This window comes from Desertivirga brevis (assembly GCF_017355835.1).
In genome coordinates this window covers 57,672-173,014 of sequence record NZ_JAFEWF010000010.1, presented here as the reverse complement: position 1 = coordinate 173,014, position 115,343 = coordinate 57,672, and the positions used below count along the sequence as shown (strand labels likewise).

The window sequence follows — 115,343 nt, the reverse complement described above, 5'->3', positions numbered from 1 at the left end:
TCGGCCATGCTGATAATGTTGCCCCGGCTTTGCTGGGAGGTTTCATCCTTGTAAGAAGTTATGATCCTCTCGACGTTATCAAACTTCCTTATCCAGAAGAATTGCATACTGCGATAGTATTCCCGGAAGTAGATGTTCCCACCAGGGATGCAAGGCAAATGATCCGTAGTAAAGTGCTGTTAAAAGATGCAGTTACCCAATGGGGAAATGTTGCCGGTCTGGTAAGCGGACTTTTCATGAAGGATATGGACTTGATAGGGAGAAGTATGGTGGATGTGTTAGTCGAGCCTGTTCGCTCTATCCTGATACCTGATTTTCATAAGATGCGAGAAATTGCAATGGGATTAGGAGCTTTAAGTTTCGGAATCTCAGGTTCTGGTCCGTCAGTATTCTCGTTTACAAAAGACCAGGAAACTGCAGAAAGGATAACTGCGGCAATTCAAAAGCACCTTTCAACGTTAAGTATAGGCAGCCAGGGATATGTTTCCAAAGTGAATGCTAACGGTCCTATAATATTAGATTAATGCCTAGGATCAATCGTAAATCAAATAGCGGCTTCAATTCCAATCGTAATTCTGAAATCTAAAATCGTAAATCAATTTGGCGCTAGCAAGACAAATCGTAAATCGTAATTCTAAAATCGTAAATCAAATTGAAATTCTATAGTACCAATAATTCAGCTTTATCAGTAGACTTTAAAGAGGCTGTGTTCAATAGCATGCCTCAGGATAAAGGTTTATATATGCCCTACGAAATCCCGACGTTGGACGAGGATTTCATTAACAATATTGAGAAATATTCACTTCAGGAAATTGCTTTCAAAGTGGCGAAAACCATTCTTAAGGATGCTTTGCCTGAAGCTGATCTTAAAGCTATTGTTGAAGAGGCAATTAACTTTCCTGCTCCAGCAAGAAAGCTTGATGAGAATACCTATGTACTTGAGCTCTTTCACGGACCGTCTTTAGCTTTTAAGGATTTTGGGGCCAGGTTCATGAGCAGGATCATGGCTTATTTTCTTGAAGAAGGAGAGAAGACACTAAATGTGCTTGTTGCTACGTCAGGTGACACCGGAGGTGCAGTTGCTTTAGGCTTTTTAGGGGTACCTAACACCCAGGTTACTATCCTATACCCAAAAGGAAAAGTAAGTCCTATCCAGGAGCTTCAATTAACTACGAATGGACAAAATATCCGGGCAGTTGAAATTGATGGGACTTTCGATGACTGCCAGACATTAGTAAAGCAGGCCTTTGTGGATGCTGAATTGAATGAGAAGTTCAGGCTGACTTCAGCTAACTCTATCAATATCTCCCGGTTAATTCCCCAAACCTTCTACTATTTCAATGCTTATGCTCAGTTAAAGAGAGAAGGGAAAACGGATGTAGTTTTTTCTGTGCCTAGCGGAAATTTTGGAAACATAGGAGCAGGTTTGCTGGCGTGGAAAATGGGATTGCCTGTTAAACAATATATTGCAGCAACGAACGTGAACGATACTGTGCCTGCTTTCTTTAAAACAGGTAAATATGAACCGAAACCTTCCATAGCTACTTTATCTAATGCAATGGACGTCGGTAATCCAAGTAACTGGGTTCGTATTATGACTTTGTTTAAGAACGAATTAGAGGAAGTTAAAAAGGAAGTATCGGCGGCTAGTTATACCGACGAGCAAACAAGAGCTGCAGTGATGGAAGTGTACGAAAAATACGATTATATCGTATGTCCGCATACAGCTATCGCCTGGTTAGCAGTTGAGGATTATAGAAGGGTAACAGGAGATCTGAAAAGTGCAGGAGTCTTCCTTTCTACAGCACACCCTTGTAAGTTCCCTGATATTTATGAGGGAGAAATGGCTGCTCAGGTCGAGATTCCCGAGCAGGTGAAAGTATTGGAAGGCAAGCCAAAGCAAGCTGTAGAGCTAGGTGTTGACTTTGAAGGATTTAAACAATATTTATTGAAAAATTAATAACGTGATCAATACAATAATCTTCGATCTAGGTGCAGTTCTAATAGACTGGCACCCTTTTCATCTATACAAACAGATATTCAGCGACGAAGCTGAAATGAACCAGTTCATCGAAACCATTTGTACTAATCATTGGAATGAGGAACAGGATGGAGGCAGAACTTTAGCCGAAGGCACAGAAATGCTGGTTAAGCAATTTCCTGAACACGAGGAGAACATTCGCGCCTACTATGGAAGATGGACTGAGATGCTGAACGGGCCGATTCAGGGAACAGTAGATATCTTCAAAAGATTAAAGGATAGTGGTAAGTATAAGATCTACGCTCTTACTAACTGGTCTCATGAAACCTTCCCAATTGCTCAGGAGAAGTTTGACTTTCTTAACTGGTTTGACGGGGTAGTGGTTTCCGGTACTGAGAAAATGAGAAAACCACAGCCGGAGTTCTATCAACTACTTTTGGATCGCTACAATGTTAAGCCGGAAGAGGCTGTATTCATCGACGATAATTTTAGAAATATAGAAGCTGGTAGGAAGCTTGGAATAGATAGCATCCATTTTACTAGTCCTACAGAATTGGAAGCAGAGCTGCAGAAAAGAGGCCTGCTTTAAGTAATTTTCAATTTTTCTTGCTGATAATGATGTTATTAGTGGAAAAATGAAAATTAGCTCTGGTAGAATTCCAAAACTTTTCTACCTTTGCAGCCATAACAACGAAGCCTCCTTAGCTCAGCTGGTAGAGCAACTGACTTGTAATCAGTAGGTCATTGGTTCGATTCCGATAGGAGGCTCAAAAAACAAAAAAGCCCTGTTTGATATCTCAGACAAGGCTTTTTTGTTTTTAGTGATATTTTCCGTTCCTTAGGGAAACTTAAATACCACTCTGAAATTACCATGGCATTAAACCGACCAAAACTACCTGGCTTATTAGCGAAGTTATCTTTCTTAACACTTCTACTCCTCTTGACTCTACGTCCCGATCAGGTGTTTGCAAGTAAAAAGCCTTTAAAGATCTTATTAATTACAGGTGGTTGCTGCCATAATTATCCGGCTCAAACGGAACAGCTAAAAAAGGCGGTTTCTAAGAATACAACTGCCGAATGGACCGTTATAAATGAGGGAGGAACCGGTACAACTGCAACAATTAGCCTTTACAGTAAAGAAGCTTGGGCAAAAGGTTATGATTTGGTAGTGCACAACGAGTGCTTTGCCGATACAAAAGATCCGGACTACATTAAGAAAATTACTTCTGCCCACGCTAAAGGAGTACCTGCCGTTGTTATTCACTGCGCTATGCATACTTATCGAACAGCAGAAATTGACGATTGGAGAGAGTTCTTGGGAGTTACCAGCAGACGGCATGATCACCAGAGCCAATATCCCGTGCAGAAGACTGGAGATCATTATATAACGAAAGACCTTCCAAAGCAGTGGACAGGGCCAAAAGATGAATTATATATTATTGAGAAGGTATGGCCTAATACGAAAATGTTAGCTACCTCCGTCAGTGAACGTGATGGTAAAACGCATCCAGTTATCTGGACGAATAAGTATGGGAAGGCGAGAGTTTTTGGAACAACTTTCGGTCACTCAGATGAAATGTTTTCTGATGAAGTTTTTTTGGGAGTACTGGCCCGGGGAATAATTTGGGCAGCGGGACGAGATTAATTATAGAACATAAAAAGACCGGCGCTTGAGCCGGTCTTTTTGTTATAAACCTATGGGGTATAAGCCAAATTAGGACTCAGCCATCTTTCAGCTTCTTCCAGTGTCATGTTCTTCCGTGTTGCGTAATCTTCTACCTGGTCTTTAGTTATTTTACCTAATCCAAAGTAGCGGGATTCGGGATGCGAGAAGTAAAAACCGCTAACAGAAGCCGCAGGATACATGGCAAAGCTCTCCGTCAAATGTATACCGGTCGTTTCTTCTGCTTTCAACAAATTAAATAGTGTACGCTTTTCGGTATGTTCAGGACAAGCCGGATATCCCGGTGCAGGCCTGATCCCTTGATACTTTTCTTTAATCAGTTCCTCATTATTCAAATCCTCGTCCTTCGCATAGCCCCAGTACTCTTTACGTACCAACTCATGCATCTTCTCAGCGAAAGCTTCAGCAAATCGGTCAGCGATAGCTTTAGTCATGATGCTGTTATAGTCGTCGTGGTTTTTCTCAAACTCTGCTACCAGTTCATCACATCCTATGCCGGCTGTAACGGCAAATCCGCCAAAGTAATCTTCTACACCGCTTTCTTTAGATGCAACGAAATCGGAAAGTGCATAGTAAGGCTCGCCCTCCATTTTTTCAGTTTGCTGACGAAGAGTATGAATAACAACAGGAGATTGATCTTCTGATTTCAGCTCTATATCGTCATCATTTATCGTATTCGCTTTCCAGAACCCTATAACCGCTTTTGCTTTTAACAGCTTCTCGTCCACAATTCGTCTCAATAGCCTTTGCGCGTCTTCGTACAGCTTTTTAGCCTCATCTCCCACTACTTTGTCCTCGAAAATGCGCGGATAGCTTCCGCGAAGCTCCCACGTATGAAAAAATGGAGTCCAGTCGATGTACGCTTCGAGCTCAGTCAGCGGGAAGTCTTCGAAGACTTTAGTTCCCAATAGAGATGGAGCAGAGGCTACCAGATCAGTGTTAATTTGGAACTTATTCTCCCGGGCTTCCTTGATCGTTTTATATCTTTTGTCTGACCGCTTATTTAAATGTGCTTCTCTCGCTTTCTCGTATTCTGCTTTAATGTTTGTTATATAGGTCTCTTTTGCTTCGCCATTCATTAGCGTGCTACAAACAGTAACGCTCCTTGAAGCGTCTAACACGTGTACCACAGAACCCGAATAGTTTGGATCAATCTTAACTGCAGCATGAATGCGGGAAGTAGTAGCACCACCGATCAGCAATGGAATGCTGAAGCCTTCACGTTCCATTTCCTTAGCGAAATGTACCATCTCATCCAAAGAAGGGGTGATCAAACCACTTAATCCGATGATGTCAACATTTTCCTCTTTAGCCCTTTTTATGATCTCCTGGGCAGGAACCATCACGCCCATATCAATAACTTCGAAGTTATTGCAGGCTAGTACAACCCCGACTATATTTTTTCCAATATCATGTACGTCGCCTTTCACAGTGGCTAATAAAACCTTTCCGGCTGAACTTGATCCCGTTGATGAAGGGTTCTTTAACTTTTCTTCCTCGATAAAAGGCAGTAGGTAAGCTACAGCCTTCTTCATTACCCGGGCTGATTTAACAACCTGTGGAAGGAACATCTTTCCTGCGCCGAATAGATCCCCCACTACATTCATTCCGTCCATCAGAGGGCCTTCAATTACCTGCAAAGGTCTGTCGTATTTCTGCCGTGCTTCTTCTACGTCAGCATCAAGGTATTCCACTATACCTTTAACCAAGGAGTGTGTCAGTCGTTCTTCAACGCTTCCTTTTCTCCATTCTTCGTCTCTGACTGCCTCTTTACCTTTAGCTTTAACTGTCTCTGCAAATTCAACCAATCTCTCTGTCGCGTCGGGGCGGCGGTTTAGAAGTACATCTTCTACTCTTTCAAGGAGCTCTTTAGGTATCTGTTCGTAAACCTCCAGCATGCCAGCGTTCACAATCCCCATATCCAGACCTGCATTGATTGCATGGTATAGGAAAGCAGAGTGCATAGCTTCACGCACCACGTTATTTCCCCTGAAAGAGAATGAGATGTTAGAAACCCCGCCACTTACCTTAGCATAGGGAAGATTCTCTTTTATCCAGCGGGTTGCATTAATAAAATCAACCGCATAATTATTGTGTTCCTCTAAACCTGTGGCAACAGTAAGGATGTTGGGGTCGAAGATGATATCCTGAGGAGGGAAACCAACTTTATCTACTAAAATATCATAAGAACGTTTACAGATCTCCACACGTCGCTCATAGTTATCCGCCTGACCATTCTCGTCGAAAGCCATTACAACTACTGCTGCACCGTAGGTCAAGATCTTCTTAGCGCTTTCAATAAATTTCTCTTCACCCTCCTTAAGTGAAATGGAGTTCACAATTCCTTTACCCTGCAGGCACTTTAATCCAGTTTCGATAACCGTCCACTTGGATGAATCGACCATTATCGGAAGTTTAGCGATGTCAGGTTCTGATGCAATCAGATTAAGGAACTTGGTCATTGCCGCTTCCGAGTCAAGCATCCCCTCATCCATGTTCACGTCGATAACCTGCGCACCTCCTTCAACCTGTTGACGGGCAACTGCCAGAGCTCCTTCGTAATCTCCTCCTAGAATTAGTTTAGAGAATTTTGGAGAACCTGTAATGTTTGTACGTTCTCCGATGTTTACGAAAATACTTTCAGGAGTGATTGTAACAGGTTCTAACCCGCTTAAACGTAAATAAGGGTCTACTTGTGGGATTTTCCTTGGAGCATGTTTTGCTGCTTTTTCAGCAATGCAGGCAATATGTTCAGGAGTAGTTCCGCAACAACCTCCTACAATGTTAACAAAGCCATTTTCAATAAAGTCTTCCACAAAGTGAGCCGTTTCATGAGGAAGTTCGTCATAAGCACCAAACTCGTTGGGTAAGCCGGCATTCGGATATGCTGAAACATAACAAGGGGCTTTCTTTGCTAATTCCTCAATATGCGGGCGCATTTCTTTTGCTCCCAAAGCACAATTGAATCCTATACTTAATATGCTAGCGTGCGTAAGTGAATTTAGAAAAGCTTCAGCAGTTTGTCCTGAAAGGGTACGGCCACTGGCATCAGTAATGGTGCCCGAGATCATTATTTCAATCTTTTTGCCAATTTCTTCTTCGTATCGTTTAACGGCAAAAATTCCCGCTTTTGTAATGAGGGTATCTGTAATGGTTTCAAAAAGAAGGACATCAGCACCTCCATCAACAAGACCGCGCACCTGCTCATAAAAAGCTTCTGCAAGCTCATCGAATGTTACAGCTCTGAAACCAGGATCATTCACATCAGGAGACATGGATGCCATTTTGGTAGTTGGACCAATTGCCCCAGCGACAAAACGTGGCTTATCTGGATTTTTAGCAGTGTACTCCATCGCTACCTCTTTTGCAATACGAGCACCTTCGTAACTCATTTCATATGACAGCTCTTCCATCTGGTAGTCTGCCATGGAAATACGTTGTGTGCTGAACGTATTGGTTTCGATAATGTCCGCTCCAGCTTCCAAATATTCCGCGTGGATAGCTTTGATTATATCTGGTCTCGTAATGTTTAGAAGGTCATTGTTGCCCTTCACATCACAAGGATGGTCTTTAAACCTTTCTCCACGAAAATCTGCTTCCGTTAGCTGATAACGCTGGATCATTGTACCCATCGCACCATCAATAATCAGAATTCGTTTCTCAAGCTCTTTTCTAATGTCCATTTTGTATTTAGATATGCAATGTGAAATTGAGGTATGAGAGTTAGCGAAAACTCATATCTATCCCTGTCAACTTGTATGTGGTTAAATCATAAGACTTATAAGAAGTCTCACATCTAATATCTCAAATCTCACATCTAACAATGCTTATTTTCGAAAAGTCGGTCTCCGGCTTTCTTTCTAACTTATCTTTTCCTAATCCTCAGGTGCGGACTCGGATAGAATTTAGCACCTTGTAAGTACAGGTTGCTAAGACTTCATAGGGTCTAGTCCCTCCGTCTTTCTGAATAAGCAATGCAAAAATGCAATAAAGTCGGGTGATTTGCAAATAAGAAAGGCATCACCGGTGGTAATGCCCTTCGAAATGAGTTTGCTATGATGATTTCCTTCCTGAGAATACTCCTAGCAGATATAAGGATAGATCAGTGCAACCTCTTTGTCAACTGCTCCTCAACATTTTTGAAAAACTGTAAAGGCTTCAGATTTCTCCATGTCATTTCGTCCAGATTTCCACCAAAGTTGATATAGTAGTCGATATTACTTTCCTTAAATTCATCCACTACATGTTCTCTGAAATTTACACCGGCAATCCAACCGTCCTCAACATCCTGGAACCATTCTTCATAGTAAGAATCATCTGAAGCATGGAAGTTTAATACGTTTTCACCTATCAAAATGAATTTATTAATGCCTTCCTGCATCATTAGTTCAAGGATCTCCCTTTTTAGGAGCATTATATCATTGTATAGCGTATCGTTCCATTCTCCAATGAGTTCGATGATGGCATAGTGTCTATCGTAGTCAACGAAGAGGATTTTAATATATAACGTCTGAGAACCAAAATGATCCCATTGAGGATGAATGTAGTAATTGTAGATCATTTTATCAAACTCGAACTCGCTGTACTCGGTCTGATAAAAGGGAGACTTCTCATCTTCCGCTGCCACATAATCGTCACGCCACCTGTAATATGGTTCTATGTCGTGCATATTGCCCTCCGTCTCCCTTTTGGGAGAAATAATATTTAGTGTTCTTTTTTAAAAGCTTCCACTGCTTTTCTAACATTTCCATGTTGTTCGAGCAGTTTTTGTGCCGTTTCTTCATTTGACCCCGTAGCTTCCATTACCATATTAACGGCGCGATGGATCAGCTTGTTGTTGCTAAGCTGCATGTCGAACATCTTGTTGCCTTTAACCCTGCCTAACTGTATCATAACAGTCGTACTGATCATATTTAATACCAGTTTTTGTGCAGTTCCAGACTTCATACGGGTGGAACCCGTAACGAACTCGGGACCTACAACTACTTCTATTGGAAATTTGGATTCGGCAGCCACAGCACTTCCTTCATTACATACAATGCAACCTGTAACAATTCCCATGTGATTAGCCATTTGTAAGCCACCGATAACATAGGGAGTTGTGCCCGATGCTGCGATTCCTACAAGAACGTCTTTATCAGAAATATTGTATACCTGCAAGTCTTTCCATGCCTGTTCCCTGTCGTCTTCTGCAAATTCAACTGCTTTCCGGATTGCTCCGTCGCCACCAGCGATAATACCAATAACCCAATCATGCGGAACTCCATAAGTAGGCGGACATTCAGATGCATCGACAATACCTAAACGACCGCTAGTGCCAGCACCTATGTAAAACAGTCTGCCACCCGCTCTCATCTTTTCAGATATAACTTCTACGAGTTTCTCAATTTGAGGTATAGCTTTTTCAACAGCTAATGGAACAGTTTTATCTTCATTGTTGATTCCGCGAAGCAAGGCTTCAACTGGCATTTGGTCGAGGTCGGTATATAGCGAGTCCTGCTCGGTAGTTCGATTCATAGCGCAAAGGTCAGAATTTTTGCTGAGGGTGAAAGAAAAAGAGTCGCTAGACAGGCAGCTTTATGATAGTACAATGGATATTCTGGATGTTTTCAGGGTTACAACATTAGTTCTGTGACATCTTCCATTGAGTAATCAGGATTGGCTCCTTTTCTTGATGCCACTAGTGCTCCAGCCGCACATGCTCGTTCCAGAACCGCGTCAATAGGCCTTCGTTCCAGGTAACCGGAAAGAAAAGTAGCGAGAAAGGCATCTCCCGCACCAACGGTATCAGCTACTTCAACTTTAAAGCCAGCGTGTTGGTAGAAATTCCCTTCATGATACACTGCGGCTCCGTCACCTCCGAGGGTAACACAAACCGTTTTTATTCCGGTAGCTTTGGCAACTTCTGATATATAGGCTTCTAGACTGTCTCCGCCAATACTTAATAAGGTCCCGATGTACCCTAATTCATCTTCATTTAATTTCAGGAGATCACATTTAGATATCAGTTCTTTGATTAGTTCCTGCTCCAAATAGGGAGGTCGAAGGTTTAGGTCGAGCACTTTTAACCTTGCCGCGGGGATGAGTTGAAATAGTGTAGTTCTTGACTGTTCTTCGCGAACTGCAAGACTTCCAAATAAAAATGCGTCTGCACTTTTTACGAATTCTTCTAGCTCTGATGTGTAATTGATCTCATCCCAGGCCACTGGTTTCACAATGGTATAAGTGGGATGCTGTTGTTCATCCAAATCTACTTCAACGACTCCGGTAGGTAAAGATGGATGTTCTTGGATGTAACTGGTGTTCAGGCCCTGGGTCTCCAGGTACGACCTGAGGTCTTCTCCGTTTTGATCTTCACCCAGGCTACTGATAACAACCGCATCAACAGCATTTCTAAACAGATGAAGGGCTGCATTCATTGGAGCACCTCCTGGTTTTCTGCCATCCTTAAAATTATCCCATAAAACCTCGCCGAAGCAAACTACTTTTTTCATCTACTATAATTTTAATGAGAGGGCGGAATTGCGACTGTTATATATTCTGCCAGCTCCTTGTAAATCTAAAAGCTTTTTTCTTTGTGATGGTTTTCAGATTTATAAAAAGCATTTAGAAGCGGATCTCACTAATGGATGATGACCTCAGAAAGGCAATCTTTTAGCCAGGTAGATATAAAAAGAAACCCGGCTGGAGGGGGCCGGGTTCAACTGAGAGCATTAATGGTTAATTTGGCATTAATACAGTATCTAATACGTGGATTACTCCATTTTTCTGAAAAACATCCTTGATGGTAACCATCGAGGTCATTCCTTTTTCGTCTTTAAGTACAAGGTTTTTGCCATTCATCATTGCCCAAAGTTTTCCGCCATTGGCTGTTTTGAATTCAGCAGTTCCGTTTCCTTTTTTGATCGCGGAAGCAATGTCAGATGCGCTGTGTCTTCCGGCAACAACATGGTAAGTAAGAATATTGGTGAGCGTAGTCTTATTCTCCGGTTTAACTAAAGATTCAACTGTTCCGGCAGGAAGTTTATCGAATGCAGCGTTAGTTGGGGCAAATACGGTAAATGGTCCTTCAGACTTCAAGGTTTCTACAAGGCCGGCTGCTTTAACCGCTGCAACCAAAGTAGTGTGATCTTTTGAGTTTACAGCATTGTCTACAATGTCTTTAGTAGGGTACATGGCAGCACCGCCTACCATTACTGTTTTCTGAGCAAAAGTTTCGGTACATAATACAGTAGCTACTACTGCAATAATTGTCAGGGCAATTCTTTTCATGATTGAGGGTTCTTTTTGTTATCATGAAGAATTACGAAATGTAAAAAGGAGTGGATTTCTTTTGATTAAATTTATTGCTCAGTTGAAATAAAGAGTTCAGATGCAATATGGTCAGCAAATAATTTCCCCTCTTTGGTCAACCTGACTTTATTATCTGATATCGTCACCAATTCTTTTTCCTGGAACTCCTGCAGAGATCCTGTAAGCATATTTTTAAAGTCTGAGCCGAATTCTTTTTCCACGAAAAGTAGGTCTGTTCCCCATATAGTTCTTAATGAAGTCATGATATATTCATTAAAACGGTCCTCTTTACTTAAGATCTCCCTATCTGCCGGTACAACGCCATCTAGTATAGATTTAATGTATTTGGAGTTATTAGCAATGTTCCACTGTCTTTCTGTACCGTTAAATGAGTGAGCAGAAGGTCCAAGACCCAGATAAGTTACACCCTTCCAGTAATTAGCATTGTGTTTTGAGTAGTACCCGGGTTTTGCAAAGTTTGATATTTCGTAATGCTCGAATCCTGAAGATTCCAAACTCTCTATCAGGATAACAAATTGTTCGGCGCTTTGCTGATCATTCATGGCTGCCTGTTTGCCGCTTTTTATGAAGTGTGCAAGTGCCGTTCTCTGTTCTACGGTCATCGAATAGGCAGATATATGGGGGACGGCCAGCTCAACCATCCTGTGGATATTATTTTTCCATTTATGATCTGTTAGAAGAGGGTAGCCATAAATAAGGTCTGCTGTTATGTTTTCGAAGCCAGCATCTTGTACTCGCTTTATTGAAGCTTCTGCTTGCTGCGAGTTATGTGCACGGTTCATCCAAATGAGATCTTCCTCATAAAATGACTGAACGCCAATACTAAAGCGATTTACCTGGGTTTGTCTTAATTCCTTTACTGCCTGGCTTTCCAAATCGTCAGGATTAGTTTCCAGTGTGATTTCTGCATCTGCTTTTACCTCATGTAAGGCTGTGATAGAATCAATAAGTCGTTGTATTTCACCTGCGCCTACAACAGACGGCGTTCCTCCCCCAAAATAGATGGTGTCAACCGGACTCCCTTCCAGGAAATTTTTCTGCAGTCTGATCTCATCATGCATTGCCTTTAACAGCACATCCTTGTCGCGAAAGGAGGTGGTAAAATGGAAATCACAATAGTGACAAGCTTTCTTGCAGAAGGGGATATGAAGATATATTCCGGCCATGTTCTTTAATCTTAAGTCGAACAAGAGCCTTTTATATTGCCTTAGCTCCTGTTAGTTATCTTCTTTCTGAGCCGGCTTGAGAGCCATCTGGAAAAGAACAATTGTCCCGCCCGGCAGAATAGAAGATCATCAAAGGTAGCTTGAAATAGCCTTTTTAAGATAAGAAGAATGTAACCTTATTTGTTAAGCAAAAGGTGCAAGAAGATTTCTAGCTGCAGGCGTCTACAAGTGGCAGGCTAAAATAGAACGAGCTTCCTTTGCCTTCTTCGCTTTCAAACCAAAGTTCCCCCTCATGGCTTTCTACAATCTCTTTGCTAATATGTAGTCCAAGTCCCACCCCTTGTATTCTTCGACCTTCTACGTCAGAAGCTCGCTGGAATTTATCAAATAGTTTTTCTTTGTCAATTTCTCTAACGCCAATTCCAAAGTCCTGAACTTTCACAACTACTTTCCGGTTCCTCTCCTCAATGTACATTTCTATAATAATATGAGTAGTTCCGGGACTATATTTAATCGCATTTGATATTAGATTGGTAAGTACCTGGTGAATGCGGATTGGATCAGCGCATACTTCTACGTCCAATCCTGTTTTAAATAATATGTCATGTGGAGACATTGCTTTAAATTCCTCTACTGCTTTTGCTATCAGGTCCCTGATATTAAATTGTTCCTTCTTCAGTTTTAACTCGAAGTTTTCCAGCTTAGAAACGTCCAGAAGTTGATTAACTAGCCGTAAAAGCTTATCGCCTTGCTCATTGATCTTCTTCACAGCGATTCTAACCTTTTCATCTGCTGAGCTTCCCAGTTCTTTTTGTAAAAGTTGAACATATGCTCTTAGTACTGCTAAGGGGTTTTTTATCTCGTGACTTGCCACTCCAATAAAGATCTCTTTCATTTCCTGTAATGCCTTTTTCTCGGTAACGTCCTCAAAGGCCTGCATAATCATTTGTTTGCCTTTGTCGTTTATGGTGAACTTCCGGGTATCTATTTTTATGATTTTCTGGCTTTCGGTCCCCTCATTTAGTGCTATTTCAAAATCTTTTTTAAAATCATGCTTGCCTAGTTCGTCCTCGAATAAATGTTGCAGGCGGGACTTGTTAACCTTTGTGTCTAGAACATCGTAGATATGCATTCCTCTATACTGTTCGTCCTGAAGTTGGAAAAATTGCTTGAATGGTTCACTATAGTTATTTACGGTTAGATCATTATTGAGTACGACTAAGGGCTCCAGTGACGTTGAAATTAATTTCTTGGCAAATGCATTCACTTCTCTGTTCTCTTCTTCGATAGCTTTTACCCAAGTGAGGTTACGCATTATCTTTGTATAACCCTGGTGTTGGTTGTTTTTGTCAAAAAGAGGGAATACCATCCCGCTACCCCAGAACTGTGTGCGATCCTTCTTTACATGATATCTCTCATTCAAAGCACTTCCTTCATTTAAAGCTGTTTCCATCTCTTGTTCCGGGATATGTGAAGCAATATCTTCGGGAGTGTATAGGATATTTCCCTGTCGGTTTAGAATTTCTTCTGTAGTGTAATCGAATAAATAAAACGCCCCTGTATTCCAACTGGTAATATATCCTTCCTTGTCTGTAGTGAACACAGCGTATTCATCCATACTTTGTAATACCTGATTGAAGAACTGTTCACGATCTTGCAAAAAGTCAGATGCAATGGAATTTGATTGTTGGGATACGTCCATGTTTTGTTAACAAGGACTTTAAAAGATGGTTTATTTCTGAATGAGTAAAGGAAAAGTTGGTTGGGTTAAGTTGGTTAGTAGATAAGTGGGGAAAATGATCAACATAGGGTATGAGATTCCACAGTAATTTTATGAGTTAATGCCGATTTACAATCTAAATCCCTAATTGTTTTGATGGCATGTAAATTGTCTATAAGTATTTGCCCTCCCAAAGGGCATGTTTTTCATAGGTAGATGTAGGGCCGGGATTTTTTCCGGCCCTTTTTTATAAAGTACACTTTACGCATTGGTATTCCGCGGCCTGTTTTTAGCATCTGGTGTCTTTTAGTTAATCCCGTTTCAGCATGATAGCTAATCTTCAAGCTCTTCGCAGTATATTCCTGATGTTTCAAGCAAACTTTCAATAAAAACCGGTGGTAATCCATTCGTTACAATCCGTAGGATCTTATCTCTATCTTTCAAATCAACGTTCCATTCTAAAATAGAAAGTACAGGACTTAGAAGTGCTTTTAGTTTAGAGATCTGTTCTTGTCTCCGCACATTTGTTTTAAAAACCAGGATCTTCATTTCTAGTGATATTTATTTAGATGATTAAGGGCAGCGATTGTTGCTTATTATTTTAAAATTTTTTCAAAAATGACGGCTAGTGGTGACAATCCTATGTCAGCAGAGTAAGAAAAAATACAATTTGTTGCCCAATTACTATATTTTCTCCTTTTGCCTACCTCAACGTTCTTAAGCAACTTTTTGTGAATTTTCTATTCTGACATTTTATCAACATTCAATCTCTTTATATTTGTTGACATTATCAACTATTGAAATGAGCAACAGAACTAGTCCATCAATTGGATATGTAATAGGCACTACCAGGCGACTGATCCTTAAAGTATTAGGTAATGCCTTTGTCAAACATGATATTCCCATTACCATAGAGCAATATATATTTCTTCATGGGTTAAGAAGTATGGAGGGGGATGTAACACAGCAAGATATGGCAAATCATACCTGTAAGGATAAGTCGGCTGTACTAAGAACAATAGACGTGCTCGAGAAGCAGGAGTTGGTAAAAAGAAGTCAGGTAGCCGGGGACAGGAGGAAAAATACCATCAGTGCTACAGAGCAGTGCGACCGGCTATTTGATAGGATTTTTGAGATAGAAGAAGGGGTTTTTAAAGCGCTTACAGAAGATATCAGTAATGAAGATTACGAGACTACTATAAGAGTTCTACGTCAGATACAGCAAAACGCAAACGCATTACAATCATCTAAATAATCACACAACCATCAATCATGAACAAAAAACACCGCTTAATTTTCTCAATGTTTATCTCCGTACCGCTTTTGCTGGCATCATGCGGAGGAGGAAACAGTAAAGGTGCTGCACCGGGCGGGGCAGGAGATCCCAATCAGGTCAAAGATTATAAAATAATTGAGTTAGCTCCGCAGGTGGCAGAATTACATACCGATTTTCCTGCAACTATCGAAGGGCAGCAAACAGTTGAGATCAGACCAAGAATTGATGGATACATTGAACAGATCTACGTAGATGAAGGGGCAATGGTTAAAAAAGGACAACGTCTGTTCAGAATAAATGGAGATCTGTTTGAACAACAGGTTAGAACTGCCCAGGCGAATGTACAGATCGCCCGCACTAACGTTAGCAATGCACAATTGAAGGTTACCCAGGTCAAGCCTTTGGTTGAAAGGGATATCATCAGCAACTTCGAACTTCAAAACGCACAGTTAAATTTGCAGTCGGCCCGGGCATCACTTTCAGCAGCACAGGCCCAGTTAAAAAATGCAAGGACTAACCTTTCCTATTCTTTAGTAACTAGTCCTGCAAACGGAGTCATTGGTCGTATCCCCTATAAAGTGGGTGCCCTGGTAAGTAGCAATATTCCCGAGCCATTGACTACGGTGGCAAATGTAACGCAGATGTATGCCTATTTTTCGATGAACGAAAAGCAGGTTTTACTTTTTACAAAGTCAACTGGAGGTTCTACTTTGCAGGCAAAACTTGCTAAGTTACCGGCAGTAGAGTTAATTCTTCCTGATGGTTCACCCTACCCGCAAAAGGGAAAAGTAGAAGCAGCGAGTGCCTTGATCAATACAGAAACAGGTTCGTCTAATTTCAGGGCTACTTTCCCAAATCCTCTTGGTTTGTTACGGAGCGGTAGTACTGGAACCCTTCGTATTCCGGTTACTATCCCAAATGCTATTCTTGTACCTCAAAAAGCAACTTACGAGATACAGGGGAAGAAATTTGTTTATGTGCTTAGGGCTGATTCTGTAACATCTTCACCTGTTGATATAAACCCTTCGGCTGCCGGCCTTTCCTACGTAGTACAAAGCGGATTAAAAGCAGGCGACAAGATCGTAATTGAAGGAATAGCCGGACTTCGTGAAGGTGCAAAGATTAAACCCGTTGTGGTGAATGCCGACAGTGTGTTTAATGCACTAAAACAAGAAGAAGTTCAGCGATAGTTTTTTTCTGTCTGAAAATAGTTCAGGGATTTTTGCTCCCTCCAAAAGATGTTTCAATTACATTAATTTATGTTTAGAAAATTTATAGAGAGACCGGTTCTATCAACCGTAATATCTATCATCATAGTAATCCTGGGGGTACTGGGCCTTGTTTCTTTGCCCATTTCCCAATATCCGGATATTGCACCCCCTACCGTTCAGGTTACCGCTTCGTACCAGGGAGCTAGTGCCGATGTCGTTTTAAATAGTGTGGTTATTCCGTTAGAGGAACAAATTAATGGTGTAGAGGACATGACCTACATGACGTCTTCAGCCGGGAATGACGGTACAGCTAACATTACCGTGAACTTTAAGCTGGGTACTAATCCCGATCTTGCTGCGGTAAACGTTCAAAACCGGGTAGCCCGGGCTACAAGTTTGCTTCCTCAGGAAGTTACAAGGGCCGGTGTGATCACGGCAAAAAGACAAAGCAGTAACCTAGTTATTTTTACGCTATATAGTGATAATCCTGCTTACGATCAGAAGTTCTTGCAGAACTATGCCAGCATTAACCTTATCCCCCAGATCAAACGTATTCCGGGAGTTGGGGATGCAACTGTTTTTGGTACTATGGAGTATTCCATGCGTATCTGGCTAAAGCCAGATATTATGGCAAGTTATGGCTTGGTACCATCAGATGTAAGTAGTGCCTTAGCAGAGCAAAATATTGAAGCAGCGCCCGGTCAATTTGGAGAGGAAGGGAAGCAGGCGTTTCAATACGTGCTGAAGTATAAGGGCCGTTTGAAAAACACGGAAGAGTTTGGAAATATTATTTTACGATCTGCAGGGAGTGGACAAGTTCTTCGCCTGAAAGATGTAGCCCGCATCGAACTTGGCGCGCAGGGATATTCAAGTACAACAAAAGTTGATGAGAAGCAGGGAATTGGTGTGGCAATCGCTCAAACAGCTGGTTCTAATGCAAAAGAGGTTATAGAGGGAACTCTTACCGTTCTGGAACAGTCCAGATCTTCCTTCCCGAAGGGAGTAAATTATGTAACCGTTGTCAATGTGAATGACTTCCTGGATGCCTCGATTGAAAAGGTAATTCACACTCTTATCGAAGCCTTTATCCTTGTGTTTATTGTTGTGTTTGTTTTCCTTCAAGATTTCCGTTCCACCTTAATTCCAGCGATTGCAGTCCCGGTAGCTATTATAGGTACTTTCTTTTTCCTGCAATTATTCGGATTTACCATCAATTTATTAACGCTATTCGCGCTCGTTCTTGCAATTGGTATTGTAGTGGACGATGCCATCGTGGTTGTGGAAGCTGTACACGCAAAACTCGATCATGGCTATACTTCGGCCCGGGTAGCAACAATAGAGGCCATGGACGAAATTTCTGGAGCGATCATTTCCATTACACTAGTAATGGCGGCAGTGTTCGTTCCCGTTTCCTTTATCTCTGGATCGGCAGGAGTATTCTATAAGCAGTTTGGGTTAACCCTTGCTATTTCAATTATTCTTTCTGCTGTAAATGCCTTGACCTTAAGTCCTGCCTTATGTGCAATCTTGTTAAAGCCCCACCAGGAAGGAGAGCATAAAACGGGCTTTTTACAGCGGTTTTATACTGCTTTCAATACAGCGTTTGATACAACTACTCGTAAATATCGTCATTCATTAAACTTCTTAACACGTCGTCCATGGGCAGCTATTGGCGGTATTGCTTTGTTTGCAGGTTTGTACTATATTTTAACAGCAACAACTCCTAAAGCATTCGTACCTAACGAGGATATGGGTGTAGTAATGTCAGATATCAGCCTTGCTCCGGGATCTTCGCGTGAAAGAACAGATGAAGTTACCCGGGAAATCGCTGCAATTGCGAGCAAAGTCCCTGAAGTGGAACACATACTTCGTATTACTGGTAGAAGTATAATAAGTGGTACTGGAAGTAACTACGGGATGGTAATTATGCGATTGAAGCCATGGGCGCAACGGACAGGCAAAGGTCAGGATGTGCAAGCCATCATAGGTCAGATGTTTGCAAGAACAGGAGGCATACGTGATGCTAAAGTTATTTTCTTTCCTCAGCCTACCATTCAGGGATTTGGTACTTCGGGCGGTTTTGAATTCCAGCTTCAGGATAAAAGCGGTGGCGATATTGCCAAGTTTTATAAGGTAAGTCAGGATTTCTTTGCAGCACTTAATGCACGACCTGAGATCCAGTATGCAGCCACTCCTTTTAACCCTAACTTCCCACAATATCAAATAGATGTGAATGTAGCCAGGGTTAAAGACGCTGGATTAACCGTGAATGATGTTTTAAATACTATGCAGGGATACTACGGAGGGGTTTACGCTTCCAACTTCAATCAGTTCGGAAAGCAGTACCGGGTAATGTACCAGGCAGAAGCCGAATTCAGAGCTAACCCGGAAGGTCTCAGTAGTATTTTTGTGCGTACAAAAACAGGGGCGATGGCGCCGGTAAGTGAGTTTATAACGCTTCAAAAAGTATATGGTCCGCAGGCTATCACTCGCTTCAACTTATTCACCTCAATGGCTGTAACCGGTACACCAAAACCCGGTTTCAGTTCTGGAGACGCTATTAAAGCAATTCAGGAAGTTGCCGCCGAAACCTTGCCTTCTGGTTATGGTTACGAATATTCAGGGATTACCCGTGAGGAATTGACAGCAGGCGGGCAAACCGTATTTATCTTCTTGCTGGTCTTAGTATTCGTGTTCTTTCTTCTGAGTGCGCAGTACGAAAGTTATATCCTGCCGTTTGCAGTTTTGCTTTCTCTTCCAATTGGTCTTGCCGGAGCATTTGTCTTCGCAAAGATATTTGGCGTAACGAACAATATTTACATGCAGATCACACTGATCATGCTGGTGGGATTATTAGCGAAGAATGCCATTCTGATCGTTGAGTTTGCTCTTGAAAGGAGACGTCAGGGAATGCCGATTGCACAGGCTGCTATGGAAGGAGCCCAGGCCCGTTTACGTCCAATCCTTATGACATCTTTCGCTTTCATCCTCGGTCTGGTTCCGTTAATGTTATCATCAGGCGCCGGTGCAGTGGGTAATAAATCAATTGGGACAGGAGCTGTAGGTGGAATGCTTATAGGAACAATATTCGGAGTATTTGTAATTCCGGTGCTGTTTATAATATTCCAAGGGCTGCAGGAGAAAATTTCCGGGGCTCCGGATACACCTTCAGAGGACAACAACCAGAAAGCTATTGTGGCAAATTAATTAGAGTTTGTACTGCCTAACTCGTGCAGTAGTTGGGGCAGCTGAACTATAGAAAGATATCATGATATTAAAACAAAGGATACAGGTGGCGCTGATAGCAACGATAATGTTGACAATCGCTTCCTGCGGAATTCAGAAATATAAAGGTCCAGAAGCTAGATTCGACGGACTTTATCGCGAAGTAACAAGTACTGATACAACAACCATTGCTAAGATGCCCTGGAGTCAGATTTTTGGAGATGCGTACCTTCAGAAATTAATAGAAGAGGGAATAGCTCAAAATTTAGATCTTAAAGTCGCAGCTACGAGGGTACAACAAGCTGAAGCTTACTATCTGCAAAGCCGGGCTGCCTTATTTCCTGCCCTTAATGGAACTGCTCAAGCTACCTTAAATAAGCTATCGGACGCCCAGGGAGGGCAGTTTATTAATAATAACCGGATTTACCAGGTTGGCTTAAGCTCAAACTGGGAAGCAGACATTTGGGGTAAATTAAGGAGTTCGAGAAGGGCAAGCTACGCTAGTCTGCTTCAAAGTGAAGCAGGTGCCAGAGCTGTTCAGACAGGCCTGGTAGCAAACATCGCCAATTATTATTATACTCTTCTGGCCCTCGACCAGCAATTGGCAATAACTGAGGAAACAGTTCAAAACTGGGTGAAAATAGTAGAAACGATGCGCCAGCTAAAAGATGCAGCCCGGGTAACTGGTGCTGCAGTAGTGCAAAGTGAAGCGAGCCGTTACGCTGCGGAAGTTACAATCCCCGACTTGAAACAGCGTATCAGAGAAAATGAAAATGCATTGAGCGTTCTCCTTGGAAGGTCTCCCGGCCCAATTCCCAGAAGTAATTTGAATGAGCAAACTTTGCAAGCTACTCTTCCAGTTGGGGTTCCGACTCAACTATTAAGCAACAGACCAGATGTGCAGCAAGCAGAGTTTAACTATCGTTACTATTTTGAGAACGTAAACGTTGCGAGGGCTTTCTTTTATCCAACATTAACGATCACAGCATCAGGTGGCTTGTCAAATGTGGAACTACAAAATTTCTTTAGTCCGGGCTCGGTCTTCGGCAGTCTGATTGGTGGCCTAACACAACCTATCTTTAACAGAAGAGCTAACAAAACGAGACTAGAGGTTGCCAGAGCTCAGGAGCAGGAAGCCTTGCTTGGTTTTCAACGCTCGTTGTTGACAGCAGGCCAGGAAGTTTCGGATGCCCTTGCACTTTATCAAAACGCGGCTGATAAAACAGTTAGTCGCCAAAAACAGATTGAGGCTCTGCAGAAATCAATTGAATACACGGAAGCGCTTCTTCGCTATGGTTCCGCAAACTATGTTGAGGTGATCAATGCCCAGCAGAGTTATTTGAGCGCGCAACTTAACCGGGTGAATGATCGTTTGCAACAATACCAGTCGGTTGTGAGATTATACCGAGCCCTGGGAGGCGGCTGGAGATAATGCTTTTATTTTAAACACATAGTCAGAAAGGTCCGGCGATTTTCCTCCGGATCTTTTTTATTATACGGCTTGGGGACTCTATTTAAAACGGAAACTTTGCGCGCAAAGCAACATTCGATGGGATGAATTCGCATGAAAGTTCTTTGCATCTTATCAAAAATATACGATCACAAAAAAAGAGTCCAATATGAACTCTTCGGGGTTGTTTTATAGGTAGATGTTTGATTTATGTGTTTATGCGGCTTGAAGCGGACGTTGTTGAGCTTCTTCTTTTTTACGTTTGAAGTTTCTCAGGTCTGATTTTAGAAGTGCTAGTAATTCTAAATCAATTAATCTTTCAGCAGTATTTTTTGTGGTAGTAGTTGATTCTTTCATGATGTTCTTAAGTTGATGTCAGGTATATTGCCAATAATGTGCCAACAAGCAAAAAGGCTCCGCAATGCGTGTTTTAGCCTTTCACTATAGGAATCTGTATAAAAAAAAGTACAAAAGAGCTGTATAGAAATGTGAAAACTGATGTATTAAGTACTTCAAAATGCTGGTTCTGGGTAAAAGAGCCTATTATTCCAGCTATTTTTGCCATTAAGATATAGAAATATGAATATTACCTATCAATACTATAACGAGATAGTTCTGGGATTTGGGGATTACGAGGTGGATTACAGGGAGGGAGTTATTATAATAGAGGTTCCTGAAAGTAATAAATCTTTTGAGGTGATTTGTTCGAAGGTGAATGAGCACTTGATCAGAATTTCACAAACTCTTGAACCGAGGGATCAGTCAATAACAGTACGTGTTGTTAGTGGAGAAGATACCTTTGAGATAAATCTCGATAAAGAAGCCTAAGCTTACAAAGTTAAGTTTCTGAACAGGAGTTTGCGCAATTGGATTAAAGAAGCTCAGATGGTATTCGTCACTTAACGGATGCAAAAAAGGCTTTCAAACGGGGAGAATGAAAGCCTTAAACTAACCAATTATAAACCTTTTGCTTCAGTTTACACAATTACCTTGCCAGTGTACTTGGTACACTATGATAGGGGTGTTCTATGTATAAATATTTATAGATATTCAGGCAGAATGCCTGGTTTTCAGTTCTTTTTAGTATAAAAAGCTGGTCACATTCGTAAATTTCTCGACAGTGCCAATTTCTGTCGTGGAAAAAATGCTCAGTCTGTAGCATACTCTCTACTGCTTTCGTATTGATCTTAAATTAAACGAGATGAGATCACGCAGGATATTAATTGCAAGCTTATTTGCATTTGTTTTTCTAGGTTGTAAGAAGAACTTCCCCGAACAAACCCCCGAGCAAAAAGCTTTACAGGAAGATACCTTTGCTGCTACAAATATTTTGACAGTGGAGGGAGTATTAAATGAGATAGAATTTATTGCTAAGCAAGTGCCTGCAATTAATCACAACGGTAGCTTTTTATCCTGTGCAACAATAACGAAGCAGGAAGTAGCGGGGGGGCAGCAAATAGATGTCACTTTTAATATTAATACAACTTGCAGCGATAATACTTCTCGCTCGGGAAAGATCTCACTTATGTATTACCCAAATGGTAGTATTTCTATAACGCCGTCTAATTACGTGGTGGGTAATACTGCAATCAGTGGCAACTATAATTTCGGAAAGGAAAGCATCAACCAGGTTGACTACCTGCTTCTGAATGTTCAAAACGGCAAGTTCACATCAACTAACGGGGCTTACATTAATTTTAGTGTAGAAAAAAGGTCGACCATAAAGGCGGGAGCAAATACAGCCGATCACCTTGACGATATAATAGAAATAGATCAGGCTGCTTATGATTTAGATGTCTTCGACGTGCCTGCAAACACGAAAATAAGCGCAGAGACTAAAACTCCTCATTCATTAAAATATTCCTGCACTGATAAGTTCAGGCCAAGATCCGGAACAATTCTCTTTCAACGTTTAGGAGCAAATAAGCGCCTTTTGGAGTTTGGTAGTGGGAATTGTAGTGATGTACCGAAGCTCTCAGAAATAGTTCAATAAATTAAATGGTGAAAGAAAGCCGGCCCGAAATAGCCGGCTTTCTTTTTGGCTGTCCTTTTATCTTTTAATGTTCGTTTTTCTAACTCTTTTATAACCTTCTTTATTTGCCACCCGTAATAATATTAAAAAAACAATCACCATGAATAAACAAACTACCTGGGGCATTTTTTCACCTGACGGACATTTTCAAGCAATCAGCGATCTAACAGTTGCAAGAATCGAGTATGCAAGCAAGTCATCGATGGAATTGAAAGAGCTATTGGAAGAAAAAGTGGAGATGGAGCATTATGAACAATGTGCGCTCATTCGTGATGAACTAGCTCGCAGATAGGCATTAAAAAGTTACAGTACTGAATCTTTATGGCATAGTAATAGTTTGCAACAAGGCATACTAAATTCTAAAACCTATGTCAAGCAGTCAAAATTACGCCCTTATTACCGGTGCCACCAGTGGGATCGGGCGCGAACTCGCAAAGCTTTTTGCTAAAGACCGCTACAATCTAGTTATCGTAGCAAGAGATCTTAATGAGCTGGATCGTACATCCAGCGAGCTGAGAAATCAATTTGGTATTGAGGTTGTCCCAATCATTAAAGATCTTTTTCTACGGGAAAGTCCGTTCGAAGTGTATGAAGAAGTACGAAGTAAAGGGATTAACATTACAGCACTTGTGAATAATGCAGGTCAGGGTCAGTACGGAGAGTTTGCGGAAACAGATATTAACCGTGAGCTGGACATCATACAGCTTAACATAAGCAGTTATGTGGTACTAAGCAAATTGTTCCTGAAAGATATGTTGAGCAGAGGAGAAGGAAAGATTCTTAATGTATCCTCGATAGGAGGGGAAATGCCTGGTCCTCTTCAGGCAGTTTATCACGCTACAAAAGCATTTGTTACCTCGTTTACAGAAGCTATTCGCAGTGAGGTAAAAGACAGGAACATTACTGTTACAGCATTGCTTCCAGGTGTCACTGATACTGATTTTTTCCGGAAGGCCGAGCAGGAAGAAGCCAAAATGGTCAAGGAGGGACACAAAGCAGACCCTGCAAAAGTTGCTAAGGATGGATATGAGGCACTTCTGGCAGGTGATGATAAAGTAGTGTCTGGATTTGCCAATAAAGTAATGGCAGGTGCAGCTCATTTGGTTCCCGAAGAGAAGGTGGCCGACTTAATGCACCGGCAGATGGAGCCAAGTCAAAAGAAAGAAGACTAAAAGAAAGAGGCTGTTCAAAAGCCTCTTTTTTATTTCGCTCTTATTTCATGAATCCTTCCAGTTGCTTTTATTTGCTTTATGATAAATGTTGCTTGTGCCGTCATTGCCGATGATCAGGGAAGGATACTTGCCGTTCAGAGGAGCGCACTGATGCCTCATGCTTTTAAATGGGAATTTCCCGGAGGTAAGGTGGAAGATGGAGAAACGTCTGAAGTGGCTCTATGTCGTGAGATTATGGAAGAACTGGGGGTTGAAATAAAGGTTGCGAAAGCATTAGCACCAACAACTCACGCTTACAGTTCAACCAAAATTATTCGCTTAATTCCTTTTATTTGTCGCATTACCAAAGGGAAAATCAAGCTCAGCGAGCATCAGGAGCACCAATGGCTGGAACCGGCCAGATTATCCGGGTTAGACTGGGTGGAAGCTGATCTCCCGATTGTTGCAAGCTTGTTGGGTTACCCTCAGTCCGATGGACATTGATCGTTTTTCACTATTCTCTCTAAAGCGGATATACTTCGAACGTTTTCAAGTTATACTCCACCAACTTCAAAGGTTTTTCCCCCTTCATTAGATAGTAGGCTCCTGTCTCTTGATTATGCACGTCGGCCAGGTTCTCTTTAGGGTAATTTTCAAGAAACTCTTCCTCTGCTTTTATCTCACCTAACTCAATTAGTTTCCCACAGATAGCGGCAAGAAGTTTTGCCTCAAATACCGCTTCGGTTGTTTCCTTTGATTGTTCAGAGCTCATATTATTTTCTGGTATCCCTAATAATGGCAAAGGTACTAAAGCTTCACTATGTAGATCAACTAATGCTTCGGAAGTTCAAAGAAGAATGATGTTCCTTCATTCACTCTACTGCTGAACCAGATACTGCCCTTATGCCAATCTACAATAGTTCTTACAACCCACATTCCCATTCCGGTAGAGGGCTCACCCTGAAGTCCCTTTCTTCTGGCTGGCGTAAATTGTTCAAAAAGAACGTCCTTAAACTCGTCTGGAATTCCTATCCCATTATCAGCATAAGTGAATAGAACTGTATTTCCTTTGTCTTCAACACTAATGGAAATCGAACCTCCTTCACGCGTAAATTTCAAGGCATTAGTCGTTAAGTTGTTAATTATTTGGATAAACTTTGCTTCATCTACCTCCATTAGGATGGTAGCTGCTGAAGAATTAAAATTGAAAGTCCGGTTTGTTAACTGTTCGCTCTGTTGATACTCTTCAAAATACTCTTTTAACTTTCTAACAATATCTATTCGGTCTTTGACCAGCTGGACTTCCGCAGTCTCAAAAAATTCCCGGTTGGTCAAATCCTTGATAAGGTTATGCGACTGTGAAATGATCTTTGCTATAGCTTCCACCTGGCGGTAAAGCGCACCGTCAATCCTGTTCCGAAGCGAGGAGGCAAGTGTATTTGCTATAGATAAGGGACCGGCAAGATCATGTGCAAGTATGTTAAGAACAGCGTTCTTTTTATTTGCGTACTTGTCCATCGTCGAGTAGTTTTCTTTTTCATCAGTAATAGCTGTTACCGTAGCGAGAATATGACTCCCCCCATCGTTTTCAACTAACCAGGGTTGTATTCTTAGCCATTCTCCGCCACGATCAGGAGAATTGAACCTGATGTCGACTTTTGGTTTCTTAATCCCCTGCAATAACTCCGTGTAAACATCCCTCAGGTAAGCTTTATCTTCCTTTGAAATATAAGAAGTCAGGTTAGATGCAGATGTTAAATCTCCGTTTAAATTAAAGAAGTTTTTGAACGCAGAATTCACGTACAAAAGGCTTTCTGTCGAAACATCAAGTACCAACGTAGCAAGGGGTGAATCCTCAATTAATTCAAAACTTAGTTTATTAATCATAACCTGAAGAGGTGCTAAGGGGTGGACCGTATTGTAACAGAGAGTAATTGAAAATGTTTCTTCGATCCCCGGACATAAATTGCCATTGAAGCTTTGTATGCTATTGCTTCCGCAAACCAGCCTTTTTTACTTCTGCATTATACCGAACTATAGCCTGATAATAATCTTGCTTGTTGAATGCCTTCATGGCTTTCCCTGATCCAGATATTACAACCTTAAGATTTTCAGGAGTAAAATCTTGTACGGCACCACTGTCAACCTGGAAGGCGGATAAGTAGCCTGTATGAAGCTCTAGTCTTTCAGACAGGAAAGAGTAAGCTGTAATTTTGCCTGAAACGGCTTTAAATAACCAGCAGCTGTCTGCAGCTAGTCCCTCTATAATTTCCTTTTTCTCAGGCTTCTTGAAGTCCTCATAAAGCCGGCTAATCTTAAGTGTCTGTTTTGGATAAATACGTTCTTCCCTTGCTGCACCGTAGTTAGATTTTTTATTCACTATCTTCAGGTAAGATACGCGTAATGCTGTATCCGTGTAAATTTTTGAAAGGATATCTCTGGTGGTTCCATCTTTAAATGTTACTCTGAAGTTGTACTTGTTATTCTCAAGCAGTTCTGAATTCCTGTACCAGTAACGATTATTTACAATTTGGCTAAGCAAACGAACTTGCATACCTGTATTATTATATCCAAGATGCGGCTGTGCTAGTGACAGTAGTGCAGTAAATATAAAGACTGTTGATAGAAGAAGGTTTCTCATGTAAGGGTTTGATTATCCTGAAAGCCTAATTTGTTCTTTAAAGGATAGAAAGAACCTTCAAGCCACTTTCATCCTCCGTTTGAGATTGCGCCCACGGAGTTTTTCTTGTTAAAGAACTCAGCAGCAAAGATAAAAGATAAACTTTGCGATAGTGTCTTGTGCTGAAGGATATGACATTACACAAGCATTGGATGTATAAAAAAAGCCCGGACCTGATGGTCACGGGCTCTCTTTACCTTATAGAACAAAAAACTAGGGCTTTGGAGTAGTTGTAGTTGATCCTCCAGTACCTGTAGTTCCGGTTCCAGTACCTGGCGAAGTTGTTGTTCCAGTACCTGTAGTTCCAGTTCCAGTACCTGGTGAAGTTGTTGTTCCAGTACCTGTAGTTCCGGTTCCTGTACCAGGTGAAGTTGTTGTACCTGTACCTGTTGTTCCAGTTCCAGTGCCAGGTGAAGTTGTTGTACCAGTACCTGTAGTTCCGGTTCCAGTACCAGGTGATGTTGTAGTTCCAGTACCTGTCGTTCCGGTTCCTGTACCTGGAGAAACAGTTGTACCAGTACCTGTAGATCCGGTTCCTGTACCTGTTCCCTGGGTAGTAGTACCTGTACCAGTACCTGATCTCGGTGTCGTAGTACCGTCAGTTGTAGTTTTTTTGCTTTTTTTGATCGTTCTGCTGTTGGTAGTTGTATCCGAAGTAGTACCGGTCTTACGACTGCCTGTTTGAGCATAACTATTTTCTGACACAAAAGCCGCCAGAACAAATGCTAATAATGCACACACTTTTTTCATGATGTTTTTCTTTAGATAGTTTCTTTTTCGCCTAGAGTCTGCCAATTGGCATGCCGGGTCTATGAACATGTGCCATTTTAAGTCTTAAAATATTACCAGGAGATCTACATGCAGATGCTGAAAAGTGGGCTAGTGTTTAGAATAATGGGTTTTCCCATTATAAAAGAGCGAAATTTAAATGAAATTAGAGTATTTAACCCCTTAGCGGCTGGTTTTATAACTGTAAGGCTTAAAGGTCATTCCGGATCCTAAAAATCAACAAAACGTGGAATAATGGGACTGTATTCCATAAATTACAACACCTTTTTAGGTCACTGCTCAGTTGCTCAATATATAAAGAGGTATTAGTTATGCTGCAGAGATCCATTGTACTTTCACCACGATTTAATTTCACCATGATTCAACTGCTCACTAATGAAGGTATTTTCAACACGCGTTATAACTGACCTTGGCGTCCGCTTGATGCAGGAAGCTGGCATAGGAGTAAATCAATGGGAAGAAACGAGAGAGCTAAGCCCTGAGGAGTTGATCAGTAAATGCCGGCAACATGACGCCCTTATTGTAGCCGGACCTATAAAGGTTGATGGGCAGTTGCTGGAAGCTTGCCAGCATTTAAAAGTTATTGCCGTTCACGGAGTTGGATATGACAATATTGACCTATCGGCAGCCAACCGCTTTGGTATCCCCATCGGAAACACCCCTTACGTAGTTGATGAAGCTACTGCAGAAACCGCCTTTATGCTTATGCTGATGGTCGCAAGAAAAGCCCTATACCAGCATAAAAGGATTTTGAAGGGAGATTGGTCTTTCTTTGAACCCACCGCCCATTTAGGCATAGAGCTTAAAGGTAAAACCCTCGGGATTTTCGGACTTGGGAATATAGGTTACCGAATGGCAGGTCTTTGTCGGGCTGCCTATGATATGAAGATCATCTATTGCAACCGGAGCCGGAACTTCAAGGCAGAACAAGAGTTAAGAGCAGAAAAAGTATCTTTTGATAAGCTTCTTAAGGAAAGTGATGTACTCTCTGTCCACTCCGTTTTAAGTAATGAAACAAGAGGTGTTTTTAACAGGGAGGCTTTTTCCGCCATGAAGCCATCTTCCATTTTCATTAACACGGCTAGAGGTGCAATTCATAATGAAGAGGATCTCACAGAAGTTCTTATAAAAAATCAGATATGGGGAGCGGGACTCGATGTTACCAATCCTGAACCAATGGACCCCGACAGTCCCTTGCTCAAGCTTGACAATGCCACTATCCTGCCTCACATAGGTACTTCAACTCAGGAAACCAGAGAAAAGATGGTGAGAAGAGTTGCTGAAAATATAATTGCCGGACTTAAAGGTGAAAGGCTTCCTTACGTGGTTAATAAGGAGGTGTATGATTAAAGATATTGACTGATAAATAAGCAAAAGGTCCGGCATCAATAGCCAGACCTTTTATGCTTTATTCTAGGAGTTATCATCGATTCCCGATCTTCCTGATCGCTTCCGGTCTTCCTCTCCCAGATCCATATCCATCTGGCTCTCGTCGCCGTCGTAACCGATCATAGTATCTTCTATTGCTATCTGATACCCATCGTCGTCATTTCTCGATTCGCTTAATGAATTAGTAGTACCTGCAAATCCTGTATCATTTTGTGTTTCAGGATCAGGAGTATTTGTTTGGGCTCCACCGATGGTATTATCGTGGCCGTTATTTTCTTCCGGGTTCTCTTGTTGATTTTTCATAGCGTTTATATGTAGGTATGGAAATTTCAACACTTCGGGCAAGCAAGGGTTTTCAGAGATTTACAAAAACGTAGAAACCGTAAAGGAAATAACTGTCAGCAACCTAAGCTCAGTCTTAGTTTTTCCAGAACCCTCTCTTCTCCCCATATACGTTCACCTTGCAGGTTTTGCATATGAGCAAGGATTTCAGAATGAATATCTTCGTTCATTTGACTCTCATAAACACGAACCGCAGTGCCTTTATCGATACTACAATTGCTGAGGGTGTTCAGCAATGGAACAATGTTCACCTTCAGCCTCTCGGCCACTTGTTGTACATGTGCTAATATCTGCGTTTCTGTTATCCTTGCCGAGTAGGGAAGGTCTTCGTAAAAAACAATATCCAATTCCCGATAAAGCTTTAATACTGCCTCAAGGCAAATCACGTGATCAATATGATCGCCTATGCTTAAGGGACAAAACAAAACCCCTTCCACTTCCTGTAGTAATCGCGACCTCAGATCCTCCGCGAGCTCCAATTCATCTTCTTCCAGAGCCTTAAAGCGGAATATGTAATCGTGACGTAGTGGAGCATCAAGCAAGTCGAGATTTACAATGTCAATCGCAGAATCGAACAAGGCATTATAGCTTTGATCTTCTTTAGCGCGCAACAAGCTTACTACCTCTGTTTCTTTAGATTCAACAGGAATAGCAGTCCAGCGGGTAACCGTAAAACAGTTGATCAGCTTAACGGGTACATTGCTGTTCAACAGTTTAGAAATGGTTAAAGTAAGCCCGTACGCCGCATCGTCAAAATGCGGCGACAGGATATTTATTTTTAAGCTCACACTTTATAGCTTGATAATTGGATAGGATTACTTACCGGTTTACTTTTCGAAATGATGTATGGAGGTACCACCAAATGATGTATCGGATGGTTTACGAAGCAATTAACGGCATCCGTTAAACTCTCCACCATTGTTTCGTTTTTTCCGTTAAAAGACGTATTTGCGATAATTCCTACTCCCGTTTTATCCTTAAAACGCCTGATTACATTGTAGATGAATTCATTATCATCTTTGCTTACTGTTTGGATCCTTGCGCTATGGTCAATATGTTCTATTGTTGGAAACTTATCTTTATACACATCCTGAACAAAGGCAGTGAACAGCATAAAAGGAGTGCGTCCTTCAAATTTGAAATACTCATTTACATCCTCCTCCAATACAAAGGGAGCAATAGGTCTGAACCATTCCCTTCCCTTAATAAAGGCATTTATCCAGAACTTATTAACAGCATAACGGGTGTCGGCAATAATGCTCCGGTTACCGAGGGCACGAGGTCCAAATTCACTCTGACTTTGAAATACACACAGGATGCGGCCCCAGTTGATATGATTAGCACATTCTTCTATCAGATCTTCAGGTTTTTCGATCTTCAGGTCCGGGTAATTTTTAATCACTTCAGTTACCTGTTCAATGTCTACTTCAGGGCCCAGATAATCGAAACGCCACTCGAATTCATTCTGAAGTTTAAAACATTCTACTGCGCCATAGATCGCACAACCTACGGAAGTTCCTCCATCATGCGGTGCTGGTGGAATAAAGACATTTAATCCCATTTCCAATAGTTTGCTATTTGCTACGCAATTTAAAGCACAGCCCCCAGCATAGGCTATGTTTTTTGTTCCTGTTACATCTGATAACCATTGGGCAGCCTTCATCAAAGCATTCTCAAACACTTCTTGTCCTTTCGCTGCGAAATCTGCCTTTTCACCGAAAGTTTTCACCTCATTGTTGTAGAAATAATCAGTGGTTTTAAATGCCTCGATCCATTCATCCGGAATCAAAACTTCTCCCTCTCTTACAATAAGTTCAGGCAGATCTATTTTCTTAGGATCACCATAGGCTGCAAGTCCCATTACCTTTCCTTCACTTCCCTCACCAGAGAAAAGGCAGTTGGTTAATTTATAATAGAAATTACCCAGTCCGTGTGGCTGTTCGGGATTACGATCGTGCAGCTGTTTCTTGATACATTTTATCTCGCCATTAGAACAGTAGTAATAAGAGGCAACCTCAAAGAGGTTCCTCTGTCCCTTTCCCGGATAATCATATTTAATATGTTCAACCGGACTGCCAACAGAGTCGATGATCATCGTAGCGCAAGTTTCAAAACCTGAAGGATGATAAGCACTGTAAAGGTGAGCTAAATGGTGAGAGATCTCTATGATCTCAGCCCCTTCCTTCAGGTTCAAAACCGTTCTTAATTCTTCGTGGTATTGTTCCTTTTTCTGGTACTCGTCGTCGGCCGACCAGCATTCCACAATTAGATCATAAGGACGGTCGACTACCGGGATCTGCTCTTTGTACATCTTAATATCACCCAATCTTCCCCAGTGATGCTTGCGTTTCGTTAGCCTTTCTTTGTGGATAGACATCACATGTTTACCTCCGTCAAAAACTGAGATTGTACCATCCTGAGTGCGATTTATACCTAAAATAGCGGGTGAATCCATAGATGAAGAAATGTTTTTTTAAGGTGAAAAATTAGTTTATAAGGGCTACGGAAGTTGTAGTATCTCCCGGAATTCCTCTTCCAATAACTGAGAAATAGTGGTTTAGTTTTGAGGCTTAGGCAAAAAGGAGGAAGGCGGACAGTCCTTCAATAGGCTGTCCGTCTTTACAATGTAAATAGGCTAACTCGCTGTCTTTAGCGGTAATCCTGCAAGTATTTCATAGGAGCGAACCCGTTTATGATGATCATAAATATGCGCCCCCACCATTAGTTCATCAACTCCCGTCTTATCAATAAAAGCTTGGATCTTTTCGGTAAGTGTTTCAGGGCCGCCAATAAAGGTATAGTTCAGCATTTGCTGAACTGCGTATTTCTCAGATACGGTCCAATACTCTTCCATATCCTCTACGGGGACCTGCATAGGTAAGGCAGTTCCCCGGATAACATTAAGGAAAGCCCGGTAAAGGGAAGTAGCCAGGAAATGTGCTTCCTCATCTGTTGGCGCAGCGATCACGTTAATTCCAGCCATAGCGTAAGGCTTGCTTAATACTTCCGATGGACGGAAATTGTCACGGTAAAGCCGGAGCGAATCATAAAGCATTTGAGGAGCGAAATGACTGGCAAAAGCGAAGGGAAGTCCCCAATACGCTGATAATTGCGCGCTGTAAGTACTTGAGCCAAGCAACCACACAGGAACCTCCAGCCCTTCAGCCTGGATTGCTCGTACTTTACTCTGACTGTTTTCTGCTGAAAAGTAATTTCTGAGCTCCATAACGTTAGAAGGAAAATCTTCTACGCTTCCTGTCAGGTTTCTTCTCAGAGCCATTGCTGTTGTTTGATCTGTTCCCGGAGCACGACCAAGGCCCATGTCAATTCTTCCTGGATAGAGTCTGGCAAGGGTTCCAAATTGTTCAGCGATCACTAAGGGAGCATGATTTGGCAGCATTATACCTCCCGAGCCCACTCTTATTTTCTCAGTTCCTCCGGCTACGTATGCCATTACCACAGAGGTAGCAGAGCTGGCAATTCCGGCCATATTATGGTGTTCAGCCAGCCAGTAACGGTTGTAGCCCATTAATTCTGCATGTTGGGCCAGGTCCAAACTGTTCTTGAAAGACTGCTCCACAGGATGATCTTGCAGTACAGGAACAAGATCCAGAATCGATAAGGGTATATATTTTGAGTTTCTCTCGTTCATATCGTTTTCACAAATAACGGCCATATCTTTAAAAAGGCCTTTTAAGGGATGTAAAAGCTTTGTAAAGTTCGATAAGGGGTGGTTGATTGTCATCTTTTTATCAGCGGAAACTTTTTCTGTAACTCTTGGAAAAAGTCTTCGTAAAGCATCCTACATTACCAGGAAAGACGATGAATAGTGAGATGGGGTATATCCTTTATGAAGGATTTTTATTTCAAATAGTAGGACGGAATACAAGTGATGTAACGATCATTCTTGATGGAAAGAAGATCCATATTCCTACCAGGCAAGCAAGATTTTGCAGCCTGACAGAATTTTTGAACAACGAGATTTAGGGTGATTAGATAGGGGACAATTGTGGGATGATTGAAAAGGGAGCTAGCCTCCCTTTTTTTGCGAAAGGTTATTTGCTTTTTAATGCCACAAAGAACCTTTAAAAACTTTCATCCTTCGTTTTTGAGCATCTGCTCACGAAGGTTTTATTGGCTGCCTTAGACCTTCACCCTCCAAAGAAAAACCGCTAGAAATTCTGTATCAATAAGGTTATGTAACAAAAGAAATACCTCCCGGCCTTCAAAGGAATGTTTGCGATCCTTATACTTGACCACCAATTATAATCAGACCAAGAAATGAGAACTTCTATTCTTCTGGCAGTATTTTTTTCTGCATTAGTTCCTTGTACAGTCTTCTCTCAGATCGGCAAACGCTTCCCTTCCGAAAAAAAAGAAATTAAAGATCCTGTCACAGGCGCTAAACTTGTTTTTTTAACCAGCAAGCCCCATGGGGATTCCAAAATTTATCCCACTCATCCTCAATGGACGTCAGACGGGCAATGGGTGATCTTCCGCTCAAATCTTGCGAAGAATGAAGCAATGGCTGTAAATGAGAAAAGCGGTGATATTGTTCAGGTTTCCGAAGGAAGCTATACGGGCATGTTGAACATTGCCAGGAAGTCGATGAAACTATATTTCATGCGAAACTTAGGTCAAACTCAGGAGACAGATCCGGGACAAGGAAAAGGCTCTAAGGGTTTGGAAATCGTGGAGGTAGATCTTGCGAAAGTCTTTGCAGATAGTAAATCAGGGACGATGAAGGCAGCAGCCACTTATCAAAGGGTTTGTGGCTCAACTCCCCCTGAACTTGGTGCAGGTGGTGATATGGCGCTGGATGCGGATGAAGAATGGGTTTACTTTAGGGTTGGTAAAGAAGCAGCAGCGAAACATCTGCCGGCAGGAACTAAGATAGAAGAAAGCTTTGGCCCAAGAAAAATGGGAGCCGGACCAGCTGGCATTGCGCGGATGAACATAAAGACCGGGGAAATTAAACATGTTATTTCTGTTCCTTTTCAGGTAGGTCATATTCAGGCTAACTTATGGAACCCTGATGAAATTGTTTTTTGTTGGGAGACAGGTGGTAAATCACCACAACGTACCTGGACGGTAAGGTCGGATGGATCAGGCCTAAGACCGCTTTACCCTGAGGCTTCATACGAGTGGGTAACTCACGAAGCCGTTATATCAAAGGACGAAGTAGCAATGGCTTTGATGGGACATCGTGCTATTCCCGGAGCAGCTAATACAGGCGTTGGAGCTCCAGCAACAAGCGTTACCGGAGCCAACCCAGGTCAGGAAAGCGACTGGGGAAATGCGGGCACTCGCGAAAAGCCAACAGGTTTAGCCATAGTAAATCTCCGTACACGTGAAACCACCATCGCCGGACAAACACCTTCCGGCAGCGGCTTGTGGCATGTCCATGGATCGCCTGATGGCAGGTGGGCGGTTGGAGATGACTTCAGCAGAAGTTTATATATTATAGATCGTCATACCCGTGAGATGAGGATGATTTCTACAGGGCATAAAACAACAGCAGCAGATCACTGCCATCCCACATTTCACCCGGACGGAACCCGTTTCGAAATTCAATCCGCTATGCTTTCGGAGGATAATAAAACAATGAATATCTGTATTGTTCACATGCCGGAGGATTGGTTGAAGAGGAAGTCGCCCTAGAAACAATTTTCCTCATCTAATCCTTATCACACTATTCTATGAAGAAAATCGAATCTTTCGAAGGCGACAGGGTATCGCACTACGATAACTCTATTAGAAAATGGTTTCCTGGCTATGATAATTTAATAGAGCTGTTATTTCCACTGCTAAAAAGCCGTCTTGCCCCAACGGCAGATCATAAAATATTGGTTGTAGGATGTGGTTCAGGTAATGAATTAAATATTCTTGCCCGCTTAAGACCTGAATGGGAATTTGTAGGTGTGGATCCCTCAGAACAAATGATAGCTCTGGCGACTGAAAAAACCGCGAAACTGCCAAATGTAAGGCTTATTAAAGGCACGGTAGAAAATGTCAATGAAAGTTTCGATGCGATTACCTGTATCCTGGTAACTCATTTTTTCGAAATTGAGGTAAAGAAGGAGATCTATCACTGTATTTACAAGCACCTGAACGAGGGTGGGATTTTTATTCTCGCCGATATCACTGGAAGTAAAAACAGTTTCAACAAAAATTTCGATCTGTTCAAAACCTATCAGGAGCTCAATATAGATGATGACACCTTGCCGAAGGGATTAAATCATATTGTGAACGATCTGCATTATATTGCAGAAGAGGAATTGATATCTTTACTCAAGTCGGAGGGATTCAAGAAAGTGACGAAGTTTTTTCAATGGTTGATTTATGATGCCTGGCTGGTAGAGAAATAGTATTTGCCTAATGCAGGTCTCCTGGTATGGCTGCTGAATATACCTTTCTTCTGATGAAAAATTCAGCAATAAGAAGATTGGGAACCCAACTTAAAAGGGCTATAATTACGTAGTTATGCTGAAAGTGAGCTCCGTTGCCAAAGATGTTAAATAGCCAGACATAAAAGCGTAAAGTAACCGCCGCGAACGCGAGGCTATAACTTCTCACAGCCATATCACTATGCGCTTTCATGTTGCCCTTTTTTATATAATAAATTGTGGCAAAGGTGGACAGGATCCATAAAGTATTCTGAACAAGGAAAGAAAGAAGTACAGCTATGCCTCTGTCGATAAAAAAGCTCATAACATAAGCTCCAGGTGCGGCAAAAAACAGGGTGCCGAAAACATATATATTTCCGAGGACCCTATGCTGTGAAGCTTTCTCCAAACTTTTTCTACCAAACTGGAAGTAGCCACAGATGAGGATAAGACTGCTGCCGAAAATATGACTGTAGAAGGCTGGCAAATACCAGCCGCTAGCTACAGCTGCCTGCTTTAATTGAAGGAAGCCCGTTTGTGGTTTTAGCTGCCAATATTCTAAAGAAGCAAGACTTAATATAGCGATCCAAAAAAAAGCAAGATATCTCAGAAGCACGTCTAATCTCATTTGGATATGGCTAGCTTTTCGCCGCTCTGACCTTTAATTTTCTGGTCGAGCCATTTGATGTTGTATTTGTCAATTTCCGTCAGGTATTCTTCTACATCCGAATTCTCCGGCTTGTAAAGGCCATAAATATCATTAAAAACTTCGTTCCATTTATTGTCAGGAAAATTATAGTTATAGTTAGCGTAGATTTCCATTTTCATAAAGGTTAGAACATCCTTAGGCAGTTTGTCTAACTGCTTACCGCCATACACATAACACCCCTTGATATACGATTCGTTTAGCTTCACATACTCCGTAAAATTGAAATAACGTTTGCTTGGTAATCCTTCTGCTTTACCTGTTTTTAAACTGATATAGTGATAAAAAGGCATTTCCGTCAAGTCTTTTCCCGATATCCCTAACCAGTTTGATCCTGATGTTTTTACTTCAATTAAAGTGTCAGAAAGTGCCTTCGTCTGAAAGATATTATTACAATTTACAGCCTCCCCCATTTGCTCATCCTCCCAGATCGTATAGCTGTAGAGTTTGTTATTCCTATGGTCGATCATCATGACATTCTTTTTTTCATAGAAGTCAGACCTACCGCCTACATAGTTATCCCTAATTGATGAAAGAACGGTTTCCAGCCAGTTCGAGTCTTCATCCGTCTTAGCGAACTTTACCTGCACTGAAGAACTCATGTCATAAAATTCAACGTTATGCCGAAGCGGGTTTTTGAACTGTTGAGCTCTGGAAAGGATCCCCCAGTCAGACAGGTGGGAAGGAGGGATATAAAGGGCATTATGATCTTGGCGAGAGTTAAACTCTATCAGGTTTTTGACATTGTTTTCACTGATATTGTAGGTGTTCCGGTAAACATATACTTTCTTAAGGATGTCGGATATTTTTATAGAGGAGTCTCTTTCTGAAACGCTAAAGTCCTTGTTGAGCCAGAAATAGTCAGTTCCACTGCCAACAACTGCTACTTTTTCGCCGTCTTCAATTGGAATGATCTGATCATATTCAACAGGAACTATATTCTTTCCCTGAAGGTCATAGAATCCTCTCTTTCCGTTCTTCTCGACTTCAATTAAGCCCTCAAAAGTCCCGTTAATATTATGGATAAGGTCGAAACGGGCAGGAATGATTTCCTGGAAATCGGAGTTTATAAGGCCCATCTGATAGGGTTTCTCCTCCCCGCTCTCCTCACCAAAGAGGTTTTCGGGCATACTCCATTCGCCGTTCACCACATAATAGAGAGGCTTATTGTTTAGATAACTAAACCAGATCACCGAATCATACTTCCCTTTCAGTTTTTCAGCTCCTTCAAAGGCTTTAAGTGTTAATGGGTCGTAAATATCCTTGTCAGGAATGGTAAGCGAACGTATCGAATTTTCATAAGCAACAAAATCGGTATACAGGTCTTCAGCATTAAATTGGATGATCTTATATGCGGCTTTATCCCGCTTTTGGAGGGTGAGCTTTATCGAGGATTTTAAATCAAACAGCCCTTCGTGGGATAAGATAAGAGGAATTACAATTTCCGACTGGCTATCCGATATCACCTTTACCTCCACGTTCAAACTATCCAATTGCCGTTTGAATAATTGCTTCGTACGGCCGTTAGAACCTGTACGCCCTGCCAGAACATTAACTATTCTAATAAGGTCCTTTTTCTTCTGTTTCACATCAAACAGGATAACCACAGAATCTGCGGGTTTATTTTCTACCGAGTAGATGAAGTTTTTCACGAATTGATCTATTTCAGAGGGTTTACTTTTGTTCAGCCATTGCCTGCCAAACAAATAGCCTCCAATTAATACTATGATAACGGTTGAGGCAATGATGATTTTATTCTTCATGATAATTCAGGTATTTCTCTTTGTTAAAGATAGTTTTTGTTCACGACTCGCAAAATTATCTTTCTCCGCGGTTAAACCAATCTTCCTACCTTTCGTCTTAGCTTAAGTTGCATTGATAAACCCTTTATGAAATCGCCTTTTTCCCTACAATCAACTTTGTACATAGCGCTTTTCGCGCTTTTTCTTATTTCTTTTAGCTCCAGAAATTTTGATAGTGCTCCCAAATATAAATTCCCGTACAAACAAGCGGGACTTACAGAAAGGCAGGCCGCAGTACATCTTTTAAGCCGTTTTACCTTTGGCGCAAAGTTTGGCCAGGTAGATGAGGTGATGAAACAGGGTTTGGAGAAATGGTTTAATCAGCAACTGCAGGCACGATTGGAAGACGATTCCCTCAATAGTCTTTTATCAAATTATCAAACCCTTAAGCTGAGCTCTGAGGAGATCGTTCGTACTTATCCGCAGAATGGCTTTATTGTCCGTCAGGCGGTTAAGGAAGGACTGATCCACAAAGATTCTATAGCTTCTGCCGGTAGACAGGAATATAGAGGCCTTCTTCGTAATTACATGGAACAAAAAGGCTACAAACCGCAACAGGAGCTGTTCCGTGAGTTGATCAACCAGAAGATCCTTCGTTCCGCCTATTCAAACAATCAATTACAGGAAGTATTGACCGATTTCTGGTTCAACCACTTTAATGTTTCCCTTACTAAAAATCAATGTGCGGAGTATGTACTTCAATACGAAAGAGATGCCATCCGCCCAAATTCTTTAGGTCGGTTTGAGGATATTCTTTTCGCAACTGCCAAGTCTCCAGCCATGCTTTATTATCTTGATAATTTTAGCAGTGCAGGTCCAGCAAAAGAGAATGCAAAATTAGCTTCAGTCAGGAAGTATGCGGAGGATGGTATGATGCAGGGAGATACCATGATGGCCAGCCGGGTGAACCAACTTGCAAAAAACAAGAAGAATCAGGGACTAAATGAAAATTATGCCCGGGAAGTCATGGAGTTACATACCTTAGGCGTCGACGGAGGTTACACTCAGCATGATGTAACACAAGCCGCAAGGGTATTAACAGGCTGGACTGTTTATCCTGCAGGTGAAGCAGCCGCAGGAAACCAGATCATTAAACTTATTGAAAGAGTTGGTGAGGAAAATCTGGCAAAAAGAGGTTACGTGCATGAAGGCGGATTTTTGTTTGTGCCTACCCGGCATGACGAGGGCGAAAAAACCGTGCTAGGTAAAAAGTTTAATTCCGAAGGATATCAGGAAGGCGTAAAGCTTTTACAAATGCTTGCCGCCCATCCGTCCACTGCTAAATTTATATCCCAGAAATTAGCTGTTCGGTTTTTATCAGATAATCCCTCCCCAGCACTAGTCAATAAAATGGCAAAAACATTTTCAGAGAAAAGTGGCGATATAAGACAAGTATTAATTACGATGGTAAGCTCACCAGAATTCTGGAGTAAAGAAGCTTTGCGCGAAAAAACAAAATCACCGTTCGAACTGGCTATCAGTACAGTGAGGTGTCTCGACGCTAAAGTAGATCAGCCCTACCAGCTTTTCAACTGGATGAATAAAATGGGGCAGAAGATTTACTACTACCAGGCTCCCACCGGCTTTCCAGACAGAGGTCAATATTGGATAAATACAGGTTCCCTACTAAACAGGATGAACTTTGGTCTTGCTGTTGCAGCAGGAAGGATCCCTGGAGTAAAAGCAAACCTGCTGGCATTAAATCAAAATCACGAGCCCGAGAGCCCCGCTGCGGCACTACAGAGATACAGTCAGTTGATGCTTCCTGAGAGGGATGTGCAGGCAACAGTAAAACGATTAACTCCATTGTTAAATGATCCTAACCTGAATAATAAAGTAGAAGCTGCGGCTGCAAAAACCTCACAGGTTGCATCCTCTATGCAGGAATCTTCAGAGGAAATGCAGAGTGATAAGTCGCAAAAGCTAAAAGGCACTAATAAAGCAGGAAAGATCGGCCTGCAAACAAGTACCGGAACCAATACGATGCTGGCGCAGGTAGTAGGAGTGATCATTGGCTCCCCCGAATTTCAACGCAGATAAACACGACCCAAACAAATAATCATGGTAACAAGAAGAGGTTTTATCAAGGCAGGTGGATTAGCCCTGTTTGGTATAAGCTTAGGCGGATTGCCTAATTTTCTGGCACGTGCAGCCGAAACAAAAAAAATAATTCACCCCTACAAGCGCAGTAAGGTGCTCGTTTGTATTTTCCAGCGTGGAGCAATGGATGGCTTGATGGCGGTCACTCCTTTCACTGATAATTATCTGAAAGCTGCCCGCCCTACACTTTTTATGTCTGCTGCAAAAGCCAACAATCCTAATCCTCTTATTGATCTTGATGGCCGTTTTGGTTTGCACCCTGCAATGAAAGCATTCGAACCGATGTTCCTGGAAAAGCGCCTCGCTATTGTGCATGGCATCGGTTCTCCGAATAATACCCGCTCACACTTCGATGCTCAGGATTATATGGAGTCTGGAACCCCTTTTCGTAAAGGTACCCCAACTGGCTGGCTAAACCGGGCAGTGGGACTAATGGGCCATGAAGCAGCAACTCCTTTTCAGGCAGTTAGCTTAACCTCCTCTTTGCCACGTTCACTTTATGGCGACAATCCTGCAGTAGCTATCAGTAGCCTGGAAGATTTTTCTATTCAGATGCGAGGTAATCCAATGGGCGCAAACATGGCAGCAAAAAGCTTTGAAGAACTATATGACCAAACCTCTTCCGGCTTACTGAAGGAGACAGGTAAAGAAAGTTTTGATGCGATGAAAATGCTGCAGAAGACTAATGTGAAGAATTACAAGCCTGCAAATAATGCTGTTTACCCTAATTCACCTTTGGGTAATTCTTTAAAACAGATTGCACAATTGATTAAAATGGATGTGGGGATGGAGGTAGCTTTCACCGAATCCGGAGGTTGGGATACTCACTTTAATCAGGGAACTGCCACAGGGGTTTTTGCAAGGAATGTAGCCGATTTGAGCAACAGCATTATGGCCTTCTGGACCGATTTGTCGGCCTACCAGGATGATGTGACCGTTATGACGATGACCGAATTTGGTCGCACGGTAAAACAGAACGGAACTGGTGGAACTGATCATGGCAGGGCTAGTTGCAATTTTATTCTCGGAAATGATATTAATGGTGGTAAGGTGCATGGAAAAGTTCAACCTCTCGCGGTGGAGAATCTGGAAGATGGCCGCGATCTGGCTGTTACTACCGATTTCCGGTCTGTGTTCAGTGAAGTTGCAAGTCGCCATCTTAATTTTAAAAATAACGACCTGCTATTTCCTGACTGGAAGGGTGAAGCCATCAATCTTATGAAACTATAAATAAGCACATTTATTAATACTTATTCATTAAATAGGTCTTTTCGCTGATACTATTTAAATGACTAACGGCTGTTGGTGAAATTGAATCCAGAGTTGTTTTAGATTAATTCTAAATAATTTTGTCAAAACAAAATGACTTTCTATTTTTGCGGCATTAGAATTAATCTAAATAAGAATGAAGCACCTTTACACTCTTCTCAAATTAAACCTTCTAATATTTGCCGTTTTCTTAACCATCGGTGCACAGGCTCAAACTCATGGAACCATTTCCGGTACGGTTACCACAAGCGACGGTAAACCAGCAGAGGCTGTATCTGTAGTGGTTAAAGAATTAAACAGGTCGGCAATCTCTACTGAAAAAGGTTCTTATACTATTAAAAATGTTAAGCCAGGAACATATGTAGTTAAATCAGTAGCAGTAGGCCTAGTATCAAAGGAAGCTACAGTCACAGTTGCGGCGGGACAAACAGCTGATTTGAATTTCGCTTTGTCAGAAAGTGCTGAGAAGTTAAGTGAGGTTGTAGTTACGGGATATAAGAGTGTAAACCAAAAACCGGTATCAGCGGGAAAGGTAGCCATAAAGCCGCTGGACAATCCGCAAATGGTACAGGTGATCGGGAGTGCTGTTATCCAGGATCAGCAAGTGAACCGTTTAAGCGATATCATGAAAAATGCGAATGGTGTGGCAATTGGATCAGCAAGAGGCGGGGCTTCAGAGACATTTTACTCGAGGGGCTATAGCTTGGGTAGCAATAATATATTTAAAAACGGTTCAAGAGTAAGTTCCGGTGCTATCCCAGAAGCAAGCACCTTGGAAAGCGTTGAAATACTAAAGGGAAGCTCTGCATTATTATATGGTAACGTGTCAGGTGGCGCTGTATTGAATCTTGTTACAAAGCAACCAAAATTTGATTTTGGAGGAGAAGTTTCTTTACGATCAGGAAGTTATAACTTTTACAAACCTACAGTAGATGTTTATGGACCTATTTCAAAAAAACTGGCGTTCCGTGTAGTTAGCACTGCTGAAAACGCTAAAAGCTTCAGAAACAACGTAGAGTCTAAAAGAGCTTACGTAAATCCCTCACTTCTTTATAAATTTAATAATAAAACTAACCTTGTTGTTCAAGGCGACTATCTGGATTACAATAATACTCCTGATTTCGGTATCGGTTCTTTATCAGTAATGGATGGTCCAACTGTTGTAAGTTATTCACTTCCAACAACCATTAGCAGGTCAGCGTCTTTTAATACTCCATGGGCTTACAATAAGGGGAAACAAGCTACCGCCTCTGCGAACTTAAATCATGAGATCAGTAATAATTGGAAGTTAAATTCTATTGTTGCTATCCAGGAGTATAAACGGAATTATTTTTCTACAGAGAGAATAGTAGCTAATAATCAAGGTGATTGGAGTAGAAGTATCACAAGGACCAAAACTGACGAAACTTATTATAATGGACAGTTAAATTTAACTGGAAACGTTAAAACTTGGAAACTAGCTCATACAATACTAGTTGGTGGAGACGCTGAAAACTATATAAATAATCCTACCACCTTCAAGCGTTTTGCATCGGCATATGATAAGATAAATCTTTTCGATCCGACAATGTATGCTAATTCACGCCGTACAGATATGCCGGCTACGCAGGATTCTTTATATGCAAAAGTCCCAACCTACCGGTTTGGAGTTTACTTTCAAGATTTGATTTCAATTACGAATAAACTGAAATTGATGGCAGGGCTTAGATGGACCTATCAAAAATCTGCAAGAAGTATTCTTTATGATGTGAATACCGATGAGCGAGTAGCTTATGGTGCTAAATTGGGTGCAGGAACAAGTCCGGAATCAACGCCAGATAACAGGTATGACAGAGCAATATCACCTCGCGTAGGATTAGTTTACCAACCCCTCCAAACTACCTCGATATTTGCAAGTTATTCCAATAACTTTGTTACTAATACAGGGATAAACGTTGCCACTAATGGAGCTATGAAGCCATCTTTGATTGATCAGTATGAATTAGGGGTAAAGAATGATTTCTTGAATGGAAGACTATCGGCAAATATTTCTTATTACAGGATTATTAACAATGACCTAGCTCAAACAGCAACTCTTAATTTACAAGGTAATCCTAACGCTGACGTTAATTTAAAGGAGTTCGCTGGAGAAACAACAAGCGATGGTGCAGAACTGGATGTAAATGGAACAATTATCCCTGGTCTTAACTTCATCGCAGGTTATGCTTATAACTTTATGCGCTTTACAAAAACTGGCGAGACATTGAATAGCTACATTGAAGGTGAGAGATTAGTAGGCACAACCGCCCATACAGCTAACAGTAGTCTATTCTATACTTTTCAAAGAGGAAGAGCCAGAGGGTTGAAATTAGGAGCTTCTGCGTTCTATACTGGTAAACGTAACGCAGGTTGGAATAACCAAAAAGATGGAAAAGGTGGAAGAACGACTACTAACGACCGTCTAATCCCTCTATCAAGCTATACTACTTTCGACCTTTCAGCAGGCTATTCTTTCAGAAAGTTCTCGTTACTAGCTAAAGTTTCTAACATCGCTGACGAATTGAACTACATAGTCCACGAAAACTATAGTGTTAACCCAATTGCTCCTCGTCAATTCATGACCACGCTTTCATACAAATTTTAATATATCCTTTCTGGCGGGCTTTAAAACCCGCCTTATTTTTCCTTTCAATTTAAAGTTTCGTCGGTAATCGATGAAACTTTTTTGTTTTTACATCTTATCAATTAAAGAAGGGCTCCAAACTAATTCATAATAAATCAGACTTTCATCATTCTTTTAATGTTGAGCTATAGATATTTTAGTCGCCATAAGAACAAACTATCAAGCACTTTATCATTGAGGAAATGGATACATTTAAGGCACTTTTAGTAGAAGAAAGCGAAGGCGCTTACAGCAAACAAATTAAGGACATACCATTCTCCAGCTTAATAGAGAATGATATTCTTATTAAGGTCCAGTATTCCTGTATCAATTATAAAGACGCGCTATCAGCCAGTGGAAATAAGGGAGTTACCAGGAAATACCCTCATATACCAGGGGTGGATGCAGCGGGAATTATTGTGAATTCTAATGATCCTTCATTCAAAGAAGGAGACGAGGTGCTGGTAACAGGATTCGACCTGGGAATGAACACCTGGGGAGGATTTGGAGAATACATTTCAGTACCTGCTTCCTGGGTATTACCAATACCAGAAAACCTAAGCATGGAAGAGTCGATGTGTTTTGGTACTGCTGGCTTAACAGCGGGCTTATCTGTTTTGAAAGTAGTAGAGGCCGGAATTGAACCAGATGCAGGAGAAATTGTGGTAAGTGGTGCAACAGGCGGAGTGGGGAGCTTATCTGTTGCCATACTATCAAAATTAGGGTATCAGGTAACTGCTATATCCGGGAAATCCGAGGACGCATTTTTGAAAGAGGTATTAGGTGCAAGCACGATCAATAGCAGGCAAGAATTTTTAGACTTCCACAATTCTAAACCCCTGTCTAAAGAGCAATTCGCAGCAGGGATCGATACAGTAGGGGGAGATATCCTTTCCGGAATTTTAAAAGCTACAAAATATGGAGGTCTGGTAACTTGCTGTGGCATGGTGGCGTCACCTAATTTAAATACAAGTATCTTTCCTTTTATCCTTAGAGGCGTACAGTTGGCAGGAATTGACTCTGTAATCATCTCTCGCAAACTTAGGGAGAAAGTATGGAGCTTGTTAGCATTGGAGTGGAAGCCTGAGCAACTTAAGGAGATGGTAAGCACTATTGGTCTGGAGGATCTTCCTGCAAAATTGCAGCAGATCCTGGAGGGAAAGGCCCGGGGAAGATTTCTTCTTAAGTATTAGTTAGCAGGGGGACCCAGGGTTTTTGAACCGCTCCTCTATTAGTACTGATCAATTTTCTTTTTGGATATTAAATTATTGTTATATTTGTGTTACAAGTAATTGTGATAAGGTTTAGGTTAGCCCATGGTAGAGATACTATGGGTTTTTTTATCTTATACTCCGGCTGCCTTTCTCAATTCAAAAACCCAGGCTCGTTTAGCATCAATTCCTAAAACAATTTTCTAGTTTTTTCCTTTTTGTTTACACAATCGCTTATGAGTCTCAAATCTGCTAAATACACTTTTCCCGACCTGGTCGAATTAACGCTATATGCGGATCTTGCTGCGGGATTAAAAAATAACGACAGGGTTGTTATTGATACTGATGAAGAATTTAATTCTGTTAAGGAGATGCTTACAGAAAACAATATCGGTTATAAGGTGAAGTCTAAAAGAGAAGTGCTTATTCAAAAGTAGAATGGTACGGCCTGTTCAGGAACAGGCCAGAAAGATATACAAACGCTAACTACATTTGGCCAGCTTTTATAGGCTGTCCGGGATTCCTGTTATAGGCATAATCCTTGATCGCGAGCTTCGCTTCGTTTAAGTTATGACTTATCCGGAGCCAGCCATAGTGCGTTTTACCATCGATAAGAAACTGCAAGCCGAGGTACTTGTCTTTTTTTCCGAGCCATTCTCCACCGAAAGTACGGGTTGTAGCAGTCTCTGATACATTTAAGAGTGCTGTTTTTATTTCACTTGCCGACCAAGTCAAGCTGGCCGAATGGTTTTGCTGTATTAAAAAGTCTTTATCAAGAGGAACAGCCCAAAGCCCATTTAAAGGCAATTCTTCGCCCTGTCGTACAATTATCCTATTCAGGTTGGGAGTTTTTCTGTTAATATAAAGATATAAATAGGGTAAGTCATCGTTTTCAATTAGCACTGAGCTAAGGACGTAATCGATCACTCCGTCATTATTTAAATCAAGCTGAATTGGATTATTGTATTGTAGTGAGTCTACCGTGAGGTTTAAGGTACGGTAGTTGAATTTAGTAGATAGAAGCGTGTCTTCTGTATCTACTATAGTATCATTCTCTTTGCAACTGAGAAGAAAGATGCTCAAAAAGAGGATATAAAGGCCGTGTCGTAACATGAATAGATATTTTTAAACTATACGGCAAGGTGTTTGTTTACGCTACATGCGCCAATTAATATTTTCCTGTAACCTACAGAGCCCTTTTTGGTAAACCTTCCTGTTCAATAGCTCCGGATTGGAGGTTTAGTAGTTTTTTAGCGGTTTATTGTAGCCTGAGGAAAAATCATACTTCCAGAAAAAAAGAATAAATTTGTTAGAGCGTAGACCTTAGAATCAATGATAAGATCGGCCAGTATTCACAGAAGAAACAATATCCGTATTGAGGGAAACCTCGAAAGCTCAAGGACTATTGTTTTCGGTCACGGCTTTGGTACCGATCAAAGAATATGGGGGAAGATCACTCCTGCTTTCACTAAAGATTACCGGGTCATTCTTTATGATAATGTAGGAGCCGGAAAGTCAGATCTGGATTCCTTTATTCCGGAAAAGTATAGAAGCCTGGATGCTTATGCAGATGATCTGCAGGAGATCTGTTCCGAACTTCAGTTAAGTAACGCTGTTTTTGTGGGACATTCCGTTAGCGGCATGATTGGTCTTATTACAGGCCTAAATGTACCCAGTCTGTTCTCCAGGATCGTTCTCATTGGAGCATCTCCCAGATACCTCAACGATGGAAGCTATGTTGGAGGTTTTCACCAGGCAGAATTGGATAGCTTGTATTTTCAAATGCGGGCAAACTATGTAGAATGGGTAAGTGGTTTTTCAAAGATTGCCATGAGAAACTCTCACAATCCTGATCTTAGCAAGCAATTCGAAGAGTCTTTACTTTCTTTAAGGCCGGATATTTCCTTAGAGGTAGCGCAATCTATCTTCCAATCCGACTTCAGGCTTATTCTCAAGTTTATAGAAAGTAAGGTGCTGATCATTCAAGCTCAAAAAGATGTTGCAGTTCCCAGGGAGGTTGCAGAATACATGCATGAAAGAATAAAAGATAGCAAACTGGTTGTTGTTAATGCCGAAGGCCACTATCCTCACGTCTCGGCACCGGAAGAGATAATATCAGCTATACAAGGTTTTCTTGCGGTGTAGATAAATTATCCAGCTTGTCCAATACCTCCCCAATTATCAAAAAACAAAAACATTCTGCTCTTTTTAAGGATAATACTCAGGTATTAAACATTATTCTATTATGTCTTACTTGAAAAAAACTTTTATTCTTTTATTCATTTCTTTTGTCTCCCTTTCTAGTTGCAGTAAAGATGACGACGGACCATCAACGGCCAGGATCCTGTTAGAAGGCAGATGGGAAGTTGGCACATTTGTATCGAATGGTGAGCAGTTAAATGCCTATAGCGGTTACGAATTTGACTTTACCGACAATGGAGTAGTAACAGGAACACGTTCAGGTTCGTCAACCGTAACAGGTAGCTGGAGCATTCGCAATGACGATGATGAAAATAGGCTTCTCCTTAACTTTGGATCGAATACTCTATTCATGGACCTGAATAGAGATTGGAAGATCCTGCCCAGCACAAGCACAAGGGTTAGATTGGAGCATACATCAAGAAGCTCTTCTGGCACTGACGTATTAACTTTACAAAGACTTTAACGAATCCATCGCCTGGGAAGCTTTATAATTTAAGACATTTTCCAGGCGAGTTTTTTTCTCTTCAAAATTCCTGAAAGCAGCCTTCGTTATCCTCCTGCTATCCTCCCGATTACTTTGATCAACCTACTTTCACTGGCTAAGGCAATATTGTATTACAACTCTAAGTGGTAAATAGATCGTTTTACGTGCTTAAAAAGGTTAAATAGTGTTTTTTTTAAAAAACTTGTAACCTTAGGGCCAATAATAAGTATTAAGGTCATTGCTCCCAAAGCAAAGTTTTTCATAGGTAGATGTAGGGTCAGAGTAATCTGGCCCTTTTTTGTTGACTTTATTTTACTCTTCAACACCCAGTCTCAATTCGCGGTTAAAATTTTGCACTCCTGAATTCTGCCAGTTTAATTTTTTTAGTGAAATAACATTATGGAGAAACCTTAAAATGTGTAACTTTTGTGCACGATATGGAGAAGGCAAAAAGGGTATCTGTTTATTTATTTCCGGTTTTACTTATATTAATAACCACCCTTATAAAACTAAATTTTACCGAAATTATTGGTAACCGCACTCCTTTTTTATTATATGGAGGCGTAGTAATAGCTGCAACCTGGTACTCAGGCTGGCGAATAGGATTAATAACCAATATTGTCTGTGTTCTCCTGGTAGTTTATTTTTTTATCGAACCTATATATTCCTTTTATGTTGCACCCCGAATAGTAGTCCATCTAGCTCTTTTTATTTTGCAAAATACCCTTGTGATTTTAATGGGACTTGCCTTGAAGAAGTCGCTTAAAAAAAGTCAGTCAGCAGAGACAAAGTTAAAATTGCTTTTAGAAGAAGCTTGTGACCTGATAGTTCTCAGGGATAAAAATGGGAAGGCCACGTACGTTAGTCCGAGAGTATTAGAGATCACTGGTTATACTCCTCAGGAATACATGGAATTGAGCTTTGATCGTCTGGTAGAACCGGAGTTCCTTGAGATGTTCACAGAAAAGCTAAATAGTATCAGCAAAACTCCTAACGAGCGACAATCTGTTTTAGCTCTTTTTAAACGAAAGGATGGTGAACTAAGATGGTTGGAAGGGGATGTATACAATTATCTTAACCGTGAGGGAATAAATGCCTTGGTCTCTCATATTAAAGATGTCACTCACCGGGTAGAACTGGAAAGGCAGAAGGATGAATTTATTGGTTTGGCGAGTCACGAGCTTAAAACGCCAATTACCAATATAAAAGGTTTTACCGCTCTTGCAAAGGCTTCAATATATACTGATTCTCAAAAGTCGGAAGCTTTACTGGAACGATCTGAGGCCAACATTAAACGACTTAGTAAGTTGGTTAGCGATCTTTTGGATATCTCGAAGATCAATACGGGAAAGCAAGACTACGAGTTTGAAACCTTCGATTTAAGCTTTCTTCTTAGGGACACAGTGCAGTCCTTTGCCTTAACTTATTCTGGCCACATCTTTAGTTCCGAGATAGAATCCAATGCTATTGTCTACGGTGATCGGAATAGGTTGGAACAGGTTATTATAAATTTAATTGACAATGCCATTAAGTACTCGCCACATAGCAGGCAGATTATAATAAAGCAGAAGGTGATGCAAAGCAACGTCGTTGTTTCCGTGCAGGATTTTGGTATAGGAATCTCTGAAGAGCATCTGCAAAATATTTTCAACCGATTTTACCGCGTGGATTCCTCTGCCATGAGGTTTCAGGGACTAGGCCTTGGCCTTTTCATCGCTGCAGATATATTGAAGCGCCATCAGGGGAACTTCTGGGTTGAAAGTAAGCAGGGGGAGGGCTCTACTTTCAATTTCATTATTCCACTTGAGAGAGCTTGTGCCGACCTCGCGACTACGGATAATGCAACTTTTTACAGGGACAGCTCTATCTCTATCAATTACCATTATAACGATCATTACTTAGAAGTAAGATGGCTGGGTTTTCAAACAAAGGAAACTGTGAATGCTGCTGGCCTTAGAATATTGGAATACGTAAAAAAAACAAGGGCTAAACTAGTTTTTAATGATAATTCACAGGTAGTTGGAAATTGGAGCGAAACTTCTGATCACGGAGGTAATGTTTGGTTCCCTTTAATAGCAGAAGCAGGAGTACAATACTTTGCCTGGATTCTTTCAAAAAACAGGTTTAGTAATATGGCGGCACAAAGATCTTATGAGATGAATAGATCTAATATTGTAATCAGATTATTTGACGAAGAAGAAGACGGGCTGTCTTGGCTTAAGGATCAGGAAGTAAAATCCGAAATGATATCCTAATGGTCACTCCGTGTTGCAAGTGCCACATTAGCATTTTGTACTACTTGTGGTATTTTCGTTTTAAAGTTTTGAACTGTAGATGCAGGCAATGAAAAATAGAAACGACTTCCTTTGTTTACTTCGCTGTCGACCAAAATGCGACTTTGGTGTTGTTTCATAATATTTTGAATAATAAACAAGCCCAAGCCTAACCCGCTGGCCTGATTGTTATTCTTCGTGTTACTTACCCGGTAGTATTTATCAAAAATAAGGTCAAGCTTGTCTGGTGGAATTCCCATCCCAAAGTCCTTTATCTCTACCTTTATCAAATTTTCGTTTTCGCTTCTTACCAGTATTATTTCAACTTTATCGGCCCTTGGAGAATACTTTACTGCATTACTCAGAAGATTGATCACTACTTGTAAAATTCTTTGACGATCGGCATATACACAGTATTCATCTTCGCTATTTAAGCGCTTAATAACAGAATGGGTAGGGTAAATGGCAGCCACTAGCTCAACAGCCTCTTCAATCACTTCTTTTAATGAGAAGGAGGTTATACTAAGATTAAGCTGTCCTGAATCAATTTTTGATACGTCTAGTAAGCTTGAGACAAGAAATTGTAAGGTGTTTAAAGATGTGTTAGCTCTGGAAAGAAAGTTGTTAGCCGCAAGGGGTAAAGTCATTCTCTGGAGGATCTGGTGGTAAGCCTTCAAACTTGTTATTGGAGTTTTTAACTCATGGCTGGCAATGTTAATGAACTCGTCCCTTTTCTGGATAGACTTCACCTGGCTATCGATGTTAGTACAGGATCCGACCCACCGGGCCCCACTTGTATCATCTTTATATACATCTGCTTTAACATTATGCCATTCAAAAGCTCCCGCCTGATTTTCCAGCCTGATAGCGACCTCGAAAGGTGTATTTTGTTTAGTAGCACCAAACCAGGTTCGTAATACTTTGAAGCGGTCGTCTGGGCATACCTTAAGAAGTATTTCTTTTAATGATAGCCTCCAAGTGTTAAAAAGTTGGTAGAAACGCTTATTTACATAGTCAATTTCTCCACTGCTGTTTGCAGTCCAGATTATTTCAGGATTAAAGTCAGACAGAAATTCGAAGCGCTTTCGTTCTGCCTCTGCTTTCTTTTTTGCCCGCAGTAGCTCCAGTTCATACAGCTTACGCTCTCGTACATCATAAAAGGTAGCATTAACGGCCTGAACTTTACCTTCAGGCGTTTTAAAGGCCACAGCGCTGAGGAAAACAGGAATAGAGGTGCCGTCCTTTTTTAAAATATCATAGCTAAGCTGGTTTACCACGCCTGTAGCATTAACTAACGGCCGAAAGAACATTTCAAAATGTAAAGCGGCTCCTTTGCTTATCAGATCAGTGAACTTCTTCACATATACGATTTCATCGGGCAAATAGCCTAGCCAGTTAGCCAGGGTCTTGTTAACCTTGATGATCGTACCATCCGGCAAAAAAGACAAGTAGCCACAGGGAGCGTTTTGGTAAAGCTCCTCAGGATCAATAAGTGTATCTAAAAGCTTCTTGTCAATTTTGTTATCGCTCAATCTCTTTTTCCTTAATTTAGAAACGCCTTTATTGCGGTGATAGTTTCTGCAGGGTGACTTATATGTGGACAATGGCCACTTGCCTCCATTAGGTACAATGTATTGAAAGAAGTGTTTTCCTTAATATAGGATCCAATGGTAATAGGAGCGATGATATCATCAGAACATTGCAGAGTAAGGCTTTGCACTTTTAATTTCTTCAAGTCTTCCCGGTTGTCCGAAAAGAAAGTAACTCTTGCGAACTCCCTTGCTATATCAGGGTCGGTTGAACAAAAACTGCTAGTTAAAAACTCCCCAAGTTCAGGTCTTTCCGGATTGCCCATTATTGCTGGTGCCAGTTGGCTGGACCAACCCAAATAATTCGAGTCCATAAACTCAAACAGAGCTTCCAAATCAGCCCTTTCAAATCCTCCATGGTATCCTATATCGTTCAGGTATCTTGGAGAGGGGCCAACAAAAACGAGTTTGTCGAAAAAAGAAGGTTGTTCGATAGCTGCCAGCATCCCTATCATGCTACTCACGGAATGGCCTACAAAAATAATGTCTTTTAACTTCAGTTCCTCGCATACCTCAAGTATGTCCTGTGCATACCCTTCCAGTCGGCCATATCTGGAGGAGCTATAAGCAGAAAGATCAGATTGTCCTGCACCAACGTAATCAAAAAGAACGAGCTTGTATTCCTTTTTAAAGGCATCAGTTACAAATTGCCAGGAATTCTGATCACATCCAAATCCATGTGCAAACAGCATTACTTTGTCTCCTGTACCAACAATGTTAACGTTATTTCTTTTTAAGATCGAATTCATGATGATTTTATGTTGGTTTGTTAGTAGGGTCTAAAATAGATAGTAGGGAAATGCTCTTTTCAGTGAAAAGATCAAAGGAAGCTTCCTTCATTGCTGGTGGCTCATCTTTTCTCTCAAATGCCATGCTCCAGTCCGGGAAAAAGCGTTGGTTGATTTTTCCTTCTCGGAGTATCTCTACCTGGTAATGACGACCATCTACACGTAAGTTATTGTACAATTGCCTGATCTTAGATTCATCTCCTTCGATCAACTGAATGTATAATTCATTAAAGCATAGTAACATACCTGTTGTTCCGTGCTCCGAATTTGCCGTCCGAGCGACATGCAAAAGCTCGTCCAATTCCTGATCAGCCAACGCACGAGTAGGTATACTGGAATAGATAAGATAATAAAAAGACATAAATTTTCCCCTTGTAGCGTGTTTGAACACTAAACTAAAACAATGCGGCTTAAATATTTGTTTTAAGTCGCAATGAAAAAAAACAGAAAGAGGTCGGAAGGTTTTGCTTAGATTAATTTTTGTACTGCTACAAATATAAAATTATAATTGACTGGACCGCCTCTTTTCCGGTTACCTTTGTTCCCCCATCTGTTTACGCTCAAAAAATTAAAAATATATTAGTATCCCAAGGTACTATCTGAATGGAAGAACTTAGAAATAGAATTATAAAAACCCCTGCTGTCGGCCGGATTTCCGATGCACTTTTGAACGCCCCCATAGCTATTGCTGTGCTGGAAGGACCGGATTTTACGTTGACGTACGCAAATCAGGCTATCCTTAAATTTTGGGGAAAAGACGAACGTGTCATAGGAAAAAAGTTACTGGAGGTGCTTCCCGAAATAAGAGAACAATCCTTTCCCGAGATCTTAAGAAATGTATTGATTACAGGCAAGGGCTTTAATGCAAAAGAGGCAGAAGCTTTCCTTAATATAGATGGCCAAATTAAGAGAGTGTACTGCGACTTCTCTTACTCTGCTATTCAGGATGAACAAGGAGTTAATATTGCTATTCTTGTTGTAGCAAGTGACGTTACCGATAGGGTGATGACCGACAAGGTTTTGAAGCTTGAAGGGGGTATTCCCACTATAGAGAATTTAAAGGAAAAGCGGGCAATGCTTGCTGCTATCGTCGACTCATCAGAAGATACGATTGTAAGTAAGACTTTAGAAGGTATAATTACCAGTTGGAATCCTTCGGCCGAGCGTATGTTTGGCTACACGGAAGCCGAAGCTATTGGCGAACATATCAGCATGTTAATACCCGAAGAGCGATTGCAGGAAGAAGATTACATTATCAGCAATGTACGTAAGGGAGTTAGGGTTGAGCATTTTGAAACACAAAGAAAAACAAAAAATGGCCGCTTAATTGATATTTCGCTCACGGTATCTCCAATCCGTGACAATGAGGGGGTGATTATAGGGGCCTCAAAGATTGCCAGAGACATTACCGAGCAACGGAAAAATCAAAGGAGACTTACTAATTACTCGGAATCGCTGGAAGCGATCAATAAGTTGTGTCAAACGATCTCTGAAGAGCTAAATTTGGAGAAGCTGCTTCAAAAGGTAACTGATGTGGCAACCGAAGTTTCAGGAGCAAATTTTGGGGCATTCTTCTATAATTCAATAAATGAACAAGGGGAGGCTTACATGCTGTATAACGTTTCAGGAGCACCTTTAGAACATTTTAGTAGATTCGGAATGCCTAGAAATACTGCTATATTTCACCCAACGTTCGCTGGTGAAGGGGTGGTGCGAGTTGATGACATAACACTGGATGAGCGTTACGGAAAAAGTGCTCCTCATTACGGAATGCCGAAAGGCCATTTACCCGTGAAAAGTTATCTTGCAGTGCCAGTTATTTCTAAGGCAGGGGAAGTTGTTGGCGGAATTTTTCTGGGGCATCCGGAAGCGGCCATGTTTACCGAGGATCATGAAAATATTGTTGTTGCAGTAGCTTCCCAGGCTGCAATTGCTATTGATAATGCGAAGTTATTTGAGGAAGTTCGATTGCTCAATGCCAAAAAAGATGAGTTTATTGGCCTTGCCAGCCACGAACTTCGAACTCCCCTAACCAGCATGACAGCCTACCTTCAAATTCTGCAACGGACCAAACTGGAGGAAAATCAGAAAACATTCCTTCAAAAAACGATAAGTCAAACCCAGAAGCTTACTTCCCTGGTTAATGATATTCTGGATGTGTCTAAAATTGAAGCAGGGAAACTTCAGTTTTCTTTCCAAGCTAATGATCTTACACAGATTATTACTGATTGTGTTGAGTTGGTACAATTATCAATTAGTTCGCATAAAATAGTAGCAGATATTTCGAAGGGAAACATAGAGGTCCTATGTGATAGACATCGTGTGGAGCAAGTAATTATTAATCTATTAACTAACGCAGTAAAGTATTCTCCAAAGGCAGAGATTGTTGAAGTCTTGTTGGCCGATGATCATGAATCTGTTAAGGTCGGAGTCCGGGATTATGGATTAGGTATACCGAAGGATAAAATATCTCATCTGTTTTCCAGGTTCTATAGAGTGGAAAATTTAAGTCCTACCATTTCGGGACTAGGTATTGGTCTTTATATAACTAAGGAGATTGTTACCCGCCACAACGGTAAAATATGGGTGGAAACTGAAGAAGGGCAGGGAAGTACTTTTTGGTTTACTCTACCTAAAAATCCAAATCCGCTATAATCCGGGATTAACAATAAAAAAAATTAAAATAACTGTAACCTTAAGGGTAAAAAGAGCGTATTAACGTTATTGCTCCCAAAGCAATTGTTTTTCATAGGTAGATGTAGGGTCAGAGAAATCTGGCCCTTTTTTATACAACCCCAATTATTTCACTTCATTATAGTTAAAAGCGGACGTCGGTGGCTCAAACCTTTCCACCTCTAATTGTTTGTACAATATGAGGGATATCAGTGTTAAGTGATGTAGATTTGTAAGGCAATTTCCTATGGAGACAAATAAAGAAGAAAAAATACAAAAGTTGCATCAAAGGATGATCGAAGAGATTCAAGACTATGCGATAATCTTACTAGATGCTGATGGAACTATTCTTACCTGGAATAAGGGAGCACAGAAAATTAAAGGATATACAGAAGCTGAAATTCTTGGACAGAACTTCAGGCTCTTTTATCTGCCCTTAGACCGGCAGGCGCAATTGCCTGAAGCTCTTTTAAACCAAGCCATAAAAGAAGGCAGAGCCAAACATATCGGCAGGAGATTGCGAAAAGACGGCTCCACGTTCTGGGGTAGGATCGTTATTACCGCAATACATGATGACGATGGAACCGTTATCGGCTTTACCAAGCTTACTACCGAGCTTCTTCATGAAGATGAGGACTAAATTTCAGGCGAAAGACGACCTTTGATCACCTAGTCGAAGTCTGGAGTTTTCCAGACAATTTAACTATAGTGTAACAATAAATTGAGAACCCTCTCCTGGTGTGCTTTCCACGTTGATCGATCCACCAAATGTTTCAATTTGTGTTTTAGTCATAAACAATCCCACACCTTTGCTATCATAACCTGTATGGAAGGTCTTACCCATCTTAAATAAGTTCTTTCCATGTCTGCTCAGGTCAATACCCAGGCCATTATCTTTAAAGCGAAGTACAGTCCTGTTTCGCTCTCGTTTGCTACTGATCTTAATTACCGGAGCCTCTCCATCCTTACTATATTTCAGCGAATTGCTGACCATATTATAAATGATACTTTCTAAGTAAACCTTCGGATATGACACAACCCTTATATCGAGGTCCAAAGAGATCTTTGCATCCTTTGTCGCAATCTGTCCATTAAGCATAGTGCACACTCCCTTGATCATACTTTCCAATTCGCAATCTTCCTTTTCCACATGTTTGCTAAGTCGAATCTCAAGCACCTGCATCAGGTCATTCAAGGTCGCATTTAAGCTTTTGCTTGAACCTCTTAATAGTTCAAAGTATTCTGTTTTTTCTTCTTCTGACTCCGTATCAGCAATCAGGTCAAGCATCATATCAATACTACCTGCTGGCCCGCGTAAGTTGTGTGCAACTATCCGGTTAAAATCCTCATACTGGGTGATCTTATTTTCGAGATCTAATGCTCTTTTATACTCATCAATATCAATACTAGATCCAAACCACTTGATCAACTCACCTTTCTCATTAAAGTAAGGAGCAGCCTTCGCTAAAAACCACTTGTACTGGCCCTCCGCATTTTTAATCCGCAGTTCCATCTGGTAGGGAACTTTATTCAGGAAACTTTCTTCCCTTATGGCCACGCTTGTGGTCAAATCTTCCGGATGAACAAGTGTTTTGATTCCTCCTGCTAAACTTTCTGCGCGTGTTAAGCCCGAATAGTCGTACCAGAACTTATTAAAGTAATCTGAGTGCCCTTCCGGATTAGCAGTCCAAATGATATGGGGAAGTGAATCGGCAAGGAACTGGAACTCTTTAATCTTCTCAAGAGTCTTATCCTGTTCCTTCAGTCGTTCTATGGTGTTTATGAGGTCTCTATTCAGACTCTCTTTCTCTTTGAAGGTCTTCCTGATAAAGAAAAACAGTAGGAAAATAAAAGCAAGTCCCGGAACAGTACTCGAAAATAGAATTGAAAGAGAATATGCACTATCCCTATTACTTTTATCAGTACGCGTCTTTGCAAGCTTTCTTTCGGTTTGCAAAAAATTAAGTATAGTCTTTTCATAAGCCAGGCGAATCCTGCTGCTATCAGCCTTTAATAGGAGAGGTAGTGAGGCAGACAGAGAGCTCGTTCTTCTGAGTTCAAGTAATCTATTTATCTCATGGATCCTTTGAACTGTATAAGTTTCCAGCGCTTCAATTTTTTGAGACTGAGAAGCATTATCTGCAACTAAGTTTTTCAAGTAGGGAATATCTTTAGTTACAGAATTTCTAAAATCGACATATCGCTGGAAATCCTCCTCAGAACCGGTAAGGACATATTGATTTGCTTGCTTTTCCATTTTAAGAAGGGAAATATTGATCAGATTCGCCTTCCTCAAAACCAGTTGCGTATGAAGAACCCAGTTGTGTGATTCCTGTGATCTTTTTACCGACAAGAAAGAAACAACCGTTAAGGTAACAAGTAATGCAGTCGTAATAACTAACCCGACTACTAAATTTTTACTAAAAGACTTGAACATGCATATCGACTTTCAGCTGTATACGGAGCTTGGGAAAGCAAAGTTATAATTTGCTTGTCTACATAGCACCTTTAATAACCAGTTTCAAACATTGTTGCTAAACCGCTGTTTGATCAACCATAAGATGAGAGCTTAACCATTTCTTACAGGTAACAAGCCATATTAGAAAAACTATCTTTGCGCGTGAAGTCGTTTGTCGAGAACAGCAGGATGGCATGTTTAATCAATGCCCATCCCTGGAATGAAAGCAGTTTAGGGCCAATCGAAGAATGGCCGTCAGAGCTCTATAATGCCGTTTCCACAATGCTTGAAGCCCGTATTCCTATGTACGTGGCATGGGGCGAAGATTGTATTCAGTTTTATAATGATGCTTACATCCCCATCTTAGGCGCAAAAGGCGAAAACGAGATTGGAAAGCCCACCTGGGGTACATGGTCTGAGATCTGGCCGGTGATAGGGCCGATGTTTGACAGGGTATTGCACAATGGAGAAAGCTTTGGTTTTCCTGGCTTTAACTTATATCTTCAACGCACCTCCTATATCGAAGAAACTTATTTTGACTTTTCCTACAGCCCCCTAAGGAAAAACGACGGAACAATAGGAGGCTTGTTTTTAAGCTGTTTAGAGACTACCAGCCGGGTATTACACGAACGAAGGATGGAAATGCTTGCGAGCACAATCCCGGTTAACTACGATACCGGACAATCAGGAGATTTTCTAAAAGAAAGCCACATCCAACTTTCACGGAGCCCAAAAGATCTGCCTTTTTCATTATTCATAGAATATAATGTTGAGAAAGAAAGCTTCTCTTGTTTGTCCAAGTTTGGGTTAAGTAATCCAGATCCGGAGGTGAAAGGCTTTTTGAGTCCCGAAGGTGTTGATATCATTCGAAATCTTTCCACCGAAGGCTTGTTTGAGAGTAAAAAGATTCTTAAGGACAGTGTCCTTTATGATTTGAAACCCTGGGATGAAGACCCGACATACTGCTATATTATCCCCTATTCTTATAATCATTATAAATGTCGTAATTATGTTCTTTTGGGACTAAGCTCCCGCACCAGCTGTGATGACCTTTATGTTCAGTTCTTTCGTTTGTGTGGTCGTTACCTGCAACACCAGTATGAACACTGGCAGATGCGCCGGCAGGAGGAGCAGCAGTTGCAAGCTATCCAGGAGCTTTCGAGCAAGAAAGACGAGTTTATTAGTGTGGCAAGTCACGAACTTAAAACACCCCTCACCAGTGCCAAAGCATATCTTCAAATAGCAGAACGGAGTGCTAGTAACTCTCCTCAAGTAGCTAAATTCGTTTCAGGGGCCCTTAAGCAGCTGGATCGATTACAGAAGCTTACGGCGGATCTTCTGGATGTTTCAAAGATCAATGCAGGAAAGCTTGATTACAAGATGAGTGAGTTAAATTTTTCAGAGCTTTTGCAGGAAGCTGTAAGTAATTTCCAATCCACGATTTCCACTCATGCAATTGAGATCGAGCAGAATCAGGAGGCTCTTATTGAGTGCGACTGGCAAAGGCTGGAGCAGGTGGTAAACAACTTGATCAGCAACGCGGTGAAATACTCGCCTCAGGCAAATAGGGTGGTAGTTGCTTCTTCTATTATTCAAAATTATCTGGTCGTTTCCGTAAGAGATTTTGGTGTTGGAATACCTCAAAATAGAATACATCTATTATTTGAGCGTTTTTACCGGATAGAGGAAACCGCAATGCACTTTCAGGGAATGGGTTTGGGATTATTTATCGTATCAGAAATATTAAACCGGCATAAAGGACGCTTTTGGATCGAGAGCGAGGAGGGGAAGGGTTCTACCTTTTATTTCATGTTACCAGTAAAAGGTGCCCAAAATGTGCATGAAGAAATAGATACTGAGTATAACTACTCCAATTCCCATATTGCTATTGCAGTAGATAAAGATAAGGACTTCCTGAATGTAAACTGGCTGGGGTTCCAGGACAATCAATCGGTGCGTCATGGTTGTTTGAAAATGCTCGATATGCTTAAGAAATCAGGCCTGAGAAAGGTTTTTAATGATAACCGTAATGTGCTCGGTACCTGGTCTGATGCTGCCGAATGGGTAGGCAAAGATTGGTTCCCCATGATGGAGGCCGCAGGCTTAACCCATTTTGCATGGATCTATTCAAAAAGCACCTTTAGTCAATTATCAGCAGATAAAAGTGTAGATATTTTACAGGGAAAGGTTGTTACCAGATTATTTAATAATGGGAAAGAAGGGGAAGACTGGCTGCTGAAAGTTTAACTATTCCTTGATTACCCATTAGTTTAAGGTCTTAATACAAACGTTGAACCTTTTTAATTTATGGATTAAAAATTTGGAACATTAATAGAAGGGTGAAAAAAATACAATTAGTGTAACAAAACTTATAAAAAAGCAGTATTAAGCGTATTGCTCCCAAAGCAATTGTTTTTCATAGGTAGATGTAGGGCTGGATTAATCCGGCCCTTTTTTTGTATACTAAATTCAGTTTGGTGATGGAGAGAAATAGATTCAAATTTTCCTAGTGACCGTGACCCAGGTGGTGGTCCACCAGGTAAACATCCTCTTTAAACCGTCTTTTAAACATTAACTCAAGGAATAGAATGGAGGAGCCAAGGAACAATTGAGGTAAATAGGCTAATTGGCTAAAATCAAAAAGCCAGGGAGAGATAGCTAAAAAAATGCCACCTATTATATTTGAAAGTTGTAAAGCTTTAGTCCATTTCACTTTTTTTTCCTGATCTATAAATAGAGAAAAGGCAAGCAGGACAAGTATAATGATGCCCGTTGCAGAACATGACCAGCTGGCTGTCTCCGAACCGAAGGTGTGTATAGTTGGTAAAGTAACCAAAGTTGTGCCTGTTATAAAGTCTAGAAAACCGGATAGTTTAAAATTTCCTTGCATATTTTTTTAATAATTTATCATCTAATCAAGTTTCGCTCAATCCCTGATTGCAACAGGAGTTTTAACAAAAAAACCTTCTAACTTGAATGTGCCAATTTTTTTCACAATTAATTTCATCAGTGGAAAAATCGGACTGAAGATTCCTCTGAATATTTTTTTTCGAATGAGGTATCTTTTATAAAACGTAATGAAGTTCTCGCCTTTTAACTGAGGATGATTAATTAAAAACCTTTTATCTGACGGAAGATGCAAAAGAAAATGAGAAGAGTACCATTCAATAGGTGGCTGAATGTGCTTGGGTTTAACACTCCAAAACCGCCCTATGATCTTCAGATTTCCCGCGTCGAAAATAGGCTCTCGCTTTTTCAGTCTTTCTAATGCAATTGACGTAAGCATTTCATCGCCCTGATGATGAAAAAGATGAAAGCTGGAAAAATAGTTATCCTTAATTGTACAAATTTCTTTATACAGCCTTCCAAAAAAATCGGGCGACCCACAAACGAACTCCCCTCCCGCCCAAAGCCCTAATGTTCCCTCGGTTTGCAATCTTTCTTTGTTCCTTATGATTTCTTCATATCCATAACCTCCTGTCACCTGGCTCGTAATATCATAGTAAAGGGGTACTTTTTTCGCGATGGCCTGTTTAAGGGAATAAGGAATTTCTGATATACATGCTATATCAGGATCAATAAGGCCGAGGTATTCCTCAGTACTTCTTGACAGGTATTCAATCACCTCGAATTTGTAATGGGCTGAATAAAACTTGAGGCCAGATGGTACTTTTTCCCCGAATTTTAGTTGAATAACTTCAAAAGGAAAGCCTGCTTTGTTTTCCAAAAGAAAGGCTTTGTTGTTGGTAATGATCCTATAGATAATACCTGCGCTTCTCAGAGAGTTTCCCAGTTGTTCGGCACAGGAGAGATACAACTCTATTTGATCTTTTAATCCTGTCACGAAGTTGTTATGAGTACTTTGTTCTCCATTTGGTGATACATGAATAAGAGAATATAAAATCATGTGATTTGTAAGTTTCCGACCTATAAAGTATTTGTTGATGTTTTAACTTGGAAGAAGACCAAACCCCCGTAATGGGGGCTCGATCTTTTGTATTAATTTATTGGCATTTTTTCTTGTCGTAGGTTAAGGACGGATTAACAAAGTAATCGGCCCAACCCTTTTCCGGAAACTTAGGATAAGGTCCTGTGATGATCTGCCATTCAACAGGCCATCTCCAGTCTCTTGGAATTAATATTCCATTTGGCAAAACTTTTCCATCGTTTGTTACCCAGGTATCCTTTCCACTAAGTTCATAGATAGATAGGTCGAAAGGAGTGCCTACTCCAACCTTTCCAGACGAATAGCAGGTAATAAAGGGTATATATGGTTTCGCAGCGTTGTAAGAGAAAGTACTATTTGTGGTAAGAACAATCTCTCTGTAAGCAAAAGGATCACATTTCTCAGCCATCAGGGTGTTAACAAACCCCCATTTATTGGTAGCAGGTTGGGCTGTTTTAGTGCTTTCAAAAACGGTAATAATGTAATCATTACCATCGGTGGTCACAGCCGGACGAGGACCATTGGGAGAAAATATATCTACGATACCCTGTTTAGGAATACGAATTTTGAAAATATGATCATAGGAAGCTCCTCGTGCAGTAGCCAAAAACGTCAGCTTCAATTCGCTTGAAGTTCTTATAACGTCTGCTTGCAGCACCAGATCATTGTAGTCTCCGTCATTTCCTTTGTATCGTTGGTCTTCCCATGCATAGGTAAAATCAATCTCCTCCTTACACTCGTCAAGGCAGAACTCAAAATAGGTAGACCAATTTTTACCCGGGAATTGTTTTGCATTATCTAAAGAAACTCCTTTAGGTGTATCCGCACAAAGCCCCCCCCATGCTGTTTCTCCATTTGAAAGTGCGGCATGTGTGGCAATAAAAAGACAACGACTGTTTTGAAGATATTTTGAATAATAAGCTTTGGGAATAACGACAGTGTGTTTCGTCTTTTGTTCGCCTTTAGTCCACGAGGATTTAAACGTAAACTGACCTGGGGATGCGCCCCCATTGCTCACTTTTTTCTCCTGTTTAAACTGGTCCATACTAGAAAAAACATCGGTATGAGTTTCCATTAGATATATCCCCGGCTTGGTAATGTTGTAAGTAACAAGGATGTCTTCGTTGCTGCTTATTGCAACATCAATAGAGCCGACATATGTTTTTTGACCAGCTACAAGGCAACGTTGGATGCAGGGCGCCGGTAATGTCCCTGTAAATGGAATGTTTTGAACCTGTCCTTTTGATGCAGATAATGCTGATAATTCAGTCAAGTTCTCCTCTTGGTTGATACCAGGATCTTCTTTACTACAGCTGTATGTTAACAGCAATAAGGAAAACAGGAAGGCTGTAAGGGTTTTTCCCTTAGTAAAATAATTGTTTCTCATTGTGGTAGTTAATTAAATGATGTTATAACATTAGTTTTTTGTTAAATAATTGTGAAAAGATGGAAAGTGTTTCAGAAAATCTTCATCATAAAAAAATATTTGTTCGATTAAAACGTTCTCGTGCTAATTTGGTTATTTCAACCTTGTATCATTAACATGTCCCCCAGCAGCACAAAAGCTATATTTTTGTTGATAGTGTTGAATAAGGAAAGTCCTTTTCTTTTCTGTTGCTAGATGAATAGGTTGTTTTAATGATGACAGAAAAAGTAGGGGGCAATTAGAAATTTCTTATTGCGTTAACACTATCAGTGCTTACCAAATTAATTGTTCAGTTTAGATGAATTTCGAATTGTTTAGCCAGGAAAGCTTGTTCTCCTTATTCCAGCAGGCTCCTGTTGCATTAGCTTATTTAAAGGGAGAAGACCTTCTGGTAGATGTTGCCAATGCACACATACTTGAGTTGTGGGGGAAAGAGAAGGAAATTATCGGGTTGCCATTGCTAGATGCTTTACCTGAAATCAAAGGTCAAGAGTTTCCGGATCTGCTTAGAACCGTTTACAGCACTGGTGCTGAGCAACGAGGATACGAAACACTGGCAAAATTACAGCGGCATGGTGAATTACAAGATGCTTATTTCAACTTTATATATGCCCCTGTTCGCAATCCCGATGGAACAATTACCGGTGTCAGTGTAGTGGCAACTGAGGTCACAGAGCAGGTATTAGCTAAAAAAAGTCTGATAGAAAGTGAACGGAAGTTTAAAGGCTTAGTTTTGGAAGCAGACGTTGCTACTGCAGTTTATATGGGGCCGGAAATGCGGATTGAAGTAGCGAACGACGCGATGATTGGAGTTTGGAGAAAAGACAAAACGGTTATAGGGAAAACTTTGAACGAAGCCCTTCCTGAATTGGAAGGACAGCCTTTCCATCAACTATTGCAAAATGTTTACTCTACTGGTATAACCTATAAAGCCACAGAAGATCCGGTAGATCTGGTAGTAGACGGGGTGTTACAGCGTTTTTATTACAACTTCAGTTATAAAGCACTAAAAAATTCAGAAGGGGAAATTTATGGTATCCTGAATATGGCTGTAGATGTAACTGAACAAGTTTTGGTTAGACAAAAGGCAGAGAATAACGAAATCAAGCTGAAGGATCTTATACTACAGGCTCCGGTGGCGATGGCAGTAATTAAGGGCAGGGATTTTATCATAGAGACAGCCAATGCAAAATCCCTTGAAATATGGGGCAGGACAGAGGCTGTTATCGGTCAGAAAGTAGTAGAGGTATTTCCTGAACTCATCGAGCAAGGCTTTATTAGTATTTTGGAGAATGTATACCACCAGGGAGAGCCGTTTTATGGTACTGAACTTCCTGTTACTATTGTTTACGATGATGGACCTAAAACACTGTACATAAATTTTGTGTATCACCCTATTTACGAGAACGGTGAAGTAACATCTATCATGGCATTAGGGTATGATGTAACAGACCTTGTATTATCGCGGCAACGGGCAGAGGAAAGTGAAGCACGATTCAGGAACCTTGTGGATAAAGCCCCTGTGCCTACTGCTTTGCTCAGCGGCGAGAATATGGTACTGGAACTGGTTAACGATGCCATGTTGCAGATATGGGGCAGAGACAGAAGCATCCTGAAAAGAGAATTATTAGATTTCATGCCCGAGCTCAAAGGTCAAGCTTACCCTGATCTGCTTAAAAATGTTTATGAAACCGGCAATGAGTACACAAATACCGAAAGCAAAGCTGAAATAGTAGTTAATGGAGAGCTTAGAGTTTATTACTTCAATTTTACCTACAAGCAGATAACCTTTCAGGAAAATTTGAAGAGCATTCTGGTAATGTGCATTGATGTGACAGACCAAGTGCTATCCCGAAAGTTGATTGAGGAAAATGAATTGAAGTTAAAGGAGAGCCAGCAAAAGCTTGAGGAATTAGCAGATTCCATGCCTCAAATTGTATGGACCGCCCGTCCGGATGGCTATCTTGACTATTACAACCAACAATGGTATGACTACACTGGCTTTAGCCGGGATAGCTTTGGTGATGAAAGCTGGGCTCCGGTATTGCATCCGGAAGATCTCGACCGCGTAGTGGAAACCTGGTATAAATGTGTGCAAACAGGAACTGAGTATGAAATTGAATACCGTTTTGTAGACCGCTTTAAAAAGGGAGAATACCGTTGGTTCTTAGGTAGGGCAGTGCCGATTAGAAATGAACACGGTGAAATCCTACGATGGATAGGAACGAATACAGATATTAACGAGTTTAAGATCCTACAGAAACAAAAAGATAACTTCCTGGGCATTGCAAGTCACGAGTTAAAAACCCCGGTAACCAGCATCAAAGCCTATACACAGGTGTTGGAAGCTATGTTAAGGACGGATGGCGACGAGAAAAAGGCTTCGCTGGTGAATAAGATGGACGTACAGCTAAATAAACTTACGTCTTTAATCGGCGATCTGCTCGACGTTACCAAGATTCAGACGGGAAGGATGCAGTTTAATGATGCATCGTTTGATTTCAATGCACTTATTACCGAGATTATCGAAGAGTTGCAAAGAACCACCAGGCATGAACTTGTTGCTAAATTAGAATTTGAAGGAAAGGTGTTTGCAGATCGCGACCGGATTGGTCAGGTAATCACAAATCTAATCTCAAATGCGATAAAATATTCACCGGAGGCTAATAAGGTTATAATTTATTCCCGCTCTGACGGAGAGGCAGTCCGTTTATGTGTGCAGGATTTTGGCATAGGTATTCCTGCAAATAAAAGAGACAGAGTTTTTGAACAATTTTACCGTGTTAGTGGTACTAAAGAGCATACCTTCCCAGGCTTAGGATTAGGCTTATATATTTCATCAGAAATCGTTAAACGCGAGGGAGGAGAGATATGGGTGAGCAGCACCGAAGGCAAAGGATCTACGTTTTGCTTCAGCCTGCCTCAGGACATAAATTTAAAAGACTAATAACGCTCAGTAATGAAAAATAAAACCATAGTTGTGGTAGATGATGATCCCGGAATTGTGGATTCTTTAGAAGTGATGCTTGAATTTGCCGGTTATACCATAACTAGCTTTAGCAAAGGGTCTGATTTGTTTTCTTTTCTCGCAAGGGGAAGCGCTGACCTGATCTTATTAGATATTTGGCTGTCGGGAGAAGATGGAAAGGAAATTTGTCAATTGTTGAGGTGCTCACCTGCAACTCAGAACATCCCTGTAATCATGCTTTCTGCCAGCAGGGATCTTGAAAAAACTGCAAAAGAAGCAGGCGCGAGTGAATTCCTTGCCAAACCGTTCGAGATGGAAGTCCTGTTAAAAAAAATAGAACTATTAACTTCTGATGGACCCTCAGCCGCATAGGTTGTTGAACCATGTATTATTAGCTAAGCTTAATTTGGAGTAACTCTTGCGACGATAAAACGTAACAATAACTTCATTAACTATCAATTCACATGTCCTTCGCTAACGGCTCCGGTTATCCGGAGAACGAAATGCAACGAATAATTGCATTGTCAGAGCTTGATCTTGATTATGGAGATCTTGATGAAACGTTTAAAGATTTAACAATTTTAGCTACTGCAATTACTGGTACTAACCATTCGGTGGTTAATTTGATCGATCATTATAGCCAGTGGACTGTTTCTACTAATAATAAGGAGATTTCAGTTTGTCCTCGTGAAGAATCGGTATGCCAGTTCGTTGTTGCCACAGGGGAGGACATTGAAGTTCGGGATCTTAGTTCAACAGATAAAATAAAAGATCTGGATTTTGTAAAGCAAAATCCGGATTTGAAGTACTACTATGGTATTCCACTAAAAACCAAAGAAGGTTATAGTCTTGGTGCTTTTTGTGTATTAGATCAGGAAACAAAAACTTTAACAGAAGAGCAAATTTCTCTGTTAAAGATTATTGCGAATGAAGTTGTGAAGCGTTTAGAGTCTATTCAAACAATTGCAGAGCTAAAAAGAAAAGTAGCGGCTATGCAACAAAATACTAAAAGAGTTGCTCATGATATCAGAGGGCCTGTAGGGGGAATTATCGGGCTGTCGGAAGCAATTGTTAGCGATGATGAAATGCCGGCGGAGGAAATTAGAGAAATGGTCGGCCTGATTATGGACAGCGGTAATACTCTTCTGGATTTAACGAATGAAATTTTAAAGCAGCGGGATGAACCCGTAGCAGCTACCAATCAAGTAGAGCTGAAATCTAAGCTCGAAACTCTTTTTAATGTTCAAGCAAAGAATAAGAATATCCATTTTCAGGTTCAAAGCAACTTAGCTAATGCGAACATTTATTTTACGAACAATGGTCTCCTGCAGATTGTCGGGAACCTAATTTCCAACTCCCTGAAGTTTACTCCTACTGGAGGGTATGTTAAAGTCGAGCTGGATTTGTTTCCTAATGAATTAAGCACAAACTTGCGGATTTCTGTGATTGATTCAGGAATTGGGATAGAGGCAGAGAGAATTCGTATGATTATGAATGGTGATGTTAGGTCCACCAAAGGAACAACCGGTGAGGGTGGTTTTGGCTTAGGTTTAAATGCAGTACGAGCATTGATTGCTAACCAGAACGGCGAGCTTGAGATTTCTTCTCAAGTTGGAGTAGGTACCAAAGTTACTGTGACTTTGCCTGTGGATTTAAAATAAATGACCAATTTCATGTCATTGGTGTTTAGTAATAATAAATAAGTTACAAGCCATCTCCTTTAATGCTCAACAGTCTTTATTGCAGGGCAATTTCCACTGCTTTTTCTGCATGGATTTTTGTAGTTTGAAACTGATTCTATAGTTAAGCCATTTGATATCAATAATCTTTGATTAAAGCCAATCAGAAAACTTTCTGCATAGAAGGGCTACGCAGCCAGATGACTTTCTACAACCTGAAGTAAAATATGAATATCGAAGGGTTTTTGGATCACTTCATCTGCACAGATTTTCTTAATCTGGCTGGCCTTGTTATGCGTAGATAAAACAATAACAGGTATATCCTTAATTGACTCAAGGGCTTTGAGCTTTTTACAAAGTTCAGTTCCCTCTGGAGTTATATGAATAACATCTAAAAGGATCAAATCAGGCATAGCTACTGATGTATAGCTTATAAAAGCTCCTTCAGAAGTAAAGCCTTTTACCTTATATCCCTCTTCAACCAAAACATGTGTCACTATATCCAAAATGTCCTGGTTCTTTTCAAACACAACTACCCTCTTCACTCTTTTAAAATCCCCTTTTTAGAATATTCTGTAAAGATAGGAAGAATCCCTATTCTTGCCCAATATAATTTTGAGAAGAACTGTTTTCGGCAGAACATTTGCTTGCTTAAGGATATGGCGAATGTTTCTAATCAAAACCCTACACTTTACCCTTACCAGTATAAGGCTTTAACTCAGATCTTCGAAAAACTTCAAACTGGCGATGAGCAGCGACTACTTTTTCAGCTGCCCACCGGAGGAGGTAAAACAATGATCTTTTCAGAGATTACAAGGCGCTTTCTGGACATCCGGAAACAAAAAGTTATAGTGCTAACGCACCGGGTAGAACTTTGCAATCAAACTTCCCAAACATTAAAAAAGCTTGGCATTAAAAATCGCGTGATCAATAGCTCTGTGAAAAAGGTCAAATCAAACGACCGTTATGATTGCTATGTAGCGATGGTGGAAACTTTAAATAACCGTATCGAGTCGGGTGATATAGATGTGACAGGAATTGGTTTAGTTATTATTGATGAGGCGCACCACCATTCATTTCACAAGCTTTTGGAGAAGTTTGGAGATGCAGCCATTATCGGAGTAACCGCTACACCGCTAAGTTCGGATAGTGCCATGCCGTTAAACAGCTATTACCAGGAGTTGATCATTGGCGAGAGTATTGAAGAGTTAATTGCCAGTGGATTTCTCGCTAAGCCAATTATCTGGCGATACGATGTGGAGATCAGTAGTTTGCAAACCGGATCCGGGGATTTTACAGTGAGCACATCGGATGATTTATATTCTTCGACCGCTATGCTCGACCTGTTAAAACAGGCTTATGAATCACATGCCAAGGGCAAAAAAACGTTGATCTTTAATAACGGCATATTCACTTCCAAAAATGTGTGTCAGTTATTTTGTGAGGCAGGGTACCAGGCAAAACACCTCGACAACCAGACTCCGGCAGCAGAACGTGCGGAGATACTTGATTGGTTTAAAAAGACAAAAGGGGCGATCTTAAGTTCGGTATCCATCCTAACCACCGGATTTGATGAACCAACTATTCAGGCAGTCATTCTAAACCGTGCAACTACTTCCCTTACCCTTTATCACCAGATGATAGGCCGCGGGTCCAGGCGCCTTCCAAAGAAAAAGACCTTTACGATCATAGATCTTGGCAATAATGCGGAAAGATTTGGCGACTGGCATAAGCCTGTGGACTGGCAGGATATTTTTAATAATCCAGAAGCATATCAGGCAATGCTGAATGCACAATTGGAGAACAATGTCCATGCAATGCCTGCCGGTATTCGCTCAAAGTTCCCTAATAGCCTTGAGATTACTTTCGATGTACAAGAAGCCTATCGTTTAGCTATTGAAAACAAAAAGAAACCGAGGACAGTAATGCGCGCCTCGCTTCGGCAGCATGTGATGATGTGCGTAGAAAACGCGGATACGATCTCTGAAGCACTGGAGTTAACCAAAGAACTAGATAAAGAAATCATTTGGAGGGTTAAGCAATACGCCAAATGTTTAGAACGCGCTACGCCAAACTATAAAGAGTGGCTCATTCAAGACTACAAGAACAAATTGAATATTCTTGTACAGAAAATGATGTGGAGAAAAGAGTCTGTCAAGCAAGCAAGTTGATCACTGGCCTTAGGCCCTTTAGTATAGACTGACTATATTCTCATGGAAAGGATTGCTTGGCATAACCTTTCCGTCATTCATTCAACAGGTCCTGGAAATTTGCTACAAAAAGCCCGACATGATACCCATCTGCCAATCCATGATGTACGTGAACTGCTACTGGCATTGTTTTCAGCCCCTCCTTTGTGTTCAACTTCCCAAAGGAGATCTTGGGGGAACTATCATTAAAGGAAAAGCTTCGCGCATGCGAGATCCAAGTAAAACTAAGCCAGGGAAGCGCAGAAAAATGGATCACACTCCCTACAGAAACTGTTGGATGCAAAGTAGTTGATTGTTTTACCCTTTGTATTTCCTCCAATGCATTATCGTAGAAAAGTTCTTCATTAGTGTGATAATTTATATACGCGAACCCAAAAGTGTTATCAGGCCTCGGAATTGTTGGAGAAGCATGGACCTGATCAAAGAGATATACTTCATTGTCAACAATCCTGTAGCGGAAGTTTTGGATCTGATTTGCTGCGTTCAACGCCCGGTAGAGGTAATATAGAAAGAAGGATTGCCCCTTCTCTTTGGCACTTGCGTAGGCCTTGGTACAGTCTACCTCGACAGTCACTCCAAAAAACGGCTCTTCGCTTTTCGAGAAGAAGGAAAAATGTTCTCTTCTGCTCCAGTTCTCCAGATCTATCAGTGTTTTCATCTAATTCAAATAATTTAAGATGTTGTCTATGCTTTTCAATTCCAGCAGGTTTTTGTGCTGCAGATCCTCATCGTGTATTTCGTGCGCCCAGGTAGTGTGGTAGGGGATGTGTGCTGCAAAACCGCCTAATTCCAGTACGGGCAGAATATCAGATTTTACAGAGTTTCCCAGCATGAGGAAGTTTTCCGGCTGGCAATCCAGGTGCTTCAGCAACTTCTGATAATTGCTTACTTTTTTATCGCTCATAATTTCAATATGATGGAAATACTTCTCCAGTCCCGAACGCTTAAGTTTTCGTTCCTGGTCAAGCAAATCACCTTTTGTAGCTACTATTAACCTGTAATGCTTATGTAGTTGTTCCAGCGTTTCGGGCACCCCATCCAGTAGTTCAACAGGCTTCCGTAACAAGTCCTGGCCGATCTTTAAAATCTGATCTATTAAGCCTGGGCCTGCAGCACTTCCCGTAATGTTAATAGCTGTTTCGATCATACACAACATAAAGCCCTTTACTCCATATCCATATAGAGCCAGGTTTTTCATTTCCGTTTTGAGCAGCGTTGCCGAAACTACATTGGCTGGAAGATAGTTTTCAAGCAGTGCACAAAAATGAGTCTCAGCTTCCTGAAAATAAGGTTCGTTCACCCACAAGGTATCATCCGCATCAAATGCTATTGTAGTTATCTGTTTTTTCATTGAATGTTCCTGTTTTGTACTTTTATCAATTGGAAGCAAAAATCAGGAAGGAAAACCCTAAGAAAAAGGACATTTGTCCCGCAGATATATGTTAAGAACAAACCAGGCATTTTTAGCTTATGCGGAAGACCTTTACGAAAAGCAAGAACGTAAAGAAGACATTGTTGTAAGACGATATGCAGCAGGCCAGACGCTGCTGTGTCAGGGAGAGCCAGCCATCAAAATTATGGTTATCAGGGAAGGCATCAGCAAATGCTTTTTCACGGAAAATAATGATAAAGACTATATACTGGAGTTTTTAGGGAGAGGTGAGATTATCGGTGAGATCGAGTTCTTGCGTAACCTTCCTTGCTTGTGCAATGTAGTGGCAATGACCGAAGTAAGCGTGTTTGCATTTTCAATTCCCTACTTCCAATATTTAATAGAATCCGACCTGAAACTTAACCGCCTTTTGCTAGATGTCTTTGCTGAACGAATTACCAATACCTCAAGCCGCGCCTCCTATCAGCAATTACATCCGGCGGAGTACAGTTTAAGAAAACTGCTAGAGTTACAATCTAAACAGGGTATAAAACTTTCTAAAGAAGATATGGCCTCCTATCTTGGGATATCGGTTAGGAGTTTGAATAGGAGTTTGAAGGAGATGGGGATTACTAGCTAAGGAAAGGGGAATATTGTTGTGCATCTTATTGATACATACTTTAGAGTTTACAATAGCTTCAGTAAAATAAATAAAACTAATGTAGCATCATTGGACATATTATAGTTGCCAACAGTCGTTGATATACAAGATGTCAACCCATTGGATTTGTCAGAGGAGCTTTTTCATAAATACAAAGCTGGGACAAAGCCAACAGGATTTGTTGAACAAGAAGAAGCATGTGAATTGAGAAGACTTGTAAGTACTCTTATTCCGCTAACAATATATGATTTTCTTGATGGGAGACGAATAAACGGTAATGGTTTCTTTCGAGGCTCGCTTACTGATGCTTTTCTATTCAATAGTGTCTTTGAGGGCTTGCATCTGAGTTACGAGTTCAGCATAGTAAAGATTTTATAAATAAAATACTTGTTAGTATTAGATTCTAAACAAGGCATAATAATCTTATAGCTTACACTAGAGTAGGGGAACCCATAACTTTAATGCCCCCCTTTTTCACTCAATTTGTTTAATGTTTGTTCAATAAGCTCCATCCTGCTTTTTACTTTGTCAGCCGATGCATCCAATGTATAACCATCGTCTAAAAGTTCTTTTATCAGCAACATTTTTTTAATGTTCTTATAGTCGTACCTTCTGTTTTTCCCTTCTTCTTCAGTTAAACTTGTAATGATTCCTTTTTCTTCCCAATACCTGATTTGCCTGGTGGGGACGCCAATTATTTGTGACACTTCACCAATACCAACCACCAGTTTTTGCAAGAAATCAAAATCAAAAGATAATTCGGGGCCTTTCTTCATCTCTTTCATTTTGTAATTAATTTACAATTACTGTTGCAAATGTAGAATAACTGTAGTTTTTTTGCAATTGTAAATAATCTACAATTGACGCAAATAATGTTCAAGGAAAGCATTTTTACATTTTATATCCCTGTTGCAAATGGCGGGTCAACTATATGGACAAAATAAAATGGAAGAAACAAAAATTAGAAATTTGATAGAAGAGTGTTATCTAAATGGAGCCTTGAATGAGATGAACACCGAGAAAATGTACCAAGGTTATCATCCCGATTTCGCTATTTTCTACGCAGAGGGGAAAGCTCTCAAAAAACTGCCGTTAAAAGAATGGGTCGCAATCGTGGAACAATATAAACGATCTAAAGACTCCACTGGTCTACGAAAATTTGATTATGAATTTGTTCAAATTGATGTTAGTGAAACGGCCGCATTTGTAAAGCTGAAATGTATGCGAAAAGGTGTATTAGTTTTTACAGACCTACTTACGCTATTGAAGTTTGATGGGGAATGGAAGATCGTAACGAAAATTTATCATAATCACATATTAAACCCATGGAATATATGAAGAGTGCTTTTATACTGATTGAATGCCAAAACGAATGGCTGTCGCCGAAGGGAAAGTTACACGGTCTGATTGAGGATAGGGACCTTTTCACGTTATCAATAGGCAATATTGAAAAATGCTTGAAACATGCAAGAGATCAAAAAATGCTGGTTGGACATGTCGGCTTACGATTTCAGAAAGGGTATCCTGAATTGGCAAACGGTAAAAGTGGGTTAAATAAAGCCATTCCTACCTTTGGTACATTTCCCCTGAACGAATTTGGTTCCCAATTTTATAATCCATTTCAGCCTATGGATAGCGAATTTGTGGTTACTGGTCGTACGGGAGCAAGTGGCTTTTCTGGCTCTAACTTAGACATCTGGTTACGAAACAATAAAATTGAAAATATTTATTTGGTGGGCTACGCCACTCACGTCTGTGTAGAAAGCACGTTTCGTGAAGCTCATGACAAAGGTTATAATCCAATTTTAATTACTGATGCAGGTTCTGCCTTTAACAAAAATCAGCAAGAATATGTTGTAGAAAACATTGTTCACCATTTTGGCGAATGTGTTACCACCGCTGAATTTTTGAAAACGGAATAAAGTGACCGATTGAAGCTCATTTAACACTACTCAATGAAGATCTTTGCAGAAACGGAACGGCTCATACTAAGAGAAATACTTCCACAAGACGAGGATAGTCTTTTTATTTTGGACTCCGATCCTGAAGTTCACGCCTTTCTTGGAAACAATCCTATCAAGATCCATCAGCAAGCAGCAGAAGTAGTTCAATTTATTCGAAAGCAATACATTACTAACGGAATAGGTCGATGGGCTGTGATAGATAAAGAAACTAATACTTTTGTTGGATGGTCAGGCCTGAAATTAATTACAGAAGAAACTAATAATCATATCGACTATTATGATCTTGGATATAGATTTATAAAAAAGTATTGGGGGAATGGATATGCTACTGAGACTGCTTATGCAGCCTTATCCTATGCATTTCATAGGCTTAGTTTAACAGAGGTGTTTGCCATTACTGATATTAGAAACTATTCGTCAAAGAGAGTTTTGGAGAAAGTGGGATTTAAAATCATTGAAACTTTCAACTACCAGGGAACGGAGCATTACTGGTTCAAAGTGGACAAGGACGGTTGGGTTAAAAGTAATCCGGCATATAGAACCATATAGGCATGCACCTATAGCTTTGGGAGCATAGGATAAAATTTCATTATCAATTATAGAGGTAAAGGCGACGCAAGCAGGAATATTCTACTGAACAAGCAAATGATTTCAAGAGAGGATATTCTAAAGAATTCTTATTTTGATGATAAAATCGCACGATGGCAAAAGACATACTCCTACACATTTTAAAAACTATTAGGTATAGAACCCTTGCTTCAATCAGTGGAGCGGCAGAAAATTTTGGTGATTACAAAATATCTCCGCAAACTCGCTCTCCAAAAGAAATTATAAATCACATGAGTGACTTGGCTCGTAAGGCAAATTCAATCATAAGATCAACTAATTTCGAAGCAGAAAGGCCCCCTCTTCCAAAATTTGAAGAAGAACTGGGGGAGTTTTTAAAATGCCTTGAACAGTTAAATGAAACAGTAGTATTACATACGCTGTCAGACGAGCTAGGTAAAAAACTGATACAAGGCCCCTTGTCCGATATGTTAACACATATAGGCCAATTAGCAATGTTAAATGGATTGAATGGAAACAAAATACCCAAGCAAAACTATTTCTCAGCAGATATGAGATAGGTATATCGCTTGATTACTAAATTCTCCTTTTTCAAAAACTGCAGTAAGTAGATCCGGATAACCCTGAGGAGCAAGAGTTAAACGACTTATGGCACCAGATTGAGGCCGTCAACAATGACTGGGATCAGAAAGGCTTTCTTTGATAACCGTAGACATTTTGGTGTAATTTAGAGTCGATCTTGGCACTACAACCGATCAATTTGTATGAGCTTCCGAAGATCCACGCGATTTGACAAAGATTCAAATTGGAGTCAAACTTGATGCTTATCCGTTTATAAAGCCTTCACTTTGTCCCCGATCCGCGTTAATAGCCCTCGCCGGATTCTGACCTGCTTTACACCATCCTGATCAGAAACGAAATTTACGTCAATATCTTCGCCTGGAATAAAGAACGACTTTGCTTTTTCGGGAAAAATTTTCAGTCGTTTCTCTCCGTCAATCTCAATATACAGCTGAGCGCCTTCTTTCGACACGATCACAAAATGATTTTCGGATAGCTCATAGTTTCCTACAAATTTGTCAAGAGTCTGCTCGTCCAATTGAATGGCCTGCTTTTGACGAGGAATTGAATAAGGTTTATCCAGCAGTATGCCAAGGATAGTATTGCCTACCCGCTCTAGTTTAACATTATTGATATTGTTTAGAAGGATAATACAGATATCATCTACGGGATCCATAAGAAAGTAACTTGTAGCTCCTTCTATGTTTCCTCCGTGAGAAACAATTTTCTTTTTGTACAGACTATCGATAAACCAGCCGTAGCCGTACCCATCTTTGAAAGTAGTAGTTGCTCTGGTAGTAGCTTCTTTTGATATTATTTTATTATCTCTTATCGACTGATACCATTTATACAGGTCGCGGGAAGTAGAATATAAAGCACCTGATGAAAAAGTGGCTGCTGGATTCCATACTGGTTCTTCCAGATGTTGTGTGGCTGACCAGTAAGAATAATTTGTTGTTTTAAGGCGACTTTTCAGCTTCTGGAAATTGTAACCGCTATTTTTCATTCCTGCAGGTTTGAAAATATACTGATTAACGGCATTCTTGTAAGTGGAGCCAGTAACCTTTTCTATAATCAATCCCAATAGGTTGTACCCGGAGTTGGAATAAGAGAAACGAGATCCGGGAGAAAAGTTAAGAGGATGGCTGAATATTTCCCGTGAAATTTCCTGTGCCGAGATAGTCCTGTTGGTGAATAATATTTCTGGGCCCTGTTTTTTATAGTTTTCGTAAACTCCGGAAGTATGTGTAAGTAATTGTTCTATCGTGATATCACTGCCATACTTAAATTCCGGGAAATAAGATTGAAGCCGGTCCTGAAGTGAGAGTTTCTTCCCCTCGGCTAATTTCAGGATGATCATGCTGGTAAAAGGTTTAGTGAGGGAACCGATTTGAAAAACACTTTCAGCGGAGTTAAATGTACTGGTCTTATAGTTTTGATAGCCATAGGCTTTGTCAAAAATAACTTTGCCACCGCGAGAAATAAGTACGGTGCCATTGAAGTAGTTCAAATCCTGGTATGAAGTTATTAATCCGTCAATCTTTTCCTGCTGTGTTTGGCCATTAGAAAAGAATGGCAATAGAATTAATATAAATAAGAACTTATACAAAGGCATCTAACTCTAATCTTAGTTGAGGGTTCTAATATAACTGAATTTGCATTTTAGGCCACTCTGTCCACCATTCTCCTATGATAGTTTATCTGTCCCAGATGATAGGTTAAATGAGTAGTCAGATGAACCAGCAGAAACTCAGTCGATGTTTTTTGATCAAATACCAGGATGGGATATTCCGCCGCCAAAGCCCTCTCGTCTAGCTTATCCAAAGATGTTTCCACTACTTTGATCGTATTATCTATGCTTTGTAGCAATTCTTCTCTGTCGACGTTTTTCAAAGAAAACTCCAGTTCTCTGTTTCTGACGTAGCCAGTATTACCAATTTCCTTACCAATGTAGGTGTTAAGGTTACCAATCAAATGCAGGCAAAGATTTCCGGCGGAATTCGTAATTGATTCCTCCACTCTCCAGAGGTTCTCTTCATTCTTGTAGGAACTAATCTCAGTTCTAAGCCGGTTTAGATCCCGGTTAAATAGTGATTTTAATACTTCAATTAACATCTTTCAAAATACCTTCAAATACAATTACAGCCTCTCCACGGATCAAAACATGATCACTCAATAATTCTGTATCCATTTCTCCCGTTCTGGCAGAAGATTGAAACGCTCTGAATTTAGTTTTATTAAGTTTTGCTGCCCAGTACTTGGTTAGAAACGTTTGTACTCCCCCTGTTACAGGATCTTCATTCGTACCTGCCCAGGGCCAAAAATAGCGATAATGAAAATCGTATACATCTCCCGTAGATTCGGCCGTTACGAGAACACCGTTTATACCATTATGCGAGTTGACTAAGGCCAGGAAGTCTGGTTTTAAAAGTGACAAAGCTTCAATGTTTTCAATTTCAAGGAGGGTAATTTTATTCTTGGGACTATAGCGGGAAGTCACAATCTTATCAATTCCCAGTGCATCGAGCATCGCTTTCGGAACTTCTATCTTTTCTGTATCATAAACCGGAAACTGCATTACAATTTTGCCCTCCTGCTTTTGGACGGATAATTCCACGTTTTCGCAGTTAAGAAAGCTTATTTGCTCCAAATCGGTAGTATCGAAGATGATTTTGGACGAAGCTAATGTGGCATGGCCACATAAAGGAATTTCTTTTTTCGGAGTAAAAAATCGAATGTCAAAACTTCCTGTTGCCGTTTTTTTAATAAATGCAGTCTCAGAAAAACCAATTTCTGTTGCAATACTTTGCATAGTTTCACTGCTAACATCTTGTTCGACAATACATACAGCTGCCGGGTTTCCTTTAAATTTTTGACTCGTAAACGAATCAACAAAATACGTCTTCATAAGTATTGTAAGATAAATATTAGTTTCCAAAAGGAATGGTGGTAGCCTTTGCGTCGTATTTTAAATTAATATGGCTTAATAATCTGACCTGTATTTGCGCCAAAAACACTTTTCCGAAAGCCGTACTCCAATTGTCTCATCGTTACAGGAATATCACCTGGGAAGAAAGGAAAATATTGTGGTGAAGCTTCAATAACGGTAGGGCTAACAGCATTAATACGAATCCCGTTTTCTAACTCAATTGCTGCTGCACGTACGAACGCTTCAATTGCTCCATTGGCCATAGAGGCATTAGCAAAATGCAATACGGGCTCCTGTGCTAAAGCCCCCGTGATTAATGTAAATGAGCCTTTGGGATTGATATAATGCTGACCGATCAATACCAGATTCACCTGCCCCATTAATTTTCCCTCAATTCCCCGACGAAACTCTTTATCTGTCATCGTTTTCCAGGGGCCTACATAAGATGGGCCAGCGGTGGAGATGAGTGCATCAAATGGTCCTGTCTGTTTAAATAAATTTTCAATGGATTCGGTAGAGGTGATATCGGTGGGAATGTCTCCGGCTTTCGATCCAACCCGTATAACTTCATGTTCTTTTTCGAAAGCGGTCGCTAGGTACTTTCCCATAGTGCCGGTAGCACCTACAATAATGATTTTCATCTGATTACAATTTAATTTTTATGGATAATTTTCTGTTTGATTCTTTTTATTTAAGACACTAGGACTTGTGAATGTGATTAGAATTCTTCAAAAACTATTTTTTTAGTCACCATCATTCCTGCAGTTGTACCCATTGCAACAGCATTTGCTACAGTACGCATTCGGGAAGCATTACCACCGCAGGCATACACGCCCTCAACCGTTGTTTCCATCAACCACTGCTGTGTTCCAGTCGGGTAACTTTCTTTTCTACTATTGTTATATGATGACTTTCCAACTTTTGTAATTGCTCAGGGCTAAGGGTTGATGTGCCGTTGGTAAACAAAAACAGCTCACTTGTCCAGTTGGATATCAGCTTACACAGCTCAAACCCATCTTGTCCATTGGCAAAAATGCCCGTCTTTTCATTCCTTACTTCCCAACCATGACAGAACGGACAGTGCAGAACTGATATGCCCCAGCATTCAGAAAACCCTCGAATATCAGGAATCTGATCTTTGATACCGGTAGCAATTATCAGCTTATCTCCCCGAAACTTCTCACCAGATTCCATCTCGATTTCAAATTGACCGCTAACTGTTTTCCTGCTTTTAACAGCAATGCCATTTAGGAATTCAACAGTAGTATATTTTTGAACTTGCTGCTTAGCTAACCATGCTGTTTCCGCAGGTTTCGTGCCATCCTGAGTCAGAAAATTATGAGAATAAGGTGTTTGTTTATTGCAGGGATGCCCTCCATCTACAACCAACACATTCATCTGGGCTCTTCCAAGGGCTAACCCTGCTGCAAGTCCGGAATAGCTTCCTCCAATAATTATGACGTCGAAATTTGTATGTTTCATGCTCTCTATAGTGACTGAAGTATTTGATAATGCCGGAAGGTAAATGCCAGTGAGCATTATGCCGGTTTGTCTTAGAAAGGCTCTTCTGCTTAATGAATAAGCCCTATAATTTTTATTTCTCGCCTTCATTTTTGGAAAGACGGCTTCTGAAAACTTGACCAGCAACGAAATCAATGAAAGGGATACCGATAAACACCATCCAGGGTACCAATGAAATGGTTAAGAAGAAGGTGCGCTGATACAAGGGAAAAGCTGCAAGGTCCGTCCCGAACAGAAATAAGAAAAGAGTAATGGAGGGATAAATTACGATCCAGATTTTGATTGCCATTAAAATTCTTGCTTTCGTCTTCATGCTGTTACGTTTTTTGATCTGCAACAAAAGTAGAATGAGCAGGAAGGGGGATGGTAGGACGAATGATGAGTTGGATAGGACTTATTTGAAATTTCGACGAAAGGCGTCCGGAGATTGTCCCGTCTGCTTTTTGAAGAAGCGGATAAAGTAAGAGATATCTTCGTAACCAAGATTATAAGCAATGTCTTTTACCTGATGAGGGGTGGCCAGTAGAAGGCGTTTTGCTTCAAGTATAATTTGTTCATTAATAAGATTAGAAACAGTTTTACCAACCGTTTTCTTCGTAATAGCATTCAACTGGTAGGTAGAAAGATTAAACATTTCAGCATATTCGGTGACATTCTTTTTACTGGTAATATTCGTTTCCAGCAGATGAAGCAGCGCTTCGAAACGATCTTTCATGTAATCATTTTCGCCTTTTGTTGCGCTAGCAGGATTAGAACTTTGCCTGGAATTTTCAATAAAAAACAAGTTCAAATTAGCTTGGATCGCTTCCAAATACCCATCCTGGCCGTTGGAATATTCATCAAAAATGGAAGCCAGGTAAGCATTCAACTTTTTGAATCTGCCTTCTTCCACCTTGCAGAAGTTCTTGGTAGATACTCTTCTCCATCGATGTTCCTTAATGCTATCCTTAGGCTTATAAAATGACAAATCAAATTCCATTAAAAACCCTAAGCTACCTGCCGCCAGCTCTAACCTGTGAACCTGACCAGGGCGAAGAATAAATATTGAGTGAGAATGTACGGGGTATGACACGAAGTCGATCTCGTGCAAGCCCGCTCCCTCTGATACGGCAAGTACAAAATAGAAATTATGTTTGTGAAGATGGTGAACCACATCACCCCTAAGCACTTGCTGCAATGCACGGATGCTGAATCTACCTTCACTTATCTCCCGTTTCTGGCTCACCTCTATCTGTCTGACCGGTATTAATTTCATTGCTTAAAATTATTTTAAGTAAAGGAGCTAACTACTCGTATAGAAGGCTAAAACCTGACAAGACGGTCGTTTTAAAAACCTGTTTGTTGTCGTCTACTTGATTATATGTAATTAGCTAAATTCAGTAACGCGTAAAAAACTTTAGAAACTAATATCTCATTTGTTTTTTCAACAAAAGTCTAAATGTTACATTCTTTACAAGAAAAAACAAAAATATCTAAACAGTAGACTTTGAAAGATAGCTAGGAACATTCAGAATGTCTGCCGATTTTCAAATACTTTTAAGGATTCCTAATTTGTTTGAAAATCATAACTTGGCAGAATGAGGACAAAGGAAACCATCAATGAATTCTACAATCGTCATTCCCAGGGAGATAGATATACAGGGCAATTTAATGTGTACAGACGAGAAGATTTTGCTTGTGATGCTACCTCACTACCTACAAATAGGAGAGACTTTTACAAAATATCCTTGATATTACAAGGAGAGGGGCTTATGTCAACCTCAAACACATCCCTGTATTTGAAAAGTCCGGCATTGACCTTCATGAATCCATTGATACCTTACTCCTGGGAGCCTACTACGAATATTCAAACAGGATATTTCTGCCTTTTCACCGAAGATTTTGTGGACATGAACCTCAAGAATAACAGTCTTTCTACTTCTCCGCTTTTCAAGGCTGGAGGTAATCATATTTTTTTCCCTTCAGAAGACAGCCTTAGCGTATTAAGTGCCCTTTTCGAATCGATGATTCGGGAGGTTGCTTCATCCTACCTTAATAGATACGACTTACTAAGGAGCTATATACAGATTGTAATGCATGAGGCAATGAAAATGCAATCACCCGATTCATTTTTTCAGTCGACGAATGCAACGGAAAGGCTATCTTCCTTTTTTTTGGAGCTACTAGAAAGGCAATTTCCTATTGATTCTCCTAATCAGGTTTTGAAACTTAGAACGGCAAAGGAGTTTGCTGCCCAGTTAAATGTGCATACAAACTATTTGAACCGAGCATTAAAAGAAGTTACAGGTAAAACTACTACTGAATGGATTGCAGAGCAAATTGGAAAGGAAGCGAAGGCTTTACTACAACATAGTAGTTGGGATATTACTCAAATAGCTTACTGCTTAGGCTTCGAGCATTCTTCTAATTTTCACATATTTTTCAAGAAGCTTGTCGGAGAAACGCCTACTCAGTTTAGAAAAAAGCACGTTTCAATATCATATCAATTGGTTTGATCGCCATAATTTTTACAGGTGATCCTTATCTAGTTTTGCTTTATAATAAAGACAATTATGAAAGCAATACAATTAGAACAATTTGGCATTCAGAATCTTCAATTAAGGGAAATACCTACGCCACAAATTGGCGCAAATGAAGTGTTGGTAAGAACTACTGCTGTCTCCCTTCAGTACCTGGACCTTGTTGTTGTAGAGGGAGTAATGGCCCCTAATCTACCGCTGCCTCACGTTCCCGTTTCAGAAGGTATAGGTGTAGTTGAACAGGTAGGGGCAAATGTTAATCGATGGAAGAAAGGCGACAGAGTGCTAATTCCATTTATTCCAAGATGGCAGGGAGGAAAAATATCCAGTTACGCCAATCAGGTTAGAACAGGACTCCAAACACCCGGAACTTTAGCAGAATTTACTGTACAACCAGAAGATACATTGGTATCTGCGCCGGAAAATTTGACGGATGAAGAATCAGCAGCACTTTCGGTTGCCGGACTTACGGCTTGGGCAAGCCTGGTAAATCAGGCTGGAATTAAGGCCGGTCAAACTATTTTAGTGCAGGGAAGCGGTGGAGTTTCACTTTTTGCCTTGCTAATTGCAAAAGCTTTCGGTTTGAAAGTTATAGCCACTACCGGAAGTAAGACTAAAGAACAACTGCTGCTTGATCTGGGAGCAGATGCTGTGATCAATTATCAAGAAGTTCCCAAGTGGAGTGCAGAAGTAAAGCGACTTAATGGAGGAATAGGGGTAGATGTTACCCTGGATGTAGGGGGAAACGAGACAATAGAACAAAGCATTCTTTCTGTTAGGGAGCATGGTTATGTTGGAATCGCAGGATTTTTAACGGGAAGCAAAATTGCTATCGATATTTTTCCATTAATAATCAATTACATCCGCTTACAGGGCTATTCCGTAGGGCACGCCCAAGAGCTGGCCGAATTGGTACAGGCAATAGAGAGAAATAATATAAGGCCAGTCATTGACAGTATTTATTCTATACACCAGGTACAAGAGGCTTTTCAAAAGCTTAAATCCGGTACTGCCTTTGGAAAAATAGTTATCAAATTTTAAAATCTGGATATATGGTACCAAAAGATAAATGAAAAGCCAACTGCTTATTATTTTCTTTAGATAATTATAAATGCTGTTTGCAGCAAAATTTCAGTAGCCATTATTACTATCAGTATCTTCTGATATTGAAGTAATAAGGCTACCGAAATTGAAACTCACACTACTTCAGCGTTACCTTGATCATGTTTGCCACCTCTGGCAAAGTATTAAACATATTTGGATTTGGAACAAGAGCAATAGGCAGACTTTCTTTTAGGGGCGTACCAGTTAAATTAAACTGAGAGATACTCGCACCGGGAAACTCATTAAGCGCTGTACCATTATCAAAAAGTTTAATCAATGAAGATACATCTCCTTTAAAATTTGCATCGATGCCATTTTCTGAACTAGCAAAGAACCAGTCGTTGGAGAAACCATACATCGTTGCGATTGCTACACGATCACCCTCGCTAACGTTAATCTCTTGCGATACTTTGCCTCCAGACTGGCTTCCAATAACCGGAAGCAGTACCGTTGTAGACGGTGCCTTAAGCACATAAACTGCTTTTATTCCCGGTTTCCCTTTCAGGTAGGCAGCCAGGGTGTCCGCATTTCCTTTCTGAGCCAGAGCTTTCAATCCTTGTCCGCGGTCTGGCATTCCCAATTTATAAACTGGGTTTTCCACACCATGATACACAACAAGCAATACCGGTGAAAGCGGAGTAAAGATGCCCGTGATGGATGTTAAATAGTCTTTCAATGGAACGTTGTTACCTGTTTCAGCAAGACTGGTAAGTCCGTTTGCAGCAGACATACCGGCTGAATATAACGGTGAAGGATTTAGTAATTGTCCTCCTGCGACATAAGATACAGACCATACGCCCGGACTCAGCGGCGTTTCATTGCTGCTTCCACCAGAGATGTTTTGAAGTGTCAGTGTAAAAAGAGAGTTGCCATTATATTTTAGAGTAGCTTTTACCAAAGACGACGCCGGCAAGTAAGCATTTCCCTGGGCATCCATTCCCCTTACTTCTGTAACGACTTTCGACTCCTGCACGCCCGGGTGATTCACATTTGCTCCCGGAACCTGGTTAACTCGTGTTCCGTTATCCCAGAGTTTCACTTGTGAGGATACATCTCCTTCTATCGCATTCCCACTAGCATCGTATACCGCTATACCGGGATTTGCAGGAGCGAAAAATAGATCGTTAGACCAACCATACATGGTAGCAAAAGAAATTGCTTGTCCCTTAGCTGCCGAAAACTGAATGCTAACCGCTTGGCCAGGGAAAATCACTGGAGGAGTTCCGCTTCCCTGGAAAGTACCCGATTCCACCAATGGTTTCGAATCCAATACATTTTCAACGGTCACTGTTGTTTGTGTCTCATGCATTACGGATGAAACGCTATCTTTTTTACAAGCAGTAAAAATTAAAGAGAACAGCGCGAGCACTGTCCATTTGTAAGTTATATTAGTAGTTTTCATAAAGTTTTAATTGAGTTTAGCACTGGCCTCGCCCAGTTCATTTCTTTTATTTTGGAAAATATTGAGCATAAGGGGGATCCTTAAAGCCCGGATGAGCCATAGGATATAGCCCATCCTTTAAGGTGGAAATTTAAATTACTGCGGTCTCAACCAGTTCAACCTCAGGGAAGTCTACTGTTACCTGTGCTGCATTATTAAAGTAGTTGGTTAAGATGTTTAAACCAACGTGCGCAATTATTTCAGCGATTCCTGCATCGTCATAACCTGCATCCTTAACTGCCTCAACATCTGCATTGCTTACCAAACCTTTTTTATCCACAAGAACTCTTGAAAATGTAAGTGCAGCCTGGATTTTTTGATCGGTTGACTTTCCTTCACGGGCATCAGCAATTGCCTTTGTGTCGATATGGACAAGCTTTTCTCCGATAAAGCTATGAGCAGCATTGCAATAGTCACAGCTATTGGCGTTTGCAACGGTCAGGGCAATAAGTTCCCCTACTTTAGCTCCTAATGAAGCCTCAGCAAGCGCTCCGCTTAGTGAAAGGTAACCATTTAATACTGCAGGAGAGTTTCCCATTGTACGCATCATGTTTGGAACCATTCCTAATTTGCTTTGAATAGCGCCAAATAATTCGCTTGATTTACCGGTTGTTGTTTGTGGATCTAGTGCTTTTAAACGTGGCATTGTATCTTGTTTTTATTGTGTCACCATTGACAATACAAAGGTGCACAGCCTGCCACCAGGCTAACATGGACTAAGGTGGTAAGTACATGGACGAATTGACTATTCCAAAAGGAAAGAGGGCTAATCATTGCTATCAATGAACCAATGTACGAAAATAGCACTTCTGCTAGTAAACGAATGTTGGCTGCTCCGTCTAATAATTTCAAGTTGTAATATATTCCACTATTGCTTGTGCATGAATTTTAGTGGTATCAAAAACAGGAATAGCAAAATCTGCTTGATTGATAAGCATTGGAATTTCTGTACACCCTAGTACTATACATTCTGCGCCTCTGTTAACCAGATCATTGACTATAGTAATATAATTTGTTTTTGTATCAGGATTGATGAATCCTTTACCTAACTCTTCTTTTACAGTATGTTGAATATAATCTCTAACTTCTTGTTTGTCAGGTATCAATACCTCAAGATCGTGCTTTCCAAGTTGCGTTCTATAAAAATCCATCTCCATAGTAAATTTTGTACCTAAAAGGCCTATCCTTTTAAAGCCTTTACTTGCAATGGCTTGTGCCGTGGCATCTACAATATGAATAATGGGCAACTCAATAATTCCTTGAAGTCTGTCAGCAAAGAGATGTGCCGTATTTGCACATAAAGCAATGCCATCAACGCGACTTTTTTTGAGGCTTTCACAGGCGTTTAGTAATAGATCGAAAGATTGGTCCCAACTTCTAGCTTGAATTTCACCAAAATTTAAAGAATATATCACGCACTGGGCAAAGTTAAGCCCCCCGAGTTTTAAGTTAACTCCTTCGTTGATATATCTATAGTAGTCCATAGTAGATACCCAGCTTATGCCACCAACTAGTCCTATTTTTCTCATTATTAAATTACTATTTGTGTTATCTCGTTATTCCAGCTAAGAATGTATGAAATTTTTTAGCTAAAAGGAAATACGGCTTAAAAAATGCCTTTTGCTTTTTTGTGTTTTTCAGATTTCAAATAACAGGTTTAAAAAAGAGGTATTATGAAGGTTAGCAGAAGAAAATCTGCCAACCTTCCTTAGAATAATAGATAAATAAATTTAAGTGTCTATGCATTACTTTGCTGGCTCATAAGCTTCAAACATAATATTCTCGAGTTCCTTTGTTTCAATCGTTGTCAGGGGCTGTAAAGGGCTTCTTAATTGTCCAGCCTCCTGACCTAAAAGTTTAAGGCCGGCCTGAATTGCTCTTGGTAGTCCTTTAGCTACAATAAATTTCAACAAGTCTATTTGCTGGAGGAATACCGCTTGTGCCTCTGGCAGGTTATTCGATTGGATTGCTTGATAGAGGCTCAAATTAAGTTCAGGGATCAAATTAGCGGCCGCTGTACACCAACCTGTAGCGCCAGCAGCGAAGGCAGCAAGCGCCAGAGGATTAGAGCCATTATAAAAGGCAACATCGTCGCCTAATTCCCGCCTTAGATAGTGCATCCGCTGAACGTCGCCTGTACTCTCCTTAATCATCGTAATGTTAGGGATTTCAACCAATCTTTTTAGAAGTGCAGGAGACATATCTACCCCTCCCGTTGCAGGATTATTATAAGCCATAATGGGTAACGAAATCTTAGAAGCAACTGCCTCATAGTGCTTCACAATCTCATCATCCGTTAGTTTCCAATAACTCATAGGTATAATCATTACCGCTGTAGCCCCCGCCTTTTCAGCAAACTTAGAATGATACACGGTTTTTTCAGTAGTTAAGTTAGATACACCCACTAAGGTAGGTACACGGCCTGCTACTTGTTGGATAGTTGCTTCGGTTACAGCTTCTTTTTCCTCGTCCGTTAAGTAAGGCAGGACTCCTGTACTGCCCAAAGGGGCAATTGCATGGGAGCCGGATGCTATCAAGCGTTCAACAAGCACTTTGAAAAGTGGAATATCGACTTGTTCATTATTGTCAAATGGAGTGATAGGATAAGCAATTACTCCTTCAAGAAGATTTTCTTTCATTTGTATTTATTTTGTAAGATAAAAGACTTATTAGTTAAAAGCCCAGTTGATAGGTTAATTACAGATCTCTTCCTTCTTCTTCTCGAAGAGCAACACCAAGGTTTTGCAACTGAGGGGCATTCTCACAAGCAATGTATTTGGCCATCTCTGTGTTGCTTAGGTTTTGGTGTCTATGCCAAGCCCAGGATGGGATGTATACAGCATCACCCTTCTGCCATTCTACTTTTTCTCCTTCGACCTCAGTGTAACCTTTTCCTTCCAAAACATAAAGCACTGTTTCGTAGGTGTGACGATGTTTGTTTGTCAACTGCCCTGGAAGAAGGCCGCCTATCGTCATACTCACATTCTTGCTTGGTAGGTCCACAAAAAAAACGGGATGTTTCCGCTCTGTAGAAAATCCGTCATGTTCTCCGGCTTCTTCGACGTTTTTGTGTATAAGGTTGGTTGGCTTTACATAAATAGGCCTTGCAAAGGTTTTATGAAAGTCTTTCGAGCTGAACTGCTTTTGCTCATAAATCACTGTTTGGGTTTCTGACTCTGCAGAGTTAAAATTGCTATTTGCCATAAAAAAAGATAATGTTATTGCAGTATTGCACTACAAAAATGAATTATATTTGGACTGCCTTACTGGTGCAGAAATCACAAAACAAACTAGTCCAGATATGCTTAGACCTTGGGATCTTCAAATAATTATCGATGTCAATTGTGAAAGGCCCATCTATATACAGATTGCTGATGCTATCATTAATGCCGTTAAGACGGGTAAACTTAACCGTGGGGACGCCCTACCCGGCAGTAGGCAGCTGGCCTCTATATTGAAATAAAATCGAAATACAATTGTTGAGGCCTTGGATGTATTACTGGCTGAAGGCTGGTTAGAATCTAAGGAGAGGAAAGGAACTTTTATTGCTAAGCAGCTTCCAGCCTTTCCGGAGGTAAAGCTTAATACTCCCCAAAGGATTAAGGAAGAGGTAGTTCTATAGCCGAAAATTATTTTTGATGACGGCCTTCCTGATACCCGGATCGCGCCAATTACTGAACTTGCAGCAGCTTACAGGCAAATATTCAGTCGGAAGGGAAGATGGCAACTTATGGGTTACAGTAATGCATCCGGAGACACTGACTTTCGTAATGCCATTATCCAAATGCTGAATTTTAAGCGGGGAATGCGACTTTCAGCAGATGAAATCTTTATAACAAGAGGAAGTCAAATGGCAATGTATCTGTCCGCCCAGTGCCTTTTGCGAAAAGGGGATCATGTTGTGGTGGAAAATCCAGGGTATAAACCTGCATGGCAAGCATTTAAAAGTGCTGGTGCCCAAATCTTGCCCGTGGGGGTAGATAATGAGGGGTTAATTATTGAAGACCTTAAGTTGCTGCTTGAGAACTATGGCAGCATTAAAGCTATTTATATCACACCTCACCATCAATTTCCTACAACCGTAACCCTTAGTTTGCCACGAAGGCTGGAACTGGTAACTTTATCTAATAAGCATGGATTTACAATAATAGAAGACGACTACGACAACGAATTTCATTTTGGCCAACGTCCTATACTTCCCGTAAGCAGCTTTGAAAATGCTGAAAACTTCATCTATATAGGTACCATGAGCAAGATTGTTGCCCCTGCACTGAGACTAGGCTATCTGGCAGCGTCGAGAAATCTGATTGCACAAGTGACTGAGCTGAGAAAGATTATAGATGTGCAAGGAGATAATATTATGGCCCAAGCAGTATTGCAATTGATTAATGAGGGGCATATTAAGCGTCATCTTCGTAAAGCAACACTTCATTATAAAAACAAGCGTGATTTTTTTGAAAAGGTGATCAATCAGCATTTGTCTGAGAAAGTGAATTTTCATAAGCCCGAGGGTGGGCTGGCCTTCTGGCTAACACCGAAACAAGAAACAAACCTTTCAAAAATAGCTGTAAAATTGCTTGACAAAGGGATACAGATCATCTCCCCTCAGGACTTTAGCTTCGATAAGCCAATCAACGGCTTACGCCTTGGCTATGCATCATTGAACGAAGATCAGCTCGAATACGGGATTAAAATGATCTCATCCTTGTTGTAAAGACGGGTTGTTTTCAGCCACTTTAAAACAAGTAAAATTTTTGAAATCTGCTGGGCAATCCTGATTAATTGCGTGCTCAGCAGATGGATAGATTTCTTAATCACAACCACAAGGTCTCCATCATTGCATCCTCACAGGTCCATGAGTTGCCAAATCAAGTCCACATGCAGACTTAGGTGATTTTTCAGTTCCAACGATCTTTACTTGAAGGTCTCTGTCTCTGAATTTAACTCGATTAAGTGAGTCCCATGCTAAAAAAATATCAATGTCTGTAAATTTATCGAATGCTACTATTACAGCTTTTTTCATATTAGCTACATTTGGTGTTATGATTTCAGGAATTAATTGACGTCCAATTCCCAAATTATCTCCATCGCTTTTTAAGTTAACACCAGTTGACTGTATTGTCATTCCAAACATACTAGTATCTACTATCGGGCTAATAGTCCACGATAGTAAGTACTCTAATTCTATTTTTTATGTATTTATGCAAATATGTATAGTTGTATTATGTCAAGTTGTAAAAATAAGCTCGACAATCATTATTCACTTTCCTAGACGGGTTTGTAGTAGCTAAAGGGATCCTATATTATGGGGACGAGCGTAGTTTTGGACTGTGAAAATTAAATGGCTAATGAACAACTGTTGTTTTTGCAAGGGGTCTAAGCGAAAGTAAACAATCCCTGCCACATGGAAAAGATAGATCAGAAACTACCTCCATTGAATTTATAGGAAGGTTTCATCAGGGATTTTGACATTTTTGTACCAGAAGTAAGAGAACCCGGGGTTACCTTAAAAAACTTTTTGAAAGTGTATATAAATGAGCTGGAGTTTTCATAGCCAAGTTCAAATGCCACCTCTTTTACCGAGTGATTGTTGCCTAGGAGATTGACAGCTTTTATTAACTTATATCTTAATATCCACTCCGAAAACGTTAGCCCGAGTTCTTTCCTGAACAACCTGGATAGGGTTTTGGTGCTAACACAGCATAAGTCGGCATAATAGTTTATCGGGCATTTGTACTCATAAGATTCTTCAAGCGCCTCTGCTATCTTTTTGATATTCGGATGGTTACTTAAAGGTAGAAAGGTTGTACTGGGTTTAGCCAGAGAAAGCTCATCAAGAAAAACTTGTTGAATCCGCTTCTGCTGAACAGTGAGAGGAGATTGATTATTAAAGGATGTAATTTTTAAAATCAGGCTTTTGCAGAAATCATCAATGTGAAATGCAAAACTGGTTTGAGAAAGCTCAGATGCAATGGAAGGAGCTATAAAAATCGAATTCAAGTTCGCATGCTCAGGAAAATAAACCTGGTGGACCACGTCGCCTGGAATCCACATCGCTTGTAACGATCCAACAATCCATACCCCGGTAGCAAATTCAACTTTCATCACTCCCTGGTCACAATAAATTAACTGAGCGCGGGGATGATGATGAGCTGAAGCGCATTGAGTATTGATGACCTTTTGGGAAAAAGAGATCAGCGGCCGGCTTGGATCCAGATCGAAGCCAGCATCTACATCTATAATTGTCCTCTTACCATTACTCATTGACTAAATATCGATATCCTATCAGCAGGTAAATTTAGTGTTTTGCAGAAAAAAACAGATGACCGAGAAATCAGAGATTCATAACAAGGAGATCAAAGAGCAATTCGCGAAGCAGGCGAAAGCGTATACCGCCCTTAGCGCTCATACTCAAGACTTAATCCGGCTTTTTAACATGGCAGAACCAACTGTAACTGACAGGGTATTAGATGTTGCCTGTGGTTCAGGTATTGTAGGCCTTGCATTTGCTGCATATGTAGAAGGGGTAACAGGAATCGATCTTACACCGGAAATGCTTGACGAGGCTAAGCGCTTGCAAAAAAGCAAGGGACTAAACAACGTCGAATTTATTCAGGGAGATGTAAATTCTCTGCCTTTCGAAGATGATACGTTCGAAATAGTTATCTCCAGGTTCAGTTTTCATCACTTAAACATACCAAAAAAGGTATTATCAGAGATGGTAAGAGTATGCAAACCGGGCGGGCTTATCCTGGTTGCCGACGTCGCGCTGCCCGATGAAAAAAAGGATAGGTATAATGAAATGGAATTATTAAGAGATTCATCTCATGTATCTGCTCTGTCCGTAAATGAACATCGGGAGCTTTTCGTCTCATCCGGTTTAATAACCATACAACATGACAATTACTATATGGAAATTGAGTTGGAAGATCAACTTAAAGCTTCTTTTTGCGACAAGGAAAAATTGCGCCGAATGATTATTGAAGATGTCGGGATTGATACACTTGGAATAAAGGCAACACAATTTGATGATTCATTGAAAATGTATTATCCGATACATATTTTCGCCGGAAGGAAACCCGAAGGCTCTTTAATTAATTAAATAAACAACTTATGGTACAAAACTTTGATAGGACTGAGCCAGCTGGTGCAGTAAGATATTTCAGGCACTGCATACTTAATGGAAACCTTGAAGGCGCCCTTAGTTGTTTTGATACAAACGCAGTGTATATTGAACAAGATGGGCAAGAGATAAGAGGCTTAGACAATATTCAAAAATCTCTCGAACATCTCTGCTCGTGGAAGCCTTCCATAAAAGGGAGCCGGCAGAAATTTACAATCGTCGGAGACATGGCGCTGTGGATGGATAAATGGACTTTAGAAGCTGTTATGCCAAATGGAGAGCCGGTTTTAATGAATGGAGCAACTTCATGTCTAATGAAAAAGAACAGTGAAGGACTTTGGCTCTGGCTCGTTGATAATCCATTCGCTGCAGAAGTATTAAATTAATAGCGATGACCTAGCTTAAATATAAACCAGAGCCAATCATCTTACGAACTATCTGTAATATCAAGTCAGGGCTGGCCCTGGCTTTTTAATTCAGTATAACGAGGTAAAGCTACTGCCAATCCTATATTTACCTTTTAAAACATTAAGGTTCAAAAAGCAGGACCAATAATCGTTTTAGTCTCAGAAAAGGACGCCTTATGTCACTTGCGTCCGATGAAGGAGAAAAAAGATAAAGTAATTGTGATTTTTAGGACCTTCCCTACACTTATTAAGCATGTCTAATCATTCGAGTGAAGCCAAAATCAGGTTTATCGAAATCATTCGGGAGAATGAAGGTCTTATTTATAAGGTGGCGAAATGTACTCGAACAATCCGGAGGATGAGCAGGACCTGCGTCAGGATATCATATATCAGTTATGGAAAAGCTTTTCATCTTTTCGTAATGAATCTAAGATCAGCACCTGGATGTATCGGGTTGCCTTAAATACCGGCATTCGATATTTGGACAAAGGCAGGAAGAAAGCAAATCAGGTTGAAATCGATGATAAGCTACTTAACAGAGCAGACATGGTCGATAGTTCCCGGAACTACACGCACGAGCTACTCTTTAAGCAGATAAAGAAACTGAACGAGGTCGAAAAAGCGATTGTTTTCCTTTTTCTAGAAGGGAAAAGTTACGAGGAAATTGCTGCTGTAACAGGATTTACAACCACGAATGTCGGAACCCGCTTAGGAAGGATCAAGAAAAAATTAACAGTACAAATAGAAAAAGTAGGATATGGATTTTGATGAGTTAAAAAAACAGTGGCTTGAGCTATCTGCAGATATTGATAAACAAGAAAAATTAACAGATTCTAAAATAATAGAGATGACTAAACAAAACTACAAGAATAAATTCAGGGCAATGAAGTTTTCGGAATTTACAGGAGCAGGAGTTTGTCTGGCTGCATTGCTTTTTGTTATTAACGGTATTGAAAAACTTGATTCATGGTATCTGATAACTTGTGGGATAATTTCGGTATTAGTGCTCATCGTACTACCAGTAATATCACTTATTTCAGTGTTTAAAATGGGTTCCATTGATATTCCGAATAAAAATTACAAACAGGCATTGTCAGACCACAGTATGAAAAAGATAAGTCTCATAAGACTTCAAAAAATGAGTTTTTACCTGGGCGCAATGCTTTTTGTTACTATTATACCGTTACTCGGTAAGTTGATGAACGATCAGGATTTGTTTGAGTCAGCAACACTATGGTATCTGTACGCGCTAGCGGCTCCTTTTCTTTACTATTTCACGCGCTGGGTGTTTAATAAATACGATAAATCTCTGGATAGGGCAGAGGGAATTCTCAAGGAGCTGAACAGGTAAACTATTATTGATGGCAAAGTTTAGCTGCAGCGTGCTTAGTTTTAATGTTTAAAGATACTCCGAAAAGAGGATATTAGCTCAATGAAGACTGAAGATATATCCATTAAACAATGGGAGGCTGGTCAGGAGGAATCTATTAGGGCCCTATACAACGATTGTTTTCCTGGTATCCAGAATTACATTAGTAGTAATTCTGGTACCCTTGAGGATGCTGAAGATATTTTTCAGGAAGCTCTCATCGTATTGATTCAGAAAATCCGTACACCCGGTTTTCAACTGACCTCATCTCCCAAAACGTACTTGTTTAGTGTCGCTAGAAACTTATGGCTCAAAAGGTTAAGGCAATCTAAAGCAATAAATTACAGCAATATTTACGAAGAAGAGTGCATCACTTTCTCGTACGAATCAAAACCAGAACCAACGGTGGAAGAAAGGGTTCAAGGTTTGCTGTCAAAAATTACAGGGCATTGTCAACGTATCCTAAAGGCTCTTTTTTTTACCATGATGCCAATGGAGACATTGATAAAGAAAATGGGCTGGAAAAACAGGCATACTGCTGCAAATCAACAGTATAAATGCCTGAAACAATTAAAGAAGAAATCGATTAATTAGCTATTCCGACTCCTCCTTATAAAATTTCATAGCTAGCAATCCATAACCCAAGGCGGCACCCGACCGAAGAGCTGCAGCAATCATGATGGTTGCAGCTATTTCCTCTTTACTAGCGCCTTCCTCTTTAGCTAGACTGATATGCTTTTCGATACAGTAAGGACATTGTGTTGTTAATGCTATCCCTATAGATATTAGTTCTTTATACTTCGTAGGGATATTAGTTTCTACATCTTCTACTTGCTCAATAAACTTTAACCACGCTTTACTCTGGTTGGATGCCGCCTCAATAATGTCTTTAGCAAAATGCTTGTCTGAACTTTCGGAAAACTTTGTCATAAATTTTTAGGTGTTAATACCTGAAATCAGAAATTATCACCCAGTGATGAATTATTTATAAATCTCACATTGTCAAAACTGATTTAAGAAGTGCAACTCGAGGTCCGGAAAGTCATAGTGCTGTTGCAGAAGTAGATAAATCAAGTCCACACAGTCTTATACAATTTTTCAGTTCCAACAATTTTTACTTGAAATTCTTTATCCCTAATTTAACTCAGTTACATAAACCATTCCATCAGCTTGTTATAGTTCATTGCATACTTGTTAAAGGAATTTAAATTGGTTTTCATTTGAAGTTCATTAATGGAGGCACTTAAGTATCCAAGTGTAGCTCGAAATGGAAGTCCACCAAGGCTGAGCCGTTCAATTTTCAATTCCTGAAGCTTTTCTATTGGAAGATTATTGGCCAAAAGATTGATTGGGCAATTCACTTTTTTTCTAAGTTCTCTTACTTCCTCAAGATTGGTTATCCCCGGAACGAAAATGCAGTCTGCTCCTGCTTTTTTATATGCATACGCTCTTTCTATCGTCTCTTCAATATCAGAGCTATCTCCATTCTGCCAATAGGTATCGATTCGGGCATTAATGACTAAATGCACTTGGTAGCGCTGGGCAACGCTTCTAATTACCTCAAGGTTTTTAACCTGCTCTGAAATTTGCTTCAAGGTACCCTCATTAATGCTATCTTCTATATTAACGCCTACAATTCCCGCTTCGATAAGTTTAGAAATATTGTATTCTAATTCAAGATGTGAATCCGCAAAGCCGCCTACAATATCAGCAGAGACTGGAATATCCACTGATTTTACAATCCGGCTTAAACATAAAGCATTTCGTCAAAGGGAATTGCTTCGCCGTCCGAATAGCCCATAGAAAAAGCAATGCCAGCACTACTGCTCCAATAGCCGGAAACCCCGCCTCCTGATATACTCTGGCACTTGCAGCGTTCCAGCAGTTAGGCAGTAGAAATAAAGTTTGATTTGGATGAAGCTTTAAAAATGCTTCAGCTTTCGCGCTGTAATTATTCATCATACAATAATTAAAGATTAAAAAAATTCTAGACGCGCTTCACCTTTACATCGGAAAGCAACAGGTCTGCTTAATTTAAAAATTTTCTGATACTAATTATGTAACCTAAATGCAAGCCCTCATGGAAATTATTGAAAACAAAAGCATCAGTAAGCGAGCTAAGTAAGAAGCCAGTTCCTGTTGTTCGAGCGTTGAATACTTTAAATTTACCGCTGTGAAAATCATTTATTGTAAGGGGAATTAGAGTAGTTAAAAGTTGTCTCAACTCATCTGCCTCTTCTTGGTCAACAACTTCAGTCGGCTTTGTGCCCGGCTTGTACTTATGAAAAAGGTCTTCAGAAATAAGCATCGATTGGGCAGAAGACTTGTAAATCAACGACTGTTGTGCTACGATAACATGACCAATGTTCCAGATAATATTATTGTTAAATCCTTTAGGAATATTATTAAGCTCATCTAGGCTATACTTGTCAAATAAATCAGAATATAATTGCCTGCTCGTCATCCAGGCATCGAAAATACTTTCCATTTAATGTTTAATTGTTGTATGAGTGCTTCCATTATTGGATAAGACTCCATAATATATCTTCTCTTTATTATAAGTGCTCAAAAAGCATACTTTTGGATTTCCTAACTTTTTTGGCGCTCTGATTGGGATCCTCATCCGAGCAATATTCAATCGCAGCCAGTACAATAGCATTCAGCCCTTTCTGTTCAAGTTGCAAAATATTATTGTACTTATTTGGCTCAAAACCTTCTATAGGGCAAGCATCTATTTTAAGTTCGGCACAAGCTATAAGTAGATTGGACAACGCTAGGTACGGTTGTCTTTTTAACCAACTTACTATTTCCTCGTCAGATTGTTCAGATATCTTGGAGATTAAAAAATCTTGATATCCTACTAATTCTTCCATTGGCATTCCCTGAATTTCCGATTGCAATTTAAGAACATCATGAATATGTTCAGCATTTACTTTCGTGTAGTTACAAAATACAAAAAGATGAGAACATTGAATAATTTGTTGCTGGTTCCATGATGCAGACATTAGTTTTCCTTTAAGTTCTATGTCCTCGATAATAAGAACTTTATACAATTGAAGCCCGTAAGAAGAAACTGAAAGTCTGACAGCCTCCTTAATTCTTTCTAGATTATCCTGGTCAATTTTTTTGTTAGGATTAAAGCTCTTAGTAGCATAACGCCAGTTTCAATTTTTTAAGAGTTCCATTATTAGATATCTTGTTTCAAAATGTAGTTCTTAAGGATGAAATCCTCTTTAAAGCCTAGTTTATCATAGAGGCGTTTCCCCATTAATGATGCCTGTAGGGTAACATAAGAAACTTCCAGTACAGCCCCAGAGCACACAAAATAAATCTTCCGAGAAATTTGACCCTCCATAAGTACAATTTCACCTCTCTTAACAGATTCAAATCTTATATGCTCTTTTATGAATTCCCAGGATCTATTCGAAATCGGAGAGTAGCTTTCAAATTTCTGTCTTAGCTCTGTCGTAAACTTTTCTTCATTAATCATTAATCAAAAATGATGTAAAAAAATGAACTTGTTGTTATGAATTATTGAATCCGAATTATTGTAATATCACAATACTTTTCTTCAGTTGATTCAGTGGATATATCAACTAGACGAATTCTAATTAAGGGCGCCAATGCTGGTCCACAACCACCAGCTACGTTAAAAATATTCAGGGACAGACCTCCATTTGCTTGCTCACCCTTTCGTAACCGGAGCATTCGGACTGCGGTTTTATGCTGCTGCACCTATATTGTCAAAAGAAGGATATAAGATTGGAGAATTTTGTGTAATCGATACAAGGCCTCGTAAGTTTCGGGCTGACGAGTATAAGAGATTGGAATGACTTTCCAGTAATGTTACAAGAGCACTTGAACGACGAATAGAGGAAATTCAATTATACGAAAAAGCACAAATATAGACAGGGACATATCTGCCTTTGAACGACTATCTGGCATCTGAAATCTGTATTTTCACGTGAAAGAGAAAAACAGAAGTTTTTCTCTTTCACGTCTGAGGGACTTAACCTCCTTTATCATCCAACCATTTTTCTGCCGAACCGATATCTGTAAAAAATTCGGTCATCACCCTACCCTCTTTTATATCTACGCTCTTTTTAGCGGATAATTGGCTGAAAGTGCTGGGAGAGAAGATCCATGCAAAGTAACGGAGACCAGCCTCTTCCATCATAGGAAACCATTCCCTACCTACCCATTCTGCTGCTTCTGACCAGGTTCCCTGAATATTTCTGTTATCATTAATTACTTTATAACACTGATTCTTTTTTAATATTTCCAACATTTTCATACAGCCGTTCTGGACCGAAGAAAAATTTTGAAAGCCTTTCCAATCCACTTCAATTCGATCGTCCTGCTGGTTATATAGAATGGTAATAGAAGAATCTTTATAAGAGATCTCTGTCTCTGTTACCTCCGCTTCCCCCTGCCTTTCAAGTGGCAGCCTGAAAAAGAAGGTTGAGCCTTTCCCCTGTTCACTTTCAATCCAAAAGTCGCCACCATGGCGCTTCAATATTTCGGATGATATAAATAAACCTAATCCCAAGCCTTCAAACCGCATTGAGGTGTTATCTACCCTATAGTATCGGTCAAATAGTTTATCCAGTTGGTCCTGAGGAATTCCGATACCAAAATCCTGTACTGAAACTATCAGATTATTACTTTGTAAGGTGCTGCTAACTAATACCCTTTCCCCTCCAGGAGAATATTTAACGGCATTGGTCAAAAAGTTATTTAATACTTGTTCTAACCTCAAACGATCGCCGGTATATAGAACGTCAACAGCATTTTCGACAGAAATTTTATGAGATGGAGCAAGGTGCTGAACACTTTCCACACAATCTGTAACGATCTGCCTGAAGTTGAATTGTTCCATAGTAAATTGCAGCTTACCCGCATTGATCTTACTAACGTCAAGCAGGTCATTTATAAGCTTCTCTAACCTGCTAATATGCTCGGCAGACTTCTGAACAAAATCCGACAACTTGGCGCAGTCTTTCGTACGCTGCATCAACTGGTTGAAGGCTTTAATACTGGTGAGCGGAGTTTTAAGTTCATGACTGGCGATAGACAAAAACTCATCTTTTTTTATGCTGAGTTCTTTTACCTCTTCGTATAATTTTGCGTTGTCCAGAGCTATTGCCGCTTGCGAAGCGACTCCAAGAACTAAACTCTCGTGTTCTGCTGTAAATACATCTGCATCTTTATGGCCTAAAAAGAGCCCTCCAATAACTTTACCAGATTTCGAAATTACTGGTACAGCAAGATAGCTTACTACCGGAAGATGCCCTGCCGGCATTCCATTATTAGGTGCATTTTTGCCATAGCGTGGATCCTTAGTGATATCAGCTACCCTAACCACGCCCTCTCCGGCAAATGTGGGATGAAAAACAGCGGTATTGCGAGGTGTGCCAAATTTTTCAAAGGCCTCTCTCGGGGCTCCTGACAATGTATATAGCAAAAAAGCCTCGCCAGATGCATTAATCGTATTATAAAAGAAAGCCCCAAAATTGGCGCCTGTCAGCTTAGTTACTGCATCGGTAACCTTTTGTAGTATTTCCTGCAAGTCTAAACTCTCTGAAATTGATAAACCTATCGAGTTTAATATTTCAAGACGTTCTGCATGGGTTTGCAGGAGCATGTTTGCTTTCTTCTGCTCTGAAATATCTCGAACTTCGATCACTGTTGCCACCGGAATTCCATTTTCGAAAATAGGGCTGGCAGCGCAGAGTACAGGGAGAGAAGTTCCGTCTTTACGAAAAAAAAGATCTTCATGCGCACGCATTTCGAAGTTTTGTGGTAGCGCCCTATCCAGTGGGCATTCTTCCATTGGATACTCCCTACCATCAGGGTAATGATGATGTATTAAATAGTGCAGAGGTTTACTTTTAATCTCCGTTAATGTGTAGCCAAACATGGTTTCGGCGGCTGGGTTCATAAAAGTACAATATCCTTTGTCATTCATTAAAAACAGGGCAGATGTTGCATTGTCGGTGATCGTCCTAATCAACTTGTTTTGAGTCTGAAGCGCAATGTCGGCCTCTTTTCCTGAAGTTACGTCAACCACAATGCCCTCATAAAAGAGATCTCCATCCACCATTTTAGCCTTAGCTCTTGCTAAAACCCATTTCGTTTTCTCAGGGGAGATTCTAACGCGGTATTCAATCTGGTAAGGCTCACTTTTATTTATTTGAGCCTCTCTCAAATGATTGGCGCGTTGAAGGTCCTCTTCATCGATGTTTTTTAAGAAATCAGCTAGCGGAATACCTGCTTCATCAAACGGCAATCCGTACATAGCACTTAAGGTTTTATCTGCATACACTATTTTCTTCTGATAGTCCAGTAGGTATGTCCCTACTAGTCCAAATCCGTGCTCGTCTTCCAATTGTCTTATCCTATTTAACCTCGAATCCATTTCTATTGTACTCAATTCTTATCCAGTAGGGGTAAAAGTAGCTTTGTTAGTTTAAAAATCATCATTTAAGCCAAAACTTGTTTGCAGCTCGTGTAACTGAATAATGCATTAAGAGGAAAGGAGATTTGATTAAGTGCTGTAAGGATAATTGAGAATAGCAAAAGGAATATAAAATCCCAAACCTCCCTTAACTAACCTAACTTCTTAGACTTCAGCCCGTACAATTAACGTTGTTTACAAAAGCCAATTTCCTTATTTCGCGGTGATTCCACTTTAACGGTCCTTATTTAATAAGGATTTAGATACGGATGATATCGGTGCCTATTTTCATCTGAGGTTCTGGTTTTATTACACTAAGAAGCACACTTGGCAACTTTTTTTCGACTACGCCGTACACTAATCCATGCATTTAGAAAGGGTAAAGGAGCATCCAAAATATAAAAGCATTCCTGAAAAGTATAAAAATTTGTTTGTAGAGATCCTTGAGGATTATAACGATTTCTACGCCCAGCGTTCAGGATTAGCAGATTCGGATGTTATAGAGAGGAGGCTTGCAGCAATTCTAGGTAGTCTTAGACCTGACATTATAAAACCTAATGATTCCGGCACAGAAAATTTCGGTAACGTTTCCGACCTCTTAACTCTGCTGGAACGCGAGGTCAATTCCATTAAACTCCAAGTGAATGAGCTTGAAAAAGTGGCGAAGCACCGGGATGCGATGCTTTCTGTCGCCAAGGCTGGAAGTTGGGAAGTAATGTTATCAGGAGACGTTTATAGCAATCAAAACTATTGGTCTGAGGAGCTTTTTCGAATATTAGGAATAGAACCAGGAAGCGTTGACCTAAATTATGATACTTATCTTAGTTTCATTCATCCCGAAGATATTCTGTACTTTGAAACGGAAGTTCACCGTGCAGTAGAGCTAAAGGGCCGGTATGATATTGAGTATCGGATTGTCTTGAAAAACGGATCACTGAAGTATGTAAGAGATATTGGGGAGGTAGTTGTAGATAGCATTTCCGGCAGGGCTCCCAAGTTTGTTGGAATAACTTTCGATATTACTGAATTTAAAACGGCTCAATTTGAGGTTAAGAGAAGTGAGATCAAGTATAAATCTCTATTCGAAAACAACCCTGATATGGTTTACTATCAAAACAGAGATGGATATATCACTGATATCAACAATTCTGTTAAAACTCTATATGGTCTTCCCCCGGAAGCTGTTATTAATAAGCATTATTCATACTTTGTTGAACCAGATAAAGTAGAAGCGTCTGAAAAACAATTACAAATTACCCTAAGGGGGCAACCGGTAACTTTTGAACAAGAACTCTTTATTCCTTCTTTAAGTAAAAGATGCTTCATTCATGTATCTAAAATTCCTGTTATTGTTGATGGAGAGGTTATTGGGATTCATAACATATCTAAAGACATTACAGATCTAAAATTAAGTTTGGAAAGGGTACAGGTGCAAACTGAAGAGCTTCAGGCAATTAATGAGGAACTGCAGGCGCAATCCGAGGAGTTGACTGTTCAAACAGAGAATTTAAACGAACTAAACCGAGCCCTTTCCGAGGAAAGGACAAAGGCAGATAAAGCAAATCAGGCAAAAAGCTCGTTCCTGGCAACGATGAGTCATGAAATTCGTACGCCAATGAACGGGGTAATTGGTATGGCTAAGCTTTTAACCTCAACGTCTTTAAATAGCGAGCAGGAGGAATATGTAGATATAATAAGCAAAAGCGGAGATGCATTACTAGCATTAATTAACGATATTCTGGATTATTCTAAGATAGAAGCTGGTCATCTCGAGTTAGAGCACCACGATTTTAATCTGACTGAATGCATTGAATCAGTAATGGATGTCTTTGCTGTCAAAGCTGCAGATAAAGGTCTAGACTTGATTTATACCACTGATCCCGCAATCAATTCCAATATCATGGGAGACAGTCATCGTTTGCGCCAGGTCTTGATTAATTTAATAAATAACGCGATTAAGTTTACTGTTTCGGGAGAAGTGTTGGTGAAAGTAGGCCTAGAACAATCTAAAGGGAAAGGGCTTTTTCTTAATTTCAACGTGATTGATACAGGGATTGGAATCCCCGAAAATAAAATTTCCCGCCTTTTCAAAGCATTTTCCCAAGTGGATTCATCAACAACCAGAAAATATGGAGGGACAGGTCTTGGCCTAGTTATATCAGAACGGCTTGTTAATCTAATGGGAGGAAAAATAGAAGTAAACAGCATTGTGGGTGCTGGAAGTACTTTTTCATTCGATATTCCATATCAGCCGTCAGAAAGCATAAAAATTAATATGCGGATCCTTTCAGAGGATAATAAGAACAAAAGAATACTTATTGTTAATGATAATCGGAACTATCTTGATATTTTAAAAGCCCAGCTAGAGCATTGGGGATTGGTTGCAATATGCAAAGAAACACCTAAAGAAGCGCTTGAAATCGTCTCGCAAAACACCCGTTTCGACCTTATTCTTACAGATAAAGTGCTTCCGGAAATGGATGGAGTGGAACTGGCAGAAGCGATTAAGAAGATCCAGCCGTATGTTCCTATCGTTTTATTTAGCACCGTAGGAGATGTGACCCGAACGAAGTTTCCGCATTTATTTTCCTCCGTACTGACGAAGCCGGTTAAGGAAAATTTGCTGTACAATACTATCCAGACTGAACTTAATAAAAGCAAAACTGATTTAAAGGGATTAGATATTTCAAATGTTCCTACCCCTTTCTCCGAAGATTTTGCTGAAATCTATCCTCAAAGAATATTGGTAGCAGAGGATAACCTGATTAATCAGAAGCTAATATCAAGAGTTCTGAATAAGTTAGGCTATTCCCTTGATATGGCAAATAACGGAGTCGAAGCAGTTAACATTCTTAAGCTAAAAGAATATGATCTGGTTTTGATGGATGTATTGATGCCTGATATGGACGGATTGGAGGCAACTAAAGTGATTCGGTCAATGAAAATTGAACAACCACGGATTGTAGCTATGACTGCTAATGCCTCGGCTGAGGATCGGGAAGAATGTTTAAATGCTGGAATGGACGATTTTGCAACAAAACCTTTAAAACTCGAAGACCTTAAAGCGATATTGAAGCAGACCTTACTGCATAAAATCTAATAAGCAACTTTTATCCTAAAAAACAAGTCATTGATCAAGCTTTTTTTTCGATTATTATTTTGCCCGCTGGGCTTCCATAAATGGAAATACCGATACGATGGCGAGAGAAAAAAATGTAGCTTCTGTAAAAAACGGATCGATATAATTCCTCTGACAAATTAACAAGAGTTCTGGTGCTATCGATTGAAGAAAGTAAAACTATCTTATTACATGAACAATGGTATTTATAAGCCTGTTTTTGGTTATTTGCTATTTGGAATACCTTGGTTTATTCTAACCGACCGGATAGTACATGTTTTTAATGGGAAGATAGATGAAGCGTTTTTTTTAAACGGCTAAGGGAGCTTTATTCGTTTTGACGAGTAGCGCACTGCTTTTTGTATTGCTAGCCATTCACAAGAAGAAGCTTTGCATTTCAGAGGAACAGTATAAGTATTTATTTTTCTCCAATCCAAATCCTATGTGGATTTATGACCTTGGTACTCTTAATTTTTTAGAATGCAACAATGCTGCAGTTCGGCAGTATGGATATAGTGAGGAGGAATTTAAAAAGATGACCATTTTGGTTGCGTTTGTATAATTGGGGATATTTTTTGCTTTTCCGCTAATTAATGAAGGCTAACAGAACTAGAGCCTTTTATTGGCGGAGACCAAGAAAAATCACAAGAAAGCCGGTAAATTGCTTAAAAATGAAAGGAGACCAAAGTTTAGAAACAAGCTACGAGGCTAACAAGGGGACATCGTAGCTCGGTATTTAAAATCACAATTATTCCCTCTCCACCGCAGTCGTCGAAACTGCACTTGCCACCACTCCAGCAGTAACCAAATAACCTGCAACCGTCGTCAGAGCTGCTGGCAGAGCTATTGGCGCTGTTAAAAGTGCTGTTCCTACGGCTCCGGCAATCAGGCCTGCTTTTCTTATTTTCCGGAAAAATCTGGGGGTAGGGGACTTGATCCTCCTCCTAAGGTTCAGTTTTGTGTTCATGATCTTTGAATTTTGTTTTCTATTATTAGTTTGTTGTTCTTTTTCTCTAGGGCCGCGAGGAGTTGTGGGTATACCAGGCGATAGGCCAGACCGGATTGCAGAACGATGTAGTCGCCATCTACCATGGTCCAATAATGCCCGGCAAGTAAACAGCCATTGGTGTTATCGATATAATTGCCTACGTGAAAGTATACCAGGCTGAAGTTTGGAATGCCGCAGATCTCAATCATCCCTTTATGGATATCGGGATAGTTCTTTTTATACCGCAGATTCATCCCGCCTGTGGTATTGAGCTTCAACTGATATTCTCCTTCCGGTATGCAGGTTTTCCCGGCAATCTTTTCTTTACGGATCTTATCTTCGAGCAAATAGCATTGAAAGATATCGTTGAGGTAAAGGTGACTGAGGGTACTGAACTTCCCCTCAGCTACTCGGATAACTTTTATCGCCATTATTCGGGATTTGTTGATGCGGTGATCAGCACGGAACCGCTATATACGGAATTGGTAACTTTCGTCCCCCTGCAATATTTGCCAATAGCAAATACCTCTGCACTGGTCTGGCCCATGAAATCTTCAAGTATCACAGTCCCCGCTACTTGCTCGCCATCAAATCTTGCTTCTTCGATGACCCAATCCTCATATTCTGGTAGATAAACTAAAACATGAATCCCCTCGATCATTAGCCGGGTCCAGCGCGGGATCGTGTATCGAAAGGAAAAACCTCCGGGGCAAGGGGTCAGTTCTGCGTCAAATATCCCACCATACCCTTCACACAAAACTACTTCGGGATAATCGATCCGAGGAGTCTCTCCATCTTCTACCATTGCCCTCTGCACTTGTGCCATCGCTGTTGAACTTCTGGCTTGCGCGTTCTTCGATTTTTTTGGCAAGCTGTTTAAGAATTGGTTAATCGGTTTGAGGAACCTGCCTACTAAGCTAAATCTTGCTCTTTGTGCAAGCTGAGCCTCTGTTGGTGCTTTGGTTGTTTTTCTTGATGCCTGTCTGATGCACTGCTGCCCTTTATGGGTGTAGCCTACAATGTTTCCTACTTTTCCGTAGAAGTTGCCTAATACGCCGTTTGGTAATTTTGCCATTTGTTATCGATTTTAATGAATGAATGAATGAATGAATGAATGAGTGAATGAATGAGTGAATGATTGAATATCACTTCCTTTTGTCTTTTGCTTCGGGGCTCCAGGCGATGAGGTTGAACATCTCCCTGAACCTTGAGCGGATGCGGTTTCCATATGCTTGTTCTAGTTCTGTAGCCGAGAGGTTGGTGGTTACATGAGTTGGAATGCGTTGGTGGATCAGGAGATCGTAGCGTGAGAGCATGATCTCTGCCATAACGTTCACCTCGTTCCCGAAATATTTCATGTTGGTTTCTGAGCCCAGGTCGTCGAAGCAGAACACTTGCGGAATGCGCTGACCACTGGAGGAATAATGCTGCACTGCGGGCGCTCCCTGAGACATGAATTGCATGCAGATGTCTCTGGCTGAAACCATCTGATAGTGATGACCTGGATACTGCAGGCAGCGGATCACTGTCATAATAGAAGTTTTACCACATCCGACCGGACCTGTAAGCAGCAAGCCTTTTTTCAGGTCAATATTTAGGAGCTCTGCATGATACTGGTCTTTGAAGAGATATACCAGGATCCTGAAAAGGATATCGTAATCTTCATGAAAGATCCTGAAATGATTTCCCAGAAGTTCTTTCCCCTTTTGTTCCAGATAATTTGCCAGGTCATCAAACTCCCGAACTTGCGGTTCTTGCTTGGGTGGAGAGTTAAGTGATGCTACTTCGAGCGTATTTTTTGTTTCAGAGGGCTTCATTGTAGTTTTTTACAGGGTTTACAAATAGGTTTCCGGAGACTGGTTTAGCTGGGGTTGCCCGCTCTGTCTTCTTTTTTGCCGCCTTTGTGAAATTTGAGTTCATCCATTTTACGGCGGCTGCATGCCAGTTTTGAATAGGCGTTTTTCCCATCATCCAGCCACAGGCCTCGTAATGGTTGAAAAACAGAGAGGCTTCCTCCTTTCCTGAATTTTTAAATTCAAAAAAATCTTCAACTTCTTTTAGAGAGATGTTTGTTAATGTTTTATTTAGTTTATTATGTTTATTTAATGGTCTCAGCTCTATCTCAGCTGTTTTATCAGTAGTATGATCACCTGTATTATCAGTAGTATTATCAAAAGTGATCATACGTATGCGGCTTCCTGCATGAATGCTGTGAGAGGGTAGGTAATCGATGAAACCCCATTGAGCTAGTTCCTTCATACATTTGGTGTAGGTGTTTACCGATCCAATTTTCGATAGTCTCATCACTTCGGCCCTGTTTACCGCAAAGGGATTTTGGAACTGCGCATGATTCCATCGCTGGAAAAGTGCGTGATACAGGCTGACATGCATAGGAGTGGGGCGCTCATCACAATAAAGTTGATTGTAGAAATCTGATAAGTGTTTGATGTAATTCATGATGTGCTGATTTGTGTGGTACAAGGTCAAGAGAATAAAAATAGCCAAGGGATTATATAACCCTCTCAAACTGAGTGTAACCCCTTTTTTTAATTTTAATTCACAGAGAATCAACTAGAAAAAATTTTTCGCAGGGGTTGGGGTTACACCACCTAGGTATTTTAAAAGAAAAGGAATAAGAAATGGGCCCTTTCGGATCCTCATTAATACCATCTTGGTACCCGGTTGTGAGTTTATTGGGAAAACACCCCCTGTTTTCACAACAAATAGGGGGTCATTCCCGAACAATTCCACAACAAAGTACCAAACAGTTCGCAAATCCTCGCAAAATCAAGCAAATCCTCGCAAAAGCCGGCAAGGGGCCTCTCAGGCCTTTTTTTATGCAAAAATGCCCTCTACATTTGTTCAGCCTTTGCGACATACCGGTATAAAAAAGCAGGCTTAACAGAATTTTTAATCTTTTAAATTTTAAAAAAATGGGAAAGTTTAGTAATGGAATCTTTGGAAATTTTTATGGAAAAGTAGGCAATGTAGTAGGCAGCAACTGGCGCGGAGTTGATTATCTGCGCAGCTTGCCCAGGATGACTAAAAACCGGGTAGCCACCCAGGGTCAATTGGAGCAGCAGGCTAAGTTTGGCCTGATCACGGCCTTCCTTAGCTCTCTTCGCCCTTTCATTGAGGTAGGGTATAAAAAGCTGGCGGTAAAGCAAACTGCTTACAATGTGGCTGTAGCCGATAATGTAAAGAATGCGATCACCGGAAACTATCCAGATTATGATATCGATCCCTCTGCATTGAGTTTTAGTCGCGGTATTTTGCCTTTGCCCTTAGATCCAGCGGTAGCAGCTGCTGCAGAACGTCATGTTAGCTTCAGCTGGACAGACAATTCGAAGAAAGGAAAAGCGCTCGAGACCGACAAGGTTTCTGTACTGCTGGTAAACCAGGTGGATGAGGAGTCTGAATACAGCTTGGGTACGGTTACCCGTGCTGATGGGGCAATAGACGTAACAGTACCAGCCGGCTGGGTTGGTAAGGAGGTAGATTGCTACTTGTTCATTGCTTCGGCAAACGGCAAGGAGGTCTCTAATACCTTCTACGGAGGTAAGGTAACTATCCTTGAATAAACAGCAGGTTAAAGCCGCCGTCCGGAAGGACCGGCGGCTTTATTTTAACCCTCTTAATACAAGAATATGGAAAACCTGGCCAACAGCAGCCTTATCCTGGGAAGCATCCTTTCGCTGATCTTCTCGGTGATCGCCTTCTTTGTAAGGCAATTGCACAGTGATTTCAAGAAGGTTGAACAAAACCTTTTCGAGATAAAGACCAGCACGGAGCTGATCAAGGCGAACATGCACAATGAAAACCGGAGGATCTTCGAGCGGATCAACTTTCATGAAAAGCGACTGGAACAGCTGGAACTATATCTGCTGAATAGCTTTGAAACAGAGGCATTGAAGAAAGTACGACAGAAAAATAAGTCGAAACCTGATGAAAACAAGGTCGATTAGTAGCATACTGAAGAAGCCCGGGCAATTTGCCCGGGCTTCTTTTTTAAACAATCTATTACACAGCTACACCCGCGTCTCCTGGTTTTCCTCTCATTAATGCTTCCACATCAGACAATTTGAAATAAACCTTACCCTTTAAAGAATAGGAGGGGAGATCCCCCTGTTTCCTTAACGTGTAAAGGCTCCTTTCACTAATAGGCATTAATTGCATTACCTCTTGCTTATCCAGCCAGCTTTCACGAAACTCCTGCTGTTTTTTCCGGGCAATAGGAATAACCTTAGTGCCTTCCCGTTCCTCCAGCTGAACCACAAGGTAATGTAATCCGCGGATAAGCTCCGCTGTGTTCTCTTCAATCGTTTCAGCAGCATGTAATAGCCTTAGAAAAAGTTTTTTTGTTTTAAAATCTGTCATTGACAGATTGTTTACTTGCTCCTTTTTCATGTTCGTTGTTTATCAGGTTTTAATATTGCCAATACTACTGGTTTTTTTAATACGAGAGGGATTACAAGTGGGTTATTTTCCTTCCATCAGTTTCTGTTTTTGCTGAATTTCTAACTGTTTCCTTTTATAAACGTCTTTCAAATCTTGAATCATCGCTTCTAGGGATTTAAGCAGGAAATTGTAGGTCTCTGGTTCTATTTTTATATTATTTTCAAGGCTCTTACTGCTCATTTTACCGGTTTCCAACGATGTAAAGGAACTAGCAAAATGTCCTGCCAGGGTTCTATTGCTTATCACTCCGAAGAATCCTCTTTTTAAGAGAAGGAACAAAAATCCTCCGATTTGTGGAACAGACCAGAATATTTTAAGCAGTAGGGGCTCTGAAAATGGAAGTTTTGTATCAGGCTTGAATTCCTCCGGATCTATAGGCTGTGATATAAAGGCCGGTAAAGTCTCATTCAAAGATTTATTGAAGGGATCAAAAGGAGCTCTGCTACTAGTTAGAGGTAGTTTTAGCATGGATTCAATACGCTTAGTTTGTTGCGGCGACAAACATTTCCTTGCAAGCTCAATGTATTCCCTGTAGAAATATTGCTCCAGATCCGGGTGATTAAGGTTTAGTTCAATTAGCTTGCATAGCATTTTCCATTTGCCGAAAGTTTGCCTAGCCTCTGAATAAATTATTGAATTGAAAGAGGCTTGAAATTCACCCACGTAGAAAATTTTTGCGGTGGTAACAGTTTCCAAAGCCTTCTTGCTCTTAAGTTCCTGAATAGGCAATAACGCAAGTCTTCGAAGTCTCTCAGGATATTCCCTCTCGGCAAGAAAATCTAAGAATTCCTGTTCAAACCTCTGCCATTCGAATTTATACTTACGGAGCATAATTATATAGAAGCATCTACTTTTCCCTGCTTCCTCTAATAGATCATTTAACTTTTTATAGATATCTAAAAGTATCAGTAAAATTTTGGCTCCGGCAATCGAGGCTGCTGGCTGAAGCTTTCTGTGAACTCTGCCTATGCATCCTTCAACCGCTTCAATTGTCCAGGTTAATGAGCATATACCTTTTTCTTTTTTACGTGTACGTAGATCCGCCAGGACCTCTGCCTCTACATCGCGTAACTGTTTCGAAGTGATTTCGAATTTTTGAATACTTAAAAATTCGTTCACAATAATTTCCAGATTCTTTGTATTTAAGAACATCAATTAAATTTAAGATTGTAAATCCGGCTTCTTCCCGGCCTTGTTAATGTAAGATGGGATTGCTAATTAATCCCGGTATTCCATCCGTTCAATCTTTCACAAAGTCACAAGTTTTAAAGTCGCAGCTGGAATTATGGTAGATATATAGGTAAATAAAAGATTGTAGTACTAAGTACCCGTAATGATAGCTTAGGCCTAAAAATAGGTTTAGATTGAGATGGGCAATTTGGTTCATAGTTGTAATTGGTAGCCACAAGATTTTTTCAAAGGGCAAACAATTGTAGTATTTATAGAGATAAATAATAAATTAATTTTATTTTTTATAATATAAATAACTGACGTGTAGCTTTCTTGTAAATTGATTACTAGTCGTTGGTGTTATTTGATTTTTTCTAAAATTGAGTAACGGAAGTTGGATTGGATGTTCGTACATCTGTAGCCCTCCTCACTGCCCCTAAAGGTTTACCCGCTGCGCTAATTTCTGCTGCTGGTTATTTAGTAACAGCAGGGGTGGTGGCAAGTGCAGTTTCGTTGGTACCGATCGCTTTGACCGCCTCTTTATCAATAATTTTTATGAACATGATTTCTGCGAACCTACTGAGATTAACGTACGTACTAAGGCTGACTTGATTAATTATGCTTTTTAACTCCATAAACTTTGCAATATTTCTACCTATAGTATTTATATTGTATTGGTTTGCAACAAACAAAAACCTAAAACTTCAAAATTTATTATTGCTGGTGGCGAGCTACTTCTTCTATGCTTGCTGGGACTGGCGTTTCTTATTTCTGTTAATGTTTTCAACGCTATTAGACTACTTTACAGGCTTAAAAATGCAGGATGCTTCCAGTCTAAAATTAAAGAAATTTTGGTTTATTCTCAGCATAACGGTGAATCTCGGATTTCTTAGCGTTTTTAAATACTATAACTTTTTTGCAGAATCTTTCTCCGAAGCCTTTGCTCACCTGGGCTTACATCTAGATCCCTGGACACTAAAGGTCATACTCCCGGTAGGGATTTCGTTTTATACCTTTCACGGTCTTTCCTATGTAATAGATATCTATAAAGACAGGATTAAGGCAGAAAGAAACTTTACAGATTATGCGGTCTTTGTAAGTTTCTTCCCCTTACTGGTTGCCGGTCCAATTGAACGGGCAACCCATCTTTTACCGCAAATAAAAAGATCAAGAGCTTTTGACTACTCAAAAGCTGTAGACGGACTACGGCAGATTCTCTGGGGCCTTTTCAAAAAAGTTATCATTGCAGACAACTGTGCAGAGTTTGCGAATCAAATTTTTAATAATTCTGCCCATTATCCTGGTAGCACCCTGGCATTTGGTGCATTGTTTTTTGCGTTTCAGATTTATGGTGATTTTTCTGGCTATTCAGATATTGCATTAGGAACAGCAAGACTTTTTGGTATAGAATTACTACGGAATTTCGCTTTTCCTTATTTTTCAAGAGACATAGCCGAGTTTTGGAGGCGCTGGCACATATCGCTTTCTTCCTGGTTTAAAGACTACTTGTATATTCCACTCGGCGGAAGCAAGGGAGGGAATTGGATGCGTATCCGGAATACATTTATCATTTTTATTGTCAGCGGTTTATGGCATGGTGCCAACTGGACTTTTATAGCCTGGGGAGCATTGAACGCCCTTTATATTATGCCGTCTATCGTAATGAAAACAAATCGGAATAATATGGAGACGGTAGCACAAGGAAAGGATCTGCCGACGCTGAAAGAGCTTTTTCAGATGTTTATAACTTTTAACTTGACTGTTTTCGCCTGGATATTCTTCAGAGCAGATAGTATCAGCCACGCCACAACTTATATTTCTGAGATTCTATCGCCTTCAGTTTTTGAGTTCCCGGTGTTTCAGGGGATGCACAATCCTGTGATAATTCTTATTCTCATCGTCTTTTTTGTTTTGATTGAATGGCAGGGCAGGGAAAATCAATATGCTATTGAAAGATTTGGGCTGAGATGGCAGAAAGCCTACCGCTGGAGTTTCTATTTCCTGATCCTCATTTTGCTTTTCATATTTAATGGGAAGGAACAACAATTTATTTATTTCCAATTCTAAGAATATGAAAAAGTTCCTTACTCAAATATTGCTGTTCTCTTCTGTTTTTTTTCTATTTGATAAATTGTTCTATGCTTTTCTACTGGTTTCACCTTCAATGGAGAAAGATAAACGACTGGAACTTGTTTTGAATGGTAAGATGAATAAAGACATTGTTGTTTTAGGTTCATCACGAGGGGCAAGAAATATAATTGCCAGCCAAATAGGCGACTCTTTAAATGTTTCCAGTTATAACCTTTCTTATCCCGGGTCGAACATTGAGTTTCATGAGTTTTTATTAAGGTCGTTGATTACCCATAATAAAAAACCAAAGCTTGTACTATTAGCCTTGGATGATCCCTATGAATTACTACCAAATGAATCCATCACCTTTAGGTTGGACAGGCTATACCCCCTTGCAAAGTATAAGTATATAAATGATGAAATGATTAAAAGGGGAGAGAAGAACTTTTTGTCTAAGTTTTTCATACTGTCACGTATCAATAAAAAAAATTTTGATATAAGAAGAAAGTCTTTCACTACTCTGGATACACTCATGCATTGTGGGTCTATGCCGATCTCATTTCAAAGGAAAAACCGGCAGTTTACTTTTCAAAATGATGTACAGAAGTATGAAAAAGAATCTGAATTGCCTGAGAAAATACGAGCATTTGATAGATTACAGGATTTATGTCTTCATAATAATATAAAGCTCTATCTGGTCTATTCTCCAAATTTTAAAAACCATAATTCAAGGTTTGAAACTAGAATTCAAAAGTTATCACATCCAGCGGTTTCTTACATTCGCTATGATACTAAAAATTCAATTTATCTAAATAAAGATTATTTTTATGACCAAAGCCACCTAAAGAAAAACGGAGCGATAATATTTACAGATGAAATAATTAAACATTTGAAAGGAGAAGTACGACTACCAAAAACGTTGCTAGATAAAGAGCTGCGTAAGTCTGGCCGTCCTATCGTTACCAGGAATATGCTTAGAGGTACCTTGGGGTGCATGAATAGAACAGTATTTCAGGACTTGAGAACATACAACTCCGACACGGGCTTTGGGCTCCTTGACTACTTCTTGGCAGAAGATCAGACTTTTTTACCCGAAAAATTCTTCTATGTTTCGTCCTTTCCTTTTCATTAGAACCTCAACTAGTTCAAAAAATAAAGAAACGGTACAGACCTTTAATACCTCTAATTGTAGAATTTATACTACATTTTTTTTCTTTTAATTTCTACATTAATTCTTTTAAATTAAGAATATCTTTGCTGTAAGTATGTGCCTTATATAATACATATTTATAGATGAGTTTATTTGTGAAGTAAGAGGAACTTCATTTTCGTTATAATATAATAAAATTATATGTAGAATTTTTACCTGTCGCGATCTTCGTATGGATACCTATTGAAAGATCCATCTTCCTTTCATTTATTTTCCTTCTAATATTTCAATTGCAATTGACATGGGCAGGTATTGCCTAAACTTTTAACATATGAATAAATTTTTACAGATTTTTTGCACGGCCTTTATTATACTTTATGCCAATCTTGCAAAGGCTCAAAATTGTACAATTAACGCCGGGGCGGACAGGGCAATATGTCCGGGCCTTCCTTTCGAACTAAATGGTACCGCTACAGGTAATTTTGCTTCGGGAGCTGTCTGGACCCAGATTTCCGGGCCCGCAGTGACTGTTTCTACTACAACTGTATCTGCTGGAGTTGCTAAAGCCACAGTAACTGGATATGCGCAGAATGTGGAATACACATTTCGTTTATCCGCTAAATGCACTGATGGCTCGCCCGTTGTCGACGATGCAAAGTACATCGCTTCAAACTTAACAGTGGCTAATGCAGGTCAGGACATCAATCAATGTCCAGGAGTACTTACTATGGCTGCTAATGCGGTTAAGCCTGGGGAAACGGGTACATGGTCGGTTGTAAGCGGCAATTTGCCTGTTCCTTCTCCTCAAACTTCACCCACTGCCACCGTTAATCTTCCAGCTACAGGAAATACAGTAGGGGTAACTGTTTTCAGATGGACAATAACTAATGGATCTTGTAGTACTACTTCAGATATAAAGGTAACTAACTTAGGTGCCATTTCGCCTGTAACAGCATCCAGCCCTGTAAATGTTAGTTGCTATACGGTGACTGGCTCTGTGCAATTGAATGCATCATACGGAGGTGCAGGTAATGGACAGCAGGGAACCTGGTCTTTTATAAGCGGCCCGAGTATTCCTTCCTTTAATAATGTTAATAGAAATGATGCCACCATCAGTAATCTGGTAGAAGGAACATATGTGGTTCGTTGGACCGTTGTTGGTCCATGTGCAAGTGGATTTAAGGATGTTACTATCAATGTTGGACCTCCAACACAGAGCGTAACGACTGCCGGAAATCCAACGCTTACTTATTGTGACGGCCGTACCTCTACTACCCTCGAAGGTGCTAAACCTCAATACACAGGCGAAACTGTACAGTGGACTGCAGCCGCTACTAATCCAACTGCTGTAACCATTCATTCTCCAAACGTTCCGACCACTTCTATTTCCGGATTAAATGGAACTGGAAACTATAATTTTACCTATACAATAACGAATGCATTTGGCTGTACTTCGACGGGTACCTATAGAATAAGATATACAGCCGCTCCATCTGTAAATATAGGCCTGACTAGTCCTCAAATTTTGCCTTGTGGCATTACTCAGGTGAGTATTCCTTATACTGTAGGTGGCGGTAATACGACACAATGGGCACTTGTTAGCAGCCCGGCAGGGTCAGACATTGAAACTCTTTCTGGGTTAAATAACTTCACTACTGCTGCAAACAGTCCTCAAATTATAACAGGCCTTAACAAGCCTGGTACATACATTATCCGTTTTAGGAGATACAGTGATAACTCGAGCGGTGGCTGTAATGATGCATTTGCTGATATTAGTATAATTGTATCAAAAACTCCATATCAGGCAAACGCTGGTACTGCCCAATTACTGGCTTGTAGTACAGTAACCGCTACCCTTGCAGGAAACGATCCGGCAGCGGGGGACGCAGGAAGAGGCGAATGGAGCCAGGTTAGCGGACCAAACAAAGCTACTATCGCTAACAAATTATCTAGTACTACTGGAATTTCTAATCTTGTAAGTGGAGTATACGTATTCAGATGGATCGTATCTGGCGGTGAGAATGATTGTGGAGATACGCAGTCAGACACAAGAGTGATCGTTGCATCTAATCCGACTATTGTTAATGCCGGTGCAGATATAGGTACTTGTTACGGAACTCCTGTGAAGTTGAGTGCCAATCAGCCGCAATTAAATGAAACAGGAACATGGTCA

The 115,343-nt window shown here is 40.4% G+C and carries 111 protein-coding genes, 1 tRNA gene, 1 pseudogene and 1 riboswitch (2 of these 114 cut by a window edge); of the genes and pseudogenes, 54 read left to right on the top strand and 59 right to left on the bottom strand.

Features of this window, described 5'->3' with window-relative positions; translation table 11 throughout:
- The 5 genes from J4N25_RS22020 to J4N25_RS22000 form a co-directional block, all read left to right on the top strand.
- Positions 1–524, top strand: the 3' portion of a protein-coding gene (locus tag J4N25_RS22020; protein WP_207423972.1) for a homoserine kinase. 412 nt of this gene lie to the left of the window's left edge; 524 of the gene's 936 nt are visible here — the last part of the coding sequence; its start codon lies off the left edge, out of view; the stop codon is at positions 522–524.
- A gap of 128 nt (positions 525–652) precedes the next feature.
- Positions 653–1,960, top strand: a complete 1,308-nt coding sequence (gene thrC / locus J4N25_RS22015) for a threonine synthase (protein WP_207423971.1) — start codon at positions 653–655, stop codon at positions 1,958–1,960.
- A 4-nt stretch (positions 1,961–1,964) separates the two neighbouring features.
- On the top strand, positions 1,965–2,570 hold the full coding sequence (locus J4N25_RS22010) for an HAD family hydrolase (RefSeq protein ID WP_207423970.1): 606 nt from the start codon (positions 1,965–1,967) through the stop codon (positions 2,568–2,570).
- Positions 2,571–2,676: 106 nt separating this feature from the next.
- Positions 2,677–2,749, top strand: a tRNA-Thr gene (locus J4N25_RS22005).
- Positions 2,750–2,852: 103 nt separating this feature from the next.
- Positions 2,853–3,626, top strand: coding sequence for a ThuA domain-containing protein (locus J4N25_RS22000; RefSeq protein ID WP_207423969.1), 774 nt, complete (start codon positions 2,853–2,855; stop codon positions 3,624–3,626).
- 50 nt (positions 3,627–3,676) lie between these two features.
- Here the strand turns inward: J4N25_RS22000 and metH are convergent, their stop codons facing one another.
- From metH to J4N25_RS21960, 8 genes are all read right to left on the bottom strand, one after another.
- Positions 3,677–7,348 (bottom strand): methionine synthase, encoded by a 3,672-nt coding sequence (metH, locus tag J4N25_RS21995; RefSeq protein WP_207423968.1) that lies wholly within the window; start codon positions 7,346–7,348, stop codon positions 3,677–3,679.
- A gap of 179 nt (positions 7,349–7,527) precedes the next feature.
- Positions 7,528–7,639: riboswitch (SAM riboswitch) on the bottom strand.
- Positions 7,640–7,767: 128 nt separating this feature from the next.
- Positions 7,768–8,334 (bottom strand): hypothetical protein, encoded by a 567-nt coding sequence (locus tag J4N25_RS21990; RefSeq protein WP_207423967.1) that lies wholly within the window; start codon positions 8,332–8,334, stop codon positions 7,768–7,770.
- A gap of 35 nt (positions 8,335–8,369) precedes the next feature.
- Positions 8,370–9,182 (bottom strand): N-acetylmuramic acid 6-phosphate etherase, encoded by an 813-nt coding sequence (gene murQ / locus J4N25_RS21985; protein ID WP_207423966.1) that lies wholly within the window; start codon positions 9,180–9,182, stop codon positions 8,370–8,372.
- Between the two features lie 98 nt (positions 9,183–9,280).
- Positions 9,281–10,159 (bottom strand): carbohydrate kinase family protein, encoded by an 879-nt coding sequence (locus J4N25_RS21980; RefSeq protein ID WP_207423965.1) that lies wholly within the window; start codon positions 10,157–10,159, stop codon positions 9,281–9,283.
- A 226-nt stretch (positions 10,160–10,385) separates the two neighbouring features.
- A complete protein-coding gene (locus tag J4N25_RS21975) occupies positions 10,386–10,937 on the bottom strand; it encodes a fasciclin domain-containing protein (protein ID WP_207423964.1) in 552 nt (183 codons plus the stop codon).
- Between the two features lie 71 nt (positions 10,938–11,008).
- On the bottom strand, positions 11,009–12,145 hold the full coding sequence (gene hemW, locus J4N25_RS21970; RefSeq protein WP_207423963.1) for a radical SAM family heme chaperone HemW: 1,137 nt from the start codon (positions 12,143–12,145) through the stop codon (positions 11,009–11,011).
- A 208-nt stretch (positions 12,146–12,353) separates the two neighbouring features.
- Positions 12,354–13,847 carry a PAS domain-containing sensor histidine kinase gene (locus tag J4N25_RS21965; protein WP_207423962.1) on the bottom strand — a complete coding sequence of 498 codons (1,494 nt, stop codon included), beginning with the start codon at positions 13,845–13,847 and terminating at the stop codon, positions 12,354–12,356.
- Between the two features lie 351 nt (positions 13,848–14,198).
- The gene (locus J4N25_RS21960) at positions 14,199–14,414 is read right to left on the bottom strand and encodes a hypothetical protein (protein ID WP_207423961.1); all 216 of its coding nucleotides are present in this window, start codon (positions 14,412–14,414) and stop codon (positions 14,199–14,201) included.
- A gap of 253 nt (positions 14,415–14,667) precedes the next feature.
- Between J4N25_RS21960 and J4N25_RS21955 the strand changes: the two genes are divergently transcribed.
- The 4 genes from J4N25_RS21955 to J4N25_RS21940 all read left to right on the top strand — a co-directional run bounded on the left by J4N25_RS21955 (position 14,668) and on the right by J4N25_RS21940 (position 21,009).
- Positions 14,668–15,120 (top strand): MarR family winged helix-turn-helix transcriptional regulator, encoded by a 453-nt coding sequence (locus J4N25_RS21955; RefSeq protein ID WP_207423960.1) that lies wholly within the window; start codon positions 14,668–14,670, stop codon positions 15,118–15,120.
- Positions 15,121–15,137: 17 nt separating this feature from the next.
- On the top strand, positions 15,138–16,331 hold the full coding sequence (locus J4N25_RS21950; protein WP_207423959.1) for an efflux RND transporter periplasmic adaptor subunit: 1,194 nt from the start codon (positions 15,138–15,140) through the stop codon (positions 16,329–16,331).
- Between the two features lie 69 nt (positions 16,332–16,400).
- On the top strand, positions 16,401–19,559 hold the full coding sequence (locus J4N25_RS21945; protein WP_207423958.1) for an efflux RND transporter permease subunit: 3,159 nt from the start codon (positions 16,401–16,403) through the stop codon (positions 19,557–19,559).
- Between the two features lie 61 nt (positions 19,560–19,620).
- Positions 19,621–21,009, top strand: a complete 1,389-nt coding sequence (locus tag J4N25_RS21940; RefSeq protein WP_207423957.1) for an efflux transporter outer membrane subunit — start codon at positions 19,621–19,623, stop codon at positions 21,007–21,009.
- Between the two features lie 234 nt (positions 21,010–21,243).
- Here J4N25_RS21940 and J4N25_RS21935 read toward each other — a convergent pair whose 3' ends face one another.
- A complete protein-coding gene (locus tag J4N25_RS21935; protein WP_207423956.1) occupies positions 21,244–21,384 on the bottom strand; it encodes a hypothetical protein in 141 nt (46 codons plus the stop codon).
- Between the two features lie 222 nt (positions 21,385–21,606).
- On the opposite strand from J4N25_RS21935, the gene J4N25_RS21930 reads away from it, so the two are divergent.
- From J4N25_RS21930 to J4N25_RS21910, 5 genes are all read left to right on the top strand, one after another.
- Positions 21,607–21,855: a hypothetical protein gene (locus J4N25_RS21930; RefSeq protein ID WP_207423955.1), complete on the top strand. Its 249-nt coding sequence runs from the start codon at positions 21,607–21,609 to the stop codon at positions 21,853–21,855.
- A gap of 373 nt (positions 21,856–22,228) precedes the next feature.
- Positions 22,229–23,020, top strand: a complete 792-nt coding sequence (locus J4N25_RS21925) for a hypothetical protein (RefSeq protein WP_207423954.1) — start codon at positions 22,229–22,231, stop codon at positions 23,018–23,020.
- A 139-nt stretch (positions 23,021–23,159) separates the two neighbouring features.
- Entirely contained in the window at positions 23,160–23,351 is a 192-nt protein-coding gene (locus tag J4N25_RS21920; protein ID WP_207423953.1) for a hypothetical protein, read from the top strand.
- Between the two features lie 76 nt (positions 23,352–23,427).
- Positions 23,428–24,231 (top strand): SDR family NAD(P)-dependent oxidoreductase, encoded by an 804-nt coding sequence (locus tag J4N25_RS21915; RefSeq protein ID WP_207423952.1) that lies wholly within the window; start codon positions 23,428–23,430, stop codon positions 24,229–24,231.
- 78 nt (positions 24,232–24,309) lie between these two features.
- On the top strand, positions 24,310–24,714 hold the full coding sequence (locus J4N25_RS21910; protein WP_207423951.1) for a (deoxy)nucleoside triphosphate pyrophosphohydrolase: 405 nt from the start codon (positions 24,310–24,312) through the stop codon (positions 24,712–24,714).
- 19 nt (positions 24,715–24,733) lie between these two features.
- Here the strand turns inward: J4N25_RS21910 and J4N25_RS21905 are convergent, their stop codons facing one another.
- The 4 genes from J4N25_RS21905 to J4N25_RS21890 form a co-directional block, all read right to left on the bottom strand.
- Positions 24,734–24,982 (bottom strand): hypothetical protein, encoded by a 249-nt coding sequence (locus tag J4N25_RS21905; protein WP_207423950.1) that lies wholly within the window; start codon positions 24,980–24,982, stop codon positions 24,734–24,736.
- Positions 24,983–25,041: 59 nt separating this feature from the next.
- Positions 25,042–26,097 carry a sensor histidine kinase gene (locus J4N25_RS21900; protein WP_207423949.1) on the bottom strand — a complete coding sequence of 352 codons (1,056 nt, stop codon included), beginning with the start codon at positions 26,095–26,097 and terminating at the stop codon, positions 25,042–25,044.
- Between the two features lie 100 nt (positions 26,098–26,197).
- Positions 26,198–26,851 (bottom strand): hypothetical protein, encoded by a 654-nt coding sequence (locus J4N25_RS21895; RefSeq protein ID WP_207423948.1) that lies wholly within the window; start codon positions 26,849–26,851, stop codon positions 26,198–26,200.
- Between the two features lie 252 nt (positions 26,852–27,103).
- Positions 27,104–27,640 carry a hypothetical protein gene (locus J4N25_RS21890; protein WP_207423947.1) on the bottom strand — a complete coding sequence of 179 codons (537 nt, stop codon included), beginning with the start codon at positions 27,638–27,640 and terminating at the stop codon, positions 27,104–27,106.
- 414 nt (positions 27,641–28,054) lie between these two features.
- On the opposite strand from J4N25_RS21890, the gene J4N25_RS21885 reads away from it, so the two are divergent.
- Entirely contained in the window at positions 28,055–29,029 is a 975-nt protein-coding gene (locus J4N25_RS21885) for a 2-hydroxyacid dehydrogenase (RefSeq protein WP_207423946.1), read from the top strand.
- 63 nt (positions 29,030–29,092) lie between these two features.
- Here J4N25_RS21885 and J4N25_RS21880 read toward each other — a convergent pair whose 3' ends face one another.
- The 4 genes from J4N25_RS21880 to J4N25_RS21865 form a co-directional block, all read right to left on the bottom strand.
- The gene (locus tag J4N25_RS21880) at positions 29,093–29,371 is read right to left on the bottom strand and encodes a hypothetical protein (RefSeq protein WP_207423945.1); all 279 of its coding nucleotides are present in this window, start codon (positions 29,369–29,371) and stop codon (positions 29,093–29,095) included.
- A gap of 95 nt (positions 29,372–29,466) precedes the next feature.
- The gene (locus J4N25_RS21875) at positions 29,467–30,198 is read right to left on the bottom strand and encodes a PIG-L family deacetylase (RefSeq protein ID WP_207423944.1); all 732 of its coding nucleotides are present in this window, start codon (positions 30,196–30,198) and stop codon (positions 29,467–29,469) included.
- Positions 30,195–31,865, bottom strand: a complete 1,671-nt coding sequence (locus J4N25_RS21870) for a carbamoyltransferase C-terminal domain-containing protein (protein WP_207423943.1) — start codon at positions 31,863–31,865, stop codon at positions 30,195–30,197. Before J4N25_RS21870 ends, J4N25_RS21875 begins: the two co-directional genes overlap by 4 nt.
- A 180-nt stretch (positions 31,866–32,045) precedes the next feature.
- Positions 32,046–33,155 carry an LLM class flavin-dependent oxidoreductase gene (locus J4N25_RS21865; protein ID WP_242695978.1) on the bottom strand — a complete coding sequence of 370 codons (1,110 nt, stop codon included), beginning with the start codon at positions 33,153–33,155 and terminating at the stop codon, positions 32,046–32,048.
- Positions 33,156–33,187: 32 nt separating this feature from the next.
- Between J4N25_RS21865 and J4N25_RS21860 the strand changes: the two genes are divergently transcribed.
- The 3 genes from J4N25_RS21860 (at position 33,188) to J4N25_RS21850 (ending at position 35,778) form a co-directional block, all read left to right on the top strand.
- Complete coding sequence (locus tag J4N25_RS21860; protein WP_207423942.1) at positions 33,188–33,397, top strand: hypothetical protein; 210 nt, start codon at positions 33,188–33,190, stop codon at positions 33,395–33,397.
- 294 nt (positions 33,398–33,691) lie between these two features.
- Positions 33,692–35,071 carry a TolB-like translocation protein gene (locus tag J4N25_RS21855; RefSeq protein WP_207423941.1) on the top strand — a complete coding sequence of 460 codons (1,380 nt, stop codon included), beginning with the start codon at positions 33,692–33,694 and terminating at the stop codon, positions 35,069–35,071.
- Positions 35,072–35,109: 38 nt separating this feature from the next.
- Complete coding sequence (locus J4N25_RS21850) at positions 35,110–35,778, top strand: class I SAM-dependent methyltransferase (RefSeq protein WP_207423940.1); 669 nt, start codon at positions 35,110–35,112, stop codon at positions 35,776–35,778.
- A 7-nt stretch (positions 35,779–35,785) separates the two neighbouring features.
- Here the strand turns inward: J4N25_RS21850 and J4N25_RS21845 are convergent, their stop codons facing one another.
- A complete protein-coding gene (locus J4N25_RS21845; protein WP_207423939.1) occupies positions 35,786–36,424 on the bottom strand; it encodes a DUF2306 domain-containing protein in 639 nt (212 codons plus the stop codon).
- Positions 36,421–38,265 (bottom strand): WG repeat-containing protein, encoded by a 1,845-nt coding sequence (locus tag J4N25_RS21840; protein WP_207423938.1) that lies wholly within the window; start codon positions 38,263–38,265, stop codon positions 36,421–36,423. Before J4N25_RS21840 ends, J4N25_RS21845 begins: the two co-directional genes overlap by 4 nt.
- Positions 38,266–38,391: 126 nt before the next feature.
- Here J4N25_RS21840 and J4N25_RS21835 point away from each other — a divergent pair, with 126 nt between their 5' ends.
- The 5 genes from J4N25_RS21835 to J4N25_RS21815 all read left to right on the top strand — a co-directional run bounded on the left by J4N25_RS21835 (position 38,392) and on the right by J4N25_RS21815 (position 45,962).
- Positions 38,392–40,344, top strand: coding sequence for a DUF1800 domain-containing protein (locus J4N25_RS21835; RefSeq protein WP_207423937.1), 1,953 nt, complete (start codon positions 38,392–38,394; stop codon positions 40,342–40,344).
- 21 nt (positions 40,345–40,365) lie between these two features.
- Positions 40,366–41,634, top strand: a complete 1,269-nt coding sequence (locus J4N25_RS21830; RefSeq protein ID WP_207423936.1) for a DUF1501 domain-containing protein — start codon at positions 40,366–40,368, stop codon at positions 41,632–41,634.
- Positions 41,635–41,809: 175 nt separating this feature from the next.
- Positions 41,810–44,296 carry a TonB-dependent receptor gene (locus J4N25_RS21825; RefSeq protein ID WP_207423935.1) on the top strand — a complete coding sequence of 829 codons (2,487 nt, stop codon included), beginning with the start codon at positions 41,810–41,812 and terminating at the stop codon, positions 44,294–44,296.
- A gap of 221 nt (positions 44,297–44,517) precedes the next feature.
- On the top strand, positions 44,518–45,507 hold the full coding sequence (locus J4N25_RS21820) for a YhdH/YhfP family quinone oxidoreductase (RefSeq protein ID WP_207423934.1): 990 nt from the start codon (positions 44,518–44,520) through the stop codon (positions 45,505–45,507).
- A 254-nt stretch (positions 45,508–45,761) separates the two neighbouring features.
- Positions 45,762–45,962 (top strand): hypothetical protein, encoded by a 201-nt coding sequence (locus J4N25_RS21815; protein WP_207423933.1) that lies wholly within the window; start codon positions 45,762–45,764, stop codon positions 45,960–45,962.
- A gap of 49 nt (positions 45,963–46,011) precedes the next feature.
- Here J4N25_RS21815 and J4N25_RS21810 read toward each other — a convergent pair whose 3' ends face one another.
- Positions 46,012–46,638 (bottom strand): hypothetical protein, encoded by a 627-nt coding sequence (locus J4N25_RS21810; RefSeq protein ID WP_207423932.1) that lies wholly within the window; start codon positions 46,636–46,638, stop codon positions 46,012–46,014.
- Positions 46,639–46,857: 219 nt separating this feature from the next.
- Between J4N25_RS21810 and J4N25_RS21805 the strand changes: the two genes are divergently transcribed.
- From J4N25_RS21805 to J4N25_RS21795, 3 genes are all read left to right on the top strand, one after another.
- Positions 46,858–47,670 (top strand): alpha/beta fold hydrolase, encoded by an 813-nt coding sequence (locus tag J4N25_RS21805; protein WP_207423931.1) that lies wholly within the window; start codon positions 46,858–46,860, stop codon positions 47,668–47,670.
- Positions 47,671–47,770: 100 nt separating this feature from the next.
- On the top strand, positions 47,771–48,190 hold the full coding sequence (locus tag J4N25_RS21800; protein WP_207423930.1) for a hypothetical protein: 420 nt from the start codon (positions 47,771–47,773) through the stop codon (positions 48,188–48,190).
- A gap of 458 nt (positions 48,191–48,648) precedes the next feature.
- Complete coding sequence (locus tag J4N25_RS21795; RefSeq protein ID WP_207423929.1) at positions 48,649–50,466, top strand: ATP-binding protein; 1,818 nt, start codon at positions 48,649–48,651, stop codon at positions 50,464–50,466.
- Here J4N25_RS21795 and J4N25_RS21790 read toward each other — a convergent pair.
- Genes J4N25_RS21790 through J4N25_RS21780 form a run of 3 tightly spaced genes read right to left on the bottom strand, consistent with a single transcriptional unit; the run spans position 50,463 to position 53,222 of the window.
- Positions 50,463–52,016: a sensor histidine kinase gene (locus tag J4N25_RS21790; RefSeq protein ID WP_207423928.1), complete on the bottom strand. Its 1,554-nt coding sequence runs from the start codon at positions 52,014–52,016 to the stop codon at positions 50,463–50,465. The two genes, J4N25_RS21795 and J4N25_RS21790, sit on opposite strands and share 4 nt — an antisense overlap.
- A gap of 11 nt (positions 52,017–52,027) precedes the next feature.
- Positions 52,028–52,822, bottom strand: a complete 795-nt coding sequence (locus J4N25_RS21785; protein ID WP_207423927.1) for an alpha/beta fold hydrolase — start codon at positions 52,820–52,822, stop codon at positions 52,028–52,030.
- Between the two features lie 7 nt (positions 52,823–52,829).
- Complete coding sequence (locus J4N25_RS21780) at positions 52,830–53,222, bottom strand: BLUF domain-containing protein (protein ID WP_207423926.1); 393 nt, start codon at positions 53,220–53,222, stop codon at positions 52,830–52,832.
- 242 nt (positions 53,223–53,464) lie between these two features.
- Between J4N25_RS21780 and J4N25_RS21775 the strand changes: the two genes are divergently transcribed.
- Complete coding sequence (locus J4N25_RS21775) at positions 53,465–55,516, top strand: PAS domain S-box protein (RefSeq protein ID WP_207423925.1); 2,052 nt, start codon at positions 53,465–53,467, stop codon at positions 55,514–55,516.
- A 265-nt stretch (positions 55,517–55,781) separates the two neighbouring features.
- The gene (locus J4N25_RS21770; RefSeq protein ID WP_207423924.1) at positions 55,782–56,174 is read left to right on the top strand and encodes a PAS domain-containing protein; all 393 of its coding nucleotides are present in this window, start codon (positions 55,782–55,784) and stop codon (positions 56,172–56,174) included.
- Between the two features lie 63 nt (positions 56,175–56,237).
- Here the strand turns inward: J4N25_RS21770 and J4N25_RS21765 are convergent, their stop codons facing one another.
- Positions 56,238–57,971: a CHASE3 domain-containing protein gene (locus J4N25_RS21765; protein ID WP_207423923.1), complete on the bottom strand. Its 1,734-nt coding sequence runs from the start codon at positions 57,969–57,971 to the stop codon at positions 56,238–56,240.
- A 183-nt stretch (positions 57,972–58,154) separates the two neighbouring features.
- On the opposite strand from J4N25_RS21765, the gene J4N25_RS27200 reads away from it, so the two are divergent.
- The gene (locus J4N25_RS27200) at positions 58,155–60,239 is read left to right on the top strand and encodes an ATP-binding protein (RefSeq protein WP_207423922.1); all 2,085 of its coding nucleotides are present in this window, start codon (positions 58,155–58,157) and stop codon (positions 60,237–60,239) included.
- A 259-nt stretch (positions 60,240–60,498) separates the two neighbouring features.
- Here the strand turns inward: J4N25_RS27200 and J4N25_RS21755 are convergent, their stop codons facing one another.
- From J4N25_RS21755 to J4N25_RS21745, 3 genes are all read right to left on the bottom strand, one after another.
- Positions 60,499–60,882, bottom strand: a complete 384-nt coding sequence (locus J4N25_RS21755; RefSeq protein ID WP_207423921.1) for an SPW repeat domain-containing protein — start codon at positions 60,880–60,882, stop codon at positions 60,499–60,501.
- Between the two features lie 36 nt (positions 60,883–60,918).
- The gene (locus J4N25_RS21750) at positions 60,919–61,899 is read right to left on the bottom strand and encodes a hypothetical protein (RefSeq protein ID WP_207423920.1); all 981 of its coding nucleotides are present in this window, start codon (positions 61,897–61,899) and stop codon (positions 60,919–60,921) included.
- Positions 61,900–61,996: 97 nt separating this feature from the next.
- A complete protein-coding gene (locus J4N25_RS21745) occupies positions 61,997–63,325 on the bottom strand; it encodes an LruC domain-containing protein (RefSeq protein ID WP_207423919.1) in 1,329 nt (442 codons plus the stop codon).
- Positions 63,326–63,662: 337 nt separating this feature from the next.
- Between J4N25_RS21745 and J4N25_RS21740 the strand changes: the two genes are divergently transcribed.
- The 3 genes from J4N25_RS21740 to J4N25_RS21730 all read left to right on the top strand — a co-directional run bounded on the left by J4N25_RS21740 (position 63,663) and on the right by J4N25_RS21730 (position 67,993).
- Positions 63,663–66,311 (top strand): PAS domain-containing sensor histidine kinase, encoded by a 2,649-nt coding sequence (locus J4N25_RS21740; RefSeq protein ID WP_207423918.1) that lies wholly within the window; start codon positions 63,663–63,665, stop codon positions 66,309–66,311.
- 12 nt (positions 66,312–66,323) lie between these two features.
- Positions 66,324–66,704: a response regulator gene (locus J4N25_RS21735; RefSeq protein WP_207423917.1), complete on the top strand. Its 381-nt coding sequence runs from the start codon at positions 66,324–66,326 to the stop codon at positions 66,702–66,704.
- Positions 66,705–66,796: 92 nt separating this feature from the next.
- Entirely contained in the window at positions 66,797–67,993 is a 1,197-nt protein-coding gene (locus tag J4N25_RS21730) for a GAF domain-containing sensor histidine kinase (RefSeq protein WP_207423916.1), read from the top strand.
- A gap of 206 nt (positions 67,994–68,199) precedes the next feature.
- Here J4N25_RS21730 and J4N25_RS21725 read toward each other — a convergent pair whose 3' ends face one another.
- Positions 68,200–68,556, bottom strand: coding sequence for a response regulator (locus J4N25_RS21725; protein WP_207423915.1), 357 nt, complete (start codon positions 68,554–68,556; stop codon positions 68,200–68,202).
- 114 nt (positions 68,557–68,670) lie between these two features.
- Between J4N25_RS21725 and J4N25_RS21720 the strand changes: the two genes are divergently transcribed.
- On the top strand, positions 68,671–70,182 hold the full coding sequence (locus J4N25_RS21720) for a DEAD/DEAH box helicase (RefSeq protein WP_207423914.1): 1,512 nt from the start codon (positions 68,671–68,673) through the stop codon (positions 70,180–70,182).
- A 73-nt stretch (positions 70,183–70,255) separates the two neighbouring features.
- Here J4N25_RS21720 and J4N25_RS21715 read toward each other — a convergent pair whose 3' ends face one another.
- Entirely contained in the window at positions 70,256–70,879 is a 624-nt protein-coding gene (locus tag J4N25_RS21715) for a chloramphenicol acetyltransferase (RefSeq protein WP_207423913.1), read from the bottom strand.
- Positions 70,880–71,572, bottom strand: coding sequence for an HAD family hydrolase (locus tag J4N25_RS21710; RefSeq protein ID WP_207423912.1), 693 nt, complete (start codon positions 71,570–71,572; stop codon positions 70,880–70,882). It lies immediately after the preceding gene.
- Between the two features lie 88 nt (positions 71,573–71,660).
- Between J4N25_RS21710 and J4N25_RS21705 the strand changes: the two genes are divergently transcribed.
- Positions 71,661–72,233, top strand: a complete 573-nt coding sequence (locus tag J4N25_RS21705; protein WP_207423911.1) for a Crp/Fnr family transcriptional regulator — start codon at positions 71,661–71,663, stop codon at positions 72,231–72,233.
- A gap of 105 nt (positions 72,234–72,338) precedes the next feature.
- Entirely contained in the window at positions 72,339–72,632 is a 294-nt protein-coding gene (locus J4N25_RS21700) for a hypothetical protein (protein ID WP_207423910.1), read from the top strand.
- 80 nt (positions 72,633–72,712) lie between these two features.
- Here J4N25_RS21700 and J4N25_RS21695 read toward each other — a convergent pair whose 3' ends face one another.
- Positions 72,713–73,039 carry a MerR family transcriptional regulator gene (locus J4N25_RS21695; RefSeq protein WP_207423909.1) on the bottom strand — a complete coding sequence of 109 codons (327 nt, stop codon included), beginning with the start codon at positions 73,037–73,039 and terminating at the stop codon, positions 72,713–72,715.
- A 160-nt stretch (positions 73,040–73,199) separates the two neighbouring features.
- On the opposite strand from J4N25_RS21695, the gene J4N25_RS21690 reads away from it, so the two are divergent.
- The 4 genes from J4N25_RS21690 (at position 73,200) to J4N25_RS21675 (ending at position 75,345) form a co-directional block, all read left to right on the top strand.
- Positions 73,200–73,592: a nuclear transport factor 2 family protein gene (locus J4N25_RS21690; RefSeq protein ID WP_207423908.1), complete on the top strand. Its 393-nt coding sequence runs from the start codon at positions 73,200–73,202 to the stop codon at positions 73,590–73,592.
- Complete coding sequence (locus J4N25_RS21685) at positions 73,589–74,176, top strand: cysteine hydrolase family protein (RefSeq protein WP_207423907.1); 588 nt, start codon at positions 73,589–73,591, stop codon at positions 74,174–74,176. The genes J4N25_RS21690 and J4N25_RS21685 overlap by 4 nt, the downstream gene beginning before the upstream one ends.
- A gap of 33 nt (positions 74,177–74,209) precedes the next feature.
- The gene (locus J4N25_RS21680) at positions 74,210–74,767 is read left to right on the top strand and encodes a GNAT family N-acetyltransferase (protein WP_207423906.1); all 558 of its coding nucleotides are present in this window, start codon (positions 74,210–74,212) and stop codon (positions 74,765–74,767) included.
- Between the two features lie 152 nt (positions 74,768–74,919).
- A complete protein-coding gene (locus J4N25_RS21675; RefSeq protein ID WP_207423905.1) occupies positions 74,920–75,345 on the top strand; it encodes a hypothetical protein in 426 nt (141 codons plus the stop codon).
- A 272-nt stretch (positions 75,346–75,617) separates the two neighbouring features.
- On the opposite strand, the gene J4N25_RS21670 is transcribed toward J4N25_RS21675, so the two are convergent.
- The 8 genes from J4N25_RS21670 to J4N25_RS21640 form a co-directional block, all read right to left on the bottom strand.
- Positions 75,618–76,925, bottom strand: a complete 1,308-nt coding sequence (locus J4N25_RS21670; RefSeq protein WP_207423904.1) for a serine hydrolase — start codon at positions 76,923–76,925, stop codon at positions 75,618–75,620.
- Positions 76,926–77,008: 83 nt separating this feature from the next.
- Complete coding sequence (locus J4N25_RS21665) at positions 77,009–77,461, bottom strand: DUF1572 family protein (RefSeq protein WP_207423903.1); 453 nt, start codon at positions 77,459–77,461, stop codon at positions 77,009–77,011.
- Positions 77,451–78,254 (bottom strand): PhzF family phenazine biosynthesis protein, encoded by an 804-nt coding sequence (locus tag J4N25_RS21660; RefSeq protein ID WP_207423902.1) that lies wholly within the window; start codon positions 78,252–78,254, stop codon positions 77,451–77,453. Before J4N25_RS21660 ends, J4N25_RS21665 begins: the two co-directional genes overlap by 11 nt.
- A gap of 65 nt (positions 78,255–78,319) precedes the next feature.
- Positions 78,320–78,916 (bottom strand): short chain dehydrogenase, encoded by a 597-nt coding sequence (locus J4N25_RS21655; protein WP_207423901.1) that lies wholly within the window; start codon positions 78,914–78,916, stop codon positions 78,320–78,322.
- Between the two features lie 77 nt (positions 78,917–78,993).
- Positions 78,994–79,128: a hypothetical protein gene (locus J4N25_RS26985; protein WP_255537137.1), complete on the bottom strand. Its 135-nt coding sequence runs from the start codon at positions 79,126–79,128 to the stop codon at positions 78,994–78,996.
- A complete protein-coding gene (locus J4N25_RS21650) occupies positions 79,128–79,886 on the bottom strand; it encodes an NAD(P)/FAD-dependent oxidoreductase (protein ID WP_242695977.1) in 759 nt (252 codons plus the stop codon). Before J4N25_RS21650 ends, J4N25_RS26985 begins: the two co-directional genes overlap by 1 nt.
- Positions 79,870–80,109, bottom strand: coding sequence for a putative antibiotic biosynthesis monooxygenase (locus J4N25_RS21645; protein WP_207423900.1), 240 nt, complete (start codon positions 80,107–80,109; stop codon positions 79,870–79,872). Before J4N25_RS21645 ends, J4N25_RS21650 begins: the two co-directional genes overlap by 17 nt.
- Positions 80,110–80,190: 81 nt before the next feature.
- Positions 80,191–81,051, bottom strand: coding sequence for an AraC family transcriptional regulator (locus tag J4N25_RS21640; protein ID WP_207423899.1), 861 nt, complete (start codon positions 81,049–81,051; stop codon positions 80,191–80,193).
- A gap of 322 nt (positions 81,052–81,373) precedes the next feature.
- On the opposite strand from J4N25_RS21640, the gene J4N25_RS21635 reads away from it, so the two are divergent.
- Both J4N25_RS21635 and J4N25_RS21630 read left to right on the top strand, forming a co-directional pair.
- Positions 81,374–82,291 (top strand): helix-turn-helix domain-containing protein, encoded by a 918-nt coding sequence (locus tag J4N25_RS21635; RefSeq protein WP_207423898.1) that lies wholly within the window; start codon positions 81,374–81,376, stop codon positions 82,289–82,291.
- A gap of 57 nt (positions 82,292–82,348) precedes the next feature.
- On the top strand, positions 82,349–83,356 hold the full coding sequence (locus J4N25_RS21630) for a zinc-dependent alcohol dehydrogenase family protein (protein ID WP_207423897.1): 1,008 nt from the start codon (positions 82,349–82,351) through the stop codon (positions 83,354–83,356).
- 160 nt (positions 83,357–83,516) lie between these two features.
- On the opposite strand, the gene J4N25_RS21625 is transcribed toward J4N25_RS21630, so the two are convergent.
- From J4N25_RS21625 to J4N25_RS21605, 5 genes are all read right to left on the bottom strand, one after another.
- On the bottom strand, positions 83,517–84,821 hold the full coding sequence (locus tag J4N25_RS21625; protein ID WP_207423896.1) for a spondin domain-containing protein: 1,305 nt from the start codon (positions 84,819–84,821) through the stop codon (positions 83,517–83,519).
- A gap of 130 nt (positions 84,822–84,951) precedes the next feature.
- Positions 84,952–85,506 carry a carboxymuconolactone decarboxylase family protein gene (locus J4N25_RS21620; RefSeq protein WP_207423895.1) on the bottom strand — a complete coding sequence of 185 codons (555 nt, stop codon included), beginning with the start codon at positions 85,504–85,506 and terminating at the stop codon, positions 84,952–84,954.
- 202 nt (positions 85,507–85,708) lie between these two features.
- Positions 85,709–86,389 carry an aspartate/glutamate racemase family protein gene (locus tag J4N25_RS21615; RefSeq protein ID WP_207423894.1) on the bottom strand — a complete coding sequence of 227 codons (681 nt, stop codon included), beginning with the start codon at positions 86,387–86,389 and terminating at the stop codon, positions 85,709–85,711.
- A 216-nt stretch (positions 86,390–86,605) separates the two neighbouring features.
- Positions 86,606–87,499, bottom strand: coding sequence for a dihydrodipicolinate synthase family protein (locus tag J4N25_RS21610; protein WP_207423893.1), 894 nt, complete (start codon positions 87,497–87,499; stop codon positions 86,606–86,608).
- 58 nt (positions 87,500–87,557) lie between these two features.
- Positions 87,558–88,064 (bottom strand): cupin domain-containing protein, encoded by a 507-nt coding sequence (locus tag J4N25_RS21605; RefSeq protein WP_207423892.1) that lies wholly within the window; start codon positions 88,062–88,064, stop codon positions 87,558–87,560.
- A 526-nt stretch (positions 88,065–88,590) separates the two neighbouring features.
- Between J4N25_RS21605 and J4N25_RS21600 the strand changes: the two genes are divergently transcribed.
- Positions 88,591–89,574 (top strand): aminotransferase-like domain-containing protein, encoded by a 984-nt coding sequence (locus J4N25_RS21600; RefSeq protein ID WP_242695976.1) that lies wholly within the window; start codon positions 88,591–88,593, stop codon positions 89,572–89,574.
- A 120-nt stretch (positions 89,575–89,694) separates the two neighbouring features.
- Here J4N25_RS21600 and J4N25_RS21595 read toward each other — a convergent pair whose 3' ends face one another.
- Together J4N25_RS21595 and J4N25_RS21590 are read right to left on the bottom strand one after the other, a co-directional pair.
- A complete protein-coding gene (locus J4N25_RS21595) occupies positions 89,695–89,985 on the bottom strand; it encodes a hypothetical protein (protein WP_207423891.1) in 291 nt (96 codons plus the stop codon).
- Between the two features lie 293 nt (positions 89,986–90,278).
- A complete protein-coding gene (locus J4N25_RS21590; RefSeq protein ID WP_207423890.1) occupies positions 90,279–91,124 on the bottom strand; it encodes a helix-turn-helix domain-containing protein in 846 nt (281 codons plus the stop codon).
- 58 nt (positions 91,125–91,182) lie between these two features.
- Between J4N25_RS21590 and J4N25_RS21585 the strand changes: the two genes are divergently transcribed.
- The 5 genes from J4N25_RS21585 (at position 91,183) to J4N25_RS21565 (ending at position 94,353) form a co-directional block, all read left to right on the top strand.
- Positions 91,183–91,962, top strand: a complete 780-nt coding sequence (locus J4N25_RS21585) for a class I SAM-dependent methyltransferase (RefSeq protein WP_207423889.1) — start codon at positions 91,183–91,185, stop codon at positions 91,960–91,962.
- Between the two features lie 11 nt (positions 91,963–91,973).
- Positions 91,974–92,369: a YybH family protein gene (locus J4N25_RS21580; protein ID WP_207423888.1), complete on the top strand. Its 396-nt coding sequence runs from the start codon at positions 91,974–91,976 to the stop codon at positions 92,367–92,369.
- 357 nt (positions 92,370–92,726) lie between these two features.
- Positions 92,727–93,158 (top strand): RNA polymerase sigma factor, encoded by a 432-nt coding sequence (locus tag J4N25_RS21575; RefSeq protein WP_242695975.1) that lies wholly within the window; start codon positions 92,727–92,729, stop codon positions 93,156–93,158.
- Complete coding sequence (locus J4N25_RS21570) at positions 93,148–93,741, top strand: hypothetical protein (protein ID WP_207423887.1); 594 nt, start codon at positions 93,148–93,150, stop codon at positions 93,739–93,741. The genes J4N25_RS21575 and J4N25_RS21570 overlap by 11 nt, the downstream gene beginning before the upstream one ends.
- Before the next feature lie 81 nt (positions 93,742–93,822).
- Entirely contained in the window at positions 93,823–94,353 is a 531-nt protein-coding gene (locus J4N25_RS21565) for an RNA polymerase sigma factor (RefSeq protein WP_207423886.1), read from the top strand.
- Here the strand turns inward: J4N25_RS21565 and J4N25_RS21560 are convergent, their stop codons facing one another.
- From J4N25_RS21560 to J4N25_RS21535, 6 genes and pseudogenes are all read right to left on the bottom strand, one after another.
- The gene (locus tag J4N25_RS21560) at positions 94,354–94,689 is read right to left on the bottom strand and encodes a carboxymuconolactone decarboxylase family protein (protein WP_207423885.1); all 336 of its coding nucleotides are present in this window, start codon (positions 94,687–94,689) and stop codon (positions 94,354–94,356) included. It lies immediately after the preceding gene.
- Positions 94,690–94,907: 218 nt separating this feature from the next.
- The gene (locus J4N25_RS21555; protein WP_207423884.1) at positions 94,908–95,489 is read right to left on the bottom strand and encodes an isocitrate lyase/PEP mutase family protein; all 582 of its coding nucleotides are present in this window, start codon (positions 95,487–95,489) and stop codon (positions 94,908–94,910) included.
- Complete coding sequence (locus J4N25_RS21550; RefSeq protein ID WP_207423883.1) at positions 95,467–95,721, bottom strand: isocitrate lyase/phosphoenolpyruvate mutase family protein; 255 nt, start codon at positions 95,719–95,721, stop codon at positions 95,467–95,469. The genes J4N25_RS21555 and J4N25_RS21550 overlap by 23 nt, the downstream gene beginning before the upstream one ends.
- A 67-nt stretch (positions 95,722–95,788) precedes the next feature.
- Complete coding sequence (locus tag J4N25_RS21545) at positions 95,789–96,247, bottom strand: DinB family protein (protein WP_207423882.1); 459 nt, start codon at positions 96,245–96,247, stop codon at positions 95,789–95,791.
- 67 nt (positions 96,248–96,314) lie between these two features.
- Positions 96,315–96,908, bottom strand: a pseudogene (locus J4N25_RS21540) (NAD(P)H-dependent oxidoreductase); the annotation flags it as partial.
- 860 nt (positions 96,909–97,768) lie between these two features.
- Complete coding sequence (locus J4N25_RS21535) at positions 97,769–100,192, bottom strand: ATP-binding protein (protein WP_207423881.1); 2,424 nt, start codon at positions 100,190–100,192, stop codon at positions 97,769–97,771.
- A 388-nt stretch (positions 100,193–100,580) separates the two neighbouring features.
- Here J4N25_RS21535 and J4N25_RS21530 point away from each other — a divergent pair, with 388 nt between their 5' ends.
- A complete protein-coding gene (locus tag J4N25_RS21530) occupies positions 100,581–103,316 on the top strand; it encodes a response regulator (protein ID WP_207423880.1) in 2,736 nt (911 codons plus the stop codon).
- 355 nt (positions 103,317–103,671) lie between these two features.
- Complete coding sequence (locus J4N25_RS27195; protein ID WP_207423879.1) at positions 103,672–103,896, top strand: PAS domain-containing protein; 225 nt, start codon at positions 103,672–103,674, stop codon at positions 103,894–103,896.
- Positions 103,897–104,082: 186 nt separating this feature from the next.
- On the opposite strand, the gene J4N25_RS21520 is transcribed toward J4N25_RS27195, so the two are convergent.
- The 5 genes from J4N25_RS21520 to J4N25_RS21500 all read right to left on the bottom strand — a co-directional run bounded on the left by J4N25_RS21520 (position 104,083) and on the right by J4N25_RS21500 (position 106,779).
- On the bottom strand, positions 104,083–104,301 hold the full coding sequence (locus tag J4N25_RS21520; RefSeq protein ID WP_207423878.1) for a hypothetical protein: 219 nt from the start codon (positions 104,299–104,301) through the stop codon (positions 104,083–104,085).
- Entirely contained in the window at positions 104,298–104,753 is a 456-nt protein-coding gene (locus tag J4N25_RS21515) for a DUF5675 family protein (protein WP_207423877.1), read from the bottom strand. The genes J4N25_RS21520 and J4N25_RS21515 overlap by 4 nt, the downstream gene beginning before the upstream one ends.
- On the bottom strand, positions 104,753–105,397 hold the full coding sequence (locus J4N25_RS21510) for a DUF6266 family protein (RefSeq protein ID WP_207423876.1): 645 nt from the start codon (positions 105,395–105,397) through the stop codon (positions 104,753–104,755). Before J4N25_RS21510 ends, J4N25_RS21515 begins: the two co-directional genes overlap by 1 nt.
- Positions 105,398–105,467: 70 nt before the next feature.
- The gene (locus J4N25_RS21505; RefSeq protein WP_207423875.1) at positions 105,468–106,139 is read right to left on the bottom strand and encodes an ATP-binding protein; all 672 of its coding nucleotides are present in this window, start codon (positions 106,137–106,139) and stop codon (positions 105,468–105,470) included.
- Positions 106,126–106,779, bottom strand: a complete 654-nt coding sequence (locus tag J4N25_RS21500) for a hypothetical protein (RefSeq protein ID WP_207423874.1) — start codon at positions 106,777–106,779, stop codon at positions 106,126–106,128. Before J4N25_RS21500 ends, J4N25_RS21505 begins: the two co-directional genes overlap by 14 nt.
- Positions 106,780–107,255: 476 nt before the next feature.
- Here J4N25_RS21500 and J4N25_RS21495 point away from each other — a divergent pair, with 476 nt between their 5' ends.
- Complete coding sequence (locus tag J4N25_RS21495) at positions 107,256–107,903, top strand: DUF6266 family protein (RefSeq protein WP_207423873.1); 648 nt, start codon at positions 107,256–107,258, stop codon at positions 107,901–107,903.
- Positions 107,904–107,969: 66 nt separating this feature from the next.
- Positions 107,970–108,287, top strand: coding sequence for a hypothetical protein (locus J4N25_RS21490; RefSeq protein WP_207423872.1), 318 nt, complete (start codon positions 107,970–107,972; stop codon positions 108,285–108,287).
- Between the two features lie 55 nt (positions 108,288–108,342).
- On the opposite strand, the gene J4N25_RS21485 is transcribed toward J4N25_RS21490, so the two are convergent.
- Positions 108,343–108,729: a helix-turn-helix domain-containing protein gene (locus tag J4N25_RS21485; protein WP_207423871.1), complete on the bottom strand. Its 387-nt coding sequence runs from the start codon at positions 108,727–108,729 to the stop codon at positions 108,343–108,345.
- A 72-nt stretch (positions 108,730–108,801) separates the two neighbouring features.
- Positions 108,802–109,932, bottom strand: a complete 1,131-nt coding sequence (locus J4N25_RS21480) for a hypothetical protein (RefSeq protein WP_207423870.1) — start codon at positions 109,930–109,932, stop codon at positions 108,802–108,804.
- A gap of 795 nt (positions 109,933–110,727) precedes the next feature.
- Between J4N25_RS21480 and J4N25_RS21475 the strand changes: the two genes are divergently transcribed.
- The 3 genes from J4N25_RS21475 to J4N25_RS21465 all read left to right on the top strand — a co-directional run.
- The gene (locus J4N25_RS21475) at positions 110,728–112,017 is read left to right on the top strand and encodes an MBOAT family O-acyltransferase (protein ID WP_242695974.1); all 1,290 of its coding nucleotides are present in this window, start codon (positions 110,728–110,730) and stop codon (positions 112,015–112,017) included.
- Positions 112,018–112,021: 4 nt separating this feature from the next.
- Positions 112,022–113,152 (top strand): hypothetical protein, encoded by a 1,131-nt coding sequence (locus J4N25_RS21470; protein ID WP_207423868.1) that lies wholly within the window; start codon positions 112,022–112,024, stop codon positions 113,150–113,152.
- Between the two features lie 349 nt (positions 113,153–113,501).
- Positions 113,502–115,343, top strand: the 5' end (the start) of a protein-coding gene (locus tag J4N25_RS21465) for a PKD domain-containing protein (protein WP_207423867.1). It continues 2,640 nt past the right edge of the window; the window shows 1,842 of its 4,482 coding nt (coding positions 1–1,842); it begins with the start codon at positions 113,502–113,504; its stop codon lies beyond the right edge, outside the window.

Excerpts from the sequence above, each read along its gene's own strand:
- J4N25_RS22000 (WP_207423969.1), top strand. The coding sequence starts at position 2,853 with ATGGCATTAAACCGACCAAAACTACCTGGCTTATTAGCGAAGTTATCT.
- metH (WP_207423968.1), bottom strand. The coding sequence starts at position 7,348 with ATGGACATTAGAAAAGAGCTTGAGAAACGAATTCTGATTATTGATGGT.
- J4N25_RS21990 (WP_207423967.1), bottom strand. The coding sequence starts at position 8,334 with ATGCACGACATAGAACCATATTACAGGTGGCGTGACGATTATGTGGCA.
- murQ (WP_207423966.1), bottom strand. The coding sequence starts at position 9,182 with ATGAATCGAACTACCGAGCAGGACTCGCTATATACCGACCTCGACCAA.
- J4N25_RS21980 (WP_207423965.1), bottom strand. The coding sequence starts at position 10,159 with ATGAAAAAAGTAGTTTGCTTCGGCGAGGTTTTATGGGATAATTTTAAG.
- J4N25_RS21975 (WP_207423964.1), bottom strand. The coding sequence starts at position 10,937 with ATGAAAAGAATTGCCCTGACAATTATTGCAGTAGTAGCTACTGTATTA.
- hemW (WP_207423963.1), bottom strand. The coding sequence starts at position 12,145 with ATGGCCGGAATATATCTTCATATCCCCTTCTGCAAGAAAGCTTGTCAC.
- J4N25_RS21965 (WP_207423962.1), bottom strand. The coding sequence starts at position 13,847 with ATGGACGTATCCCAACAATCAAATTCCATTGCATCTGACTTTTTGCAA.
- J4N25_RS21960 (WP_207423961.1), bottom strand. The coding sequence starts at position 14,414 with ATGAAGATCCTGGTTTTTAAAACAAATGTGCGGAGACAAGAACAGATC.
- J4N25_RS21955 (WP_207423960.1), top strand. The coding sequence starts at position 14,668 with ATGAGCAACAGAACTAGTCCATCAATTGGATATGTAATAGGCACTACC.
- J4N25_RS21950 (WP_207423959.1), top strand. The coding sequence starts at position 15,138 with ATGAACAAAAAACACCGCTTAATTTTCTCAATGTTTATCTCCGTACCG.
- J4N25_RS21945 (WP_207423958.1), top strand. The coding sequence starts at position 16,401 with ATGTTTAGAAAATTTATAGAGAGACCGGTTCTATCAACCGTAATATCT.
- J4N25_RS21940 (WP_207423957.1), top strand. The coding sequence starts at position 19,621 with ATGATATTAAAACAAAGGATACAGGTGGCGCTGATAGCAACGATAATG.
- J4N25_RS21935 (WP_207423956.1), bottom strand. The coding sequence starts at position 21,384 with ATGAAAGAATCAACTACTACCACAAAAAATACTGCTGAAAGATTAATT.
- J4N25_RS21930 (WP_207423955.1), top strand. The coding sequence starts at position 21,607 with ATGAATATTACCTATCAATACTATAACGAGATAGTTCTGGGATTTGGG.
- J4N25_RS21925 (WP_207423954.1), top strand. The coding sequence starts at position 22,229 with ATGAGATCACGCAGGATATTAATTGCAAGCTTATTTGCATTTGTTTTT.
- J4N25_RS21920 (WP_207423953.1), top strand. The coding sequence starts at position 23,160 with ATGAATAAACAAACTACCTGGGGCATTTTTTCACCTGACGGACATTTT.
- J4N25_RS21915 (WP_207423952.1), top strand. The coding sequence starts at position 23,428 with ATGTCAAGCAGTCAAAATTACGCCCTTATTACCGGTGCCACCAGTGGG.
- J4N25_RS21910 (WP_207423951.1), top strand. The coding sequence starts at position 24,310 with ATGATAAATGTTGCTTGTGCCGTCATTGCCGATGATCAGGGAAGGATA.
- J4N25_RS21905 (WP_207423950.1), bottom strand. The coding sequence starts at position 24,982 with ATGAGCTCTGAACAATCAAAGGAAACAACCGAAGCGGTATTTGAGGCA.
- J4N25_RS21900 (WP_207423949.1), bottom strand. The coding sequence starts at position 26,097 with ATGATTAATAAACTAAGTTTTGAATTAATTGAGGATTCACCCCTTGCT.
- J4N25_RS21895 (WP_207423948.1), bottom strand. The coding sequence starts at position 26,851 with ATGAGAAACCTTCTTCTATCAACAGTCTTTATATTTACTGCACTACTG.
- J4N25_RS21890 (WP_207423947.1), bottom strand. The coding sequence starts at position 27,640 with ATGAAAAAAGTGTGTGCATTATTAGCATTTGTTCTGGCGGCTTTTGTG.
- J4N25_RS21885 (WP_207423946.1), top strand. The coding sequence starts at position 28,055 with ATGAAGGTATTTTCAACACGCGTTATAACTGACCTTGGCGTCCGCTTG.
- J4N25_RS21880 (WP_207423945.1), bottom strand. The coding sequence starts at position 29,371 with ATGAAAAATCAACAAGAGAACCCGGAAGAAAATAACGGCCACGATAAT.
- J4N25_RS21870 (WP_207423943.1), bottom strand. The coding sequence starts at position 31,865 with ATGGATTCACCCGCTATTTTAGGTATAAATCGCACTCAGGATGGTACA.
- J4N25_RS21865 (WP_242695978.1), bottom strand. The coding sequence starts at position 33,155 with ATGACAATCAACCACCCCTTATCGAACTTTACAAAGCTTTTACATCCC.
- J4N25_RS21855 (WP_207423941.1), top strand. The coding sequence starts at position 33,692 with ATGAGAACTTCTATTCTTCTGGCAGTATTTTTTTCTGCATTAGTTCCT.
- J4N25_RS21850 (WP_207423940.1), top strand. The coding sequence starts at position 35,110 with ATGAAGAAAATCGAATCTTTCGAAGGCGACAGGGTATCGCACTACGAT.
- J4N25_RS21845 (WP_207423939.1), bottom strand. The coding sequence starts at position 36,424 with ATGAGATTAGACGTGCTTCTGAGATATCTTGCTTTTTTTTGGATCGCT.
- J4N25_RS21840 (WP_207423938.1), bottom strand. The coding sequence starts at position 38,265 with ATGAAGAATAAAATCATCATTGCCTCAACCGTTATCATAGTATTAATT.
- J4N25_RS21835 (WP_207423937.1), top strand. The coding sequence starts at position 38,392 with ATGAAATCGCCTTTTTCCCTACAATCAACTTTGTACATAGCGCTTTTC.
- J4N25_RS21830 (WP_207423936.1), top strand. The coding sequence starts at position 40,366 with ATGGTAACAAGAAGAGGTTTTATCAAGGCAGGTGGATTAGCCCTGTTT.
- J4N25_RS21825 (WP_207423935.1), top strand. The coding sequence starts at position 41,810 with ATGAAGCACCTTTACACTCTTCTCAAATTAAACCTTCTAATATTTGCC.
- J4N25_RS21820 (WP_207423934.1), top strand. The coding sequence starts at position 44,518 with ATGGATACATTTAAGGCACTTTTAGTAGAAGAAAGCGAAGGCGCTTAC.
- J4N25_RS21815 (WP_207423933.1), top strand. The coding sequence starts at position 45,762 with ATGAGTCTCAAATCTGCTAAATACACTTTTCCCGACCTGGTCGAATTA.
- J4N25_RS21810 (WP_207423932.1), bottom strand. The coding sequence starts at position 46,638 with ATGTTACGACACGGCCTTTATATCCTCTTTTTGAGCATCTTTCTTCTC.
- J4N25_RS21805 (WP_207423931.1), top strand. The coding sequence starts at position 46,858 with ATGATAAGATCGGCCAGTATTCACAGAAGAAACAATATCCGTATTGAG.
- J4N25_RS21800 (WP_207423930.1), top strand. The coding sequence starts at position 47,771 with ATGTCTTACTTGAAAAAAACTTTTATTCTTTTATTCATTTCTTTTGTC.
- J4N25_RS21795 (WP_207423929.1), top strand. The coding sequence starts at position 48,649 with ATGGAGAAGGCAAAAAGGGTATCTGTTTATTTATTTCCGGTTTTACTT.
- J4N25_RS21785 (WP_207423927.1), bottom strand. The coding sequence starts at position 52,822 with ATGAATTCGATCTTAAAAAGAAATAACGTTAACATTGTTGGTACAGGA.
- J4N25_RS21780 (WP_207423926.1), bottom strand. The coding sequence starts at position 53,222 with ATGTCTTTTTATTATCTTATCTATTCCAGTATACCTACTCGTGCGTTG.
- J4N25_RS21775 (WP_207423925.1), top strand. The coding sequence starts at position 53,465 with ATGGAAGAACTTAGAAATAGAATTATAAAAACCCCTGCTGTCGGCCGG.
- J4N25_RS21770 (WP_207423924.1), top strand. The coding sequence starts at position 55,782 with ATGGAGACAAATAAAGAAGAAAAAATACAAAAGTTGCATCAAAGGATG.
- J4N25_RS21765 (WP_207423923.1), bottom strand. The coding sequence starts at position 57,971 with ATGTTCAAGTCTTTTAGTAAAAATTTAGTAGTCGGGTTAGTTATTACG.
- J4N25_RS21755 (WP_207423921.1), bottom strand. The coding sequence starts at position 60,882 with ATGCAAGGAAATTTTAAACTATCCGGTTTTCTAGACTTTATAACAGGC.
- J4N25_RS21750 (WP_207423920.1), bottom strand. The coding sequence starts at position 61,899 with ATGATTTTATATTCTCTTATTCATGTATCACCAAATGGAGAACAAAGT.
- J4N25_RS21745 (WP_207423919.1), bottom strand. The coding sequence starts at position 63,325 with ATGAGAAACAATTATTTTACTAAGGGAAAAACCCTTACAGCCTTCCTG.
- J4N25_RS21740 (WP_207423918.1), top strand. The coding sequence starts at position 63,663 with ATGAATTTCGAATTGTTTAGCCAGGAAAGCTTGTTCTCCTTATTCCAG.
- J4N25_RS21735 (WP_207423917.1), top strand. The coding sequence starts at position 66,324 with ATGAAAAATAAAACCATAGTTGTGGTAGATGATGATCCCGGAATTGTG.
- J4N25_RS21730 (WP_207423916.1), top strand. The coding sequence starts at position 66,797 with ATGTCCTTCGCTAACGGCTCCGGTTATCCGGAGAACGAAATGCAACGA.
- J4N25_RS21720 (WP_207423914.1), top strand. The coding sequence starts at position 68,671 with ATGGCGAATGTTTCTAATCAAAACCCTACACTTTACCCTTACCAGTAT.
- J4N25_RS21715 (WP_207423913.1), bottom strand. The coding sequence starts at position 70,879 with ATGAAAACACTGATAGATCTGGAGAACTGGAGCAGAAGAGAACATTTT.
- J4N25_RS21710 (WP_207423912.1), bottom strand. The coding sequence starts at position 71,572 with ATGAAAAAACAGATAACTACAATAGCATTTGATGCGGATGATACCTTG.
- J4N25_RS21705 (WP_207423911.1), top strand. The coding sequence starts at position 71,661 with ATGTTAAGAACAAACCAGGCATTTTTAGCTTATGCGGAAGACCTTTAC.
- J4N25_RS21695 (WP_207423909.1), bottom strand. The coding sequence starts at position 73,039 with ATGAAAGAGATGAAGAAAGGCCCCGAATTATCTTTTGATTTTGATTTC.
- J4N25_RS21690 (WP_207423908.1), top strand. The coding sequence starts at position 73,200 with ATGGAAGAAACAAAAATTAGAAATTTGATAGAAGAGTGTTATCTAAAT.
- J4N25_RS21685 (WP_207423907.1), top strand. The coding sequence starts at position 73,589 with ATGAAGAGTGCTTTTATACTGATTGAATGCCAAAACGAATGGCTGTCG.
- J4N25_RS21680 (WP_207423906.1), top strand. The coding sequence starts at position 74,210 with ATGAAGATCTTTGCAGAAACGGAACGGCTCATACTAAGAGAAATACTT.
- J4N25_RS21675 (WP_207423905.1), top strand. The coding sequence starts at position 74,920 with ATGGCAAAAGACATACTCCTACACATTTTAAAAACTATTAGGTATAGA.
- J4N25_RS21665 (WP_207423903.1), bottom strand. The coding sequence starts at position 77,461 with ATGTTAATTGAAGTATTAAAATCACTATTTAACCGGGATCTAAACCGG.
- J4N25_RS21660 (WP_207423902.1), bottom strand. The coding sequence starts at position 78,254 with ATGAAGACGTATTTTGTTGATTCGTTTACGAGTCAAAAATTTAAAGGA.
- J4N25_RS21655 (WP_207423901.1), bottom strand. The coding sequence starts at position 78,916 with ATGAAAATCATTATTGTAGGTGCTACCGGCACTATGGGAAAGTACCTA.
- J4N25_RS26985 (WP_255537137.1), bottom strand. The coding sequence starts at position 79,128 with ATGGAAACAACGGTTGAGGGCGTGTATGCCTGCGGTGGTAATGCTTCC.
- J4N25_RS21650 (WP_242695977.1), bottom strand. The coding sequence starts at position 79,886 with ATGAAGGCGAGAAATAAAAATTATAGGGCTTATTCATTAAGCAGAAGA.
- J4N25_RS21645 (WP_207423900.1), bottom strand. The coding sequence starts at position 80,109 with ATGAAGACGAAAGCAAGAATTTTAATGGCAATCAAAATCTGGATCGTA.
- J4N25_RS21640 (WP_207423899.1), bottom strand. The coding sequence starts at position 81,051 with ATGAAATTAATACCGGTCAGACAGATAGAGGTGAGCCAGAAACGGGAG.
- J4N25_RS21635 (WP_207423898.1), top strand. The coding sequence starts at position 81,374 with ATGAGGACAAAGGAAACCATCAATGAATTCTACAATCGTCATTCCCAG.
- J4N25_RS21630 (WP_207423897.1), top strand. The coding sequence starts at position 82,349 with ATGAAAGCAATACAATTAGAACAATTTGGCATTCAGAATCTTCAATTA.
- J4N25_RS21625 (WP_207423896.1), bottom strand. The coding sequence starts at position 84,821 with ATGAAAACTACTAATATAACTTACAAATGGACAGTGCTCGCGCTGTTC.
- J4N25_RS21620 (WP_207423895.1), bottom strand. The coding sequence starts at position 85,506 with ATGCCACGTTTAAAAGCACTAGATCCACAAACAACAACCGGTAAATCA.
- J4N25_RS21615 (WP_207423894.1), bottom strand. The coding sequence starts at position 86,389 with ATGAGAAAAATAGGACTAGTTGGTGGCATAAGCTGGGTATCTACTATG.
- J4N25_RS21610 (WP_207423893.1), bottom strand. The coding sequence starts at position 87,499 with ATGAAAGAAAATCTTCTTGAAGGAGTAATTGCTTATCCTATCACTCCA.
- J4N25_RS21605 (WP_207423892.1), bottom strand. The coding sequence starts at position 88,064 with ATGGCAAATAGCAATTTTAACTCTGCAGAGTCAGAAACCCAAACAGTG.
- J4N25_RS21600 (WP_242695976.1), top strand. The coding sequence starts at position 88,591 with ATGGGTTACAGTAATGCATCCGGAGACACTGACTTTCGTAATGCCATT.
- J4N25_RS21595 (WP_207423891.1), bottom strand. The coding sequence starts at position 89,985 with ATGACAATACAGTCAACTGGTGTTAACTTAAAAAGCGATGGAGATAAT.
- J4N25_RS21590 (WP_207423890.1), bottom strand. The coding sequence starts at position 91,124 with ATGAGTAATGGTAAGAGGACAATTATAGATGTAGATGCTGGCTTCGAT.
- J4N25_RS21585 (WP_207423889.1), top strand. The coding sequence starts at position 91,183 with ATGACCGAGAAATCAGAGATTCATAACAAGGAGATCAAAGAGCAATTC.
- J4N25_RS21580 (WP_207423888.1), top strand. The coding sequence starts at position 91,974 with ATGGTACAAAACTTTGATAGGACTGAGCCAGCTGGTGCAGTAAGATAT.
- J4N25_RS21575 (WP_242695975.1), top strand. The coding sequence starts at position 92,727 with ATGTACTCGAACAATCCGGAGGATGAGCAGGACCTGCGTCAGGATATC.
- J4N25_RS21570 (WP_207423887.1), top strand. The coding sequence starts at position 93,148 with ATGGATTTTGATGAGTTAAAAAAACAGTGGCTTGAGCTATCTGCAGAT.
- J4N25_RS21565 (WP_207423886.1), top strand. The coding sequence starts at position 93,823 with ATGAAGACTGAAGATATATCCATTAAACAATGGGAGGCTGGTCAGGAG.
- J4N25_RS21560 (WP_207423885.1), bottom strand. The coding sequence starts at position 94,689 with ATGACAAAGTTTTCCGAAAGTTCAGACAAGCATTTTGCTAAAGACATT.
- J4N25_RS21550 (WP_207423883.1), bottom strand. The coding sequence starts at position 95,721 with ATGATGAATAATTACAGCGCGAAAGCTGAAGCATTTTTAAAGCTTCAT.
- J4N25_RS21545 (WP_207423882.1), bottom strand. The coding sequence starts at position 96,247 with ATGGAAAGTATTTTCGATGCCTGGATGACGAGCAGGCAATTATATTCT.
- J4N25_RS21530 (WP_207423880.1), top strand. The coding sequence starts at position 100,581 with ATGCATTTAGAAAGGGTAAAGGAGCATCCAAAATATAAAAGCATTCCT.
- J4N25_RS21520 (WP_207423878.1), bottom strand. The coding sequence starts at position 104,301 with ATGAACACAAAACTGAACCTTAGGAGGAGGATCAAGTCCCCTACCCCC.
- J4N25_RS21515 (WP_207423877.1), bottom strand. The coding sequence starts at position 104,753 with ATGGCGATAAAAGTTATCCGAGTAGCTGAGGGGAAGTTCAGTACCCTC.
- J4N25_RS21510 (WP_207423876.1), bottom strand. The coding sequence starts at position 105,397 with ATGGCAAAATTACCAAACGGCGTATTAGGCAACTTCTACGGAAAAGTA.
- J4N25_RS21505 (WP_207423875.1), bottom strand. The coding sequence starts at position 106,139 with ATGAAGCCCTCTGAAACAAAAAATACGCTCGAAGTAGCATCACTTAAC.
- J4N25_RS21500 (WP_207423874.1), bottom strand. The coding sequence starts at position 106,779 with ATGAATTACATCAAACACTTATCAGATTTCTACAATCAACTTTATTGT.
- J4N25_RS21495 (WP_207423873.1), top strand. The coding sequence starts at position 107,256 with ATGGGAAAGTTTAGTAATGGAATCTTTGGAAATTTTTATGGAAAAGTA.
- J4N25_RS21490 (WP_207423872.1), top strand. The coding sequence starts at position 107,970 with ATGGAAAACCTGGCCAACAGCAGCCTTATCCTGGGAAGCATCCTTTCG.
- J4N25_RS21485 (WP_207423871.1), bottom strand. The coding sequence starts at position 108,729 with ATGAAAAAGGAGCAAGTAAACAATCTGTCAATGACAGATTTTAAAACA.
- J4N25_RS21480 (WP_207423870.1), bottom strand. The coding sequence starts at position 109,932 with ATGTTCTTAAATACAAAGAATCTGGAAATTATTGTGAACGAATTTTTA.
- J4N25_RS21475 (WP_242695974.1), top strand. The coding sequence starts at position 110,728 with ATGTTTTCAACGCTATTAGACTACTTTACAGGCTTAAAAATGCAGGAT.
- J4N25_RS21470 (WP_207423868.1), top strand. The coding sequence starts at position 112,022 with ATGAAAAAGTTCCTTACTCAAATATTGCTGTTCTCTTCTGTTTTTTTT.